Origin of the sequence: Nocardia sp. NPDC050799, assembly GCF_040654015.1 — a bacterium.
Classification (GTDB): Bacteria; Actinomycetota; Actinomycetes; order Mycobacteriales; family Mycobacteriaceae; genus Nocardia.
Genome location: NZ_JBFAHF010000028.1, coordinates 1 through 99,187, shown reverse-complemented (window position 1 = coordinate 99,187; position 99,187 = coordinate 1). Strand labels below are relative to the sequence as shown.

81 protein-coding genes and 1 tRNA gene are annotated in these 99,187 nt (G+C 68.5%); 35 read left to right on the top strand and 47 right to left on the bottom strand.

Annotation, left to right across the window (positions count from 1 at the left end):
• Window positions 1-287 precede the first annotated feature (287 nt).
• A complete protein-coding gene (locus AB0H42_RS25790) occupies window positions 288-647 on the bottom strand; it encodes a GntR family transcriptional regulator (protein ID WP_357060259.1) in 360 nt (119 codons plus the stop codon).
• Between the two features lie 29 nt (window positions 648-676).
• Window positions 677-1,939, bottom strand: a complete 1,263-nt coding sequence (gene arcA, locus AB0H42_RS25785; protein WP_357060257.1) for an arginine deiminase — start codon at window positions 1,937-1,939, stop codon at window positions 677-679.
• A 126-nt stretch (window positions 1,940-2,065) separates the two neighbouring features.
• On the opposite strand from arcA, the gene soxR reads away from it, so the two are divergent.
• Window positions 2,066-2,632 carry a redox-sensitive transcriptional activator SoxR gene (gene soxR / locus AB0H42_RS25780; protein WP_357060254.1) on the top strand — a complete coding sequence of 189 codons (567 nt, stop codon included), beginning with the start codon at window positions 2,066-2,068 and terminating at the stop codon, window positions 2,630-2,632.
• Here soxR and AB0H42_RS25775 read toward each other — a convergent pair.
• Both AB0H42_RS25775 and AB0H42_RS25770 read right to left on the bottom strand, forming a co-directional pair.
• On the bottom strand, window positions 2,553-3,467 hold the full coding sequence (locus AB0H42_RS25775; protein ID WP_357060251.1) for an SDR family oxidoreductase: 915 nt from the start codon (window positions 3,465-3,467) through the stop codon (window positions 2,553-2,555). The genes soxR and AB0H42_RS25775 overlap by 80 nt on opposite strands.
• Window positions 3,468-3,787: 320 nt before the next feature.
• Window positions 3,788-5,902 carry a hypothetical protein gene (locus tag AB0H42_RS25770; RefSeq protein ID WP_357060249.1) on the bottom strand — a complete coding sequence of 705 codons (2,115 nt, stop codon included), beginning with the start codon at window positions 5,900-5,902 and terminating at the stop codon, window positions 3,788-3,790.
• Window positions 5,903-6,473: 571 nt separating this feature from the next.
• Between AB0H42_RS25770 and AB0H42_RS25765 the strand changes: the two genes are divergently transcribed.
• From AB0H42_RS25765 to AB0H42_RS25740, 6 genes are all read left to right on the top strand, one after another.
• On the top strand, window positions 6,474-6,917 hold the full coding sequence (locus AB0H42_RS25765; RefSeq protein WP_030522317.1) for a GyrI-like domain-containing protein: 444 nt from the start codon (window positions 6,474-6,476) through the stop codon (window positions 6,915-6,917).
• Window positions 6,914-7,369 carry a GyrI-like domain-containing protein gene (locus tag AB0H42_RS25760; protein WP_357060247.1) on the top strand — a complete coding sequence of 152 codons (456 nt, stop codon included), beginning with the start codon at window positions 6,914-6,916 and terminating at the stop codon, window positions 7,367-7,369. Before AB0H42_RS25765 ends, AB0H42_RS25760 begins: the two co-directional genes overlap by 4 nt.
• Before the next feature lie 270 nt (window positions 7,370-7,639).
• Entirely contained in the window at window positions 7,640-8,413 is a 774-nt protein-coding gene (locus AB0H42_RS25755; protein ID WP_357060244.1) for a hypothetical protein, read from the top strand.
• Complete coding sequence (locus AB0H42_RS25750) at window positions 8,403-10,553, top strand: Rv1355c family protein (RefSeq protein ID WP_357060241.1); 2,151 nt, start codon at window positions 8,403-8,405, stop codon at window positions 10,551-10,553. The genes AB0H42_RS25755 and AB0H42_RS25750 overlap by 11 nt, the downstream gene beginning before the upstream one ends.
• 16 nt (window positions 10,554-10,569) lie before the next feature.
• Window positions 10,570-12,432 carry a bifunctional diguanylate cyclase/phosphodiesterase gene (locus tag AB0H42_RS25745; RefSeq protein ID WP_357060238.1) on the top strand — a complete coding sequence of 621 codons (1,863 nt, stop codon included), beginning with the start codon at window positions 10,570-10,572 and terminating at the stop codon, window positions 12,430-12,432.
• A gap of 89 nt (window positions 12,433-12,521) precedes the next feature.
• Complete coding sequence (locus tag AB0H42_RS25740) at window positions 12,522-13,649, top strand: glycosyltransferase (RefSeq protein WP_357060235.1); 1,128 nt, start codon at window positions 12,522-12,524, stop codon at window positions 13,647-13,649.
• 51 nt (window positions 13,650-13,700) lie between these two features.
• Here the strand turns inward: AB0H42_RS25740 and AB0H42_RS25735 are convergent, their stop codons facing one another.
• The 6 genes from AB0H42_RS25735 to AB0H42_RS25710 form a co-directional block, all read right to left on the bottom strand.
• A complete protein-coding gene (locus tag AB0H42_RS25735) occupies window positions 13,701-14,195 on the bottom strand; it encodes a DUF4254 domain-containing protein (protein ID WP_357060233.1) in 495 nt (164 codons plus the stop codon).
• A 355-nt stretch (window positions 14,196-14,550) separates the two neighbouring features.
• Window positions 14,551-14,626, bottom strand: a tRNA-Ala gene (locus AB0H42_RS25730).
• Between the two features lie 124 nt (window positions 14,627-14,750).
• Window positions 14,751-15,776: a gephyrin-like molybdotransferase receptor GlpR gene (gene glpR, locus AB0H42_RS25725; RefSeq protein WP_357060230.1), complete on the bottom strand. Its 1,026-nt coding sequence runs from the start codon at window positions 15,774-15,776 to the stop codon at window positions 14,751-14,753.
• Window positions 15,777-16,039: 263 nt separating this feature from the next.
• Window positions 16,040-16,690 (bottom strand): GNAT family protein, encoded by a 651-nt coding sequence (locus AB0H42_RS25720; protein WP_357060227.1) that lies wholly within the window; start codon window positions 16,688-16,690, stop codon window positions 16,040-16,042.
• 12 nt (window positions 16,691-16,702) lie between these two features.
• On the bottom strand, window positions 16,703-17,962 hold the full coding sequence (gene glp, locus AB0H42_RS25715; protein WP_357060225.1) for a gephyrin-like molybdotransferase Glp: 1,260 nt from the start codon (window positions 17,960-17,962) through the stop codon (window positions 16,703-16,705).
• 36 nt (window positions 17,963-17,998) lie between these two features.
• On the bottom strand, window positions 17,999-18,964 hold the full coding sequence (locus AB0H42_RS25710) for a UTP--glucose-1-phosphate uridylyltransferase (protein ID WP_357060223.1): 966 nt from the start codon (window positions 18,962-18,964) through the stop codon (window positions 17,999-18,001).
• 92 nt (window positions 18,965-19,056) lie between these two features.
• On the opposite strand from AB0H42_RS25710, the gene AB0H42_RS25705 reads away from it, so the two are divergent.
• The 3 genes from AB0H42_RS25705 (at window position 19,057) to AB0H42_RS25695 (ending at window position 20,923) form a co-directional block, all read left to right on the top strand.
• Entirely contained in the window at window positions 19,057-19,659 is a 603-nt protein-coding gene (locus AB0H42_RS25705; RefSeq protein ID WP_357060220.1) for a 5-formyltetrahydrofolate cyclo-ligase, read from the top strand.
• Window positions 19,660-19,775: 116 nt separating this feature from the next.
• Window positions 19,776-20,084: an FmdB family zinc ribbon protein gene (locus AB0H42_RS25700; protein ID WP_357060217.1), complete on the top strand. Its 309-nt coding sequence runs from the start codon at window positions 19,776-19,778 to the stop codon at window positions 20,082-20,084.
• A 143-nt stretch (window positions 20,085-20,227) separates the two neighbouring features.
• Window positions 20,228-20,923, top strand: coding sequence for an SAF domain-containing protein (locus AB0H42_RS25695; RefSeq protein WP_357060215.1), 696 nt, complete (start codon window positions 20,228-20,230; stop codon window positions 20,921-20,923).
• Window positions 20,924-21,033: 110 nt separating this feature from the next.
• On the opposite strand, the gene AB0H42_RS25690 is transcribed toward AB0H42_RS25695, so the two are convergent.
• From AB0H42_RS25690 to AB0H42_RS25650, 9 genes are all read right to left on the bottom strand, one after another.
• A complete protein-coding gene (locus tag AB0H42_RS25690) occupies window positions 21,034-21,702 on the bottom strand; it encodes an MspA family porin (protein ID WP_357060213.1) in 669 nt (222 codons plus the stop codon).
• A gap of 72 nt (window positions 21,703-21,774) precedes the next feature.
• On the bottom strand, window positions 21,775-22,449 hold the full coding sequence (locus AB0H42_RS25685; protein WP_357060211.1) for an MspA family porin: 675 nt from the start codon (window positions 22,447-22,449) through the stop codon (window positions 21,775-21,777).
• A 320-nt stretch (window positions 22,450-22,769) separates the two neighbouring features.
• Window positions 22,770-23,435 carry an MspA family porin gene (locus AB0H42_RS25680; protein ID WP_357060209.1) on the bottom strand — a complete coding sequence of 222 codons (666 nt, stop codon included), beginning with the start codon at window positions 23,433-23,435 and terminating at the stop codon, window positions 22,770-22,772.
• 82 nt (window positions 23,436-23,517) lie between these two features.
• Window positions 23,518-24,192, bottom strand: a complete 675-nt coding sequence (locus AB0H42_RS25675) for an MspA family porin (RefSeq protein ID WP_357060207.1) — start codon at window positions 24,190-24,192, stop codon at window positions 23,518-23,520.
• 549 nt (window positions 24,193-24,741) lie between these two features.
• Window positions 24,742-24,936 (bottom strand): hypothetical protein, encoded by a 195-nt coding sequence (locus AB0H42_RS25670; RefSeq protein ID WP_357060204.1) that lies wholly within the window; start codon window positions 24,934-24,936, stop codon window positions 24,742-24,744.
• Window positions 24,937-24,951: 15 nt separating this feature from the next.
• The gene (locus AB0H42_RS25665) at window positions 24,952-25,506 is read right to left on the bottom strand and encodes a MogA/MoaB family molybdenum cofactor biosynthesis protein (RefSeq protein ID WP_357060269.1); all 555 of its coding nucleotides are present in this window, start codon (window positions 25,504-25,506) and stop codon (window positions 24,952-24,954) included.
• Window positions 25,506-26,912 (bottom strand): trypsin-like peptidase domain-containing protein, encoded by a 1,407-nt coding sequence (locus AB0H42_RS25660; RefSeq protein WP_357060202.1) that lies wholly within the window; start codon window positions 26,910-26,912, stop codon window positions 25,506-25,508. The genes AB0H42_RS25665 and AB0H42_RS25660 overlap by 1 nt, the downstream gene beginning before the upstream one ends.
• Before the next feature lie 254 nt (window positions 26,913-27,166).
• Window positions 27,167-28,603, bottom strand: coding sequence for a HAMP domain-containing sensor histidine kinase (locus AB0H42_RS25655; RefSeq protein ID WP_357060267.1), 1,437 nt, complete (start codon window positions 28,601-28,603; stop codon window positions 27,167-27,169).
• Window positions 28,604-28,692: 89 nt separating this feature from the next.
• Entirely contained in the window at window positions 28,693-29,379 is a 687-nt protein-coding gene (locus AB0H42_RS25650; protein ID WP_030522341.1) for a response regulator transcription factor, read from the bottom strand.
• A gap of 442 nt (window positions 29,380-29,821) precedes the next feature.
• On the opposite strand from AB0H42_RS25650, the gene AB0H42_RS25645 reads away from it, so the two are divergent.
• The 6 genes from AB0H42_RS25645 (at window position 29,822) to AB0H42_RS25620 (ending at window position 35,433) form a co-directional block, all read left to right on the top strand.
• Window positions 29,822-32,611, top strand: coding sequence for an ATP-binding protein (locus tag AB0H42_RS25645; RefSeq protein ID WP_357060200.1), 2,790 nt, complete (start codon window positions 29,822-29,824; stop codon window positions 32,609-32,611).
• Window positions 32,608-33,018 carry a roadblock/LC7 domain-containing protein gene (locus tag AB0H42_RS25640; protein WP_357060197.1) on the top strand — a complete coding sequence of 137 codons (411 nt, stop codon included), beginning with the start codon at window positions 32,608-32,610 and terminating at the stop codon, window positions 33,016-33,018. Before AB0H42_RS25645 ends, AB0H42_RS25640 begins: the two co-directional genes overlap by 4 nt.
• Before the next feature lie 200 nt (window positions 33,019-33,218).
• Complete coding sequence (locus AB0H42_RS25635; RefSeq protein ID WP_030522344.1) at window positions 33,219-33,533, top strand: DUF742 domain-containing protein; 315 nt, start codon at window positions 33,219-33,221, stop codon at window positions 33,531-33,533.
• A gap of 61 nt (window positions 33,534-33,594) precedes the next feature.
• Window positions 33,595-34,146 carry an ATP/GTP-binding protein gene (locus tag AB0H42_RS25630; protein ID WP_357060265.1) on the top strand — a complete coding sequence of 184 codons (552 nt, stop codon included), beginning with the start codon at window positions 33,595-33,597 and terminating at the stop codon, window positions 34,144-34,146.
• Window positions 34,139-35,050: an MHYT domain-containing protein gene (locus AB0H42_RS25625; protein ID WP_357060195.1), complete on the top strand. Its 912-nt coding sequence runs from the start codon at window positions 34,139-34,141 to the stop codon at window positions 35,048-35,050. The genes AB0H42_RS25630 and AB0H42_RS25625 overlap by 8 nt, the downstream gene beginning before the upstream one ends.
• Complete coding sequence (locus tag AB0H42_RS25620; RefSeq protein WP_357060193.1) at window positions 35,047-35,433, top strand: hypothetical protein; 387 nt, start codon at window positions 35,047-35,049, stop codon at window positions 35,431-35,433. The genes AB0H42_RS25625 and AB0H42_RS25620 overlap by 4 nt, the downstream gene beginning before the upstream one ends.
• A 226-nt stretch (window positions 35,434-35,659) precedes the next feature.
• Here the strand turns inward: AB0H42_RS25620 and rpmF are convergent, their stop codons facing one another.
• Genes rpmF through AB0H42_RS25605 form a run of 3 tightly spaced genes read right to left on the bottom strand, consistent with a single transcriptional unit; the run spans window position 35,660 to window position 37,456 of the window.
• The gene (gene rpmF, locus AB0H42_RS25615; protein ID WP_357060191.1) at window positions 35,660-35,833 is read right to left on the bottom strand and encodes a 50S ribosomal protein L32; all 174 of its coding nucleotides are present in this window, start codon (window positions 35,831-35,833) and stop codon (window positions 35,660-35,662) included.
• Between the two features lies 1 nt (window position 35,834).
• Window positions 35,835-36,104, bottom strand: a complete 270-nt coding sequence (locus tag AB0H42_RS25610) for a type B 50S ribosomal protein L31 (RefSeq protein ID WP_357060188.1) — start codon at window positions 36,102-36,104, stop codon at window positions 35,835-35,837.
• Window positions 36,104-37,456: a GTP-binding protein gene (locus AB0H42_RS25605; RefSeq protein ID WP_357060186.1), complete on the bottom strand. Its 1,353-nt coding sequence runs from the start codon at window positions 37,454-37,456 to the stop codon at window positions 36,104-36,106. The genes AB0H42_RS25610 and AB0H42_RS25605 overlap by 1 nt, the downstream gene beginning before the upstream one ends.
• 105 nt (window positions 37,457-37,561) lie before the next feature.
• On the opposite strand from AB0H42_RS25605, the gene rpmB reads away from it, so the two are divergent.
• The 6 genes from rpmB to AB0H42_RS25575 all read left to right on the top strand — a co-directional run bounded on the left by rpmB (window position 37,562) and on the right by AB0H42_RS25575 (window position 39,554).
• Window positions 37,562-37,798, top strand: coding sequence for a 50S ribosomal protein L28 (gene rpmB / locus AB0H42_RS25600; RefSeq protein WP_327149615.1), 237 nt, complete (start codon window positions 37,562-37,564; stop codon window positions 37,796-37,798).
• An 8-nt stretch (window positions 37,799-37,806) separates the two neighbouring features.
• On the top strand, window positions 37,807-37,977 hold the full coding sequence (gene rpmG / locus AB0H42_RS25595; RefSeq protein WP_030522352.1) for a 50S ribosomal protein L33: 171 nt from the start codon (window positions 37,807-37,809) through the stop codon (window positions 37,975-37,977).
• On the top strand, window positions 37,977-38,282 hold the full coding sequence (rpsN, locus tag AB0H42_RS25590; RefSeq protein WP_030522353.1) for a 30S ribosomal protein S14: 306 nt from the start codon (window positions 37,977-37,979) through the stop codon (window positions 38,280-38,282). The genes rpmG and rpsN overlap by 1 nt, the downstream gene beginning before the upstream one ends.
• 32 nt (window positions 38,283-38,314) lie before the next feature.
• On the top strand, window positions 38,315-38,569 hold the full coding sequence (rpsR, locus tag AB0H42_RS25585) for a 30S ribosomal protein S18 (protein WP_030522354.1): 255 nt from the start codon (window positions 38,315-38,317) through the stop codon (window positions 38,567-38,569).
• Between the two features lie 114 nt (window positions 38,570-38,683).
• Window positions 38,684-39,148: a hypothetical protein gene (locus AB0H42_RS25580; RefSeq protein ID WP_357060183.1), complete on the top strand. Its 465-nt coding sequence runs from the start codon at window positions 38,684-38,686 to the stop codon at window positions 39,146-39,148.
• Window positions 39,149-39,344: 196 nt separating this feature from the next.
• The gene (locus AB0H42_RS25575; protein WP_357060180.1) at window positions 39,345-39,554 is read left to right on the top strand and encodes a hypothetical protein; all 210 of its coding nucleotides are present in this window, start codon (window positions 39,345-39,347) and stop codon (window positions 39,552-39,554) included.
• Window positions 39,555-39,596: 42 nt separating this feature from the next.
• On the opposite strand, the gene purH is transcribed toward AB0H42_RS25575, so the two are convergent.
• The 6 genes from purH to sucC all read right to left on the bottom strand — a co-directional run bounded on the left by purH (window position 39,597) and on the right by sucC (window position 46,864).
• Window positions 39,597-41,159 carry a bifunctional phosphoribosylaminoimidazolecarboxamide formyltransferase/IMP cyclohydrolase gene (gene purH / locus AB0H42_RS25570; RefSeq protein ID WP_357060178.1) on the bottom strand — a complete coding sequence of 521 codons (1,563 nt, stop codon included), beginning with the start codon at window positions 41,157-41,159 and terminating at the stop codon, window positions 39,597-39,599.
• Complete coding sequence (purN, locus tag AB0H42_RS25565) at window positions 41,156-41,803, bottom strand: phosphoribosylglycinamide formyltransferase (RefSeq protein WP_357060262.1); 648 nt, start codon at window positions 41,801-41,803, stop codon at window positions 41,156-41,158. Before purN ends, purH begins: the two co-directional genes overlap by 4 nt.
• 138 nt (window positions 41,804-41,941) lie before the next feature.
• Window positions 41,942-43,531: a DUF6350 family protein gene (locus tag AB0H42_RS25560; protein ID WP_357060176.1), complete on the bottom strand. Its 1,590-nt coding sequence runs from the start codon at window positions 43,529-43,531 to the stop codon at window positions 41,942-41,944.
• Window positions 43,532-43,598: 67 nt separating this feature from the next.
• Window positions 43,599-44,522 (bottom strand): DUF5336 domain-containing protein, encoded by a 924-nt coding sequence (locus AB0H42_RS25555; protein ID WP_357060174.1) that lies wholly within the window; start codon window positions 44,520-44,522, stop codon window positions 43,599-43,601.
• Between the two features lie 221 nt (window positions 44,523-44,743).
• A complete protein-coding gene (gene sucD, locus AB0H42_RS25550) occupies window positions 44,744-45,658 on the bottom strand; it encodes a succinate--CoA ligase subunit alpha (RefSeq protein ID WP_357060172.1) in 915 nt (304 codons plus the stop codon).
• 42 nt (window positions 45,659-45,700) lie between these two features.
• On the bottom strand, window positions 45,701-46,864 hold the full coding sequence (gene sucC / locus AB0H42_RS25545; RefSeq protein WP_357060169.1) for an ADP-forming succinate--CoA ligase subunit beta: 1,164 nt from the start codon (window positions 46,862-46,864) through the stop codon (window positions 45,701-45,703).
• A 607-nt stretch (window positions 46,865-47,471) separates the two neighbouring features.
• Here sucC and AB0H42_RS25540 point away from each other — a divergent pair.
• Entirely contained in the window at window positions 47,472-48,752 is a 1,281-nt protein-coding gene (locus AB0H42_RS25540) for a M23 family metallopeptidase (protein ID WP_357060166.1), read from the top strand.
• Between the two features lie 53 nt (window positions 48,753-48,805).
• Here AB0H42_RS25540 and AB0H42_RS25535 read toward each other — a convergent pair whose 3' ends face one another.
• Both AB0H42_RS25535 and pcrA read right to left on the bottom strand, forming a co-directional pair.
• Window positions 48,806-49,231 (bottom strand): hypothetical protein, encoded by a 426-nt coding sequence (locus AB0H42_RS25535; RefSeq protein WP_357060163.1) that lies wholly within the window; start codon window positions 49,229-49,231, stop codon window positions 48,806-48,808.
• Window positions 49,232-49,269: 38 nt separating this feature from the next.
• Complete coding sequence (pcrA, locus tag AB0H42_RS25530; protein WP_357060161.1) at window positions 49,270-51,990, bottom strand: DNA helicase PcrA; 2,721 nt, start codon at window positions 51,988-51,990, stop codon at window positions 49,270-49,272.
• 341 nt (window positions 51,991-52,331) lie between these two features.
• Between pcrA and AB0H42_RS25525 the strand changes: the two genes are divergently transcribed.
• Window positions 52,332-52,643 (top strand): chorismate mutase, encoded by a 312-nt coding sequence (locus tag AB0H42_RS25525; RefSeq protein WP_030522366.1) that lies wholly within the window; start codon window positions 52,332-52,334, stop codon window positions 52,641-52,643.
• A gap of 92 nt (window positions 52,644-52,735) precedes the next feature.
• Here AB0H42_RS25525 and AB0H42_RS25520 read toward each other — a convergent pair whose 3' ends face one another.
• Window positions 52,736-54,190 carry an NAD-dependent succinate-semialdehyde dehydrogenase gene (locus AB0H42_RS25520; protein WP_357060158.1) on the bottom strand — a complete coding sequence of 485 codons (1,455 nt, stop codon included), beginning with the start codon at window positions 54,188-54,190 and terminating at the stop codon, window positions 52,736-52,738.
• A 227-nt stretch (window positions 54,191-54,417) separates the two neighbouring features.
• On the opposite strand from AB0H42_RS25520, the gene pgi reads away from it, so the two are divergent.
• The gene (pgi, locus tag AB0H42_RS25515) at window positions 54,418-56,055 is read left to right on the top strand and encodes a glucose-6-phosphate isomerase (protein ID WP_357060155.1); all 1,638 of its coding nucleotides are present in this window, start codon (window positions 54,418-54,420) and stop codon (window positions 56,053-56,055) included.
• Between the two features lie 3 nt (window positions 56,056-56,058).
• On the opposite strand, the gene AB0H42_RS25510 is transcribed toward pgi, so the two are convergent.
• A complete protein-coding gene (locus AB0H42_RS25510; RefSeq protein WP_357060152.1) occupies window positions 56,059-57,561 on the bottom strand; it encodes a hypothetical protein in 1,503 nt (500 codons plus the stop codon).
• Window positions 57,562-57,785: 224 nt separating this feature from the next.
• Here AB0H42_RS25510 and AB0H42_RS25505 point away from each other — a divergent pair, with 224 nt between their 5' ends.
• Window positions 57,786-59,405 (top strand): acyl-CoA dehydrogenase family protein, encoded by a 1,620-nt coding sequence (locus AB0H42_RS25505; RefSeq protein ID WP_357060149.1) that lies wholly within the window; start codon window positions 57,786-57,788, stop codon window positions 59,403-59,405.
• Window positions 59,406-59,411: 6 nt separating this feature from the next.
• Here the strand turns inward: AB0H42_RS25505 and AB0H42_RS25500 are convergent, their stop codons facing one another.
• The 7 genes from AB0H42_RS25500 to AB0H42_RS25470 all read right to left on the bottom strand — a co-directional run bounded on the left by AB0H42_RS25500 (window position 59,412) and on the right by AB0H42_RS25470 (window position 64,951).
• Entirely contained in the window at window positions 59,412-60,551 is a 1,140-nt protein-coding gene (locus tag AB0H42_RS25500) for a lipase family protein (RefSeq protein WP_357060146.1), read from the bottom strand.
• A 102-nt stretch (window positions 60,552-60,653) separates the two neighbouring features.
• Complete coding sequence (locus AB0H42_RS25495) at window positions 60,654-61,184, bottom strand: hypothetical protein (RefSeq protein WP_357060143.1); 531 nt, start codon at window positions 61,182-61,184, stop codon at window positions 60,654-60,656.
• Window positions 61,185-61,268: 84 nt separating this feature from the next.
• The gene (locus AB0H42_RS25490) at window positions 61,269-62,066 is read right to left on the bottom strand and encodes a family 1 encapsulin nanocompartment shell protein (protein WP_357060140.1); all 798 of its coding nucleotides are present in this window, start codon (window positions 62,064-62,066) and stop codon (window positions 61,269-61,271) included.
• Complete coding sequence (locus AB0H42_RS25485) at window positions 62,063-63,091, bottom strand: Dyp-type peroxidase (protein WP_357060137.1); 1,029 nt, start codon at window positions 63,089-63,091, stop codon at window positions 62,063-62,065. The genes AB0H42_RS25490 and AB0H42_RS25485 overlap by 4 nt, the downstream gene beginning before the upstream one ends.
• Before the next feature lie 50 nt (window positions 63,092-63,141).
• The gene (locus AB0H42_RS25480) at window positions 63,142-63,468 is read right to left on the bottom strand and encodes a cupin domain-containing protein (RefSeq protein ID WP_030522375.1); all 327 of its coding nucleotides are present in this window, start codon (window positions 63,466-63,468) and stop codon (window positions 63,142-63,144) included.
• A gap of 140 nt (window positions 63,469-63,608) precedes the next feature.
• Entirely contained in the window at window positions 63,609-64,115 is a 507-nt protein-coding gene (locus tag AB0H42_RS25475) for a dihydrofolate reductase (protein ID WP_357060134.1), read from the bottom strand.
• The gene (locus AB0H42_RS25470; RefSeq protein WP_357060131.1) at window positions 64,112-64,951 is read right to left on the bottom strand and encodes a thymidylate synthase; all 840 of its coding nucleotides are present in this window, start codon (window positions 64,949-64,951) and stop codon (window positions 64,112-64,114) included. The genes AB0H42_RS25475 and AB0H42_RS25470 overlap by 4 nt, the downstream gene beginning before the upstream one ends.
• A gap of 259 nt (window positions 64,952-65,210) precedes the next feature.
• Between AB0H42_RS25470 and cobF the strand changes: the two genes are divergently transcribed.
• Window positions 65,211-65,951 (top strand): precorrin-6A synthase (deacetylating), encoded by a 741-nt coding sequence (gene cobF / locus AB0H42_RS25465; protein WP_357060128.1) that lies wholly within the window; start codon window positions 65,211-65,213, stop codon window positions 65,949-65,951.
• Between the two features lie 36 nt (window positions 65,952-65,987).
• The gene (locus AB0H42_RS25460; RefSeq protein ID WP_357060126.1) at window positions 65,988-66,233 is read left to right on the top strand and encodes a DUF2630 family protein; all 246 of its coding nucleotides are present in this window, start codon (window positions 65,988-65,990) and stop codon (window positions 66,231-66,233) included.
• A 58-nt stretch (window positions 66,234-66,291) separates the two neighbouring features.
• On the opposite strand, the gene AB0H42_RS25455 is transcribed toward AB0H42_RS25460, so the two are convergent.
• The gene (locus AB0H42_RS25455; RefSeq protein ID WP_357060123.1) at window positions 66,292-67,728 is read right to left on the bottom strand and encodes an RNA-guided endonuclease TnpB family protein; all 1,437 of its coding nucleotides are present in this window, start codon (window positions 67,726-67,728) and stop codon (window positions 66,292-66,294) included.
• Between the two features lie 198 nt (window positions 67,729-67,926).
• Here AB0H42_RS25455 and AB0H42_RS25450 point away from each other — a divergent pair, with 198 nt between their 5' ends.
• The 3 genes from AB0H42_RS25450 (at window position 67,927) to AB0H42_RS25440 (ending at window position 72,533) form a co-directional block, all read left to right on the top strand.
• Complete coding sequence (locus AB0H42_RS25450) at window positions 67,927-69,420, top strand: NAD(P)/FAD-dependent oxidoreductase (protein WP_357060120.1); 1,494 nt, start codon at window positions 67,927-67,929, stop codon at window positions 69,418-69,420.
• Window positions 69,417-71,144 (top strand): carboxylesterase/lipase family protein, encoded by a 1,728-nt coding sequence (locus tag AB0H42_RS25445; RefSeq protein ID WP_357060117.1) that lies wholly within the window; start codon window positions 69,417-69,419, stop codon window positions 71,142-71,144. The genes AB0H42_RS25450 and AB0H42_RS25445 overlap by 4 nt, the downstream gene beginning before the upstream one ends.
• A gap of 183 nt (window positions 71,145-71,327) precedes the next feature.
• Window positions 71,328-72,533, top strand: coding sequence for a hypothetical protein (locus AB0H42_RS25440; RefSeq protein ID WP_357060114.1), 1,206 nt, complete (start codon window positions 71,328-71,330; stop codon window positions 72,531-72,533).
• A gap of 69 nt (window positions 72,534-72,602) precedes the next feature.
• Here AB0H42_RS25440 and AB0H42_RS25435 read toward each other — a convergent pair whose 3' ends face one another.
• Together AB0H42_RS25435 and AB0H42_RS25430 are read right to left on the bottom strand one after the other, a co-directional pair.
• On the bottom strand, window positions 72,603-73,469 hold the full coding sequence (locus AB0H42_RS25435; RefSeq protein ID WP_357060111.1) for a DNA-formamidopyrimidine glycosylase family protein: 867 nt from the start codon (window positions 73,467-73,469) through the stop codon (window positions 72,603-72,605).
• Window positions 73,470-73,478: 9 nt separating this feature from the next.
• Window positions 73,479-74,015, bottom strand: a complete 537-nt coding sequence (locus tag AB0H42_RS25430; protein WP_357060108.1) for a potassium channel family protein — start codon at window positions 74,013-74,015, stop codon at window positions 73,479-73,481.
• Window positions 74,016-74,171: 156 nt separating this feature from the next.
• Here AB0H42_RS25430 and AB0H42_RS25425 point away from each other — a divergent pair, with 156 nt between their 5' ends.
• The 3 genes from AB0H42_RS25425 (at window position 74,172) to AB0H42_RS25415 (ending at window position 76,076) form a co-directional block, all read left to right on the top strand.
• The gene (locus tag AB0H42_RS25425) at window positions 74,172-74,771 is read left to right on the top strand and encodes a Uma2 family endonuclease (protein ID WP_357060105.1); all 600 of its coding nucleotides are present in this window, start codon (window positions 74,172-74,174) and stop codon (window positions 74,769-74,771) included.
• A gap of 124 nt (window positions 74,772-74,895) precedes the next feature.
• Window positions 74,896-75,552 (top strand): maleylpyruvate isomerase N-terminal domain-containing protein, encoded by a 657-nt coding sequence (locus AB0H42_RS25420; protein WP_357060102.1) that lies wholly within the window; start codon window positions 74,896-74,898, stop codon window positions 75,550-75,552.
• The gene (locus tag AB0H42_RS25415; RefSeq protein ID WP_357060100.1) at window positions 75,549-76,076 is read left to right on the top strand and encodes a GNAT family N-acetyltransferase; all 528 of its coding nucleotides are present in this window, start codon (window positions 75,549-75,551) and stop codon (window positions 76,074-76,076) included. Before AB0H42_RS25420 ends, AB0H42_RS25415 begins: the two co-directional genes overlap by 4 nt.
• Before the next feature lie 371 nt (window positions 76,077-76,447).
• Here the strand turns inward: AB0H42_RS25415 and AB0H42_RS25410 are convergent, their stop codons facing one another.
• Window positions 76,448-77,260: a hypothetical protein gene (locus AB0H42_RS25410; RefSeq protein WP_357060097.1), complete on the bottom strand. Its 813-nt coding sequence runs from the start codon at window positions 77,258-77,260 to the stop codon at window positions 76,448-76,450.
• A gap of 183 nt (window positions 77,261-77,443) precedes the next feature.
• Window positions 77,444-77,671 carry a hypothetical protein gene (locus AB0H42_RS25405; RefSeq protein ID WP_357060094.1) on the bottom strand — a complete coding sequence of 76 codons (228 nt, stop codon included), beginning with the start codon at window positions 77,669-77,671 and terminating at the stop codon, window positions 77,444-77,446.
• Here AB0H42_RS25405 and AB0H42_RS25400 point away from each other — a divergent pair.
• A complete protein-coding gene (locus AB0H42_RS25400; protein ID WP_357060090.1) occupies window positions 77,661-78,083 on the top strand; it encodes a hypothetical protein in 423 nt (140 codons plus the stop codon). The genes AB0H42_RS25405 and AB0H42_RS25400 overlap by 11 nt on opposite strands.
• Window positions 78,084-78,168: 85 nt before the next feature.
• On the opposite strand, the gene AB0H42_RS25395 is transcribed toward AB0H42_RS25400, so the two are convergent.
• The 3 genes from AB0H42_RS25395 to AB0H42_RS25385 all read right to left on the bottom strand — a co-directional run bounded on the left by AB0H42_RS25395 (window position 78,169) and on the right by AB0H42_RS25385 (window position 98,925).
• The gene (locus AB0H42_RS25395) at window positions 78,169-79,794 is read right to left on the bottom strand and encodes a hypothetical protein (protein WP_357060087.1); all 1,626 of its coding nucleotides are present in this window, start codon (window positions 79,792-79,794) and stop codon (window positions 78,169-78,171) included.
• Window positions 79,795-80,140: 346 nt separating this feature from the next.
• Window positions 80,141-83,158, bottom strand: a complete 3,018-nt coding sequence (locus AB0H42_RS25390; RefSeq protein WP_357060084.1) for a Tn3 family transposase — start codon at window positions 83,156-83,158, stop codon at window positions 80,141-80,143.
• A 101-nt stretch (window positions 83,159-83,259) separates the two neighbouring features.
• Window positions 83,260-98,925, bottom strand: coding sequence for a non-ribosomal peptide synthase/polyketide synthase (locus tag AB0H42_RS25385; RefSeq protein ID WP_357060081.1), 15,666 nt, complete (start codon window positions 98,923-98,925; stop codon window positions 83,260-83,262).
• Window positions 98,926-99,187: the final 262 nt, after the last annotated feature.

Genomic DNA, 99,187 nt, shown 5'->3' with positions numbered 1-99,187 from the left:
GCACGCCGGCTGACCGACGTGTGAGACGACCGCGCGTGTGCGCGGCTCGAGGCCGAAACGGCGAGACCAAGGGGGCCGCAACCCCGCGACGCCGCAGGCGGCGCCGAAAAACACAGCACCTTCACGAGCAAGCCCACGGTCGCCTGCACGACCAAACCCACCTACTCGCCCTCACAACCGAGCCCACATACTCGCTTCACGACCAAACCCACATACTCGCTTCACAACCAGCCCACATACTCGCCCTCACGAGCAGCCCACATACTCGCCCTCACGAGCAGCCCACCTCACACGCCGAGCGCGACCTCGACGTAGTGGATCGCCGCGTCCCCGTCCAACCCCAGCCGCCGGATGGCCGCCACGTACTCCGAGGCCGCCCGCCCCGCCGCGTCGGCGGTAGGGTCGCCGGAGGAGGCGATGAACGAGCCCAGCCGGCCGCGGGTTTCCAGTACTCCGTCCTGCTCCAGTTCACGGTAGGCGCGGGCCACCGTGTTGGGCGCCAGGCCCAGTTGGGCGGCCAGGGCCCGCACCGTCGGGATTTTGGTGCCCGCGGCCAGTTCACCCGCGCGGACCCGGGCGATGACGGCGAGCCGCAATTGTTCGTACGGCGGGACGCCCGAATCGTGGGACACCGTGATCTCGAGCATGGCTCGTTCTTACCGCATCCGGTCGGGTTTCATACCGGATCCCGGGCAAGCGGGCAGGACAGACAGCGCGGCCCACCGCGCCCCGAACCCAGTTCCGAGCCGGGAATGCGTAGCACTTCGATACCGGAATCCTCCAGCCGCGCATTGGTCATTTCGTTGCGTTCGTAGGCGACGACGACGCCCGGCCGCAGTGCGAGGGTGTTGTTCCCGTCGTCCCACTGCTCGCGTTCGGCAGTGACCCCGTCGAGCCCGGTGTCGATCACGCGGAGTTTGTCGATACCCATGGCTGCCGCCGCGGCGGGCAGGAAGGGTTCGGGGCCGGTGACGACACAGTCGTCGGAGGTGCCGTCGCGATTGATCGTGTAGGCGGTGAGGGTTTCGCGGACTCCCGGATACATCACCACGGCGTCGGTGTCGACCATCGTGCACACGGTGTCCAGGTGCATGGTGGCGCGATTCTGCGCGATCGGCACCACCAGCACCGTATGCGCCAGCCGGTCGTCGAACAGGCTCCGCGCCAGCGCTTCCGCGCCGGCCGGTGAGGTTCGTTCGCCCACGCCGACCGCCACCACTCCGGGCGCCAGCAGCAGCACATCGCCGCCTTCGATGGGCGCGGTATGCGATTCGTAGGCTCGGCGTACGCCGAGAAACCGCGGATGGAAGGCGTAGATCAGGTCGGTGAGGGAGGTTTCCCGGGCGCGGGCCGGAAGGGCCAGGGCGGTGATGGCGACCTTGGGGCCGACCCAGAACGAGGAGTCCCGGGTGAACAGCAGGTTCGGCAGCGGGTCGATGACGAAATCACCGCCGTGGTGCATCCGGCGGACCAGCGAGGTGTTGTCGGCGGCGAAGGGCAGTTCGTCGAAGGTCATCCCGGCCATGAGGATTCGGGCCAGGTCGGCGGCCGGGACCGCGCGCAGGTGGCCGGCCAGATCGTCGGCGAGGGCGTGCCCGAGACGGCGGGCGTGCACGGCGGCGGAGATGCCCTGGATACGGGCTGCGCCGCTCACCTCGAGCGTTTCGGTGAGCACATCGGCCAGTAGCGCGACCTCGACTCCGCGGTCGCGCAGCACTTGGGCGAAGATGTCGTGTTCCTGTTGCGCGCGTTCCACCCAGGGGATTCCGTCGAAGAGCAGCTGGTCGTTGTTGCGCGGGGTGAGGCGGCGCAACTCGTCACCGGGGCGGTGCAGCAGTACCGCGCGCAACGCGCCGACTTCGCTGGTCACCCCGTAGCCGGCGGGGGGAGGCCGGTGGTCGCGGGCGGATGTCGGATCCGGTACGGCATCTGGTCCCATGTCCCGACACTAGTGCGCGAACGTGGTGTGGGCACGGCGTCGCCCACCTGTTCGCGGGGCAGTTGCCCCGATTCCGCCCCCGCCTCCAGCAACCTGAAGTATTGTTCAGATCAAGGAGGAGGATCGATGCCGACAGCGGATTGGACCATCAAAGAGCTGACCCCCGGCCAGCTTTCCGAGCGTAGCGGAGTAGCCGTGTCCGCGTTGCATTTCTACGAACGCGAAGGCCTCATCTCCAGCCGCCGGACCAGCGGAAATCAGCGGCGCTACACCCGCGAGACGCTGCGCCGGGTGGCGTTCATCCGGATCTCGCAACGGGTCGGCATCCCACTGAGCGATATTCGGGCCGCCCTGGACCGTTTGCCGGAAGGTCGCACACCCACCCGGCGCGACTGGGAGACGCTGTCCACGGCCTGGCGCGAGGATTTGGACGACCGGATAACCCAGCTGGTCCGGCTGCGCGACAACCTGACCGGGTGCATCGGCTGCGGCTGCCTGTCCCTGGGTAGCTGCAAACTCGTGAACGAGAACGACCGGCTCGGCGCCGAGGGCCCGGGCGCGCGCGTCCTGGACGTGCACCTGAACTGCCCGGAGTACGGCTGCGACGACGCGCTCAGCGCGGTGCCGGAGAGTCCGGACTCGTTGTGTTTCCCGCTGGCCGATCCCGATTCACCGACTGCTTCAGCGTGCTGAACTGCAGGTTGGCCTGCCGCATCAGCAATTCGTAGGGGAGGGCGAACTTCCGCTTCCACCAGTATCCGAACCGGATATCGAACGAGCTGTACACCAGGAACCGGTTGCGTTCGATGCCCTTCAGGATCACCTCGGCGACCTTCTCCGGTGCCACCGCGTGCCGGGTGAACAGCGAGGTGACCCGCTGCACCCGCGGATGCTCCTTGTCCACGCCGACCAGGTCGAACGAGCGCACCAGCGGCGTGGCGACCGCACCCGGGGTCACCACGTGCACCGAGATACCGTGCTCGGCCAGTTCGAAGCGCAACACCTCCGACAATCCGCGTAGCCCGTACTTGCTGGCGCTGTAGGCGGCGTGCCACGGCAGCGCCAGCAGACCGGCCGCCGACGAGACGTTCACCAGCGCACCGCCCTGACCGGCACGCACCATCGGCGGCACGAACCGCTCGATCACATTGATCGGGCCCAGTAGATTGATATCGATCATCCGCCGCCAGTGCTGGATCTCGAGACTGTCGACCGTGCCCCAGACCGAGGTCCCGGCCACGTTCATCACCACATCGAGGCTGCCGAACCGCTCGTGCACGGTCGCCGCGAACCCGGCCACGGCGTCGTGGTTCGAGATATCGAACGCCTCGGCGATGAGCACGGTGCCGCCGGCCCGTTCGATCTCGGCGACGGTATCGGCCAGCCCGTCGGCATCGATATCGGTCAGCACCAACTGCGCCCCGCGGGCCGCCGACGCCAGCGCGGTCGCCCGGCCGATACCGCTGGCCGCGCCGGTGATCAGCGTTTTCGCGTCCTGCACCGATTTCCTGCGGTCGACCCGCCCCATGCTGCTACTCCCGATCGTCCGACTGCGCTGTCGGCAGCAGCCTACCGACCCCGGGCCGGGCGGGCACGGTGGAAACAGTTCACCCTCGCCTCCACCGCCGCCGCGCAGCACTACCTGTTCGGGCGCAGCGCGCACAGCCGCGGCTCGGACCTGTTCGTCGCCGGCATCCACCTCAGCGACCGCGGCGGCGCCGAGGTGGTCGACCTGACCGGTGATCGGCCGGCGACCGCACTGCGCCGACCGCGATGACTACAGCGCCCGGGGCAGATGACTACAGCGGGCAGCAGGCATGAGGCCTGCGCCCGGGCCGCGCCCCCTTGTCACACGTCCCAGGGGTCCAGGCCGAACTCGGGAATCGTGTGGTCGAGGTTGGCGAGTCGCTTGACCGACGCCATGAGCGCTTGCCGATTCGTGTGGGTCGGGTGATCGCTGAACGCCCTCGCGATCGTGAAGTGATCGGTGGCCAGCCGATCGGCGATGGCGGTTCGAGTGGCGCGGCCGACCGAGTTCCATTCTTGGGGACTGATATTGGCCCGCAGGGCGCGGTCGGAATCCCAGTGCTGCTCGACCCGTGCGATGAATTCGCGGTCGAGCTGTGCAGCGGGGTCCGGCGCCAGAGTATGCCGGGCCAGGCTGTCGGCATCGGCCACCGCCTGCGCCGCGAAGGCCGCCTGCGCGTCGGTTCCGGCGTGGTTCACCACCGCATTGCCGGAGGCGACGGCCTTCTGCAAAGGGCCGAAGCCGTACGGATTGCGCGATCGGGTCTCGTTCCGGACCGACCGGGCGCGCAGCGCATGGTTCACACTGCTGTGGGTGGACCCGGCGTCCAGTAGCACAGCCACCATGTGCTGATAGGGCACCCGGTTGTTGTCGAGATACTTGATAGCGCGCGCGAGTCCGAGCTCGGTGTGGATTCCGCCCCACGCGTCGGCTTCCCGCCGCGCCAGCAATCGCCAGTTCTGCCTGGCCATCGACGCCCATGCGTGCCGTTCCAACCGGCTCGCCGCCGTGGCCGCGTTCACCCGGTCACTGCGCATCTTGCCGAATGCCAACGGGCTGAGCGGGTTGACCGTGCGCCCCACGAGCCAGGCAGTGAGCGGCGAGGAGTTGACAGTGTTCAATGCGGCGAAGCTCGCGATCGCGCCGGCACCCGAACCGCCCCCGGAACTCTTCCCGCCGCCGCCCATACCGAGCGCGGTACCGCCCGACCCGCCGCGCGCGCCCTGGATCGTGAGCGAGAACCGGTTGGCCATCCAGTCCGAACCGCGGGTCAACCCCTTGGCCAGCCGGCCGAGCTGCAGGATCGCGACGGCTTCCACGACCGCCGCGATGACGATGACCGCGAGCACCTGGCCGCGCGCCTGCTGGAACAGGTTGCCGAGGAACAGCAGGTACACCCCGATGAAGACGGTGTAGGCGCACATCCGGGCCGCGGCGATACCCGTGTTCACCAGGTTGCGCACCAGAAAGGTCTGAGTGGGCCCGAAGACGAAACCGCCCGCGGCGAATCCGAAGGTCGCCATGAATCCCTGCATGATCGCGTCCAGCGCGGCCCGCATCAGCCGATAGGACAGGACCACCGCGAACAACAGCAGTACGGCTGCCGAGACCAACAGCAACAGACCGGTGCCGATCTGCCCCATGCTCGGGTGGGCGGCGGCCGCGGCCGCCGCGGTGTCCCCGCAGGCTGTCAGCGCGCGCTGGGTGCGGTCGGGGTCCCCCGTGGTCACTCCCGAAGACCACGCCGCGGCACACGCGGACCGGTTGTCCACGATATGGCCGAAGTTCCACACCTGCACCGGATGGCGCGCGAAATTGTCCGCCATATCGCCCTGCAGTGTGCTCACCGCCAGATCCGGGTTCCGGTTCGTGGACCCGTTCAATCCCGACGCGACCGCCAAACCGACGTCGCGGCCCTGGGCGAGTACCCCGTCGGAGCTCAGTGCGGCCGCCAGCGGGTCGGCCAGAAAGAGCGGGCCCAGCACCGCCACGGCCAGCATCGTCACCGTCTGGATCACCGCGCGGGCCTGGAAACCTCGCACGATGAACCAGGCCACGAAGAAGGCGCCGATCGAGGCCGCGGTGATCAGGACGGCGGGCGTGGCGAGCTGGCCGGCCAGCGCGCCGGCGGTACCGCGCAGCGCGTCGGCGAAGAAATCCAGCCAGGCGAAGCTCAGCGCGAAGCCGATGAACCAGATCGCGGTGGTCACGATGATCATGTAGCCGACGAATTCCAGGCCGACGATGGTCCACACGATCGTGCCGCCCGGGTCGAGCAACCCGCCGTTGTCACTGATGTAGGTGTAATCGGCGAGTGCCACACCGAAGGAGTCCCGGACGTTCATCCAGGCCACCCCGTCCATCCGGCTCGATCCGGTGGTGCCGTCCTGCGCCACGGCCACCGCCCCGAGCGCCCCCGGCAGTACGGTCAGCACGAAGAGGCCGGCGAGGCACCAGAGGAGGCGGCGCCCCCATCTCGCCGCTGTCCGCGGTGCACTGCTTCCGGGCTCACCCCACAGGCGCATGGCCGTAGATCCGGCTACTGGGTTGCGCGTTTCGCGCGCTCGCCGAATGCGGGCACGGCCCGCCGGTCTGGTCTGCCGATCATGCTGGCATTGGTATCGACGCCGAATGAAATTCAGCTGAACTGGCAGTGGCGGATCGGGCCCACCGCGGTGAATTACGAAACAATACCTGAAAAAATTCCCAGCCCCGAGAACAGGAGTAAAATGCCGAATTCAAGTCATAGTGAGCGGAATTGGGCCATAAACCCGATTACTCCCGAATTGCCCGGCTGTGGCTTCCGGAAAGATTTCGTCCCATGATAATGGGTTCCGTATCGGACCGTAGGAACTCGGCCGATCCCGCCGCGCCGCGCTCGCGCACCCGGGCGGCGGCGCCGGGCGCGGGCAACCGGCCGGTATCGCCGTCGGTTGATAGCATGGCGGATCCAGCCGACCATTCGGTCGGCTTGCCGACCAGGACACATCTCGAAAGAGTCGTTCCATGCAGTTTGAATTCGTCGAGCGGGACGAGACGTGGGTGGCCGGACTCCCGGTACGCAGCCCCAAGCGTGCGCTCGGTGAGTTGTACGACCGCGACCTCGAAGGCGCCTGGGCATCGGTACTACATCACGAGCTGGGCGGCCCTCTCGCTACGGCGTACACGGATTACTCGACGGAGCTGGGCACCTACAACACTCAGATCGTGGGATATCGGTGCAGTTCATTCGACGAGGTCACCCGCGGGCATCTGGTCGCCCGGCTGCCGCGCGGCACCTATGCGAAATTCTCCTCGGTGGGTAACTTCCCGCAGATCATGACGAGCCTGTGGACACAGATCGCCTACGCCGAGGAGCACCACCAGATCAACCGGACCTTCTCCGGTGATTTCGAGTTCTACCCGCACGCCTACAAAATCGATCTGTATCTGGCGGTCGAGGCCCGATGACCTACACGATCGTGGTGCGCGGCGAATCCGTGTACGCCGGACTCGTCTTCCCGAAGGTCCGGCCCAGTTTCAAGGTCAGCAACAGCGAGATCATCGAGTTCTTGAAGGACCGGGTGCGGGAGCGGCTGGACGCTGCCGCCGGATCGGCCGACGGACAACGGCCCATGTACACCGTGTACGTCCGGACACCGACCGGAACCTACAACGCGCTGGTGTGTTTCGAGTACACCGACCCGGGCCGGGCCCCGGTCGGCGATGTACTGGTCCGGGTACCACGGGGCGTCTACGCCCGGTTCGTACCCAACGGCGACTACCACGATCCGGTCGAGGACGTCTGGGCCCAGGTCGACGACGCGACCGCGTCGGCGGAGATCACCCGGGCCTACCGCGAGGAAATCGAGATCTGGCACGGTTCGGAATCGGTGGAGCTGTTCATCTCCATCACTCCCTGACCTCAGCGTGGAACAAGTTGTTGCCTGTCGGTAACCAACTCGGTACCAACCGGTCTGGTGGTAACGGCGCATCCCGGATTCATCCGGGTTGACCTGCGATAACAATCGCACACCGAGCCGGTTTCCGGAAGATTAACCAGAGTTCTGGTCAATTGTCTTCCGATGACGGATACTGCACTGGGCACGCCGACGAGCCGGGGCGTCGGTCGGGCTGCTGGACAACAAATCCCGCACGGCCCTCGCGTCGTGCGGCGAAAGAGTAGGAACTGCATGACTGTCGAAACGATCGCAGTCGGCCAGGAAGACCCGAGCCGCGGCCGCACTGTGAGATTTCGCGACAACGTTTCCGGATACGCCCTCTGCGTAACCACCCCGCGTCTCTCCCCCGGCCTGTGGCGCCGATACCTCACGGGAGCACGGGAAGCCTACCGCCACTTCGGCAACGAATCGGCCCTGGACTACGACGGTGTACTCGACGGGGCCTCGACGGCCCTGTTCTTCGCCGCTACCGACGCCCGCGGCGACGTGGTCGGCGGACTCCGCGTCCAAGGCCCCTACACCTGGGTGTCCGAGGTCGGCTCGCTCGCCCCGTGGGCGGGCCGGGCGGGCGCGGCCGAACTGGGTCTGATGATGGCCCGGCGCATTCCCCGCGGAGTGGTGGAAACCCGGGCGGTGTGGGTCGCCCGGGACGCCCCCCGGCGCAACGAACTGGCCGCGGCGATCTCGCGCTGCATGGCCCATGCGCCGCGCCTGCTCAACGTCCGATACGGCTTCGCCACAGTCGCCTCGTTCACCACCGAACGGCACCGCGCCAGCGGCGGGGTGGTGGCCCGGTCGATCCCGCCGGTGCCCTACCCCGACGAGCGCTATCGGACCCTGCCCATTTGGTGGGATACCCGGACCTACCATGTATTTGCTGACAATTTGCAGTATCTGCTGATGCGTGGTGAACTTCGCGCTATGGGATTAGCTGAACCAAGGTCGCGGCGGTCGCATCGACTGTTCGGGCACGGCGGGGAGGAATGCCATGCATATGGTCGGTGAGGCAGATCTCGGGGTGGAATACCGGCCGCTGATCCTGGACCCGAGCGATCCCGACGACGAACACGCCCTCGCGGGGCTGCGCGCCACCCCGCATACCGAGTTCAACGATCTACGAGGCCTGCTGGCCGCGGAGTTCGGCCGGCTCAACGATCCCCCGGACACCGGGGAGAGCGCGGCCGACGACCGCTGGGTCTACTACCCGTGGCGGCGCAGCGTGCTCGTGCTGCCGGGCCCGCGGACCTTCCGCGCGATCCGCCTGGACCGCAACCGCAACAAGCTGACCCGGGCCGAACAGGACCGGCTGAGCACCGTGACGGTCGGAGTGGTGGGTCAGAGCGTCGGTCACGCCATCGCCTACACCCTGGCGCAGGAGGGCGTATGCGGTGGGCTGCGGCTCGCCGATTTCGACGAACTCGAACTGTCCAACCTCAACCGGGTACCCGCCACGCTGTTCGATATCGCGGTGAACAAGGCGATCGTCACCGCTCGGCGGATCGCCGAACTCGATCCGTACCTGCCCGTGGAAGTGCGCGGCGGCGGCGTGGACGCCGAAACCGCGGACGATTTCGTCGACGGTCTGGGAATCGTTGTGGAGGAGTGCGATTCCCTGGACATCAAACTACTCATCCGGGAGGCGGCCCGGCGCCGCCGGTTGCCGCTGATCATGGAGACCAGTGACCGCGGTCTGCTCGATGTCGAACGTTTCGACCTCGAACCGGACCGGGCCCCGTTCCACGGTCTACTCGGCGATACCGGGGCCGAACAACTACGCGGCCTGTCCACCCGGGACAAAGCGCCCTACGTCGTCGGCCTGCTCGGCGCGCGCGATCTGTCGGCCCGGATGGCCGGCAGTCTCGTGGAGGTCGGTGAGACCCTCAACAGCTGGCCGCAACTCAGCGGTGACGTGGTGCTCGGCGCGGCCAGTGTCGCGACGGCGATCCGCCGGATCGGGCTGGGCCGGCCGCTGCGGTCGGGCCGTACCCGGGTCGATGTGGAGCAGGCGCTCGACGCGCTGGCCGACCCGGATATCGATACCGAGCAAGATGTCGCCGACCCCGAGTCCGACGACCCGGCCGGCACCACCATCGACCGCATCCTGGTCTGCGCGCAACGCGCACCCTCGGGCGGCAACGTCCAGCCGTGGTCACTGCACACCGCGCCGCAGGAGCTGCGGATCGCGCTCGAGCCCCGCTACACCACCGCCATGGACATCGGCTACCGGGGCAGCGCCGTGGCGCTGGGCGCCGCCCTCTACAACGCCCGGGTCGCGGCCGCGGCCTACGACGTACTCGGCCCCCACGAATACCTCGAAGGCACCGCACCGGACTCCCCGCTCACCGCGGTGCTCCGGCACGGCGGCGACACCGACCCGGCGCTCGCGGCGGACTATCCCTATGCGCTCGCCCGGGAGACCAACCGCCGGCTCGGCTACGGCGGGCAGATCCCGGCCGGCGTCCTGGCCGGGCTGGCCGCGGTCGCGGCGGCCGAAGGCGCGCGGATGCGGGCCGTCGCCGATTCGCCGGGGATCCGTACCCTGGCCGCCGTCCTGGCCGAATCCGACCGGATCCGCTACCTCACACCGCTGCTGCACCGCGAGATGTTCGCGGAGATGCGCTGGCCCGGCGAGGACCTGACCGACGGTATCGACACCCGGTCGCTCGAGCTGGCGCCCGATGAGCGGGTCGCCCTGCAGATCGGGCGACGCGCCGATGTGATGGCCCAATTGCACAGCTGGTCGGCGGGTGCGGCACTGGGCGACTACGCCCGGGACAGGGTGCGCTCGAGTTCGGCTGTCGTCGCCCTGACCTTCACTCCCGATCCGGGTGCCGAGCCCGGGGCATTGGCCGGTTACGCCCGCGCGGGGGCCGCGGTACAGCGGCTGTGGATCCAGGCGCAGCGGTCCGGTCTGGCCGTCCAGCCGATGTCCCCCGTCTTCCTGTTTTCCCGATCCCGTACCGAACTGGATGCGCTCTCCCCGGCATACGCGGATAGACTGTCCACACTTCAGGGTCGTTTCCTGGAATTACTGGAAGTGCCGGAACAGGACAGCGTGGCGCTGGTATTACGCCTGAGTTACGCGGCAGCTGCCAGCGTGCGGAGCCGACGGCGCCCCGCACCGGGCGCGGACAGCCGCAGATAGTGCGATCGGAGATCAGGTGCCTCGGCGGACACTCGACTCGCTGGTGACCGAAGTCGCCGCGGAGCTGATGGGCGTCGATTCGGCGACCATGGTGTCGGCGACCGAGCAGGTGCTGGCCATGCTGATCGACTATTTCGACGTCGACTTCAGCTACCTGCGGCACAACGATCCCGCGAACCGATCCACGGTGCTGGTGGCCGAGTGGCCGCCACGCCAGGACGTGCCCGAACCGGATCCGCTCAAGATCGTGTATTTCGATCAGGCGGATTCGGTTTTCAAATCACTCGAGCACGCCACCGAACCGTTCCTCATCCCGGCCAGCGCCGCCGACTACCAGCAGACCATCCACTCCGCGTCCGGGCTGGGCGACATCAGCTCCGCGGCGGTGCCGCTGGTGTCCCGGGGCCGGTCGACCGGTCTGCTCGGTTTCGTCAAGGTCGGCGACCGCGACTGGAGTACCCGGGAGTTGAATGTGCTCAAAGCCATCGCCACTCTGTTCGCCCAGTTGCAGGCCCGGGTGGAAGCCGAGGAAAAGCTCCGCTTCATCGCCCTGCACGACGACCTGACCGGTCTGGCCAACCGCCGCGCACTGCTGGAACATATGGAGCAGCGGCTGCAATCGGGGAGTCCCGGCCCGGTCGCGGCCTTCTTCCTCGACCTGGACCGGCTCAAGGCCCTGAACGATTTCCTCGGCCACACCGCCGGGGACAAGTTCATCCGGACCCTGTCCGAGCGGCTACGGGACAATCTGGACCCCAACGATATGATCGCCCGCCTCGGCGGCGACGAGTTCGTGATCGTGCCCGCCAAACCCATGGACACCGTCGCCGCCGAATACGAGGCGACCCGGATCCAGGAACTGATCAGCCGCCGGGTCACCGTGGGCGGCGAGTCGGTGAGCCGCGGCGCCAGCGTCGGGGTGGCTGTCGGTATCCCCGGTGAAACCACCGTCGCCGATATCATGCGGCGCGCCGACCACGCGCTGCTGTCGGCCAAATCCGGCGGCGGCAACGGGGTGGCCCTGTTCACCGACGCCATGCGGGCCCAGTTCGAACTCCAGGACGATGTGGAACTGAACCTGCGCAGCGCGGTGGCCGACGGATCGCTGATCCTGCACTACCAGCCCGAGGTGGATCTGCGCACCGGCCGGATCGTGGCCATGGAGGCGCTGGTCCGCTGGATGCATCCGACCCGCGGCCTACTCCCGCCCGGTGCGTTCGTGACCGTGGCCGAGGCCACCAACCTCGCCGGTGAGCTGGGTCGCTGGGTGCTGCGCACCGCCTGCGCGCAGTTCGCGCAATGGCGCCGGCAAGGCCTGGCGACGAATATGGTCATGCGGATCAATGTGTCGCCGGTGCAGCTGGTGAGCCTGGATTTCGTGGAGCGTATCGAGGACATCCTCCGGCATTACGGAATCGACGGGAGTTCGATCTGCCTGGAGATCACCGAACACGTGGTGGTCCAGGATCTGGCCCGCACCCAGGTCACGCTGCGCGGGCTCAAACGGATGGGTGTCCAGATCGCCATCGACGATTTCGGCACCGGCTATTCTTCGCTCTCCCATCTCAAGGCACTGCCGGTGGACGCGGTGAAGATCGACCGCGGCTTCGTCCAGCGGCTGGGGGCCAGTACCGACGACCTGGCCATCGTGAAATCGATCATCGGGCTGGCCGGATCGTTCGGTCTCGGGGTGGTCGGCGAGGGGGTCGAGACCCCCGTCGCGGCCCGCACCCTGGTCGGTCTGGGCTGCTACCGGGCCCAGGGTTTCCTCATCGCGCGCCCGCTGCCCGCCGACGAGGTCGGCGAGCATCTGGCCCTCGGACGGATCCCGCTGAATCTGGACCTGCCCCGGGTGGGCCGCGGTATGCCCGCCCCGTAGCCACTCGAGGTCCAAATAACACGCGGCCTTCACCACGAGTTCAACGCCCCGGTTCCGGTGATAACCCGGCTCGCGCCACGATCGGCGACGTGCGCATCGTGCAACTGGCGAATTTCTACGGCCCGCGCTCGGGGGGTCTGCGTACCGCGCTGCACCATCTCGGTGCGGGCTATGTGGCCGCCGGCCACGAGGTCGTGCTGATCGTGCCCGGGCCGCGACGTACCGAAGAAATACTGCCGAGCGGGGCATTGCGGATTACCCTGCCCGCGGTCGGGATCCCGTGGACGGGCGGTTACCGGGCCGCCGACCCGCGCCGGGTCGCCGATGTCCTCGACGGCCTGCGGCCCGATGTACTGGAGGTCTCCGACCGGCTGACCCTGCGCGGATTCGGCCGCTGGGCGCGGCGCCGGGGCGTGGCCGGGGTGATGATCTCCCACGAGCGCCTGGACCGGCTGCTGGGGCAGATCATGCCGGACCGGATCGCCCGGCGCTGCGCCGATATCGCCAACCGGCACACCGCCGCCGAATACGACATGGTGGTGTGCACCACCGAATTCGCGCGGGCCGAGTTCCGGCGTATCGGCGCGCCGAATGTCGAGATGGTGCCGCTGGGTGTGGATCTGGACCTGTTCAGCCCGCGCCGCCACGACCACGGTTTGCGGGCCGACCTCGGGGTGCCCGGACAGCCCCTGCTGGTGCACTGCGGCCGGCTGTCGGTGGAGAAACGCGCCGATCGCAGTATCGAAGCGCTCGCCGAGCTACGCCGGGACGGGCTCGGCGCGCGTCTGGTGGTCGCCGGTGACGGCCCGCGCCGGGACGCGCTCGAACGCCGGGCCAAGCTGCTGCCGGACCTGCCGGGCGGCCTGCCCGCGGTACATTTCACCGGGTTCATCAGCGACCGGTCGGATGTGGCGAGATTGCTGGCGACCGCGGATATCTCGCTGGCTCCGGGTCCGCACGAGACCTTCGGGCTGGCCGCGCTGGAAGCGCTGGCCGCGGGTACCCCGGTGGTCGCGAGCAGGTCCTCGGCGCTGGCCGATATCGTCACCGCCGACTGCGGCGCGGTCGCCGCCGACGATCCGGCGGCGTTCGCGCACGCGGTCACCGATGTCCTGGCCCGCCCGGCCGCGCAGCGGCGCGGCGCGGCCCGGCGGCGGGCCGAGCAGTTCACCTGGCCCGCGGCCGTATCGGGAATGCTCGCGGTACTCGACCGCTGATGCCGCCGAGCCGAGCGGATCGCTCGCGATACCGGGCACCGTGAGCGGCTGTCACAGCCGGCCGGGCAGCCGCCGCCCGCCCCGGATGAGCTCGGTGATCAGTTCCGTATAGCCGTCGATCATTTCGGCCAGCCGGTGCCAACGTTTACGCGCGTGGTGATCTCGTGTGCCGTCGATCTCGACCATTTGGTTGGCGTCCACCCACCCCCAGGCCATGCGATCGATCACTGCCCCCAGCGTTTCGGCGTGGATCGATACGTCGGCGTCACGTTGCGGGGACCGCGCGTCGACCCACTCGTCGATATCCTCGACCAGCTCCCGGCGGCGGTTGTCGACCTCGGCGACCGTGCGCGCGTCTCGCAGCGTCACCCGATGGCCGTGCAGGGCGGCCAGTGCCCGCGCCGTGCGGAGGACGTCGTGATCCTCGAACCGGGTCCCCTGGAAGCTGCACAGCAACTGGGTCGCCGTGGGCAGGCCCGTGGTGGCCACGGGCACCACGGGCCGCGTGCGAACGTCGCCCGGCACCATCACACTCTGTTCAAACATGATCGGCTCTCGATTCGGTCGTACCGCGTATCGGACAGATTTGTTCAGTCGATGACAATAGTCGATGGACATAACTCACCGGCGGCAAAACGCACTATTGCGTTCGCTGATTCGAGACCATGAGGTACTCCATCTCTCATCGAATCGATTGCCCGCGAATGCAATGGACGGTTCCCCCGCCCACGGGCCACCGCGGCACCGAACGCGACCTCACAAAACGGAGCCGATCACTGCGACCCGACGCAGACCGCCACTCCGAGCGGCCCGGTCTCGTCACCCGCTCGCCGCGCTCGGCTCGGAAAGAGAACTGCCCTCGACCGGATACCGGCCGAGGGCAGTTATGCAAGAATTCCTGTGGTGGAGCTAAGGGGAATCGAACCCCTGACCTTCTCGATGCGAACGAGACGCGCTACCAACTGCGCTATAGCCCCGTGCGGCTCGGTGAACCGCGCTGTGCCACTCTAGCAAACAGGGCTACCAGAATCCGAATCGGGGCGCTGACCTGCGTTTTCTCTATTTCTCCGAGCATTTCCGTGCGGCGGGATCCACTACTGGTCACGCACCCGCGGCCCGGCGGATATCACCGCCGGTCGCCCGGTTGCGCACGGTCCGGGCGACGGACGCGTCATAGGCGTCCAGATGCTCGAACGCCGGATCCTCGTCGTCGGGTTCGAGCAGGTGGGCCCGGCGACGCAGCGCGCGTGCGGTATCCCGGTCCATTCCGGGCCGGGCACCCCGCGGCGACGCCGTCTCGGCGTCGGCGGGGCCGTGTCCGGCCGATTCCTGCCCCCGGCCGGTGAGCCGGGCGCTGCGCCGCCGGCGGATCTCCTGTTCGATCCGGACCTGTTTGCGCAGATAACCCAGGTAGGTACCCAGGGACAGCACGGCACCACCGCAACCCCACCAGAAAATGGGTGCGACGGCGACCGCGAGGCCGCCGCACAGCACGGCACCGAGTACGAGCGCGACCACGGCGCGCTGCCGGAAGGTATAGCGCGCGGCCCGGGCGATCGCGTCGGCTTCGGGGTCGTAACCACCGCGCCCGCGGCGGGACGGTACGAAATCCTCGTCGTCGTATTCGAGTTCCGGGTCCGGCGGCCGCATCGCCGCCCGCACCGGGGGAATGCGCGCGGGCACGTTGGCCTCGGCGTGCTCGGGCGAACGGACCTCCTCGTCACAGTCCTCGCCGCGTTCGAACTCCACGTCGTCCCAGCCGTCGCCGGATTCGCTGTCGTGCGCGGTGCCGTCCGCACCGAATCCCGGCTCGGCGCCCCCGGGCCGCTCGCCGACGACCTCGTCCGGTTGCTCCTCGCCAGCCGCGGTACCGTTCTCCTCGGCCGATGTGCTCATCGGATCCTCCGCATCATTGGCGTGGTGACGCTTTCGGTAAGGCCGCGTGGTCCGCTTCTTGCGGGCATGCCCACTTCCCTTACGCCGTTTGGAATCTCCACGATGCAGTACCCGCGTCGCCAGGGCTGTGTCGGTTGTCCGGCGGATTCTGGGATGCCGGTCGGCAAGGATAGGAAACAGGACGAAGACCCACAGCACGACCAGCCCGATCCACAGGATCGAATTCGGCATCGTCGTCAGCACCTCCGTCCCGCCTGGTCGTCGTCCGAGCCCCCGCCATGAACCGTGTGCGCCCCCACGCCGGAGTCCTACCCCGCGGGTACGTCTCGCAGATCGTGGTACGAGCTCTCCACCGGTGGCACAGGACGCACCACCGACGTCCGTAGGTTAATTCCGAGTAGGGGTACAACACGGCAGGCGCGCCGTGCACTTCCGCCACATGAGTCACATTTCCACCAAAGCCGGGTCCGGGCAGGCCGGTTTCCGGCGGCACGTCACCGCAGCGTCAACCGTCCTTCCCGCGCCAGCCGATCGACCACCCGGCCGGGCAGCTCCTCCACCGTTATCCCGACCAGCAGATGATCGCGCCAGGCCCCGTCCACATCGAGATACCTACGCAGCAGCCCTTCTTCACGGAAGCCCACATTGCGCAGCACCGCCTGGCTCGCCAGATTCTCCGGCCGCACGGTCGCCTCCACCCGGTGCAGGCCAACCGGACCGAAACAGTGATCGAGCCCCAGCGCCAATGCCGCGGTCGCGACCCCCTGCCCGCCGAGATCCTTGGCCACCCAGTACCCGATCCACGCCGAACGCAGCGCGCCGCGCACGATATTGCCGACCGTCAGCTGCCCGCTGAACGCACCGTCGACCTCGATCACCAGTGGGATCATCGCGCCGCGGCGCGCCTCCGCCTTCAGGCTCGACCACAGCGGCGGCCAGTTCGAAGCGTGATTGCGCGCGTCCCAGGCCCCGCGGCCGGTGGGCTCCCAGGGTTCCAGATGGTTCTGGTCCCGCAACCTGATCCGGCTCCACGCCGCCGCGTCGCGCAACCGTACTGGGCGCAGAGTCACCTCCCCGGCCGGAACCCGCACCGGCCCGAGGTGGGCGGGCCACCCGGGGTGCTGGGTGGCCCGGAAAACGTTCATGGACTCCACTTTCTAGCCGCGTTGCGCCAGAAATGCGACCCGGACCTTGTCGCCGGTACGAATTTCGGTGTCGTCGGGCTCGACCACGATGAGACTGTTGGCCTCCGACATGGCCGCCAGCAGATGCGACGACGCCCCGGCGCTGTTGCCGAGCGGCTGCACCAGGTAGTCCCCGGTGGCCTCGTCCCGCATCAACTGGGCGCGCAGATAACCCTTGCGGCCCGCCATCGACTGGATGGGAGTTATGGTCCGAGCCCGGACGATCCGGCGCATCGGCTGCCGCCTTCCCAGCGCGATCCGGATGAGCGGTCGCACCATCACCTCGAAAACCACCAGGGCGCCGACCGGGTTGGACGGCAGCAGGAAGGTGGGCACCTCGTCGCGGCCGAGACGGCCGAACCCCTGTACCGAACCCGGATGCATCGCCACCCGGGCGATCTCCAGTTCACCGAGCCCCTCCAGCGCCTCACACACCTGATCGGAGGCCCATCCGCCGACCGCGCCGGCGATCACCACCACTTCCGCCCGTACCAGCTGCCCTTCGACCACATCCCGCAGCCGGCGCGGGTCGGCGTCGACGATGCCGACCCGGTTCACATCCGCGCCGGCGTCGCGGGCGGCGGCGGCCAGGGCGTAGGAGTTCACGTCGTAAACCTGCCCGGGCCCGGGCGCCCGATCGATATCGACCAGTTCCTCACCGATCGAGATCACCGACAGCCGCGGCCGCGGATGAACCAGCACCTTGTCCTGGCCGACCGCCGCCAGCAGACCCACCTGCGCGGGACCGATGATCGTGCCGGCGTGCACCGCGACATCCCCGGGCTGCACATCGTCACCGGCCCGGCGCACATAGTCGCCCGACCGCACCGGTTCGTAGACCTTGAGCCGGCCCCGGCCGCCGTCGGTGAAATCCAGCGGCAGTACCGCGTCGGCGAGGGTGGGCAGCGGCGCGCCGGTCGCGACCCGGACCGTCTGCCGGGGCTGCAGCCGGATCGGCTGCCGGGAGCCGGCGAGCACCTCCCCGACCACCGGCAGCGTCAGGTCGACCAGTTCGCCGTCCTCGTCGCGGATATCGGCCCCGGCGGACGTCACATCCACACTGCGCACGGCGTATCCGTCGATGGCGGCCTGATCGAAACCGGGCAGCGGCCGCTCGGTCACCACGTCTTCGGCGCACAGCAGGCCCTGGGCCTCGGAGATCGCGACCCGCACGGGCCGCGGCGCGACGGCCGCGGCGGTCACCTTGATCTGCTGATCCTCAACAGAGCGCATCCAGCCCTTCCCGATGTCCTCGCCCCGCAGGCGATCTCATTCGTCCGCGGTGAGTTGCGGGTTCCACTCCGAACTCAGCCGGTGCTGGAGCCACTCGCGCAGCGCGGGACCGTATTCCTCCCGCTCCAGTGCGAAATCCACCGCAGCACGAAGATAGCCGCCCGGGTTCCCCAGATCATGGCGCGACCCACGGTGGACGACCACGTGAACCGGATGTCCCTCGTCGATGAGCAGCGAGATCGCGTCGGTGAGTTGCAGTTCCCCGCCGGCGCCGGGACCGATGCGGCGCAGGGCGTCGAAGATCGCGCGATCGAGCAGGTAGCGCCCGGCGGCGGCGAAGGTGGAGGGGGCCTCCTCGCGGCCCGGCTTCTCCACCATGCCCTTGACCCGCAGCACATTCGGGTTGACCGCGTCGGGCACCGGGGCCACGTCGAATACGCCGTAGGCGCTGACCTGGTCCTTGGGCACATCGATCGCGCACAGCACGGATCCGCCGCGTTTACGGCGGACCCGGTTCATCACATCCAGTACCCCGCACGGCAGCACCAGATCGTCGGGGAGCAGTACCGCGATGGCGTCCTCGTCGGGGTCGAGCACCGCTTCCGCCTGGGCCACCGCGTGACCGAGGCCCAGCGGTTCCTCCTGCACCACCGAACTCACATCGAGCAGCCCCGGGGCCTTGCGCACCTTCTCCAGCAGCTGGAACTTGCCGCGCTCGGCGAGGGTGCTCTCCAGCACCAGGTCCTCCACGAAATGCGCGACCACTCCGTCCTTACCGGGCGAGGTCACGATCACCAGGCGGCTGGCCCCGGATTCGGCGGCCTCGCTGGCCACCAGCTCGATACCGGGAGTGTCGACCACCGGCAACAGTTCCTTGGGGACCGTTTTGGTCGCGGGCAGGAACCTTGTTCCCAGCCCGGCCGCGGGCACGACGGCCGTCCGGAAGCACGGTTCCGGCGCGGAGGCGCCCTCGCTGCCCTGTTCTGCGGCCTTTTCTGTCATATACACACCCTATCCACCCGGAGCGCCGCCCAAACGGCTGTATACCGGCTCGCCGCCGACTTTCGCGGCGAAACCGGCACCGGTGAGAGCCTATGGTTGTCGCCGTGCCTCTGCCCGACGAGCGTGACAAACAGGCCTGGCGCGCGGAGATCCGTGCCCGCCGGGCGCGACTACCCGAACTCGTGCGCGCCACGGAGGCGGCGGCACTGGCCGCCGCGGCCGCGGACCTGGGTCCCGCCGAGTGGGTGTGCGCCTACGTGCCGATGCGCGCGGAACCGGGTTCGCCGGACCTGCCCGAGGCGCTGCGCGCGGCCGGTAGCCGGGTGTTGTTGCCGGTGACCGGTGCGCCCGGCCCATTGCGCTGGGGCGAGTTCACCGGCGCGGGATCGCTGCGGCCGGGCCGCTACGGCCTGCTGGAACCGGCGGGCCCGGTACTACCGCCGGAAACGGTCGCGCGGGCCGAGGTCCTGCTGATCCCGGCACTGGCGGTGGACCGGCGCGGGGTCCGGCTCGGCCAGGGCGCCGGCTACTACGACCGGACCCTGGGTATGGCCGATCCCACAGCCCGGCGCACCGTGGTCGTCCGGGACGACGAGGTGGTCGAGCGGTTGCCCGAGGAACCGCACGATATCCGGATGACCTGGGTGCTCACCCCGGGCGGCGGCCTGCGCCGGCTCGATGTGACAGCGTCGTGAGACGCCGTCGTGGTGGCACTCGGCACAATGGAGGGTATCCGGGAATCACTCGGCGATTGGCACTGTTGGCACTGTCGGCTGTAGAGTGCTAAGTCTCGAATACTGCGGAGGACCCAGTGCCAACCTATTCATACGCGTGCACCCAGTGCGACAACCGCTTCGATATCGTTCAGTCCTTTACCGATGAGGCACTCACTGTCTGCTCGGAGTGCTCCGGCGCTCTGCGTAAGCTTTTCAATTCGGTGGGCATCGTCTTCAAGGGCAGCGGCTTCTACCGGACCGACAGCCGCAGCGGCGCCTCGACCGCCAGTGAACCGGCCAAGTCCGACAACTCCACGTCGAGCTCTTCGGGATCCGGTTCGAAATCGAGCTCGGACAAGGGCTCCTCGGGTACCTCCTCGGCACCCGCCGCCGCGGCCAGCTGAGAGCGGAATCGCGACCCGGCCCCGCCCGGACAGGTCGTTGACAGCGGCCGGGTATCGCGGATGATCCATCCACACCCCGGGAGTTGTCCACAATCGCGCACAACCCCGGGTTCGCGGCCGGACAGTACTCCTACGCTCGGCCCATGAGCCGCATCCGACCCACTGCCCGCACGAGCGGCGGCCGAACCTCCTCCCTCGGCGCCGGTGACACCTGGCGCGACGCGTTCGCCGATCGACCGGCCTGGGCCGACGGGGTCCTGCTGCGCCGTGCGCTGGCCGTACTGTGCGCACTCGCGGCCGTCACGCTGTTCCTCCGCGGCGATCCGGCCCACGTGCGCAGCTCCGTCGTGGTCGCGGCCCGCGACCTGCCGCCCGGCCACCTGCTCGCCGCCGCGGATCTCCGCCTCGCTTCCTACCCTCCGGACGCCACACCCGACGGCGCGGCCGCCGACCCGGCGCCGCTGTTCGGCGCCGTGCTCACCGCCGCCCTGCGAGCGGGCGAGGTACTCACCGATGTCCGTGTGGTCGGCCCGCGGCTCGCGGAGGCCGCCACCGGACGGCCGGATGCCCGGATCGTGCCCGTCCGCCTGGCCGATACCGCGATCACCGAGATCCTGCGGGCCGGCGATCGGGTGGACGTGGTGGCCGCCGGCGCCGAGGATCCGGCACTCGCGCAAACCCTGGCGGTCGACGCCGCGGTGGTACTGGTGTCGGGGCCGCCGGCGGATTCCGGCAACCGCCACGCCGAACGGGTCGTGCTGGTGGCAATGGACGCCCGCCGGGCAGCGGTCGTCGCCGCGGCCTCGTTGCACAGCGCACTCACCGTGATCTTCCACTGAACGTCGGCCCGCACGACGAAGGGACCCACCGCGTATACGCGGCAGGTCCCTCCACCGAGATGTGGGTGCGGCCGAGCCGGGCACCCGGCCGGATGAGCCTTACGGCCGGATCAGCCGAGGCTGAACGGCTGACCCCACAGGGTCACCACGGACATCACGTTATCGGTCTCGACCTTGACCCGCACGAACGCGCGCGCCTGCGCGTAGCCGCCGCAGCCGTTGACGCCGATGGTCTGATCGGACCAGGTCACCGAACCGCTGTTGCCCTTGAACTTGTTGTTGGTGGCGTGATCCTCGTTGCCGTAGTCGTCGGGCTTCTCGATATCGAGGACGTAGAAGGACTTCGCCTGGCCGGGGCCCAGGGTCAGGTTGCCGCCGACCTCACCACTGGGGCTGACCTCACCGGACGCACCGTCGATATCGGCGTCGGCGCCACCTTCGGCGCCGCCGCCGTCGATGTTGACCTGGCAGCCCACGACATAGCCGGGGTAGATCTTGCCGCCGACCTTCTCGCCGCCGGCGATCTCGACCTGCGCGCTGGCCGAGGCCCAGGCGTTGCGGTGGATCGGGGTGGCGCCCATGGACGGGCTGATGGTGGCGGATTCGCCGACCAGGCGCACGGTCACCACGGTGCCGTCCGACAGGGTCTTGGTGATTTCGCCGCCGGGCAGCGGGATGAAGGTGTCGGCGTTGGCGGCGCCGGTGGAGAACAGGCCCAGCGCCATCGAGGCGGCCGCGCCGACGCCGGCAAGGCGCGCCAGATTCTTACGGTTGAACATGTGTGTGTGCCCCTCTGGGGTTGAATTCGCTACAGCGAGAGATGTGGTGGGTGAATTCGACCGGTGCCGGTATCAGCCGATGCTGAACGGCTGCCCGTAGAGGGTGGTCTTCGAGTAGTGGTCGCCGATGATCTCGACGACGGTGTAGGCCCGGGCCTGCGCGTAACCGGCGCAACCCTGGATCGCCATCTCCACGTCCTGGTACTCCACGGAGTACACGCCCGGCTTCTCGACGTCCTTGTATTCGATCTGCACGAACTTGACCTCACCGGGGCCGAGCTCGATACCGACCGAGCCGCCGACGCTGCCGCCGCCCACCTCGATACCGACCGAGCCACCGAGACCGATGGCGTCGTCGGCGATGCTCACCTGGCAGCCGACGATGTAGCCGGTGTTGAGCTGCGAGGCGCCGTGCGTCGAGGAGTTGTTGGTTCCGTCCGCGTTCGTGGGGCCGTTGTTCGGACCGGCTTCGCCCTCGGGGGTCACCGTGACGTCGGCGGTGGCGTTGCCCGAGACCCACACGGTCCGGCCCGCGCCGTTGGCGGCCAGGGACGGCGAGATGAGCGCGCTCTCATGGGTGCGGGTGATCTTCACGCCGGGTCCGAGTTTTTCACCGTCGGGCAGCGGAACAAAGGTGTCCGCGTTCGCGGCACCGGTCGAGAACAGGCCCATGGCCACGGCCGCGACAGCGCCGACGCCCAAAGCGCGGGCGCCGCAGCGCAGACCGGTGGTGCGGTTCTTGCTCATATTTCCCCTCATCAAGGTTTTCAGCGACACCCGGCATCGCAGCGATTCGATGCCGGGGCGGCCCGAGAACAGGCTGCATAGAGCTTGCGGGACGGCTGTAGCCACCAGATGAACCAAAAACCACACAACCGGTGAACACTCGAGTACCGTGCCGCCGACGCGGTGTGTCGACCGGATGAGTGCCAGATGGCCAGAAAGTGACCGGTGCTGGGGAAATACCCGCCGGGCGTCGGCGGTACCGGTCCTGCCGCAACAGAATACGGGCCCGCCGCGGCTGCGGCGGGCCCGTATTCGTGCCAGTATGTCGGATCGGCCGGATATCAGCCGAGGCTGAACGGCTGCCCCCAGAGCGTGACGAAGGTGATCACGTTCTCGGTTTCCACCTCGACCTTGACGAACGACCGAGCCTGCGCGTAGCCACCGCAGCCGTTGAGGCCGATGGTCTGATCGGACCAGGTCACCGACCCACTGTTGCCTCGGAACTTGTTGTTGGTGGCGTGATCCTCGCTGCCGTAGTCGTCCGGCCCCTCGATATCCAGGACGTAGAACGATTTCGCCTGGCCGGGGCCGACGGTGAGATTGCCGCCGGTTTCGGCGCTCGGGCTCACGGCACCTTCGGTGTCCACCTCGGCCCCGGCACCACCCTCGGCACCGCCACCGTCGATATTGACCTGGCAGCCCACGACATAGCCGGGGTAGATCTTGCCACCCACGTCCTCGCCGCCGGCGATCTCGACCTGCGCGCTACCGGAGGCCCACGCGTTGCGGTGCACCGGCGTGGCACCCATGGACGGGCTGATGGACGCCGACTCGCCGACCATGCGTACGGTCACCACCGTGCCGTCGGACAGCGTCTTGACGAGTTCGCCGCCGGGCAGCGGCACGAAGGTATCGGCACTGGCCGCTCCGGTGGAGAAGAGGCCGAGCGCGACGGTGGTGGCGGCGCCGACGCCGGCCAGGCGCGCCAGATTCTTACGGTTGAACATGAGAGTTACACCCTTCGAGGGGAGAGCTCGCGGAATGCGCGAGAAAGATTCGATTCGATGCGACGTGGACGGGCGCGGCAGCTCAGCCGATGCTGAACGGCTGGCCGTACAGGGTGGTCTTCGAGTAGTGGTCGCCGATGATCTCGACCACCGTGTACGACCGCGCCTGCGCATAACCCGCGCAACCCTGGATCTCGATCTCGGCATCCTGGTACTCCACCGAGTACCTACCTGGCTTCGTGATGTCCTTGTAGTCGATCTGCACGAATTTCACCTCGCCCGGACCCAACTCGACACCGACGGAGCCGCCGAGGCTACCGCCGTCGAGGGACAGGCCCAGTGAGCCGCCCAGGCCGATCGCGTCCTCACCGATGCTCACCTGGCAACCGACGATATAGCCGGTATTGAGCTGCGAGGCGCCGTGCGTGGACGAGTTGTTGGTCCCGTCCTCGCCGGTCGGGCCGTTGTTCGGGCCCGGTTCGCCTTCGGGCGTGACCGTGACATCGGCAATGGCGTTTCCGGAGACCCAGACCACCCGGCCCGCGCCGTTGGCCGCCATGGAGGGCGAAACGACGGCATGCTCACCCGTACGGGTGATGGTCACTCCGGGGCCGGCCTTCTGACCGTCGGGCAGAGCCACGAAGGCATCGGCATTCGCGGCGCCCACCGACAACAGGCCCACGGTGACGGCGGCCGCGGCACCGACACCCGCGATCCTGGCGCCGTTACGTACACCGTCGGTGCGGTTCTCGCTCATATTTCCCCTCATCATGTCGGACAAACAGCATGGCCTACGAGACTCGGACAGCTGACTCGCCGGCTCCGACCAGTGTTTCGCTCGTTTGTTACCTACAGGTGACCTGTTGTTATTTCGGTGCAACGCCGCAAATCGGACAATGCACGCCAATGCGACCGGCAGGATCCACAAAGTGGAGTCACGCCGGACCACCATTGCGGCGGTCGACGAAGCCGAGATTAAACGGTCGGCAACAGGTTGGACAAAGGGTGTTTTCGCTATACGTTAATGTGATCCAAGTCACAATTGAATACGAAGCGGTGCGAATCGTTAGGCAAACGCAGGTGACGGCCCCGAACAGGTCGTCGGCCGAGAAAATCCCCCGCAAAGAATTCGTCAAAAGTAATAGCCCCCTTCAAAACACCGACACCGGGAGCGGAACATTATAAACTCGCCCATTCCATTACCGGATAATTTCAGAAAAATTCACACCCCCCTTTACCCCCAAAAAAATAGCGTACCAACGCGGCAATCACGCGAAAAGTGTTGGGCGCCAATGCATTTCCGGGATCACCCGGCGCCGCCGTGATGCGGTGGCACCTGTGAACGCCACCACTCGTCGTCGGCACCGGATGCCGCGCCGTCGTCCCGCTCGTCGCGCGTGGTGGACGGCAACACTTCACCGAAGATCCGGTCCACACGCGCCGGGTCCCCCGTCCGGCGGTGCGCCCGACGGGGGACCTCAGGGGTCTCACCCTCACTCATACTGACCGCTCCGGCTCATTCCAGCAGCCCGGACAACTCACCGATCACCCGGCTCGCCAGCGGCCCCAGGGTCGCCATACCGTCGCGGATCGCGGCCCGGGTACCCGGCAGGTTCACCACCAGTGTGCTCCCCGAGATACCGGCCAGCCCGCGGGAGAGCCCGGCGTCCAGTGAACCGGCCACCCGTCCCGACGCCCGCAACGCCTCACTGATCCCGGGCAGATCCCGGTCGAGCACCTCGGAGGTGGCCTCGGGCGTGACATCACGCGGCGACATACCGGTGCCACCGACCGAAATCACTATGTCCACGCCACCGATCACCGCGGTGTTCAACGCGTTCCGGATCGCCACCTCGTCGGCCTCCACCGAAACGGACGCGTCGACGAGGAACCCCGCCTCGGTGAGCAGTTCGGTGACGAGTGGGCCCAGCGAATCCTCGCCGCCGTGCGCCGTTCGATCGTCCACCACCACGACCAGTGCACGCCCCGCAACAGGAGCATCGATTTCCATACCGCTCACCGTAGCGCCGATCGCGAGCGGCGCGTGCCCACCCCCGGCCACCTTCTGCATCATCGGCCTCCCTCCACCGCGGCGGCGGCGAGGGTCACCTCGGCCGTGCGGGTGTTTCCACCACGTTCATCGGTATACGTCACTGTCACCTTGTCTCCCGGCTGTTTGGACCGCACCGCGGCGACCAGCGCGTCACCGGAATCGATCGTGCGGTCGTCGAGCCGGGTCACGATGGACCCGGACGGGATCCCCGCCGCGGCCGCCGGGCCGTTCGGCGTGACATCGAGAACCCGCGCGCCGTGCACCGACTCGTCCCGCTGCACCGTCATCCCGATCTGCGCGTAGGTCGCGTGACCGCTCTTGATCAACTCGTCGGCGACCCGGCGTGCCTGATCCACGGGGATCGCGAACCCGAGCCCGATGGAACCACTCTGCTGACCTCCCGCACCCGAGGACCCCAGACTCGCGATCGCGGTATTGATCCCGATCAGCCGGCCCGCGGCGTCGACCAGCGCACCACCGGAATTACCCGGATTGATCGCGGCATCGGTCTGGATCGCGTCGATCACCGGATTCGGCACGGTCGGGTCGTTGCCGCCCTCCCCGGTGGTCGACACCGGGCGATTCATCGCCGAGACGATCCCCGTGGTCACCGTGCCCGCCAGCCCCAGCGGCGAACCGATCGCCACCACCGGCTGACCGACCTGAAGGTTCGCCGAACTACCCAGTTCGATCGGCTGCAGACCCGTCTTGCCGCGCACCCGGATGACCGCGAGATCGGACACCGGATCGGCACCCACCAGCGAAGCCTGCGCCGTACTGCCGTCGGAGAAGGTCACCGACATATCGCCGTTGCCGCCGCCCCCGGCCGCGACATGGTTATTGGTCAGGATCAAACCGTCCGAGGACAACACCACCCCGGACCCCTCCCCCTGCCCGCGCTTACTGGCCACCTCGATCATCACCACCGACGGCAGCACCCGCTGCGCCACCGCCTGGGTCGACCCGGCCGGCGCATTCGCCGTGTTCTGCACCTTCGGCACCGGCCCGTCCAGCGCATTGGTCACCGCCGGCCGATCGCCCGAATCGCTGACCAGCGCACCCACCGCGCCCCCGATACCGCCGCTCACCAGAGCCAACGCGACCGCCCCGGCCACCAGACCGGTACGCACCGAACTCCGGCGCGGAGGTGGCGGCGCGGCCGCATAGAACTGCCCGGAATCGCCGGTCGGCGGTCCGGCGAACGACCCGCCGGAGACCGGATACACAGCAGTATCGACCGGCCGGCCACCCGGGAACTGCGGTCCACCCGGATACTGCGGTATCCCGCCTCCCGGCGCCTGACCGTGCCCGGTCGGCTCGCCGGGCCCGGGACCCGGCAGCGGCCCCGCCTGCGGCTGCGGCGTCGAGGGCGGCACCGGTCCGGATTCCGGCCCGGCCGGCCGATTGGTGAAATCCTCGGTCATAGTTTCCCTTTTCTGCTCATATCCGCTGTCCAGCCTGCCGACCACTACTGAGAACGAACTGAGAGCTGCATTAATTTGCGGTGCTTATAGCCGCGCCTCCGCCGCCACTCGGCCGGGCCCTGGTGACCCCGGGTTCTCCACTCCGCCGATCGGTCGCCGTGCCCCTTGGCTCTGTCGCTCCGGAACCGGGCGTGTCCCGATCATGGAAGTAGACCATCCACAATCGACAGTAGACGCGTGCGAACGTGCACGAATTATTCGCCGACGGCGCTTTCCGGACGATATTCCTCGGGCGGCGGATTTTCACCCGGCAATACGATGCGGATGAGAGCGCCGCCGCGCTCGGAGGTGTCGATGGCAATGGTGCCGCCGTGTTTGGTCACGACCTGTTTCACAATTGCCAGGCCGAGCCCGGAACCGGGCATGGAGCGTGAGGCGGTGGTGCGATAGAAACGCTCGAAGACCAGCTCACGTTCGCCCGGTGGAATACCGGGCCCGGCATCGTCGACCGATAATTCCAGAAGCCCGCGGCCGGTCTCGGCCATCAGTACGCGGACCTGTTCACCGGGCGGGTTCCATTTGGCGGCGTTGTCGAGAACATTGAGAATCGCGCGTTCCAATGCGGCGTCGTGCCCGTACACGAACCAGGGACGCAATTCGGCGGCGAAATCGGACGCGCCGCGGCGACGGACCCGTTCCAGTGCGCGTTCGGTCACCTCACCGAGATCGACGCGCTCGTAGACGGTTTCCGGGGCGTCCTCGCGGGCCAGGTCCACCAGATCGCCGACCAGGTTGGACAGCTCTTCGATCTGCGCCATCACATCCGAGCGCAGTTCGGCCATATCCTCCTCGGGAATGGCGGGCGCGTCGGGGCGGCTAGAGGCGATGAGGAGTTCCATATTCGTGCGCAAGGAGGTCAGCGGGGTGCGTAGTTCGTGGCCGGCGTCGGCGACCAGCCGCCGCTGCCGGTCCCGGGATTCGGTCAGGGCGCGCAGCATGGTGTTGAAGCTCTCGGTGAGCCGGGCGAGCTCGTCGTCACCGGTCACCGGGATCGGTGTGAGATCGTCGGTGCGCGCGATCCGCTCGGTGGCGGCGGTCAGCCGGGCGATCGGACGCAGCCCGGTCCGCCCGACAGTGGTGCCGGCGCCGGCGGCGAGGACGACCCCGGAGGCGCCGACCGCGAACAGCAGCCAGGCCAGCCGGTCCAGCACCTCGCGAGTCGGTTCCAGGCGTTGCGAGATGATCAAGGTCACGCCGGAATCCATGCGCTCGGCCAGTACCCGCTGATTGTTGTAGGTGCGCAGCGACGAATCGCGGGTGCCCTGCGCCACGGCGATCTCCTCGGTACCGATGGGCGGGGTGGTCGGCTGCGGCGGGATATAGGCGGGCAGGCTGGGGCGCTGGGTGGACTCCGGGTTGGCGGGCGGATAGATCAGCGCGACGCCGATATCGTTGGAGAACAGGGTCGCCACGCCCAGCGACTGGAACGCCATGCTGTCGATATCGCCACTGATCATGGTGGCGGCGCGGGCCCGCAGCTGCGCGTCGACCTGACCGTAGAGGGCGCGGGCGACCATGGCGTAGGCGGCGATCGAGGTGATCGCCACGAAAATCGCCACCAGCGAGGCGGCCAGCAGGGTGACCCGCCATCGCAGGGATACGGTGCGGGTCAGCGGGGTCGGGGGGCGCATAGGCGCCGGCTCGTCCGGCCAGGGGCCGCCGAGCGGCGCGACCGAGTGTTTCTTCGCCGCGGAACGGGGGGTGCGTGCCATATCCGCGCCTACGGGGGCGTTTCGCGCAGGACGTACCCGACGCCGCGCACGGTATGGATGAGGCGGGGTTCGCCGTCGGCCTCGGTTTTCCGGCGCAGATAGCCGATATAGACCTCCAGAGCGTTACCGGAGGTGGGGAAGTCGTAGCCCCATACCTCCTCGAGGATCCGGCCGCGGGTCAGCACCCGGCGCGGGTTGGACATGAGCATTTCGAGCAGGGAGAACTCGGTGCGGGTCAGCGAGATGGACCGCGAACCGCGGGCAACCTCCCGGGTGACCGGGTCGAGTGAGAGGTCGGCGAAGTGCATCGCCTCGGAGATCTCGCCGGTGTCCGGGGCACGGCGGCGCAGCAGGGCACGCAGCCGGGCCAGCAGTTCTTCCAGCGCGAACGGTTTGGGCAGGTAGTCGTCGGCGCCGGCATCGAGGCCCGCCACTCGCTCGGATACCGAATCGCGCGCGGTCAGCACCAGGATGGGCAGATCGTCTCCGGTGCTGCGCAGCCGCCGGCACACTTCGAGTCCGTCCAGCCGAGGCATCATGACATCGAGTACCAGTGCGTCCGGGCGGTCGGCGGTCGCCTTCTCCAATGCGTCGATACCGTCAACCGCCAGATCGACGGTATACCCGTTGAAGGTCAGCGACCGGCGCAGGGACTCCCGCACGGCACGATCGTCGTCGACCACCAGAATCCGCATAACACCAGTTTGACCGCAGCGACTGAGAGGCTACTGAGAGGGCCCGCCGCGCCGCGAGTCCGCTGACCACCGGCTTCGCCGGACGGATTTCCGGATCCGGGTCGAATATCGGGCGGAACTTCCCACTCACGGGAAGGCACCGGACGGTCGACCTAATGAAGGCGAAGTCTCGACGTTCCCGCTCACAGGCACCTTCACCTGCGAATTCATCCGGCCACCGGACGATCCATTACCACCCTGTGATATGCCACGAAACTCGTTCCACATCCGCTTTATTCGCGGTATAACCGTCTGAACGTCCCGATTGCCCGCCGCTAACATGCACGGTATGTTCCGATCAGTAAAAACTAGACCTCCGGTTGGTTCGGTGTGCAGTGAATCATAACTGAAACGCCTACGCGCCAAGAAGAGGTCGATCGTGATGCGGAGGCGACAGAGGCGGATGGAAACCCCGCGACCGTGGCAATTCAGCCTGTCCAACTGGTCGGTCACCCGCAAGGTCGGCATCGTCCTGGTCCTGCCGGTCATCCTGGCGACCCTCTTCGCGGTGCTACGGATCAACAACGAGCTGCGCACCCTGGAACAGCTCGAGGCCGCGACCGACCAGTCCCGCATCATCGCGCCCATCGTCGGCTACAACGCCGCCGCCGAACACCTCGCGGTCACCGCGACCGCCGGCTGGGCCGACAACCGCGACCCGCGGGCCTCCGCGGCCCTCGCCGGTTTCGATGCGGCCCACGAAACCCTGGAACGGGCACTGGACTCCAGCCAGATCCGGCCGGGGGTCTCCCGCGAACTGTCCTCGGCCCTCACCATCGGCAGCACCATGCGCAGCGGCCTCAGCAACGGATCGCCCGCCATGGTGGGCGACCAGGCCGACGAGATCGCGGTCCGGATCGGTAACGCGCTCGCGCAGTCGCCCACCGTCGAGGACCTTTCGATCCAGCGCTACTTCCTGCAGGTGAGCGCGATCCAGAACGCACGGCGGTCGCTGACCGCGCAGCGCCTGGTGATCAGTTCCCCCACCGCCGAGGACAATCCGGCCATGCGCGCCCGGGTGCTCACCTCCGGTGGCGCCGAACTCACCATGATCCACCAGTACGGCCAGATCATGCCGGATGTGGCCGGCAATATGCGGCCGCTTCTGGACGCGGTGCAGACCCGGCTGGCGATCTTCAGTCAGGGCACCCAGGGCGCGATGACCGATCCCGCCGCACTGAAATCCCTCGATACCAGCTCCCGTGCCTACCAGGTCACCACCGACCAGCTGATCGCCACCATCAGTGGCGCGCTACATCATGCGACGGTTTCCGCCCAGAACAGCGCGCTGCGCGAGACCGCACTGCTCATCGCCGCCCTGCTCGGCGGTCTGACCCTCGCGCTCGCGGTCGCCCGGACCCTGGTCGTCCCGGTGCGCCGGCTGCGCCGTGACGCGCTGGAAGTGGCCCATGTGCGTCTTCCCGAGGAACTCGCACAGGTCCGCGGTGGCGCCGAGACCCCGGAGATCGAACCGGTCGGCGTCCAGGGCACCGAGGAGATCGGCCAGCTCGCGCGGGCGGTCGACGAAATGCACCAGCAGGCCCTCAATCTGGCCGCCGACCAGGCACGTCTGCGTGTGCAGATCGGCAACATGTTCGAGACCCTCTCCCGCCGCAGCCAGTCGCTGGTCGAACAGCAGCTCGGCATCATCGAGGAACTCGAGCACGACGAGGACAATCCGAAGCGGCTGCAGAACCTGTTCCGGCTCGACCATCTCGCCACACGAATGCGGCGCAATGGTGACAACCTGCTCGTGCTGGCCGGTACCGCGCTGCGCCGCGGCCAGCTCGACCCGGTCCCGCTCTCGGATATGCTGTGGAGTGCGGTTTCCCAGGTCGAGGACTATCAGCGGGTCGAGATCGGTCATGTGCCCGAGGGTGTGGTCGCCGGTGAGCCCGCGGTCGATATCGAACACCTGCTCGCGGAGGTCATCGACAATGCGCTGCGGTACTCCCCGCCCAATACGCCGGTGGCGGTGACCGTCTCCCGCGCGGTCGACGGCGGGTACCTCATCGAGATCACCGACCGGGGACTGGGTATGGCCAACGAGGATCTGCAGGCCGCCAATGCGCGCCTGGCCTCCGGTGGTGAGATCAATGTCGAAACCGCGCGCCGGATGGGTCTTTTCGTCGTCGGCCGGCTGGCCAAACGGCATCAGATCACCGTCGGCCTGCGCCGTACCTCCACCATGGCGCAGCAGCCGGGTATCACCGCCAGCCTGCATCTGCCGGGTCTGCTGATCTCACCGGATACCGGGCCCGACAACTCGAACGTCCTCACCGCCGACCTCTCCGCGGCCCCGCCGCAACTCCAGCACACCTCGCAGCTGCCGCAGCTCCCCCCGCCCCCGGCCCCGCGGCAGCTGACCCCGGTGCCCGACCTGCCGTCCTCGGATTCGTGGACCTCGCGGACCGATCTCCCCGCGGTGCGGCCCCTCACCCCCGCCCCCGTGACCTCGAGTTTCGGCACCACGTCCACCGGATTGCCGCAGCGCCGCCCGTCCACGCACGGTCCCGCGGCCCCCGGCAAGGATACGGCGAACGGCAGCGGATCCCGGGACACCTTCTCGGCGTTCGATCCGGTCCCCGCAACCCCGGAAGCCGACGATTCGCCCACCGGACTGTGGTCGGAAACCTACAAGTCCCAGTCCTTCCCGGCGCCGGTCGAGACCCCGGCACCGAGCGCCACCGAACACCGGCCGTCGTCCGAGCCGGAGCCGCCGGCGGTCACCGCCCGCTCCGGCTTGCCGATCCGGCGGCCCGGCATGGACCACGACGACCCGTTCGGCCGCGCCGAGGCGCGCCGCGACGAGCCGGTGCCGGCCACGACCACCTCGTCCCGGCTGCAGCCGGTCGGCGGTGAAACCCCCACGCCTATCTACCAGCGTATGGTCTCGGAATGGCTGGTCGAGCCGGCCACCACCCAGGACCAGCCGCGCCAGGACTGGACCACTCCCGCCGATATCGGCTGGCTGGCCGCCGAGGACGCCGCCAAGCCGAGCTCGGACTCCAAGACCGCGAACGGGCTCCCTATCCGCCGACCGGGCGCGCAGCTCGTACCCGGCGGGCTCACCCCCGTCGAAGACGAGGCCCCCCGGGACCCGGCGGAGATCCGGAGCAATCTGACCAGACACCTGAGCGGGGTCCGCAGTGGGCGGGCCGACGCGCAGAACAATGACGGAGGGCTTGCATGACCGACGACCCGAAGAGCAGCACGGACGAGAACCTGAACTGGCTGGTCGCCAGATTCACCCGGGACGTGCCGGGTGTCTCCCATGCCGTCCTGGTCTCCGCGGACGGCCTGCTGCAAGCTGTCAGCCCCCATCTGCCCACCGATCGTGCCGAACAGCTCGCCGCGGTGACCGCGGGCCTGGCCAGTCTCGCCACCGGCGCGGCCCAGTTGTTCGACGGCGGCAAGGTGATGCAGTCGATCGTGGAGATGCAGCGCGGTTACCTGCTGGTCATGAGCGTCGGCAACGGCTCGCATATCGCGGTACTCGCCAACAAGCAGCACGATATCGGCCGGATCGGCTACGAGATGGCCCTGCTGGTCGATCGCGTGGGTTCGGCTGTCAGCGCGACCGCCCGATCCACCGTCTGAGCACCATGTCCCAATTCGGCCAAGGCTTGCCCGATCCACACACCGGCGGACCCGGATTCGGCTCCCCGGATCGAAACTACGGTCCGGGCGCACAGAACTTCGGACCCGGTTCCTCGCAGTACAACACCGGTGCCTATCGGTTCAGCGCCCCTGCGCAGCCGAGCAGCCCGCGCCGGGCCGGACGTGTCCGCCCGTACGCAATCACCGCCGGCCGAACCCAGCCCGCAGTCGACCTGCCGATGGAGGCGGTTATCGAAACCATCTCCTATCATGCACAATTCGATTGGCCGTCCGGTGACATCCGAGCCGAGATCCTCCGACTCGGAACCCACCAGCTGTCGGTTGCCGAAATCGCCGCGCATCTCGATCGCCCGCTCGGTATGGTCCGCGTCGTCATCGGTGATCTCGTCGTGGACGGCAACCTGCGAGTGCATTCGACTTTGACCGAGCAGGCGAGTTACGACGAACGCCGGTCGCTGATGGAGAGGACATTGCGTGGACTCCGAGCCCTTTAGCAAGAGCCAGGGTGGTGGTACGGGGGGAACCGATACCCGGGTCGCGTCGACCAAAATCGTCGTGGCCGGTGGATTCGGCGCGGGCAAAACAACTTTCGTGGGCGCGGTCTCGGAGATCGTGCCGCTGCGTACCGAGGCGATGGTCACCAGCTTCTCCGACGGCGTCGACAATCTGGACGACACCCCGGACAAGCAGACCACCACGGTCGCAATGGATTTCGGACGCATCATCCTGCCGGGCAACCTGACGCTGTACCTGTTCGGTACGCCCGGTCAGCGCCGGTTCTGGTTCATGTGGGACGACCTCATCCGCGGCGCCATCGGCGCGGTGGTGCTGGTGGACGCGCGCCGGCTGGAGGACAGTTTCGCGGCCGTCGATTTCTTCGAGGCACGCAATCTGCCGTTCCTGATCGCGGTCAACCGGTTCCCGAACTCGCCGCGGTTCGCCATGGCCGAACTGCGCGAGGCGTTGTCGGTGCGCGAGGGCGTGCCGATCGTGGATATCGACGCCCGCGACGCGAAAGAGGTCCGGCAGGCGCTGGCCGCCGTCACCGAGTACGCGATCAACCGTTTGAGGGCTCAGGAATACGAGGGAGTCGCCCAGCATGGTTGAGGTGCTGGCCGCGGAACCGGTCGAGACCGCCGACCTGTTCACCATGGGTTACTGGCTGACCCTGCTCACCTTCGGTGTGTCGGCGGTCGGGATGTTCGTGGGCCTGGCCTGCGCGGTGAACGGACGCCGTTCGGTCCGGTTCCGTCCGGTATGGGTGGCCGCTGCCGCGGTCTCCATCGGCGGTATCGGGGTCTGGCTGGCCAGCACCGTCTCATTACTGGGCATATCCATTCCGGGCCGGATTCTGCGCTACGACATCTCGGACCTGACGTTATCCCTGGTGTTCGCCGTCGCGGCGGTCTTCCTCGGCCTCCTTCTGGCCGGTCGTGAATTCGAGGTCAAACGCATGGTGAACGCGGCGGCCGGGCTCGGTCTCGGGTTCGGGATCATGCTGTGGCTGCAGCTCACCTCGATCGATATCCAGGGTTCGGTCTCGGTGCACATCGGGCTCTTCGTCGTCGCGATCGTCGTCGTGGTCACCGCTTCCTCGCTGTGTGTATTCCTCTTTCAGCGGTTCCGCTTCCCGGCGGCCCGGGTCGGGTCGATCGCGATGTTCGGTGCGGGCGTGGCAGCCGTCTATTTCACCGGTGTCGCCGCCCTGGAATTCCGCTTCGACTCCGATGCCGAACCCGCGCAGGGCATGGAACTGTTCGGCTACGCCTTCCCGATGTTCGTCCTCGGCCTGCTGGCCCTGGCCGTTCCGATCACCGCGGTTCTGGTCGCGCCGGAGCGCTCCGACGACACCCCCCGCGCCACGAAACCCGGTAGGGCCGAGACCGGCGGCCCGGCAGGCGGTAACGGCAGTGCGTCCCCCGCGGACGAGCAGATCCGGCCCGCCGCCCGGCCCAATGCGGCGGCAGCGCTCGCGCAGCGGGCTCAGCCGCTGCCGGAACCGGCGCGTTGAGCCGGGCGGAAACCGACACCGTGCTGTCCGATCAGGAGAAGCTCCTGCGGGAGCTGTGGGCGCAGGTGCGCGGTCTGCGCTCCGAGGTATCCGAACTACGGGTCGAGATCAGCGAAATGGAAGCCACGCTCGCCGATCTCGCGGCGCGGGCGGACCAGCAGGAGCGAGTGGAATTGCCGTGGCCGGTATCGCTGCTGCTGCTACCGGCCGCGCTCACCCTGGCGCTTGTGCGACAGGTGGGCGATATCGCGCAGGCGCTCGCGGCGGAATGCGACGCACGACAGCGGGCGGAGTTGCCCGGGGAGATGGGGGCGAAAGCCCTCGAAAGTGGCGATGAGCGGGTCTCCCATCGCTGGGAGACCCGCCCTCACGCACGAGGATAACCGGTATGGACCGGTGAGGTAGTAGTCCGCCGAGTTTTTCCGGTACTCACCGCATGTCCCTCCGAAATTGCGGTACCGCACCCGACTTCGGTCCGCAACCTTCCAGCAGGGGATTGTTCGAGGTGAAGACCATGATCATGCTTGCGGGAGGTTTGCCAGCGGCGTCCCACCCTTCCTCGGATACGACTGCTTCAACGACCTTTTCGCATCTAGGGGGCCTGACAATTCACCGGCGTTTCAGGTCCAGCAGGCCGCGCCGGGCCGCCTCGACCAATCGCCGCGGCACCCGATGCACCACACCGTCCACCGTGACCGGAACCAGATCCGGCGGGGTGGCCTTCCAGTTCGACCGGCGGCTACGGGTATTGGACCGCGACATCCTCCGCTTCGGCACCGCCATCTCAGTGCCCCTTCCGGGTCCGCCCGGCACGCCGGCCGTATCTGCGTTCGAATTTCTCCACCCGGCCCTGGGTGTCGAGCACGCGGTGCGCGCCGGTCCAGAACGGGTGCGAATCCGCGGTGACGTCCACCGTCAGCAGCGGATAGGTATTGCCGTCGGTCCAGGTGACGGTCCGGTCGCCGGTGGCCGTGGAACGAGTCAGGAACCGGGCCCCGGTACTCGCGTCCTCGAAGACCACGGGATGGTAATCGGGATGGATGTCGGCTTTCATCACTTCTCCTTCCGGGCGCGCTCGCCCGTGTCGCCGCCCCGGCCCTCACCGGTGGCGGCCGGATACGGTTCGTCCGGATCACAGGGGTCGGTATGCCATTCACCGAAGGGATCCGACCAGCGGGCCACCTGATGCGGTGCCCGCTCGACCAGCCGCAGCTCGGCATCGTCGACCAGTGCCCGGTCCAGTGCCTGCCGGACCTCGCCCGGGTCGGCCGCGTGGACCAGGACGACCAGCGAATTGTCGCGGTCGCCGAACCGGTCGTCCCAGCGCAGCCGGGCCATGGCCAGCCGCTCCGGCTCGACCTCGCCGCGCTCGGCTTCGGTCATCGCCGCCAGCCAGCGACCGGCACCACCGATCCGCAGCCCCCCGCCGGCCGATTCCAGCCACACGACCTCGTCCGGCTGGGTCGCCAGCCATATCCGGCCACGCGCCGTGACCACACCCTCGAACAGCACGTCCAGCGCCTCGTGCAGCCGCTCGGGGTGGAAGGGTCGCCCGGCGGTGAATTCCACCAGTTCCACACCGCATTCCGCGCCCAGCGGCGGCTGACCGCGCAGCAACGGAGCATGCGCGTCGAAGACCCGTCCGCGCCGGGACTCCGCCGGGATCCGCGCCAGCAGTCCCTCGACCGCTCCGGAGGTCACCGCGGCGTCCGGGCCCGTCCACAGCGCCGGGGCCAGCGGCACCAACCGGGACAGCACCGCCCCGAGCCGGGCCCGCTCCAGCGGGTCCACGGCGTCGCCTCCGGTGATCACCAGGGCGTCCGCGAAATCGACCTGCCCGACGGCCAGTTGGGCGAGGGTGCGCTCATCGTCGGCCCATGCCCAGCCGAGTTCCTTCAGCGCTTCGTCACCGGTCGCCGCCGGGAGCCAGGTGTGTGCGTCGATACCGGTGAGCACGGCGGCTACCCGGACATCCCGCGCCGCGGGACCGTCCACCCGGCCGACGACACCGGCCACAACCACCGCGCCGATCCCCTGGCACACCGACTCCGCTTCGATGGCCGGGTCCAGGGCGAGCACGATCCGGCGCACCGAATCGCGGGCCGCGAGAGTGCACAGCAGCGGCAGTAGATCCGCCTTCAAGGTGCACGAGACGCAGCCGTGCGCGAGTTCGTGCACCGAGACGGTGGCCGTGCCGCCGTCGGACACGGTGCGGCGCACGATCCCCTGCCCCAGTTCGGCGAGATCATGGCGTACCACGACGGTGCCCGCGGCCGCGCCGAGGGCGTCCGCGATGAGGTCCACGGAGCCGGCCGGATCACCGTGCAGGCCGGCGACCACCACGACCGGTGTACGGCGGTCTCCGGGATGGATGACTTCTGGGAGTTGTGCGGAATGGGACACCACTACCCTTTCGGTAATGATTTTCAATTACGACCCGGCACACGCTACAGTGTGGACCCATCGTTGTCGAAAACGATTGTCATCTTCGTTCACGTCGGAGGGAGTCCCATGTCGGCGCACTGTCAGGTCACCGGCCGCAAACCCGGATTCGGCAAGGCCGTCTCGCATTCGCATAAACGCACCAACCGGCGCTGGGATCCCAACATCCAGCGCAAGACCTACTACCTGCCCAGCGAAGGCCGCCGGATCACCCTCGACGTGTCCGCCAAGGGCATCAAAACCATCGACCGGGACGGGATCGAAGCCGTGGTGGCCCGCCTGCGCGCCCGCGGAACGCGGATCTGAGCGCACCGATGGCATCGAAATCCACCGATATCCGTCCGGTGATCAAACTCCGCTCCACCGCGGGCACCGGATACACCTACGTCACCCGGAAGAACCGCCGGAACGACCCCGACCGCATGGTGCTGCGGAAATACGATCCCGTGGTCCGCCGGCACGTCGACTTCCGGGAGGAGCGCTGATGGCCAAGAAGTCCAAGATCGCCCGTAACCAGCAGCGACGCGCCGTCGTGGCCCGCTACGCCGAACGGCGCGCCGAGCTCAAAGAACTGATCCGTAAACCCTCCACGCCGGAGGATGAGCGCCTGGCCGCCCAGGCGGCCCTGCGCCGACTGCCCCGGGACGCCAGTCCGGTACGATTGCGCAATCGGGACACCGCCGACGGGCGACCGCGCGGTTATCTCCGGAAGTTCGGCCTTTCGCGTGTGCGTGTGCGTGAGATGGCGCATCGAGGAGAGTTGCCCGGTGTGCACAAATCGAGCTGGTAACCCACCGATCTCGTGAGTTAGGAACCGGTCATATGGCAGTCAAACGAGGCCCGTCGAAGAAGGTCCGCGCCGAACAGGCCCGCCGGCCCAAGAAGAATCCCCTGATCGCCGCCGGTATCGAGACGGTTGATTACAAGGATGTGAATCTGCTGCGCACCTTCATCTCCGATCGCGGCAAGATCCGCAGCCGCCGGGTCACCGGTCTGACCCCGCAGCAGCAGCGCCAGGTCGCGGTCGCGGTGAAGAACGCGCGCGAAATGGCTTTGCTCCCCTTCACCAGCCGCTGACGCGGCACCGAATTCTCGCCCGGACGCCCGGCACCGCACGATGCGGCGCCGGGCGTCCGGCTGCCGAGCCCACGTACGGGCGACGAGGAGCCGACGCCCACTACAGTGGTGCGCATGGTCACACTGCGGGGATGTACGGCACTTCTGACTCTCGGCGTCGTCCTCGCGGTCTCGGCCTGCGGTAGCGACGGCACCGCCGATCCGGAGCCCGGCCTCTCCCCGACCTCCGTGCCCGCCCCGGCGAATACGCCCGCGACTCCCACCGAGGACCCCGGAGCCGACCCCGGCCACCTCTTCACCGCGGACCCGTCGATCGTCGGTGCCCATCCCGTGCCCTTCACCTCGTGGACGAAGATGGCCGAGGACCGGATCGCGATCCACTTCGAAACCGGTGTGCCCGAATGCTACGGCGTGGACGCCACCGCCACCGAGGACGACAGCACGGTCACCGTCGAACTCCGCAGCGGCACCCGCGCCGACGCCGTCGACAAGATGTGCGTGATGATGGCGGTTTTCGGCACGCTGGAGATCCAGTTGGACGCACCGCTGGGCGACCGCCGGGTACTCGGCGCGGCCTGACCGGCTGCGCCCACCGGCCCTGTCGCCGGGCCGAAAGGCCTGGCGTCAAGGGGCCCCTGTAATCATGGGCTGCCCCGGCACCGCCGACTCTCCTACCCTTGCGGTAGTGGCAATTCGGTCGCAGACGCGACCGACCGATAGAGGAAAAGCGGCTATGCAGCAGCGAGCACTCGTATCATGCGCTATCGCGATCGCGATGGCCTTCGCAACGGTCGCGGGCGCGGCCACAGCGGGCGCCGGCGCCGGCCTACCACTGGAACAGTCCATTCCCGGCGCGGTCGGACGGGCACCGGGCAACCCCGCCGGCGGTTCGGCCGAACTCTTGGTCGTACTTTTCCAGCCGCTGTCGGGTACGCCGGATCCGTGTATGCCGATCCCCCTGTGCATTCCACCCCGCCTCGACTGAACTGCTCGGTGCCCGTGGCGATCACCGCCACGGGCACCACGCTCAGTGCGCGAAGTGACGGGACCCGGTGAAGTACATGGTCACCCCGGCCGCTCGCGCCGCGTCGATGGTGTCCTGGTCGCGCACCGAACCGCCCGGCTGGACGATCGCCCGGATACCGGCTTCCAGCAACAGTTGCGGCCCGTCGGGGAACGGGAAGAACGCGTCCGAGGCCGCCACCGACCCCGCGGCCCGGTCACCGGCCCGCTGGACGGCGAGCCGTACCGAATCGACCCGGTTGACCTGACCCATACCGACGCCTACCGACGCACCGTCATGGGCCAGCAGGATGGCGTTCGATTTCACGGCCCGGCAGGCGCGCCAGGCGAATCCGAGATCGGCGAGTGTCGCCGCGTCCGCGGCTTCGCCGGCCGCGAGGGTCCAGTTCGCCGGATCGTCGCCGTCGGCGTCGATCACATCGCGCTCCTGGACCAGCAGCCCGCCACTCACCGGCCGGTGTTCGGCACCCGCGGGGGCCGGCGCTTCGGCGATCAGGATGCGAATGTTCTTCTTGCGCTGCAACACCTCGACGGCACCGTCGGCGTAGGAGGGCGCCACGATCACCTCGGTGAAGATCTCGGCCACCTGCTGGGCCATCGCCACCGAGACCTCGCGGTTGGTAGCGATGACGCCGCCGTAGGCACTCACCGGATCACAGGCGTGCGCTTTGCGATGCGCCTCGGCGATATCCGCGCCGGTCGCGATACCGCAGGGGTTGGCGTGTTTAATGATCGCCACCGCGGGCGCCTCGTGGTCGTAGGCGGCCCGGCGAGCGGCATCGGCGTCGGTGTAGTTGTTGTACGACATCTCCTTGCCGTGCAACTGCCGCGCCCGTGCCAGACCGAGCCCGCCGTCACCGTCGGTGTACAGCGCGGCCCGCTGATGCGGGTTCTCGCCGTAGCGCAGGACCGTCGAACGGTCCCACACCGCGCCGATCCAGGACGGGAACTCGTCCTCCCCGGCAGTCCGCACGACCAGCGTCGACGCCATCCAGTTCGCGACCGCGACGTCATAGCTCGCAGTGTGCTGGAAAGCCTTGGCGGCCAGCGCGATACGCTCCGACAGCGTGAACCCGCCGTCGGCGACGGCCTTGCGGACCTCGTCGTAGTCGCCGGTGTTCACCACCACGGCGACCGACGGATGGTTCTTGGCCGCGGCGCGCACCATCGACGGTCCGCCGATATCGATCTGTTCGACACAGTCGTCCGGACTCGCCCCGCTCGCGACGGTCTCGCTGAACGGGTAGAGGTTCACCACGACCAGCTGGAAGGCCTCGATACCCAGCTCGGTGAGCTGGTCGAGGTGCTCGGCTTTGCGGGTATCGGCCAGAATGCCCGCGTGCACCCGCGGATGCAGGGTTTTGACCCGTCCGTCCAGGGTTTCCGGGAACCCGGTCAGGTCCTCGACCTTGGTCACCGGGACACCGGCGTCCGCGATCCGCGCCGCGGTCGAGCCGGTGGACACCAGTTCCACCCCGGCCGCGTGCAGGGCGGTCGCCAGCTCCACGAGCCCGGTCTTGTCGTAGACGCTCACCAGCGCCCGGCGGATCGGCGTGCGTTCACTCACCGGAGAACTCGCTCATCAGGGATAACTGCCTTTCGTCCATCGGAGACAATTCCGCGGGTCGCGACGGCGGCGACAACCTCCACCAGCAACCGTCGCTCCACAACTTTGATGCGCTCGTGCAATTCGGCCTCGTCGTCGGCCGGATCGACCCGGACGGGCTCCTGGGCCAGGATCGGGCCGGTGTCCACACCGGCGTCCACCAGGTGCACGGTGGTCCCGGTGACCCGGACGCCGTAGGACAGCGCGTCCCGCACCCCGTGCGCACCGGGGAAAGCGGGCAGCAGGGCCGGATGGGTGTTGATGATCCGGCCGCCGAAACGATCCAGGAACACCGGGCCCAGCAGCTTCATGTAACCCGCGCAGACCACCAGGTCGGGCGAGTATCCGGCCACTGCCTCGGTGAGCGCCACATCCCAGGCACCGCGATCTGCGTGATCGCCGACCGCGACCCGGAAAGTGGGGACGCCCGCCGCCGCCGCGTGTTCGACGGCGGCGCACTCCCGGTCGACGCCCACCGCGTGGATCCGCGCCGGATAACCGGGGTCGGCGGTGGCATCGAGCAACGCGCGCAGCAGCGAACCGGTCCCCGAGGCGAGTACGACCAGGCCGGCCGGGGTGGAATCGGTGGGTTCCGGGGCGGTCAGGGCTCTACTCCTGGATCGAAGGAACGGCGGGCGGGGTTCACCCGCCGGCGGGGACGAACCCGCGGCACGGATAGAGCCTAGTAGACGCGGTCGGGCCCGCCTGCGGCGGCAGTGAGCCGGAGCCCGGACCGGACGCGGTCAGCTCCGGCCGCCGGCCCCGTCGTATCCATCGTCCCCGTCGAGAGCGTCCGATTCGACCACTTCCGCGTCCACGATCTCGGGTGCCGTCTCCGCGGCGGCGACAATCCCGGCGCCGGGTCCGCGCGGCTGGTCCTCGACCACCTCGGCTTCGACCTCCAGCGGCTGCTCGGGCCCCGGCGACTCGGCGCGCGGCCGGTCGAGCAGACCGGCGTAGCGGCCGGCCGCATCGGTGGCGGAATCGCCCGGCAGCTCCGGGAGCCGCCGCACCGGTAGTGCACGGTCCGCCGGCGCCCGGGCGCTCTCGTATTCGTCGGAGTAATAGTCCTCGTCGTCGTAGTCGATATCGTCCGGGTCGAAGAGCGCGTCGGGATGGCGCATCAGCGGGGTGGGGAAGGAGACGACGAAGGTGCGCGCGAAGAGCAGACCGGCGTAGCCGGGAATCGCCAGCCAGGCGAATACCGCCAGGGCGAACACCGGAAGCTCTAGGCCGAGGCGCCCGAAATTCCCCAGCTCCCCCCCGGACAGCGCGGCCAGCGCGGTGAGCGCCGCGCTCCCGAGCCCGGCCGCGGCGAGCAGCGCCCAGGGCGCGCCGGGACGGTCGTAGCTCACCCGGGCCGATTCCACGCCCCCGTACACGCCCACGGCCGCCGGTACGAGCAGCAGCACGGCCCACCAGAGCACGGCCGGACCCGTCGGTACCGCGGCGAGCACCGGGACCGCGGGAATCGGTCCACCGACCACGGTGAACACCCCGACCGACGCATCACCGAATTCGATCCCCGGACCCACCAGCACCCCGGCGCCGGCCACCACGGCGTTCGGCAGATACAGCAGCGAGAGCAGGGTGATCCCGAGTACGTCCACGATCCCCTCCGCGGACCCGTAGGTTTCGCCGACCCGCGACCAGTGCACCAGTAAGGCCAGCACCACCAGCACCGCCGCGGCGGCCAGCAGACGCAACACGGCCCGGCCCGCCACGTACGCGGCGGCGATCACGTCGTAGGGCAGACCTTCGAAGAGGCGTTCCCGGCAACGGAACGCGATACCGCACAGGACGGCGGTCAGGTGCAGGAGCAGCACCCAGCCGAAGGCGGTCAGCGGGTTGGGGCGTTGCAGGGCAATGGATCCCGACGCGTCCTCGGTGACCGCCAGGCATACGGCGGTGATCAGCAGCGGGCCACCCACGGCGGCACCGCACAACCAACCCAGTTCGGCCCGGGTGGGTTCGGTATCGGTGGCGGCGACGGCTTCCCGGGCCGCGGCCCACAGCAGCAGCGCGGTCGGCAGCACCGGTAGCAGGCCCACCGTCGTACTGCCGATGAGCAGCGGTACCTGGTGCACGGCGAGCCATCCCGCGGCCACCGCGCCGCTGAGACCGGTGAGATCGCTGCCCGCGGTGAAAAGGGTCACCAGCATGGTGACCACGACGACCGCCAGGGCGAAAGCGGCGGGCCGGAAGGCCACGAAGAGAAGAACCCGCGCGCGATCGGGGGGTAGCGAGAGAAAACCCGGCTGGTCGCCGGAACGCGTCGAACTCCTGCGTGCCCCCCGGATCGGGTGGTTCGACGAGGTACGCGGGGAACTCATGGATTTCAGAGTGGCAGCCGCCCCGGCGCGGGCGCTTCAGGCGCGCCGCGCCGGGTGCTGCCAGTGCTCACTGCTGGTCGTCGGACTGCCGGAACGCGCGGGTGGCGTCGGCGGCCGGATCGGACGGCTGTTCACCACCGAACGGCTGGGCCGGCTGACCCGGCTGACCCGGCTGCTGCGGCTGCTGACTGTAGGCCGGCTGCTGCGGCTGCTGACCGTAGGGCGAGGGCTGCTGGCCACCGGCATACGGCGACTGCTGCGGCTGCTGGCCGTAACCCTGCTGCTGCTGGCCGTAACCCGGCTGCTGACCGTAGGCCGCCGGCTGCTGACCGTAACCCGGCTGCGGCTGCTGACCGCTGCTGTACTGCTGGCCGTAACCCGGCTGCTGGCCGTACCCCTGCTGCTGCCCCTGGTACTGCTGCTGGCCGTACCCCTGCTGGCCGCCGGGGAATCCGGTCTGCGCCGCCGGACGAGCGGCCGGCGGGGTGAGGATTCCGGTGTCGAACAGCACGACCGCCACCGCGAGACCCGTCTGCACCAGCGCCAGCACCAGGATCAGGTAGAGCCCGATCTCGGCCTTCGCGCCCTCGGGCAGGCTGAACAGCTGGAACAGGATGGTGACGAAGGTTCCGGCCGCCACCGCGGCCGCCGCGCCGACCCAGTTCTGTTTGGGCAGCAGCGACAGGCCCGCGAGGATCGCGGCGATCAGCAGCAGTCCGCCGATCGTGGCTTCCTGGTACTCGAACAGGTTCAGGCTGGTATCGGCCGAGGACGGCAGATCCATATCGGTATCCGCGCCCACATAGGACAGGAAGCCGAGCAGGAAGGCGATCACGCCCACCGCGGCCACACCGATGGTGAGGAAGAACGGCAGTCCTTTCCCGCCGGCCCCAGCGGCACTCCCACCACCGGCCGCCTGCTGGCCTGGATTGGGCGGAACGGAGGGCGGAACGGGTGCGTTGTACCCGGAGCCCCCGGTCGGGTATGACATGTCGTCATCTCCTAGGTCGAGTAATACGTACTTGACGGCTGAATTCTCTTTGACGCTACTGCACACACGCGCAGAGGTCATCACCGAAGGATTCGGCCGTAGACGGCTCGATTACGCCACCGATACCGTCCACGCACCGTATTCCCGGTTGGTACGCGACAAACCACGGAGGCCGCCCGCGCGATGCGGACGGCCTCCCGGAGTTCGGCGCTGCTACCGGATCAGGCGGAAACTGCCGCCTTCTCCAGGATCTCGCGCGCCAGCGCGGCGGTCTCGGACGGCGTCTTGCCGACCTTCACGCCCGCGGCCTCCAGCGCGTCCTTCTTGGCCTGCGCGGTACCCGAGGAGCCGGAGACGATGGCGCCGGCGTGGCCCATGGTCTTACCCTCGGGGGCGGTGAAGCCGGCCACGTAACCGACGACCGGCTTGGTGACATTGGCCTGGATGTAGGCCGCGGCCCGCTCCTCGGCGTCGCCGCCGATCTCACCGATCATGACGATCAGCTTCGTCTCCGGGTCCTTCTCGAACGCCTCGATGGCGTCGATGTGGGTGGTGCCGATCACCGGGTCGCCGCCGATACCGATGGAGGTCGAGAAGCCGAAGTCGCGCAGCTCGTACATCATCTGGTAGGTCAGGGTGCCGGACTTGGACACCAGGCCGATCGGGCCCTTGCCGGTGATGTTGGCCGGGGTGATACCGACCAGCGATTCGCCGGGGGTGATGATGCCGGGGCAGTTGGGGCCGATGATCCGGGTCTTGGCGCCCTTCTCCACGTTGTAGGCCCACGCGTAGGCGGTGTCCTGCACCGGGATGCCCTCGGTGATCACCACGAGCAGCGGGATCTCCGCGTCGATGGCCTCGATGATGGCGTCCTTGGAAAACTTCGGCGGGACGAACGCGATGGAGACATCCGCGCCGGTCTTCTCCATGGCCTCGGCCACGGTGGCGAACACGGGCAGTTCGACGGCATTGCCGTCCTTGTCGGTGTGCGAGACGGTGGTGCCCGCCTTACGCGCGTTCACACCGCCGACGACCTGGGTACCGGCCGCGAGCATCAGCGCGGTGTGCTTGGTGCCCTCGCCGCCGGTGATGCCCTGGACGATGACCTTCGAATCCTTGTTGAGGAAAATAGACATAGTTCTGTGTGTCCTTTACTGGGCGTGCCCTGGTAGGTCGACTCAGCGGGCCGCGAGTTCGGCGGCCTTGTCGGCGCCTTCGTCCATGGTCTGTGCCAGCGTCACCAGGGGGTGCGCGGCCTCGGCGAGAATCTTGCGGCCCTCCTCCACCCGGTTCCCGTCCAGGCGGACCACCAGCGGCTTGTTCGCTTCGTCGCCCAGGATCTCGAGGGCCTTCACGATGCCGTTGGCGACCGCGTCGCACGCGGTGATACCACCGAAGACGTTCACGAAAACGCTCTTCACCTGGGCATCGTTCAGGATGACGTCGAGACCGTTGGCCATGACCTCGGCGGAGGCGCCGCCACCGATATCGAGGAAGTTGGCCGGCTTGACACCGCTGTGCTTCTCGCCCGCGTAGGCGACGACGTCCAAGGTGGACATGACCAGACCGGCACCGTTGCCGATGATGCCGACCGCACCGTCGAGCTTGACGTAGTTGAGGTCGTTCTCCTTGGCCTTGAGCTCCAGCGGATCGGTCGCGTCCTTGTCCGCGAACTCCGCGTGGTCGGCGTGCCGGAACTCGGCGTTCTCGTCCAGGGTGACCTTGCCGTCGAGCGCGAGGATCTCGTTGTCCGGGGTACGGACCAGCGGGTTGACCTCGACCAGGGTGGCGTCCTCGTTGACGAAGACCTCCCACAGCTTCTGGATGGTCACCGCGGCGGCGTCCAGCACATCGGCGGGCAGATGGCCCTGCTCGGCGATCGAGCGGGCGAACGCGAGGTCGACTCCCTTGACCGCGTCGACCGCAATCTTGGCCAGCCGGTCGGGCTTGGTGGCGGCGACCTCTTCGATCTCCATACCGCCCTCGACCGAGCACATGGCCAGATAGGTGCGGTTGGTGCGATCGAGCAGGAAGGAGATGTAGTACTCCTCGGCGATGTCCTTCGCCTCGGCGACCAGAATTTTCTTGGTGATGTGACCCTTGATGTCCAGGCCGAGGATGTTCTGCCCGTGGGTGAACGCGTCGTCCGGGGTGGCCGCGTACTTCACGCCACCGGCCTTGCCGCGGCCGCCGACCTTCACCTGGGACTTGATCATCACCGGTTTGCCGATTTCCGCGGCGATCGCGCGGGCGTCCTCGGCAGTGTCGGTCACGCGGCCTTCCGACGAAGGCACCCCGTGCTTTACGAAGAGCTCCTTCGCCTGATATTCGAAGAGATCCATGTACTCACCGTCTCGTCTGCGTTGCTATGACAACGTCTTTGTTGGCGGCCCGACGTCGGTAGCGGGTCGTTCGGACTCTAACCACTCACAGGCACGCCCGATCGGGCACGTTCATCCTAAGTGGCGCAGGTCACGAGCCTTCCTGCGGGGAGGGTAAAGCCGCAGGCCAAGGCTACCGGCGAGTAGCTTTCGGGTGAGCCGCAGGCGGTGCGCGGCCACCGCGCACACGAGAAGGACGATCGCGGCCCCGGGATCACAGAGCGGAGTGTCCGACCGTGAGCTCCCCCGCGAGGGAAACGTGATCAATGTCACAGTAACGTTTGAATACGTCCTACCGCTTGCCGCGTCGCAATCGTTTCGTTACCGTCGAAGCCGGTCGATGTCACAGGCCGATCACAAACGTTGCACAGCGTGGATGCTTGCGCACCCGGTTGTTCCGCGAGTAGAGATCTCCGTGATGTTGCTCCCTGAGCAGGTTTAGAGAGGACGGCAGCTTGACGCAGCACCCCGCTCCGCAGTCGCAGAGCCGTTCGGCAGCAGCCCTTCCGGCACCGCATCCCCTCACCATCGGCCGGAAGTCCGGTGTCGGTCGGATGCGAACCGGCCGATGAACCACCGCGGCACCCTCGACGCCCACCCCGACGGTCGCGCCCGGCGCCGGCACGAGAACGCGCAGTCGGCCGAATCGGTCCAGACGACGTTCAACGCGTTCGGCGCACCCGGTGACAGCCGGGCCCGCAGGCGCCCGCTCAACACCGCTGCCGCCTCGGCCGCCGCCGATGCCCATCGCACCGCCGCCGACGACTTCTGGTCGACCAACCAGGGTTGGGCCGATTCCCAGGCCGACAGCTGGTCCGGTAGCGAACAGCAGGCGGTGCAGGACAACTGGCAGCAGGGCGGGTGGCAACAGAACGACAAGCCCGTCTGGCACAGCGATCCGAACTGGAACACCCACCAGAGCTGGACCGAGGCACAGTCGTGGTCCGACGCGCCCGCGCAGTCCTGGCCCGGCCCCGCGCCCTACGAGACCGGCGGCCGAGCGGATTCCGATCACTACGCCGGACCCACGACGATCGCCGAGGCGCTGGAGAGCGCGCCGGTCGCCGAGGACGAGCCGGAGGAAACCCGGCAGTCCCGCTCCCGGGGCGCGCATCGGGTAGCTGCCCCGCCGTCCGCGCTCAAGGGCCGCGCCGCGGTCGTCGCGGTGGCCGCGGGCGCGGTGGTGGCCGCCGGACAGTGCGCCACCGCCGAACCCACCGATCACAAACAAGCACAGCAGGCCACCGATTACGAAGCCGCCGGGTCGGTCCACGAGATCGCCGCCCAGTCGATGGCGACCGAGAACCCGGCCACCGTATCGAATACAGCGTCACCGCAGATGCTCGGCGGCAACCTCCCGGTCGACACCAGCCGCTTCGGCGAGATGCTGGCCAACGGTGCCCAGTTCGCGGAGGATCTGGCCCAGGCCGAAGAAGCCAAGTTCCGTCCGCTGTTCGCGAAGTTCGCCAGCGGCGCGTACACCTCCGGCTTCGGCGCCCGCTGGGGCGTCCAGCATCTCGGCATCGACGTGGCCGCGCCGATCGGCACCCCGATCTACGCGGTGGCCGACGGCGAGGTCATCGATGCCGGGCCGGCCTCGGGTTTCGGGATGTGGGTGCGTCTGCTGCACGCGGACGGCACAGTTACCGTCTACGGGCACGTCGACACCACCACCGTCTCGGTGGGCGAGTACGTGTACGCCGGAGACCAGATCGCCACGATGGGCAACCGCGGGTTCTCCACCGGCCCGCACTGCCACTTCGAGGTGTGGCTCAACGGCAGCGACAAGATCGACCCGGTGCCGTGGCTGGCCACCCGGGGGATCAGCCTCACCGGCAACGGCGACTAGCCCGGCCCGCCACCCGCCGGATGCCGAGCCACAGCGCCCGGGCACGGTCGTTTTCACGGTGCGGCGGTGACCGCCAGCCCGATCAGCGCGATCACCTTGACGATCTCCAGCCCGATGTACCAGTAGTGCGCCGTCGAACGCGGTAACTTCTCACCCGCGAGCACCCGGTCCGAGCGGCGCGACAGCGGCGGGCGCACCACGGCCAGCTGGACCACCAGGACCACCACCGCGATCGCGAGCCACACCCACACCGCCCCGGTGGGCGCCAGCACGACGGCCGCCACCAGCAGCACCGCCGCCAGCACGGCCTCCACCGTGTTCAGCGCCCGGAACACCAGCCGCCCGATACCCAGCCCGAGTTCGGTGGTGACCCCGGGCGCGCGGAATTTCAGCGGCGCTTCCAAAAACGAGATGGCCAGCACCATGCCGAGCCAGAGCATCGGCACGAACCACATCAGATGCTGCGCGACAGACTCCATGATCGGAACCTACCGCGCGGCCCGACCCCGCAGGGGCGCTACAGCTTGGTGAGGGTCTGACTGAACTTCGGGATGAGCCGGATGGTGCCACTGGTCCCGAAATCGATCGTCACACTCGCCATATCGCCGACCCCGTCCGCGGCGACCACCCGGCCGAGACCGTACTTGTCGTCGCTGACCCGGTCGCCGACCGCCAGCGCCAGGCCGACATTGTTGCGGGATACGCCGCGCCGCGCCGGGCGGGTCTCCCGGATGCCGGGCCGCGCCTCCCGCGACTGCGGCCAGCCGCCGGTCCAGTCCTCGTCGCTCGACTCGGCACCACGGCGGCGGCCGTACTGCGCCGGCGCCGACGACCGTTTGGGTTCCAGGCGCTGCCAATCGATCAGATGATCCGGGACCTCCTGCAGGAACCGGGACTCCGGGTTGAACACCGGCTGCCCCCACGCCGAGCGGACCACCGCGCGGGTGAGATACAGGCGGCGCCGGGCCCGCGTGATCCCCACATAGGCCAGCCGGCGTTCCTCGGCCAGTTCGGCAGGGTCGCCGAGGGCCCGCAGATGCGGGAACTGGCCGTCCTCCCATCCGGTCACGAAGACCACCGGGAACTCCAGGCCCTTGGCGGTGTGCAGGGTCATCATGGTGACCATGCCCGACCCCTCCGCGGGTATCTGGTCGGCATCGGCCACCAGCGATACCCGTTCCAGGAAGGCGGCCAGCGAACCGGGTTCGGGTTCGCCCTCACCCGTCTCCGGTACCAGGCCCTCGGCCCGGGCGGCCTCGAGCGCGTTCCGCGCCTCGGAGCTGAACTCTCGGGCGACGCTGACGAGTTCGTTCAGGTTGTCCAGCCGCGCGCCGTCCTGCGGATCGTCGGAGGCCTCCAGTTCCGCCCGGTAGCCGGTGCGATCCAGTACCGCCTCGACCACCGCGCCCACATCGGGGAAATCGACCTCGTCCATTTCACCGGCGGCCCGGATCTGCTCGAGCAGCGCGACGAATCCGGCGATCGCGTTGCGCGCCCGGGTGTTCAGCAGCGCGACCTCGCCGGCGGCGGCATCGCGCAGCGCCTCGGCGAAACCGATACCGCGCTGTTCGGCGTGCACCGCCACACAGGCCTCGGCACGGTCACCGATACCGCGCCGCGGGGTGTTGAGGATCCGGCGCAGGCTCACCGCATCGTCCGGGTTCTCCAGGACGCGCAGGTAGGCGACGATATCGCGAACCTCTTTGCGCTCGTAGAACCGAACCCCGCCGACCACTTTGTAGGGCAGGCCCATCCGGATGAAGATCTCTTCCAAGGCCCGGGAGTTGTTGTTGGTGCGGTAGAACACCGCGATATCGGAGTAAGCGGTCTCGCCCTCGTCCACCAGCCGGTCGATCTCGCGCGCGACGAAGGCCGCCTCGTCGTGTTCGTTGTCGGCGACGTAGCCGGTGATGAGTTCACCCTCACCCGCATCGGTCCACAACCGCTTGTCGCGGCGGTTGCTGTTGCGCGAGATCACCGAGTTGGCCGCGGACAAGATGTTCTGCGTGGACCGGTAGTTCTGTTCCAGCAGGATGGTCTCGGCGTCGGGGAAATCACGCTCGAATTCCTCGATATTGCGGATGGTGGCGCCGCGGAAGGCGTAGATGGACTGATCGGCGTCGCCGACCACGCAGAGTTCACTCGGCGGCACCGTATGCGCGTCCGGTTCCGGGGGCTCGGCGCCCGGTGCGGCGGCCGCGCCGGCGTCGCTATCGGCGGCTTCACCGGCCGCCCCGGACCCCGCGGTGTGATGCCCGACCAGTTCCCGCACCAGCACGTACTGCGCGTGGTTGGTGTCCTGGTATTCGTCCACCAGGACGTGCCGGAAGCGGCGGCGGTAGTACTCGGCGACCTCGGGGTGCCGTTGCAGCAGGGCGACCGTCTCACCGATGAGGTCGTCGAAATCCAGCGCGTTGGCCGTGCGCAGTCGCCGCTGGTATTCGGTGTACACACGGGCGACGACGCGCGGCAGCTCGGCGTCCTCGAATTCCGCGTCGCTGCTCGCCTGTTCCGGGCCGACGAGTTCGTTCTTCAGGTTCGAGATGGCGGTCGCGAGCAGCCGCGGGGTGTACTTCTTGGCGTCCAGTTCGAGATCCCGGCCGATCATGGTGAGCAGCCGCCGGGAATCGTCGGCGTCGTAGATGGAGAAGTTCGAGTTCAGACCGGCCAGCAGGGCCGACTGGGTACGCAGGATCCGCACACAACTCGAATGGAAGGTCGACACCCACATACTCGCGGCGCGTGGACCCACCAGGTCGATGACCCGCTCGCGCATCTCGGCGGCGGCCTTGTTGGTGAAGGTGATGGCCAGGATCTGCCCGGGGGTGGCCCCGCGCGCGGCCAGCAGGTAGGCGATCCGGCGGGTCAGCACGGCGGTCTTGCCCGAACCCGCGCCGGCCACGATCAGCAGGGGCGAGCCGGTGTGCAGTACGGCGGCGCGCTGCTGCGGATTGAGGCCCTCCAGCAGCTGTTCGGCCTCCTCCGCCCGGCGCTGCGCGGTATCGGTGCGCTGCTGGGTCTGCTCGGCCTGCACCCGCTGCCGCAGCGCGGCCAGACCGCTCGGTGCACCGGGCTCCCGGCCACCGGGCGCCGCCGCGCGCCGCTCGGCACCGGATAGCTCCAGGCCGGGCAGGGTCGCGGCCTCCGGCGCCGCGCCGGGCTCCGGTGAGCCGGCGGCGGAGGTGGTGGCACGGGAATTGTGCGAATCCGAACGAAGTGCTGCCGCGGTGGTGTCCATCGTCTGTTCACGCTACCGCCGCGACCCGACACGATCGAACACTCGGCCGAATTCGTCGCCGGCGGGACCACTCGGCGGACCGATATCCCCACCAGTGAGCGTTTTGCATACATCGGTTGCCGTGGCAAACTGGCAATATGGTTTGCCCTTCAGCGAAACATCCGCGCCGGTTGTGTGGACAGCTGGGCCGCAGACCGGGCACCTGAGGCCCGAACGGGGCAGGTAAAGGGGGAACGGCACTACCAGACCCGCCGGGTCTTTTTCACGCGGTGGAGGAGCTCTGGATCGGTAACACGACGCGCCTCGGCGCCGATCCAGGTTCTGACACGAGGAGATGAGAAATGAGCACACCCGCTACGGCGACCGGGTCGGGTTCGACTACCGACACGGACTCGGAGCTCCCTCGGACCGAAGCCGAGATCGAAAAGCTTCGGAAGGAGATCGACCGGCTAGATGCGGAGATCCTCACGGCCATCAAGCGCCGCACGGAGATCTCGCGGGTAATCGGACGAACCCGGATGGCTTCCGGCGGTACCCGCCTGGTGCACAGCCGGGAGATGAAAGTGCTGGAGCGCTTCAGCGAGCTCGGCCAGGAGGGTCACACCCTGGCGATGCTGCTGCTGCGTCTCGGGCGCGGACGTCTCGGCCGCTAGGCCCCACCAGAACCGACGCGGCGGCCCGCAGACCGCCGCAACCTCACGAACCGCCCCGGGTGACCACGCCCCAGGGCGGTTCGTACTGTCTGTCACGTCATGGCGATGTACTTGGTCGACAGATATTCCTCGATCCCCTCGGTACCGCCCTCCCGGCCGAAGCCGGAAGCCTTGACCCCGCCGAACGGGGCCGCCGGGTCCGAGATCACCCCGCGGTTCACCCCCACCATGCCGCTCTCCAGCCCCTCGGCCACCCGCAGCGCCCGCTCGAGGTCCCGGGTGTAGATATAGCTCACCAGGCCGAACTCGGTGTCGTTGGCGGCGGCCAGCCCCTCCTCCTCGGTATCGAAGGCGACGATCGGCGCCACCGGGCCGAAAACCTCCTCGCGGAGGATGCGCGCCTGCGCGGGGATATCGGTGAGCACGGTCGCCGGATAGAACCAGCCCGGACCGCCCGGAGCCTTCCCGCCGACGCGGACCGACGCGCCCGCGCCGACCGCGTCGTCGACCAGTTCGGCGACGGTGTTCAGCTGGTCCTCGCTGACCAGCGGACCGAGTGTGGTGTCCGGATCGGTACCCGGGCCCAGCCGGACCTGGGAGTTGATCGCCGCCACGAACTTCTCGGTGAACTCCTCGACCACCGCGCGGTGCACATGGAAGCGGTTGGCCGCGGTGCACGCCTCCCCGCCGTTGCGCAGTTTGGCCAGCAGGGCCCCCTCGACTGCCGCATCGATATCGGCGTCGTCGAACACCACGAACGGCGCGTTCCCACCGAGTTCCATCGAGGTGCGCAGCAGGCCGGAGGCCGATTTCTCGACGAGGGTGCGACCGACCTCGGTGGATCCGGTGAAGGTGAGTTTGCGCAACCGGGGATCGTCGAGCAGCGGCTGGGTCACCGCACCGGACCGGCGGGAGGTGATCACCGACAGCACACCGTCGGGCAGACCGGCCTCGGCGCACAACTTCGCCAGCAGCAGCATGGTGAGCGGGGTCGCCGAAGCCGGTTTGACGATCATGGTGCAGCCCGCCGCCAGCGCGGGGCCGATCTTGCGGGTGCCCATCGCGAGCGGGAAGTTCCACGGCGTGATCGCCAGGCAGGGACCGACCGGCTGCTTGTGTACCAGGATGCGGCCGGTACCCGAGGGCGCGTGCAGATAGCGGCCGTGGATGCGTGCGGCTTCCTCGCTGAACCAGCGGAAGAACTCGGCGCCGTAGCGGACCTCGTTCCGGCTCTCCGGCAGGGCCTTGCCCATCTCCAGGGTCATCAGCAGGGCGAATTCCTCGGCGCGCGCGGTGATGCGCTCGAAGACCGCCCGTAGGATCTCCCCACGCTCGCGGGCCGGAGTCGCGGCCCACTCCGCCTGGACCGCGGCCGCGGCGTCCAGAGCCCGTACCGCGTCCTCCGGGGCCCCGTCCGCCACCTCGGCCAGCACCTCGCCGTTCGCCGGGTTGTGCACCGCGAAGGTGCCCCCACCGGTGGCGTCGACGGGCCCGCCGATCCACAGTTGCTTCGGGACGGATGCGAGTACTTCGGTTTCCGATGCCATACCGGCCAGCCTAAGCGCGGATCCGGCAGAAGTCGTCGGCCCGAGCGGACAGTATCTATTGCCCCGCCTGCGGCGGGGCGGGTCGGGGCCCGGTGACCCCGGTTCTTCGATCCGCTGGAGTTACCGGTGGGCAACCGCCTTCGTTCTCCTGCGTCCGGCGGCCCGGGACCCGCCGCGGCCCCGGCCGTGCCTGCGTCCGGGACCGGTGGGTTGTACGCTCGGCCAGTGTGAGCGTCGACATAACCGCATCGGCGGCATGGCAGAAATTGCGCGATCATCACACTGCGATCGCCGCCCTACAACTGAGGGACCTGTTCGCCGAAGATCCACCGCGCGGCCGCGATCTCACGCTGACCGCGGGTGAGCTGCGGATCGACTACAGCAAGCATCGCGTCACCCGGGAGACCCTGCAATTGCTGGTGGAACTGGCCCGGGAAGCAGGTGTGGAGACGCAGCGTGACCGGATGCTGCGCGGCGAACACCTCAACACGTCCGAGGACCGGGCGGTGGGGCATACCGCGTTGCGGTTGCCCGAGGACAGTTCACTCACCATCGACGGCGCGGACGCGGTCGCCGCGGTACACGAGGTCCTCGACCGGATGGGCGCCTTCGCCGACTCGGTGCGTTCGGGTGACTGGCGCGGTGCGACCGGGGAGCGGATCCGCACGGTGGTGAACATCGGTATCGGCGGTTCGGATCTCGGCCCCGTGATGGTGCACCAGGCGCTGCGCCACTACGCGGACGCCGGGATCGGCGCCCGGTTCGTCTCCAATGTGGATCCCGCCGATCTGGTGGCCACACTGGCGGATCTGGATCCGGCGACCACCCTGTTCATCGTGGCCTCCAAAACCTTTTCGACCCTGGAGACCCTGACCAACGCCACCGCCGCCCGCCGCTGGCTGGTCGACGCTCTCGGCCCGGACGCCGTGGCGAAACATTTCGTCGCGGTGTCCACGCACGCCGGGCGGGTGGCCGAATTCGGTATCGACACCGACAATATGTTCGGCTTCTGGGATTGGGTCGGCGGCCGGTATTCGGTGGATTCGGCCATCGGGCTGTCGGTCATGGTGACGATCGGTCCCACCCGGTTCGCCGAATTCCTCGCCGGTATGCACGATATGGACCGCCATTTCGCCACCGCGCCGCTGGCGGAGAACGCGCCGGCCCTGCTGGCGCTGCTCGGTGTGTGGTACGCGAACTTCTTCGGCGCGCAGTCACGCGCGGTACTGCCGTACGCCAACGATCTCGCCCGCTTCCCGGCCTATCTGCAGCAGCTCACGATGGAGTCGAACGGTAAATCGGTGCGCGCGGACGGTTCCCCGGTCACCACCACCACCGGCGAGATCTTCTGGGGCGAACCCGGCACCAACGGTCAGCACGCCTTCTATCAGCTTCTGCACCAGGGCACCCGGCTGATCCCCGCCGATTTCATCGGTTTCGCTCAGCCCACCGACGATCTGCCCACCCGCGACGGCACCGGCAGTATGCACGACATCCTGATGAGCAATCTGTTCGCGCAGACCAAGGTGCTGGCGTTCGGGAAGACCGCCGAGGAGATCGCCGCCGAGGGCACACCACCGGAACTGGTACCGCACAAGGTGATGCCCGGAAACCGGCCCAGCACCACGATCCTCGCGCCCCGGCTCACCCCCGCGGTGCTGGGCCAGCTGATCGCGCTCTACGAGCACCAGGTGTTCGTGGCGGGTGTGATCTGGGGGATCGACAGTTTCGACCAGTGGGGTGTGGAACTGGGCAAGCAGCAGGCCCTGGCGCTGGCACCACTGCTCACCGACGCGGAAGACCCTGCCCCGCAAGATGATTCGTCCACCGATGCGCTGATCCGCTGGTACCGAGCCAACCGCTGACCCTCACCACGGCCGGATCGGCAGGTCCACCCGTGCGGCGGTCGCGGTGACCAGCCGGTGCAGTGCGGCCGCATCGGCTATCCGCTCCGGGTGAAGGCTCGCGACGGTCAGGATGTAGTCGTCCCGGAAACGGCACAGGTAGCCGGACAGCCGGGTGCGCGGCCGCCGCGCGTAGTCGAGCCCGGGATGAACGGCCCGGGTCGCGACACCGGTGCACCTGTGCGGCCCGAGGGTCGACAGCGCGGACGGGATCGGGCCGATATTCGAGCACAGGATGTCGCGTTCCCCCGCTCCCCGGGACAGCAGATGGGCCACCTTGTCGGGCACCAGGTAGAGGAACTCTTCCGGTAGTCCCCCGGGGCCGGTCATCCGCCGCTCGTAGGCCGACCGGCTCTTCGCGCGGATATCGGCCGGACCGTCCCCCGGGGTCACCGCGATCTCGGTCACCACCAGATCGTTGTCGATCCGGGGTTCGTCCCGGGTGTCCACAGGCAGGCTCGCCGCGATCTCGGCCCCGGGAAAGCCCGCCGCCCACAGCATGTTCGCGACGAACCAGATGAACAGACTGTTGGCTGTGCCCCCGTATCGCCCGGCGACCGCATCCCAGTCCTGGGCCGGGCAGCGCAGGATGAGCGCCGGTTCCGACAGCGCGGCGAAGGTGGAGGTCTCGGCAGATCCGGATGGGTCGGTTCGTTCCTCGATCGCCGGCGGCACGGGAAGTCCGGCAGGGTCGGGCGGAGCAGCTCGGGCCGCGGGGCCGCCGGATGCGGATCGTGACTGCGACCAGGAAGTACCCGATGGTGCGATCGGGCTGCGCGGTGTAGCCACGGTACGAGCCGCGCGGTCGGCGCCCGTCGCGGTCCCGTCGCGTCCGGCAACCCGCTTCGCGTGCCCCGGCCCGCGCACACCGCGCGGTATCCGGGTCGCGGCGGCACGCACACCACCGAGCCCGACCGTCACCCAGGTACGCGCCGCGTCGAACCAGTCCGAATCCGGGCCGTCCCCGGCGTCGTCGCCCGGCGCCGCCACCGGCCGGGCGCACAGGAGGTCCATCGCGCCATCCGAGTCCATCGCCTCCAGCGCTCGTTCCACGGCGAGAATCAGCCCCCGGGCATCGGCGAGAACATGGGAGCAGGTGAGCACCACAACCGTGCCCCCGTCGGTGAGCGGCGCCACCGACAGCCGCCAGCCCGGACCGTGCTCGGGATCCAGGTCGGCACCACACGCGTCGGCCCAGTGCGGGATCTCGGCGGGTGCGAGCGCCGCCCGGTGCCGGTCGAGCGGATGCACGCGATCGTTGCGCTGCCACCGCGCCCGAGCACCCGGGACCCGGGGACGGACCACCCGGCGGGCCAGCGGCCCGGTGCGCAGTGCCCCGTGCAATCGCGCGAGTATCTCGGGTTCCACCGCCCCGGCGGTGCGCCACAGACCCTGGAGCGCGATCGGGGTGCCGAGCCCCTGGTGGGTGCGCAGGAAGATTTCGTCGACAACGCTCAATCGGCGCATTCGCACAGGTTAACCGTTGTATCCGAAACATCACCGCGCGCCGTGCCCGGCTGGTGGCTGTCCGGACGACGGGCGCGCCGGGGCTGCCCGAGAAAGAGTCGGGCGCTACCGGGACGAGGCCGCCCACGACCGGACCACAGCGGGGCCGCTCGCCTACCCAGCGATACCGACCGGTCCAGATCCCCCGGAGGCCCGCAGTGTGACATGAGACGCATAATCGATGGATGCTCACGCACGAGGTTCTCAACCAGGTTCCGCCGATCACACCGTTCGAGGTTTCCCAGGACCCGGCGTTGCTGGCCGGTCTGCACCGGGAGGGCGCCGGGTGGGCGGAGGCGGAAGTGCGCGAACTCGGCACACTCGCCGGTACCGAGCGGGTGCAGGAGTGGGGCCGGCTCGCCAACGAGTATCCGCCCGTCCTGCACACCCACGACCGCTACGGCAACCGCGTCGACGAGGTGGAATTCCACCCGCACTGGCACGATCTGATGACCGTGGCGGTCGAACACGGACTGCACGCCGCACCGTGGGCCGATGCCCGGACCGGCGCCCATGTGGCGCGGGCCGCCAAATTTTACGTCTGGGGCGCCGCCGACGCCGGGCACATGTGTCCCGTGTCGATGACCTACGCCGCGATACCGGCACTGCGGCACAATCCCGAGCTGGCGGCGCGGTACGAACCACTGCTCACCGCCTGCGCCTACGACTTCGGCTTGCGCGAACCGTCGACCAAGGCGGGGCTCATCGCCGGTATGTCCATGACGGAGAAGCAGGGCGGGTCCGATGTCCAGGCCAACACCACCACCGCGACCCCGCAACCCGACGGCACATATCGGCTCGTCGGGCACAAATGGTTCACCTCGGCGCCGATGTCGGATATGTTCCTGACCTTGGCGCGGGCGCCGGGCGGGCTGTCGTGTTTCCTGCTGCCGCGGGTGCTGCCCGACGGTTCGCGCAATCCGATCCGGTTACAGCGACTCAAGGACAAGCTGGGCAACAAATCGAACGCGTCCTCGGAGATCGAGTACGAGAACGCGATCGGCTGGCCGGTCGGCGCGGAGGGCGCCGGGGTGAAGACCATCATCGAAATGGTCAATATGACCCGTCTCGACTGTGTGATCGGTTCCGCGGTCGGGATGCGCGCGGCGGCCGTACGCGCGGTGCATCATGCCCGCCATCGCAAGGCGTTCGGTGCCGCGCTCGTCGACCAGCCGGCGATGCGTAATGTGCTGGCCGACCTGGTGCTCGAGTCCGAGGCCGCCACCACGGTCATGCTGCGGCTGGCCGGGGCCACCGATCGTGCCGCGGCGGATCCCGGCGAAGCCGCGTTGCGCCGGATCGCGCTCGCGGTGACCAAGTACTGGGTGTGCAAACGCGCGGCCACGCACGCCGCCGAGGCCCTGGAATGTTTCGGCGGAAACGGTTACGTCGAGGAGTCCGGGATGCCGCGGCTGTACCGGGAAGCGCCGCTCATGTCGATCTGGGAGGGGTCGGGCAATGTGGCCGCACTCGACGCGCTACGCGCGATGGGCACCCGGCCCGAGACCGTGGAGGCGTACTTCGCCGAGGTGTCCCGGGCGCGCGGCGAGAACCCGTATCTCGATCATGCGATCGACCGGGTCGGCAAGGAACTGGCCGATCGCAGCGATATCGAGTACCGGGCACGCCGGATCGTCGAGCTGATGGCACTGGTCCTGCAGGGCGCCCAGCTGGTCCGGCACGGCCACCGCGCGGTCGCGGACGCCTTCTGCGCGTCCCGGCTGGGTGCGGACCGGGGTGCCGCGTTCGGGACGCTACCCACGGGCGTGGATACGACGGCGATCATCGAGCGGGCGTTCGTCTGAACGGGGTCAGCCGGCCGGCAGCACCTTGTCGAGGAAGGTGAGAGTGCGGTCGAGGCCGCCTCTCGCTGCCAGGTCCTCGTGGCCGGCCTGGAGAAACTGGACCGCGTGCTCTGTGCCGTTCAGGACGAACTGCCCCACCAGCGCGAGGGTCAGCGGTAACGGGACGACGGTGTCGTAGACGCCTTGTACGACCAGGATCGGATCCCGGTAGCCGCTGACCGGCACGCTCATATAGTCGCGCACCACCGGCGCGAAATCCGGATCGTTCAGGGGCCGCGATAACAGGGACCCGATCTCCGTGGTGTCCAGCATGGCCGAGGCCTGGGAATTGCAGTTGGTGCTGAGCCCGGCGATGAACCGCCGGCCCTGCAGAGTCAGGAAATCGCGGATTTCGGGGCCCAGCCGGGCACCGACCATACCGGCGAGCACCATGGGCGCGGACCGGCCCACGTACCCGGGGATCTCGGGCTGATCCGGGCGTGAACGCAGGAAGATGTTCTCCAGATTGCTGACCGGGGCCAGGGCGGCGGTACCGCGGAAGTCGAGTTCCGGGGCGTACTCGGGGGCGAGTCGGCCGGTGCCGAGCGCGGCATGCCCACCCTGCGACCACCCGGCCACCGCCCAGCTCGGGGCCAGCCCGGGGTATGCGGAGCGGGCGGCGCGTACCGCGTCGATGGTGGCGGTGGCCTCGCTCGTGGTGTGCAGATACGGATGTGGACCCGGCGAATTGGGACTCAGGCCGATGTAGTCGGGGGCGACGACGGCGTATCCGGCGTCGTTGAGGCGCGCCACGGACGGCCCGGTTTCCTTCTCGAGCGTCTCGTAACCGGTGAGACCGCATTCCTGCGCCAGCCCGGAGGTGCCGTGGTCCCAGGCGACCACCCGCCGGCCCCCGTCCGGGGCCGGCCCCGCGGGGATGCGCACCACGGCGGCCGCGGGAACCAGTTCACCGCCGGGGCCGGTGGTGACGTATTCGATCCGCTGCACACCGTCGAGCCCGGACCAGGGCCGGTCGAGCGGTTCGGCCGAGAGCAGCCGACCCGGGTACCAGGCCGCCTCGGCCCGCGCGACGACTCGCGGGAGGCCGGCACCCAGCGCCGCCACCAGTGTCAGTACTGCCGCGAGTGCCCGGGCATAGCGGACCATTGCTCTGTGTTCTCCTCTGTCGTGCGGCAAACCATCGTCCATGGTGGCAGCGGTCCGGGATCTGTGCCCGTCCGGCCGACGCGAGCAAGACACCGGACGCGCTCATCGAGTGGGTGGGGCGATCCGCCAGTGCCGCTCCAGGGCACCGGCTATATCGGGCAGCACCGTGACCGGAATTTGCTTATGGCGCAACATATTTCGTATCTCGTTGACCTGTTCGCGCTTCCGTAGTTCGTAGGCTCCCGAGACCGGTCCGCGGACCGGCGGAATCGACAGCAGCACGAGTTCGCTGTGCAATTCATCACCTCCGGTCAGGTCCAGCGCGAGCGACCAGCGCGCGTCCTCGTCGAGGCCGAAACGCCCGGCCACCACGCGCTCCCACTCGATACTGGTCGCCGACCACGGTGTCCGCCGATGGATCGCCTGCTCGGTGAGGATCACCGTATCCCGGGTGAACAGCGTGAACAGCGCGGCGACGGCGAGAATCGCGCCCAGGACGATCCCGGTGAACACCCGGGCGGGCCCGAACAGCAGCACCGTCGGAACGGTCACCGCCACGATCACCGCGACCCCGGCAAGGCTGTAACCCAGCACCCGGCCGGTGGGCACGACTCCAGCGTGCACCCTCTGCATACCGACTCCGTTCACCCCGCGAACTGGTGCTGGCCACACCGTACCGGACGATCGCCGGTGGCTCCGACGACGCTGGTCACCCGCTCAGAACAGCGCGACGGCGGCCTCGGCCGAGTACACGTGGAAGGTCATGCTCTGCTGGAAATAGAGCTGGACCGTTTCGGCGTCGTGGGTCAGATAGCCGATGGACAGATCCTGGCCCACGGTGAGATCGAAGTCGCCGCCGCGGGTGGTGAGCACGAACGCCCCGTCGATGGCCGGCGCCCAGATGATCTCCCCGTCGGGAACCAGGCGTTCCAGATGGGTGCGCAGCGGATGACCGTGGTTGGAGGTCTCGCTCACCTTCGTGTAGAGGTCGGCGCTCAGCAGCACCGAATACGGCCCGTCGACACCGGCCAGCCGCAACTGGCTCACCGCCAGGGCGATCACCTCGGGCACCCCGAACACATCCTCGGGCAGCGCGATCGACCGGTTCGACGAGGCCGCGCGGATACCGGTGATACCGGCCGCTGCGTAACCCTCGAAGACGGCGCGGTCCTCGGCGAAGGCGATATTGCGGGCGGCGTCCTTCACCGGATCCAGGTCGGTGTCCTGGGCGCCACGCTCGACATTGTCGAGTTCCTCGCGCGAGAGCGTGAACGGCACCCGCAGCTCGACCAGTGGCGCCACCACCCGCTGCCGCGCCTGGACACCGTCGTGCGGGGCGGCGATAGGCGTCGTATGACCGAGTCCACGCGCCGAATAGTCCGTACCGTGCGGACCGGACAGGTCGACCACCCGGCGGCCGGCATTGTGCCGTTTGAAGGTCCGGGTGGCCTCCTCTTCGATGACCGCCCAGGCCCCGTCGGTGAGCGGCGCGAGTTCGCGATGCAGGTTGTTCATACGGTGCTGCTCCTTTTCAACGTGCCGATACCGAGAGAACCGTCGGCGACCGGCGGCGGGCCCGGATCTGCCGCCGCGGCTTCCTCCGGCGGGTCGGGCAGATCCTCGAAGAAATCCTGGGGCGGAACGAAGAAGAGGGTGCCGGTGACCGCGGTGGAGAAATCCAGGATCCGATCGTGGGTGGCCTCGTCGGTCCCGAGGAACATCCGCTCCAGCATGATCTCGGTGGTCCGGGGGGTCGCCGAATAGCCGACGAAATAGGTGCCGAACTCACCGTCGCGGACACTGCCGAACGGCATATTCGCGCGCAGGATCTCCCGTTCGGTGCCGTCGGGCTCGATCACCTGGTTCACCGCGATATGCGAGTCGGGGGGTTTCACCTCGTCGTCGAGTTCGAAATCCTCGAGTTTGGTGCGGCCGATCACCCGTTCCTGCTCCTGCACCGGCAGCGCCCGCCAGGCGGTCAGATCGTGCAGGTACTTCTGCACGATCACATAGCTGCCGCCGGTGAAATCCGGGTCGCCGGCGCCGATCAGCGCGGCCCGGCCGGCGGGCGTATCCGGCAGACCGCCCTCCGGGTTCTCGGTGCCGTCGACGAAACCGAGCAGGTCACGTTGTTCGAAATAGCGGAAGCCGACCGTTTCGTCGACGATTGTGCCGATATCGGCCAACCGGTCGCCGATCGCCATGGCCAGTTCGAAGCAGGCATCGTGCACCTGGCCGCGGATGTGGAAGAGCAGATCGCCCGGTGTCGCGGGAGCCCGGTGCAGCGGCCCCTCGTACCCGGGGAATTCGTGCAGCTCGGCCGGGCGGGGCCCACCGAACAAGCGATCCCAGGAAGTGGAGCCGATTCCGGTGATACAACCCAGCCCGGCGCCCGGCAACCGGAATCCGATGGCCCGGCGCAGACCGGGCAGTTCGGCGAGCAGATCCCGCGCCGCCGCCTCACCACCGGGGTCGATAGTGGCGACCAGGAAATACGCGGCCGGGGTAAGTGGTTCGAGAATCGGCTGCGGCTGCCCCATAGCCGATCACATTACCGGCGCGGGACCGGCACACGCGTGACCCCGGCTGCCTACTTGGCCACCGTCAGCAGAAAGGCCACATCATCGATGGCCTGCACACTGTGCCGGGCCTTCGGTACCACCAGCAGATCCCCGGCCGATCCCTTCCACTCGTTGTCCCCACTGTGCAGCGTGAGCGTGCCGGAGAGGACGAGCAGGGTGGCCTCACCGTTGTTGTCGTGCTCGGCCAGGCCCTGGCCGGCGCACAAGCCCACGACGGTCTGGCGTAGCGAATTCGCGTGACCGCCGTAGATGGTCTGCGAGCTACGGCCACTGGTCACGGTCGCGGCCAGCTTGAGTTGCTGCCGGGCCACCGCTGTCAGCGATTTCTTGTCCATGGACAGCCTTTCACCTCCGCATACCCACGACCGGGCTGTGATCGCGGGACATACAGCCGAGTATGCCCGACCCGGCGCCACCGTTCCGGCGTTTTCCGAGGCTCGGCCGGTATCGCCTGCCGGGGCGCGGGCGCCGGTGGTCAGCCGCGGGTGAAACGCCTGATCCGGTAGCGCAGCCCACTCGAGGATTCGAGCCAGGTCGCCGGATCGGCCGACGACCACTCCGGCCCCAGGGCCGGGGCGTGCGCGTCACCGTCCACTTCGGTGTCGACCTCGGTGATCAGCAGTTCGCCGGCATACGGTAGCGCCAGCCGGTAGATCTCGCCGCCGCCGATCACCCATGTCGTCGCGGGCGCCGCGAGTGCCAGCGCGGCCTCGACCGAAGCGGCCGCTTCCGCCCCGTCCGCGGACCACCCGGACTGCCGTGTCACGACGATATTGCGCCGGCCCGGCAGCGGCCGGAACCGGCCGGGCAGCGAATCCCAGGTGCGGCGGCCCATGATCACCGGATGACCGGCGGTCGCCTCCTTGAACCGAGCCATATCCTCGGGCACCCGCCACGGAATGGTGTTGTCCACGCCGATCACCCCGGCGGGGGTCTGCGCCCAGATCAGGCCGATCACGCGGGCGGATCCGGTCGCGGTCACACCGCCACCGGCGCTTTGATCCCCGGGTGGTGCCGGTAGTCGCGTACCCGCACGTCCTCGTACCGGTAGTCGAACAGCGAGGCGGCGGGTTCGAGTTCGAGCACCGGGAACGGGTACGGCGCGCGGGTCAGTTGCTCGGTCACCTGTTCGTGGTGGTTGTCGTAGATATGGCAGTCACCGCCGGTCCAGATGAAATCACCGGGTGCGAGCCCGGCCTGCTGAGCGACCATCACGGTGAGCAGCGCGTAGCTCGCGATATTGAACGGCACGCCGAGGAAGAGGTCGGCGCTGCGCTGGTACAGCTGGCAGGACAACCGGCCCCCGGCGACATAGAACTGGAACAGCGCATGGCACGGTGCCAGCGCCATCCGGTCCAGCTCGGCCACATTCCAGGCCGAGACGAGCATCCGCCGGGAATCGGGGTCGGTACGCAGCGTGTGCAACACCTGGGCGATCTGATCGATATGGCGGCCGTCGGGAGCCGGCCAGGAACGCCACTGCACCCCGTACACCGGGCCGAGTTCGCCCTCGGCATCGGCCCATTCGTCCCAGATGCGCACCCCGCGCTCCTGTAGCCATCGCACATTGGAGTCGCCGCGCAGAAACCACAGCAGTTCGTACACGATCGATTTGAGGTGCACCTTCTTGGTGGTGATCAAGGGGAACCCGGCGGACAGGTCGTACCGCAGCTGATGTCCGAACACACTGCGGGTGCCGGTTCCGGTGCGATCCGCCTTGGCGGTCCCCGTCTCCAGGACGAGCCGGAGCAGATCCTCGTATTGGGTGTCCGGAGCGTGTCGCGGGTCCGGGACCTGACTGTTCGCTGCGCTGACCACGGGCCGAGCTTACTTCGCGGCCGGTAGGCCGTGCCGCCGCCCCGGAGTACACCCACCACGCCACCGACGGCGGCGATGTTCCGGACGGCGGCAGGGCGCGATCACCCGGAACCATCGACGGAGTCCCGGCCCCACGGCTCCGGCGATGCCGGCCGAGGCGGGTGCCACGGCGGCGCGGGTTCCTCGGAGTTCCCGACCGGGGTGCGGAACCGGCCGCACCCGGCAACCGGCCCGGTCCGCGACCTGCCAAGCTGACCCCATGCGCACGCTGTATGTGATCGGCATCGGTGCCGGCGACCCCGACCAGGTGACGATGCAGGCGATCAAGGCCCTCCGGGAGGTCGACGTCTACTTCGTGATCGGCAAGGGCGTCGAGAAACAGGAACTCGTGGCGGTGCGCACCGCGATCCTCGCCGAATACGCCGACCGCCCCTACCGGATCGTGGAGATCCCCGATCCGCCCCGCGACCGGGAGCCCGCGGACTACCGCGGCACGGTGCTGGACTGGCACGAACGGCGTTCGCTGCTGCTGGAAGAGGCGTTCGCGGCGCACGAGGGGGTCGGCGCGATCCTGGTCTGGGGTGATCCCGCGCTCTACGACTCCACCCTGCGCATGGTGGAGCGGGTGCTGGCCCGGGGCGGGCCGGACTTCGACTACGCCGTGATCCCGGGGGTCACCAGTGTGCACGCCCTCGCGGCCCGGCACCGGACCGTGCTGCACCGGATCGGCGAACCGGTACACATCACCACCGGGCGCCGCTTGCGCGAAGAAGGGCTGGGCGCGGGGTCGACGGTGGTCATGCTCGATGCCGACTGCGCGTTCACCACCGTCCCCGACGACACGTTCATCTGGTGGGGCGCCTATCTGGGGATGCCCGACGAAGCCCTGATCGCCGGCCGGGTCGGCGCGGTCGCCGGCGAAATCGTGCGGCGGCGGACGCAGTTGCGCGAACGCAAGGGCTGGATCATGGACATCTATCTGCTGCGCCCGGCCGGATGACCAGGTGATCGACACCGGGGTCGTAGCATGGTCGGCATGACCGAACAGGACATACTCGGGCGGATCAAGGATCTCGTCGACCACGAGCACGACCTGCGGTCCCGGGCCTCGCACGGGGATCTCGATCCCGACGTGGAGCGGCGGCGACTGGCCGAACTGGAGGTCATGCTGGATCAGTGCTGGGATCTGCTGCGGCAGCGCCGGGCCCGGATCGATCGCGACGAGCCACCGGACGAGGCCCAGCCACGATCGGCGGGACAGGTCGAGGGCTACTTACAGTAACAGCGTGTCTGACAACTCGATGGGTTATCGGGCACCGCCCTTCTCGGGCGTACTCGGCTCATACCCCGACCGGGGTACGAGCCTTGGTTCCCGCGTCGTCCGGGCCGGTTGCACCGGCACCCATCAGGTGCCGGTCAGTGCATTCCCGTCGGCGGGCATTGGTAACCCGGCCCCCTGCTCGGAGGTCCGGGGATTGTGGTGGGTCTTGCCTGTGCAGTGTCGGCCAGGCAGCGAGGTTGACGGCGGCGTTGAGGTCGCGGTCGGCGTGATATCCGCACCCGCAGCCGAACACCCGGTCCGACAATGTCAGGGCGGGGTTGAGGGTGCCGCAGGTCGGACACCGTTTACTCGACGGGTACCACCGATCGGCGGTGACCACGGTGCCGCCCCGCCACCGCTGCTTGTAGCCCAGCAGCCGTCCGAAATCGGCCCAGCCGGCATCGGCGATCGACCGCGCCAGCCGGGGGTTGCGCAGCATCCCGGCCACATGCAGGTCCTCGACAACGATCCGGTCGTGGGTTTTGACCAGCTCGTTGGTGACCTGATGCAGGAAATGACGACGCACATTCGCCACACGATGATGATGGCGAGCCAGCCGCGTGGCGGCTTCTCGCCGGTTGTGGGAGCCCTTCTCCTTCCTCGACAGGGCCTTCGCCAGCCACCGCTGCCGCGCCAACCCCCGAGCCAGGGGTTTCGGTGGATCATCGAACCGCGCCACTTCACGACCCTCGCTGGTGGCGGCGACCAGGAACGCCGACAACCCACGGTCGATACCGACCCACCCACCATGGTCGTCGGGGCTCCGAGCCGGATGGTGGTGGGCCGGGTGCAGATCCGCAGCCTCCACACTCACGCTGATCCACCAGCGACCCGCCCGCGCGGTCACGGTGGCGGACAGTATCTTCGCCCGCCCGGTCGTGAGCATCCGGCGCAGGCGGCGGGTGTCCTCCCGGACCCGCAACTGCCCGAGACCCGGCAAAGTCACCGACCGCGGCGTGTCATCGTCGCCGACCCGGATCGCCGATCGCCCGGTTCTGGAGTGTTTGTTGCGGAGCCGGAACGATGCAGTGCTGGTGGTTTTCTTCTTGAACCGGGGAAACCCGATCGCGCGGCCGCGGCGTTTTCCGGCGCGGGAGTCCGACCACGCGGCCAGTCCGCGGCCGCAGTCGGTGGCGGCTTCTTCGAACACCTGCTGACACACCTGGTCACGCCATGCCAGCCCGGTGACCTCGACCGTGGTGACCCCGGTGGGGTCGACGATGAATACCCGGCCGGCTGCTTCGGATTTCTTCCAGGTGTTGAAGGCGTTGATCAGGTCGAACCGGGTCCACGGGACCGGGTGCTCGGGGTCGGTCCGCCGCTGGGTGAGCGCGGTTTTCACCATCGCCAGGCACTGGTTATAGGCGAACCGGGCCGCGCCCGCATGCCGGACCAGCACGGTCCGCTGCTCGACGGTGGGGTCGAGGCAGTACCGGAACGCGGTGTGCCTACTCATCGCCAGCGACTATCACACAAGCCACCGACAACTTCGCGGGATATGCGGCAATGACACCGGCAAGCCGGTCCAAACCGCGAACAGAACCGCAGGACAACACGAGTACCGAACCCTCCGACAGCGCACACGCACCCCACGCCCAGCCCACTGACCCGGGCCCGGCAATCCGAGATCCCAGACACCCTCTAAGGAGCCCTGATGCCCGGCAGCGACAGCGACGCCGATGCGGACAGTGGGGTCGCCGAATACGATGTCATCGTCCTCGGCGGCGGTCCGGCCGGTGAGAACGCGGCCGCCTATGCCATCGCCGGCAGCGACCGCACCGCGGCGATCGTCGAACCGGAGAAGGTCGGTGGCGAATGCTCGTACTGGGCCTGTATCCCGAGTAAGGCGTTGCTGCGACCGGGCCACGTGCTGGGCGCCGCGCTGGGATTGCCCGGTATCGAAGCCGAAGGTCCCGATACCGCCGAAGTGTTGCGCCGGCGCGACGAATTCGTCCACGCCCACCACGGCGACCACGACGATTCGAGTCAGGTCGAGTGGGCGGCCCAGCAGGGTATCGAGGTGATCCGCGGCGCCGGCCGGCTCGACGGGGAACGCCGGGTACGGGTCGGCGACCAGGTACTGCGCGCCCGCTCGGCAGTGGTGCTGGCCACCGGAACCCACGCGGCCGTCCCGGACGTCCCCGGCCTCCGCGAGGCCCTGCCCTGGACCTCCCGCGATGCCACCAACCTGCACGAGATCCCGAAACGAGTGATCGTGGTCGGCGGCGGCGTGGTGGCCTGTGAGGCCACCACCTGGCTCTCGACGCTCGGCGCGGAGGTCACCGTACTGGTCCGCGGGGACCGGCTGCTCACGGGTGTCGAACCGTTCGCCGGGGAGTACGTCGCCTCCGCGCTCACCGCGCAGGGGGTGCAGATCCGGTTCGGGACCCGGCCGCTGCGGGTGACGCGCCCGGTGGCCGTCGATCACGGCGAGGGCCGGATTCACGGCGGCGCCGTCACGGTGCACACCCAGGGTCCGGACGGGGAGACCACGCTCGTCGCCGACGAGATCGTGGTGGCGGCGGGGCGGGTGCCCAACACCGACGGGATCGGCCTGGACACAGTGGGCCTGCCCGGCGGGTACGTCGAGGTCGACGATCAGCTGACGGTGTCCGGCGTACCCGGGGCCTGGCTGTACGCGGTCGGCGATATCAACCACCGCGCCGCACTCACCCATATGGGCAAGTACCAGGGCCGGGTGTGCGGGGACGTCATCGCCGCACGCGCCGCGGGCCGGTCGCTGACCTGCCCGCGCTATCGTGCCGCCGCCGACCACCACGCGGTACCACAGGTGGTGTTCACCGACCCAGAGGTCGCCGCTGTCGGGCTCACCGCCGACGCCGCCCGTAAAGCCGGCCACGAGATCCGCACCGTGGAACTGGATATCGCGGTCGCGGGTTCGGCGCTGGCCCGCGACGACTACACCGGCCGCGCCGCGCTGGTGATCGACTGCACCACCGACACCCTGCTGGGTGCCACCTTCGTGGGCCCCGATGTCGGCGAACAGTTGCACGCCGCGACCATCGCGGTGGCCGGGCGCGTCCCACTGGACGCCCTGTGGCACGCGGTGCCCGCCTTTCCCGCGATCAGCGAATTCTGGTTACGACTGTTGGAGAAAGATCGCTCGTCATTACCATCGGGTAGATGAGCGCAACCGAACAGATCACGACCACGGACGGGGTGGTCCGCGGTCGCCGCGGCCGGCGCGTGCTGTACTGGCGATCACTGCCGTACGCCGCGCCACCCGTAGGTGACCTGCGGTTCCGTTCGCCCCAGCCGGTGCAGCCGTGGACCGATGTACGCGACGCGACCTATTTCCGCGCTGCCGGTATCCAGCCGACCTTCGGGGTGCGGCTGGGCCCGCGCAAGCTGCAGGAGATGAGCGAGGATTCGCTGACACTGAATGTCGTGGCTCCCGCCACCGCCTCGGTGCGACCGCGCCCGGTGATGGTGTTCATCCACGGTGGCGGCTACCTCTTCGGCACTTCGGCGCTGCGCCTCTACTCCGGTGTCCAGCTGGCGGCCGACGGGGATGTGCTCGTGGTGTCGATCAACTATCGGCTCGGCGCGTTCGGATATGCCGATTTCAGCGAGTTCTCCACACCGGACAGCCCCTACGACTCCAATCTCGGTCTGCGTGATCAGATCGCGGCGCTGCGCTGGGTCCGGGCCAATATCGCCGAATTCGGCGGTGACCCGGACAATGTGACGATTTTCGGCGAGTCCGCCGGCGCGCACGCGGTATTGAGCCTGCTGGCGACGCCCTCGGCGGAGGGCTTGTTCCACCGCGGTATCGCGCAGAGCCCGCCCGCGGACTGGGGGCTGACGGTTGCCGAATCGCGAGAGTTCGCCCGCCGCATCCTCGATCGGCTCGGCGTCGCCCCCGCGGACGCGAATCACGCGCTGCGCGCCGCCGATCCGCACGATATCCGCCGCGCGTTCAACCGGGCATCGAATGCGGCGATGGCGGAGTTCCCGGGATTCTTCCCGGCCGCGCCGGTAGCCGACGGCGAGTTGCTCCCGCGTACTCCGATCGACGCCTTCACCGAAGGCCACACCCACCGGGTTCCGCTGATCATCGGCACCTGCCGTAACGAGGGCGCCCTGTTCAACCGCTTCACCGATAGCCTGCCCACCCGCCCGGAACGGCTCAAGAAGGCACTCTCGGCCGCCGCGCCCGACCTCTACCCCCGGGTGTTCTCCACCTATCCGGGCTTCCCCGCCGAACAGGCCGCGATCCGCGCGGGCGGCGACTACTTCTTCTGGCGGCCCTCGGTCGCGGTGGCAGAGGGACACAGCCGTCACTCCCCCACCTACGCCTATCGCTACGATTTCGCGCCCCGCCTGTTCCAGCTCAACAAACTGGGCGCCACGCACGCGACCGATCTGCTGCCGACCTTCGGCACGGTCTACGAACCGTGGAGCCGGGTCCTCACCGCCGGCGGTAGCCGTCGCGGTCTGCTCGCGGTGACCCGCCAGGTCCAGAACAACTGGTTGCATTTCGCCCGCACCGGCGAACCGCTGCCGTCCTGGCCGCGCTACACCGAACAGGAACGCAGCACGCTCATCATCGACGCGCCGGGCCGGGTGGACAACGATCCGGACAGCGCCCGGCGCAAGCTGTGGGCGGGTGTCCGCGCGCCCCAACTGGTTCCGGCCGGGATCGGGGCGGCTACCGGGGGCACCGACACGGAGGCCGGCTCCGAAGCCCAGCCCGAAAGCGAAGGGACGCTGCTCGACACCGTGGCCGCCGAACACCCGATCGCCGCGATCGCCGCCGATGCGGCCGCGCGGCTCGTGGACGAAGTCTCCGACAACGCGGACGATCCCGCACCGGACGGTGCGGGACCCGATCCGAACCGGACCGACTGAATCGGCTTCCGCGCCGCCGCGCCCGATCCCGGGACGGCGGAGGTGGCACCGCTTCTTACCCGTGGCCAATTGCCGCGGGCCGCGTTACATTCAGCTGGTGTGTGGGGGTGAAGACAGCCGTCCGGCCGATCCGATCACGAGCTCGGCAGCAGCGGATCGTCGGCGAAGCTTCGCGATCACGCGGTGATCCGCGCAATCGTTGATCAGGTGCGGCGGCGGCTGCTCACACGCCTGGGCCCCGACCATGTGGAAGGGTCCGCTGCTGTCGAGATCGCGGGCAACTACCGGAATGCCGGCACCTCGGTGCGCGAAGTACGGGCCGTGACGGGGGGCGCCGACACAGAGGGAAGTGCACTCCTGCGCGGCGGCCGGGACCTGTGCCCGCCACCGCCGGACCGGGTGACGGTGACCCGGGCCCGGCAGGAATTGGATGTGGAACTGCGGCGACGGTTCGGCGAAGACGGTCTGGACGACGACGACTGGGAGACACTGCTGGCGGAGCGATGGCCCGCGTTGCGCCAGTACGCGATGATCGATCGGCACATCGAAGAGGTAGCGGCCTCGCTCGGCCGGGACAGCGCTGCGGTGCGCGAGCAGATGCGCCAGGAATTGAAAGCCGCGCTCGCCGGTAAACCGCTCGCGATCAGGGTGCGCGAGAAAGAACTGGCAACGATTCTCCGGGAGGGCCGGATCCGGGGCGACCCGACACCGGGTGGCCCACGCGCCGCGGCCGAAGCCGAGTGGTTCGGTCCGCAAGTCCACGAAAACCCACCCGTCTACGGGTACGTCGCCGTGGACGGGGTGCGCCCGTCGCAGTCAGGCCGGATCGATGCGTTGTCGGAGTTCAACTACGGCGACCACCAGATCTACCTGAAACCGGAGGTTCGGGAGCGAACCACCATCACGGTCGGTGATTCCGTCGTGGAAAAGGAACGGTCGATTCCTTCTCCCCTGGAGAATCCCTCGGAGTACTCCTATGGGGCCGGGATGTCCGCGTCGCGGGTCGGACTCATCGACCGTGACTACACCGGAGCGCAATTCCGCTCGGATATCTTCGTCGAAGCCCAGATGTTCGATCTCACCGTCGCCGATATCGATTTCATCGCCCTGCACGAGCCACCCGGGGCGGAACTGCGTCAGGCGCTGGACCAATCCGGAGTCCAATGGCGGGTGCTCACCAACCAGACGATCGCGGCCGAGGGCAGCCCCGCGGAACGCGCGGCCGCCATCGAACGAACGAGCCAGGACCTCGCACATATCCGCAACTCCCGGCTGGATTTTCCGCCGCTGTCGGGCGACGTCGAACTGGAAGCCGAACTCTCGGCCGATCTGCGCGCCTTGCGGGAGGCCGCCGCCGCCGAGGGTAAAGCCGCCCGGCTGGAACAGTGACTGCCCGTCCAGGCTCCGGTGCCGAGGACGCGCCGGGCTTCCCGAGATGATGCGTGCAGGCGACACGGCCTACTTGAGCAGGCGTGACATCCGGCGGTCGGCCAGGATCCTGCCCCCGGTCTGGCAGGTCGGGCAGTACTGGAACGACCGGTCGGTGAAAGCGACCTCGCGGACCGTGTCCCCGCACACCGGACAGGGCAGACCGGTGCGGGCGTGCACGCGCATACCCGAACGCTTCTCGCCCTTCAGCCGGGCGGCATCCTGCCCCACCGACCGCGCCACGGCATCGGAGAGCACCGTGCGCATCGCCGCGTACAGATCGGCGGCCTTCGCCGCCGACAGCGTCTTGGCCGTGGCGAACGGCGAGATCTTGGCGGTGTGCAGGATCTCGTCGGAATAGGCGTTGCCGATTCCCGCGAGCACGGTCTGATCGACCAGCACATTCTTGATACGCCCCGGGGCGGCGGCCAGCAGGTCGGCGAACTGCGGCTCGGTAACCGCGAGCGCGTCGGGCCCGAGCCGGGCGATCCCCGGAACCTGCGCCGGGTCGTTCACGATATAGACCGCGAGGCGCTTCTTGGTGCCCGCCTCGGTGAGGTCGAATGCCGGGGTGGCGCCCTCGGGTGTGAAGAAGTGCACCCGCAGCGCGAGCGGACCGCGACCCGACTTGGGCGGGCTCACGCTCGGGTTGTCGGTCCAGCGCAACCAGCCCGCCCGGGACAGATGGGTGATCAGCCACAGACCCCCGCAGTCCATCCCGAGGAATTTCCCCCACCGCCCGGCGCCGGTCACATCCCGCCCCGACAGCGCCGTCACCGGCGGATCGAAGGTTTTGATCGCGCTCAGCGCCGCGATATCGATCCGCCCCACCACCGCGCCGACCGCGTGCTCCCGCAGGAACTGCGCCAGCGCCTCCACTTCCGGTAGTTCGGGCACGGCCTCAGGCTACCGGGGGCCACCGACATCCGTGCGGTCCAAACGCCGGGTGATTCCGGTCGTGGTCACGGCCAGCAGCGTGCCGATCACCACCAGGTCGAAGGCCATCTGCACCGTGGTCGCTATCCGGGCGGCCTGCCCGACCGGGTGCACATCACCGAAGCCGACGGTGCCCAGAGTCGCGACGGTGTAGTAGAGCGCGTCGTTACGGGTGCGCAACTCGGCCAACTGTCCGGGCTGGCGGAGCTCGAGGAGGTAGTAGAACAGTGCGAAGAACACCACGACGAGAGTGATCAGGAAAAGCAACCCGTCGACGCGCCGGCCCGTATCGTCGCTGGCGGCCAGGAACTGGCCGATCCGGCGATAGGCCAGCCAGCACAGGCCGGCCACCCCGGCGACGAAAGCCACCAACGTGACCACCCGTGTGGGCCAGAAGCCGGGGAGTTCGAGTTCGACCGGCACGAAGTAGTAGAACAGCAGGGCGGACAGCACCGTGCCCGCGTTCCGCCACAGATGCGCGCGCCCGCCGATACGTCGAGAACCCATGCCGTCATGATCTGCCCTCACGGCCGGCTCGGCGGCCGGGCACGCCGAGCCGCACACCGATTCCGCTCGCACGACTCCGCCGAAGCCACTGGTCACAGCAACACCGTGCGATACTGGCTTGGTCAGTCGATCACCGTGCGCAGAGCGAGGGATCAGATGACCGCCGACCCGACACCGACGGACGACCGGCCGTCCCGGGGCTGGCCGGTACCGCCACCCGAGGGTTACTTCGCCGAAGACCTCGACCGGCTACCCGATCTGCCCTCGCACACTGAACTGATCGACGGGTGTCTCGTCTTCCTGAGTCCACAGAAGATGTTCCATATGTGCGTTGTCGACTTCTTCTGGTGGGAATTGAAGCGTCAGGCTCCCGATGATTTGATCGCGCTGAGGGAAATGACGATCACGCTGGATGAACGCCAGCGGCCCGAACCCGATGTAATGATGGCGTCCGCTACCGCGTACACCGGTATCGAACAAGTGACCTACCGTCCGGCGGACACCGTCCTCGTCATCGAGGTGGTCTCCCCCGACTCCGTCGAGCGGGACCGCAAGCGCAAACCCCAGTTGTACGCCGAAGCTGGTATCCCGCACTTCTGGCGCGTGGAGAACGTGGACGGCCGGGCCGTCGTCTATGTCTACGAACTCGATCCGGCGACGGAGAAATACACGCCGACCGGTATTCATCACGACCGCCTCCATGTCACCGTGCCGTTCGATATCGACCTGGACCTGGCGCAGGCGACCCGCCCCTGAGCCCGATCACGCGGGGTGAAGCAACTCGGCTCGCCGGGACCGCAGACACGCCCGGGACCGCGTCCGGATCGTCCCGGGCGGGAAACCGCTCGCGGCAGCGGGTCGGCGCTGCTAGCGTGCGGCGGTGGATCACTTCTCACGCTCGTGGACAGCGTTGCGCGCGGCGGTCGCCGGACTCGCGGACGCGGATTTCGGCCGGCCGTCGGGATGTACCGGCTGGCTTGTCCGGGATCTGGTCTGCCACCTGATCATCGATGCCCAGGATGTGCTGATCACCCTGGTGACCCCCACCGACAAGGAACCCACGCGCGACGCGGTGACCTACTGGGATATCGCCGAAACCCCACCGACCGGGACCGATCCACTCGACGCCCTGACCGTCCGGCTGGCCGCCGCCTACGGGGAACCGCGCCTGCTCGAGCTCCACCTCGACGATGTCGGCTCGGCCGCCGGCCGCGCCGCAGTACTCGCCGATCCGGACCAGCGGGTGAGTACCCGCGACGAAGTCCTCACCGCCGGTGACTATCTGTCCGCCTACGCCCTGGAGTGGACGCTGCACCACCTGGACCTGGTCGCTCATCTCCCACATGCCGAGCAGCCTCCCGAAGAGTGCCTCGCCCACTCACGAGAACTGCTGGAGCGCATTACCGGAGCCGCATTCCCCGCGACGTTCTTCGACCGGGACGCCCTGTTGATCGGCACCGGACGCCGCGCCGCCACAGCCGAGGAAGAGGCAGCCCTGGGCGAGCTGTCCGTAAGACTGCCGATGGTCCTCGGTTGACGGACGTTATCGCGACACGCAGAACGATTCTGCGACCGTTCCGCCTGACGGAAACCGATGAACTGCACGAGCTCTTCGGCGACCCGGCGACCCATACCATCGGAAACGGTCCGCTCACCTCGCCTGCGCAGACTCGCAGGTGGATCCGCCGCCGCATCGAGACCCGGGGACGGTCCGGCCTGCTGTGGTACTCGGTTCGCGACCGCGACACCGACCTGCTGGGGAATTGCGGCCTCTTCGCTGGACGCACCGGCACCGAAGAACCCGAGATCGGATACGAGATCCGCCGATCGCACCAGGGGCGAGGTTTCGCGACGGAAGTCGCGGACGCTGTACTTCAGGAGGCGATGTTCTGCGGGACACCACGGGTATGGGCAACCATCCGTCCGCACAACTCGGCTTCGCTGCGAGTCGCGACGATAATCGGATTGCTGCCTCAGTGCGTTCGTACCGACGCCGAAGGCCCGCTTGTCTACCTGGCGTCACCGCTAGGTACCGGGCGGCCGGATACGGTCGCACCCTGACCAGGGTTCCGGTCGAGCAGTCGGCGCGCACCGACCGACCGGTCGAGCACTGCGGTAGCCCGAGACCCCAGGACAGGCCGGGTTCACCACCGGACCGCGGCGCGGCCGGCTGCCCCGGGTAAGAGGCCACCGACCGCGGCGCGGCGTACCGGTTCAGTCCTCTTGGGGTTCCGGTAGTAACCGCCGAAAAACCAACGGATATGGCGTAGCTGCTGGTCAGCGTCGGCGGTCGGCGCCCGGGCCCAGGATCGAGGTCAGCTCGCGCATCGCCTGTGGGGACGGTTTGAAGTAGCGGCGCAGGTTCTCGGCCTTGCGGTGCCGGGATTTCGCCATGAGTTCGAGCAGACTAGCGCCGGATTCGCCGAGGTGGGTCAGGCCGGAGTGGCGTAGTTCGTGTAGGTCCCAGCCGGTTCCGCGTCCGTCGGTGGCGGTGGCGGTGTCGAGCAGGCCGCGGGCTTGGTCGTAGGAGAGCCGGGCGCGGCCGGTGTCGGGGCACAGATCGCGCTCGCCCAGGTACTTGCCGGGGCCGGGTCGGCGGTGGCTGATGAACACCGGGGCAGCAGCCGGGCGGTGCCCGCGTCCCAGTAGACGTTCTCGAGGACGTGTTCGTGGTGGGTGGCGCCGCGGCGGCGGGTGCGAGGTTTGGCGCCCTTGGACTTCACCGGCGCGCACCGCCCCGCGAGGTCGAGGTCTTCGATGTTGAGCCCGAGCAGTTCCTCGGCGCGGGCGCAGGTCTCGTAGAGCATCCGCCACAGCGTCTTCTCTCGCAGGTGGATCTCGAGCCGGTCGATCGCGGTGCGTGAGCGGACCGGGGTGTCGGAGTCCGGCGGCGTCGACCGTCCGGCCGAGGCGGGGAGCGTCGGCGCGGTCCAGCCTTGTTCGGTGCACCAGGTCAGCCATTTGCCGACGGCGGCGCGGCGCGCGTTCCAGGTATTCACCGCGGCGGAGCCCCACAGGGTTTCCAGCGCGGCGCCGACTTCGGTGTCGGTGACCGAGTCCAGGGCGCGGCTGGGTCCGAGGAGTCCGTCCGGGCGGCCGTCGAGAGCATCGACGGTCTTGACGATCGCGATGCCGTAGGCGCGGCGGGTGTTCGCCGATCCGATGGTGTCGAGGAACGCTTCGGCGGCCGAGCGCAGGGTGCGTGCCGGCGGTGTGGTGCGCAGGCGGGTCACCTTCGCGGCCATCGGCATCCACCCTTCCCGGCTGACCCCGGATAACGGGGCCGCTTCGCGTACGCGGCGCAGGGGGTCCGCCGCAGGTCGAGTTCCACGATACCCCGGATAACAGACCATTATCCGGGGGATGAACTGCCGCGCGGGTGGAATTCTGGCCGAAGAAGAAACCCAGGATGAGCAGGGAGCCGATGGTCATGGTTCCGGGGATCGGGTGTGGGCGAACATGCCGACGATCAGCGTGATCGCGATACCCGCGAGCAGGATGTCGCCGACGAGAACGGCGGCGGGTTCTCGCTCGAGTATCGCTTTTCGTACTTGCAAGCGTTTGGCTACGCTGTCCAGGCGTGCCAGTTCGTCGCGTTTCTGCGATCCGGCTTGGGGCGGGACGGTTCCGGATGGAGGTACGGGTATGGCGATCATCGACAATCCGATGCTGGGGTTCGTGACGAGCCTCGCGCTCCCCGCTGCGGGCGCCTTCTTCAAGAATCCGATCTACGGCGCTCTGGGAGGGCTGGTCGGCGGTGCCCTCTACGGCCTGCAGAACGATCACACCGGCTGGAATCTCGTCTCGGACATCGCTCTCGGCGCGGCCGGCGGCGGATTCGGCGGCCGGATCGGAAGAAAGGGCACCGAGGAGTGGATCCTGGACGGGAAGGCCGGAAAGACTGTCGGAGAGCAACTGAGCAAATTCACCCGCCTCGATCGAGCGATCGTAACCAGCAACTCGATGGGTGCGGCCTCCGCTTTATCCACGCCGCCGTTGCTGATCAAGGATATGCTGACCACCCCTGGGATGCTTCCCACCGTGAGCATCGGGCGAGGCGACCCCTGAACCACGCGGTAAGCGAGACGCGTCACACCGATTCGGTGCAGGCGGGTGGCGATTTCGGTGCGCGCCTCGTGTGAAGTGCGAGTGTTCAGGCGTTGACGACTGTTCCTTCGTCGCCGGCCCGTTTCTTCGCAGCCACCGCGTCGGTGCTTCGGCCGGTATCGGTCGCCCGGTACGGCTGTGCCCGTGCGGGCACCTCGACGTCGATCTGTTCGCGCTCGCCGGGGGCTCTCGTCGGACGCTGCCCGTCTTTCGCCGGTCGACCGGCGACGCCAGTATCGGATCCGGCGGGGGGTAGCCGCCGAAATCCGGTGAACGGACCGAATTCACCGGGTCCCTGGCCCGGTAGAGCGGAGAACGGCTGTAGGTGACCGTCGACGATCACTTCGTACGAGCGGTTGTTTCCGGTGCCGAAGACCACCACCACCGCGCTGCCTCGGGCCCATACCGCGAGATCGCCGGTGTCGACCGAATCGGTCTCGTGCCGGACAGCGATCGGGTCACCCGCCGGGATTGTGTTCGACGAGCCGGGGGATGCGGGCCGGGAATTCGTGCTCGGCCGTCTACCGAACGCCATATCGAGTACCGCGACGACAACCGGCGAGACCTCCTGGGTTCGACCGTCGGGAAATACGTACACCACCAGCCCCTCGTCTACAGATGACGCGTGCTGCCGGCCGGTTGGACCGGCTTCGGTCCGTTTTCCCGAGAACGCGGAATGGGACTGATCGGATCCCGGTGCGGCACCGGTCCGCGACGACCAGGGGGTCGAGGTACCCGTCGCGGCGGGTGCGGACGGGACGACCGGCCGGCCACCGAGAGATGTTCCCGGTCCGGCGGATGTGGTTTCGCCCACCGCTGCCATCGGATCATGGTCCGGCTGTCCTGTCGTATCGGGCACGGTGCTCGGCGGGGAGTTCCGTGATGTCGGACCCGGATCCTGCGCGCTGGATCGGCGCACATCCGTCGTGACCTTCGGAACAGGCTCGGTCGTGGGTGCGGCGCCCGAGTCGGCGGGGTGCGCTGCTGCCGACATGTCGCGCTGATCCCGATGTGCCGGTGCCTTGCCCGCGCCGGAGCTGTTCGCCGGGGCCGACGACCGGTCTTCTCCGGCGCTCGGCGCCCGGGCGAGTATCGAATCCGAGGCGAACAGCGCCGGTAGAGCCGAGACCGACTCGGGCGGTGGGGTGGTTTCGATGAGGCGACGGACGGATTCGTCCAGCACTCGTGCCTGATCCCGATGGGCTCGTGTCGTGTCCACGACCGCCCGGTCGGCACGGTCGAGCCCGGCGGGCGCGTAGTCGAGGATGTGGTCGCCTTTGCTCTTACCGATCGGAACCGTGGCCGCGTCTGTGTTGATCCGCTGGATCGCGGCTTCGACCCGTTCACGCCCGGCACGTGTGGCAGACAGAGATCGGCGGACCCGATCGGCCATCTGCCTGTCCATTTCCTGCAGATCCTGGAACCGTCGCTCCAGTTGCGCCGCCACCGCCTCATAGTTTCGGATCCGTGCGCTCGCGGTTCCCTCCACACTGCGGGTCGCCGGTTTCAACGGCATGTCGACTATCGATCCCGAACCGAAGGCATCCCAGTATCCGCGAAGTGCCCGCGGCAGTCCCCGGTAGTAGCTCTCGATCAGGGGGGAAAACTTGAACTCCTCCGGATAGCCGGGCGCGTTCTGATCCGGCATGAGAATTTCCGGCATCTCGACCATGACCGTCAGCATCCTAATCCGGCCCCGGAATCGGGGCGCGGAGTAAGTCCGCCGAATCCGGCGTTAGGGAGTGACAGTGGCCTGTCGCCACCATGTGAGCCAACGGGTTTGCTGCCCGCAGTTTCGCGAGTCACCCGATGCGAGAGGTGGTTTGGCCCGACTCGGCCTGGAAGGCACCGTGCATAGTGCAACTCGCGGTAACCGCTGAGCGCCGGATTTCTCAGCAATATTCCCCGACCCCCGGGTTGACGTCGGCCTCGGCGCTGCTCGCAGGCGGTTGGACCGGGCGCTCGGCATCGGAATCTGGTTCCTCGGGCATCGGGGTCGTCCTCTCGGGTCCAGGAGGTCAGAACAGCGTGTCACGTACCCGCAGCGGCCGGTAGCCCGTCGGGCCGAGCGCGGCGAGTTCGGCGTCGATGTCGACTTCGATCGCGCCGAAGAAGTTGATATTGGCGCTGTGGGCCGGGGAGATATGGGCCAGGACCTCGTCGTCGATCCGCTGCCCGGTCCGGCGCATCTGCTCAACCGCGAGCCCGTAATACTCCGTGGTCCACGCGATCACAGCGTTGGTCGCCAGGGTCAGACACCAAGCCTGCTCGGTCTGATCAGCGAGCTGGCGGGCCCGGATCATGCCCTCGTGCGCATACAGCAGGTCGCGGCGCAGGGCGTGCAGGGATTCGCCCTTGTTGAGCTGGCGGGCGATCTTGCGCCGGTAGTCCGGATCGGCGAGATACTTCGCGGCGTAGATGGTGCGCCGCAGCGCCCCGTACTCCTTGAGCGCCGCCGCCAGGGTGTTCTGGCGGCCGGAGGCGGAAAGCTTGCCGACCAGCAGGGAGGCGGTGGCGTGCCCGAACTTCAGCGATCCGGCCAGCCGGAGCAGGTCGTCCCAGTGCTCGGCGATCAGACCGAGGTTGGCTTTGCGGGTCATCAGCGGGCCCGCGTGCGGGAACCGGGCCTCGGCGTCGGCGCGCGGGCCCGGCCGGTAGAGGGTGATCCGGCCCAGATCCCGGATCCGCGGGGAGAGCTGCATCCCCAGCAGATCGAACAACCCGAAGTTCACCAGGGTCACCCCGTGGGTGTCGGTGGCGTGTTCGGTGATCGGCAGATCCGTGGCGTTGCCCAGGATCTCGTCGAGCACGTAGTGGGCTTCGCGTTTGGTCGCGACGATCACCTTGGTGCCGTAGGTGGCGTGCTGGTCGGTGACATGGGTGTAGGTCGACAGGCCCTCGTTGGCGAAGTAGCGGCTCAACGGCCGCGCGGTGGTCGATCTCCCGCGCGTCGGGAACCGCTGCCCATCGCTGGAGGACAGCGTCCCGGCGCCGAACACCGGGGCCAGCGGGAGCCGCTGGTGGTAGTCGATGATCGCGAGGTTGGCCGCGCGCAGGGTCTCCTCGCGCACGTACCATTCGTCGGTCCAGGACAAGATGTCGTAGGAGATGCCGCAGGCCTCGGCCATCCGCGTCAACCCGAGGTTGGTCGAGTGCGCCAGCAGCACCGCGATCAGGTTGCGTTTCAGCTCCGGGGTGCGGGTGGCCTGGCCGCCGGCGTGGGTGAAACAGTCCAGGTAGCCGGTGCGTTTGTCCAGCTCGATCAACAGCGACACGATCGGCGCGAACGGCAGCATCTCGGTCAGCTCGGCCTTGAGCGAGACCGCCTCGGCCGGAACATCCTCGGCGGTCAACGGGGAGACGATCAGGTCTCCGGACTCGCCGCCCAGGCGCACCGGGCCCTCGCCCTCGGCCAGGACCGCCTCCAGCTCGCCGACCGCGGTGTGCAGTTCTTCGACGACGGCGGCCAGGGCGACGCCGGGGTCGGCCGAGCGCCTGACCAGGCGGCAGAGTTCGTCACGTTGCGGTTCCCACTGCTCGCTGGTGAGTAGGTAGGCGGCCAGGTCGGCGTAGCGGCGTGAGCCTGGTACGTACACGTCCCCGCTGCGCAGCCCGTCGCGTAGCCCGAGCAGCACGCACAGCTCCCAGTAGTGCCGGTAGGCGGTGGCGCTGCCGGATTTTCGGGCCTGGTCGAGGTAGCCGCGCCACTTCGTGGGCACGAACCCGGTCGGGGCCTCGTCGAAGACCTTCCGCCGGCCGGTGGCGTTGAGCTCGCGCAGCATCGCGACCGCGATCAGCAGCTCACTCGCCGCGGTCCCACCCGCGAACTCCACCGTCGACAGCACCGCGGGGGTGAACTGGCGCAGGTAGTTGTAGGAGGAATCCAGCGCGGCCAGATGCCCGTGATCACGCGGCAACCGGGGTTTGGCCTGCGCGATCGCGGCCCGCAGGCGTTCCCACCCGATCGCATCGCCGCGGATCAGCGCGCCGATCTCCTCATCGGCCACCGCCGGATCGGTGACGATGGCCAGGAGGTCGTCGAGCAGGGCCTGGCGGTCTTCTCCGGATTTGCCGCGTTCGGCCAGTTCCTGCTGCATCCGGCGTTCGGCGGCCCCGAACTTCGCCGAGATCGCCTGATCGAACAACACCACGACCTCGTCGAGGACATCGGTGCCGGACTGGGCCAGCACAGTGAGCAGGATCGGATACCGCCGCTGCGGATTCCGGCGTTCCAGCGCCTGCGGGGTCAACCGGCGCCCCATCGCGGCCAAGAACCGGCGCCGCTCGGCGGGCAGCACCGACATGTCGAGGCGATCCGCGCCCAACCCACGTAGGAACGCCAGCTTGTCGACCTCGGCGCGCACCGCGGCCGCCGACGCCTCCACCGGACCGGTCGACAGCCACCGCAACCGCGACACCCCCAGCGAGGCATCGACGGTCAGCAGCGCGTCCAGCTCGGCGCACCGTTGCGGGGTGAACTCGTGGGCCAGGCGGTCGTAGGTCTCGCGCTGGGCCTGCTCACGGGCGTGGGCGATGCGTTCGACCATGCTCACCGGGCCCGGGCGGATCACCCGCGCCGAGATCAGATACTCACACCCCAACCGGAACAGCAGGGTCGGGGAATCGTCCTCCATCGCCCGCGCCAGCAGGAACTCGTCGAGCTCCTTGAGTTCGAGCGAACCGGCGGCACGCCAGCCCAGATACTGGGCGACCAGGCGCAGATGATCGGTGCGGGTCTGCGCACGGCGCCCGTAGGAACGGATCTCGGTACCGTCGACACGCAGCTGCTCGGCCAACCGCGCTACCGCGACCGGCGGCGCGGTCACCACCCGATCAGGCACGAAACCCAACCACGGCAACGTGCACAACGCGATCGCGATACCGAGCCGATCAGCGGGACCACGACCGCGACCGGGATCGACGAACGCCAGATCCGCCGGTGAGAGCGTGAAGAACCGGAACAACTCCTCACGCCCGATCTCCGGGAACTCCCGCAGACGCGCCAACTCCTCATCCGCGAACACCCGAGTCGCCACGAACCGACCTCCCGAACCCACCAACCACGTTGGGAGGCAAGCCAACCAGTAACCGACCCACACCGCAGACCGAGCGGGTCTTCACCAGCGGTCGGCGGCGGCTACGCCATATCCGTTGGTTTTTCGGCGGTTACTACCGGAACCCCCTCTTCGCCGGCCGTGCCCTGGAGCCGGGCCAGCAGTCGTGGCGCGATCACCGCGAACGATTCCACCGTCGTCATATCGTCGTGTGTCGCCGGTACCGCGTATTCGACGATTTCGCCGGCCACGTACGGCAACCAGTCCTCCGCCCGCGGGCCGGCCTGCCGTGCACCCGGTGTGGGTACCTCGGCGCGGAAGAAATCGATGACACCGCTGTAGGTCCGGGGCCGGTGTTCGGAGATCAGTTCCGCGGACCGCGCCGCGGTCCGGTACACCCCGCGCAACCGTTCCACCGGCAGGGTCAGCAACTCCGGCGGGATCAGTTCGTGCAGCCGTTCCAGTTCGGCGTCGTCGAGTTCGCCGACACCCCGGTCCGTCCCCGCTTCCTCGGTCACGATGCCCTGTTCCACCAGCGCCGCACGGAGCAGGGTTTCGAAGATTCCCGGATCGACGGCGGGATGGCTGTCGAGCAGGGCCAGCATCTCCACCTGCTCCCCCGCCGCCTGCAATTCGGTCGCGATGGCATGGGCCAGCACGCCGCCCATGGACCAGCCGAGCAGGCGGTACGGACCGTCGGGCTGGATCCGCCGGATCTCCGACAGATAGCGGGCCGCGATCTCCGCCAGCGAGCCCGGCGCGTAGTCGGGTTCGGTGTAGGCCGGCGACTGGAGACCGTAGATCGGCTGATCGTCCGGCAGCAGTCCGGTCAGCGCGGCGAAGCTCCACGCCAGCCCGTCCCGGGCGTGGACCGCGAAAATCGGGGTCGCCGTACCGGTGTCCCGGATCGGCAGCACCACCCGCAATGCCGCCTCGGACAGTTCCGCCGCGGCACCCGGCTCGACGATCCGGGCGGCGAGCCCGGCGACCGTCGCCGCGGTGAACATCCACTGCACGCTGATCTCGGCCCCGGTGACCGCACCCAGCCGGGCCACCACCTTGGTCGCGAGCAGCGAGTTGCCGCCGAGGGCGAAGAACGAATCGTCCACACCCACCCGGTCCACGCCCAGGACTTCGGCGAAGACTTCGGCGACGGCCTGTTCCAGCGGTGTGCGCGGGGCGCGGTAGCCGGCATCGGCCGCGAACACCGGTTCGGGCAGCGCGTGGCGGTCCAGCTTCCCGGCGGGGGTCAGCGGGATCTCGTCGATCACCATGATCGACGACGGCACCATATGGCCCGGCAGTAGCGCCTCGGCATGCGCGCGCACGCCCGCCGTATCGACCGAAGCTCCCGGTGCGGCCACCACATACGACACCAGCGACATGACACCGGCCGGGTTGCGGTGCCCGACCGTGACCGCGAAGCCGACACCGTCGGACGAGGTCAGCGCGGAGTCGATCTCGCCGAGTTCGATACGGAAACCGCGGATCTTGACCTGGAAGTCGTTGCGGCCCACATACTCCACCGCGGGATCACCGGCACCGTCGCGCCGCCAGCGCACGATGTCACCCGTGCGGTACAACCGCGACCCCGGCGCACCGAACGGGTCGGCGACGAATCGCTGCGCCGTCAGACCCGCTCGCGCGTGATAGCCGCGCGCCAGCTGGATACCACCGACATACAGCTCACCGGCCACACCCTCGGGGACCGGGTTCAACCGATCGTCCAGTACCAGCACGCGCATACCCCGCACCGGGCCACCGATCGTCACCGGATCGCCCGGCAGCAGCGCACCACTGATATTCGTCGCGACAGTCGCCTCGGTCGGACCGTAGGCGTTGTGCAGCCGGCGCTCGACCCCACCGTCGCGGGCCGGGGACCACTTGGCCACCAGATCCGCCGAGATGGCCTCGCCACCGGCGATGATGACCCGCATCCCCGCCAGATCGGCCGGGTCCAGCGAGGCCAGCACCGACGGCGTGATCAATCCGACCGTCACCCGCTCCCGGGCGATCAGCTCGCCGAGCTCGGCGCCGCCGTAGGTCCCCGGCGGTACCACCACCAGGGCGCCCGCGGAACCCGCCGCCAGCAGCAGCTCCAGGATCGAGGCGTCGAAACTCGGGGACGCGAACGCCAGCGCCCGGGAATGCCGGTTCAGTCCGTATCTTTCGACCTGTTCGGCACTGAAGTTCGCCAGACCGGCATGCGTGACGACGACACCCTTGGGCAGACCCGTGGAGCCCGAGGTGTAGATGACGTAGGCGGTGTTCGCCGGAGTCAGCGGACGGACCCGGTCGGCGTCGGTGACAGGAGCACCGGAGTATCGCCGCGAATCCTGCTCGTCGAGCACCAGCCAATCCACCGAATCCGGCAGCTCCGCCCGCACCGACGACACCGTCACACCCACCCGTGCCCGGGAATCGGTGAGCATATGCGCGATCCGGTCCGCCGGATAGGTCGGATCGACCGGCACGAACGCCGCACCCGACTTGCTGACCGCCCACTCCGCCAGCACCGAATCCGCCGACCGCGGCACCGCCACGGCCACCAGATCCTCGGCTCCCAGCCCGCGTTCGATCAACATTCGCGCCAGCCGGTTCGAACGCTCGTCCATCTCGCCGTAGGACAGGCGCTGATCCCGGAACACCACCGCCGGCGCCGACCGGTCCCCGGCCACCGCATCCGCCAGCAACTCCGGCAACGTACGAGCCGGCACCGCCGGACCACCGTGGACATGGGTGAGCAGCCGGTGTTCGGACTCGTCGATGATCGGGAGATCACCGATGCGCGCTTCCGGGGTCCGGGTGACAGCGGTCAGCAGGCGCAGGAACCGGCGCGCGAAGAGCTCGACGGTGTCCGCGTCGAACAGTGCGCGGGCGTAGGAGAACTGTGCCGCCATACCGGCGCCGGTTTCGACGACATCGAGCGAGAGATCGAACTTGGCGATCTCGACATCGAAATCGACGGCGCCGATGCGCAGTCCGGGCAGCTCGACCTCGGTGACCGGTAGGTTCTCGAATGAGAGGGCCACTTGGAAGAGCGGATGCCGGGCGGTGGAACGCTGCACCCCCACCACTTCCACCAATCGCTCGAACGGCACGTCCGCGTTCGCGAACGCCTGCAGGTCGGTTTCCCTGGTCGCCGCGAGGAATTCGCCGAAGCTCAGCTCGCTTCGTATCTGCGACCGCAGTACCAGCATGTTGACGAACATTCCGACCACGTCGTCGAGTTCGGCCTCACCGCGCCCGGCGACGGGTGTGCCCACCGCCACGTCGTCGGTGCCGGACATCCGCGCCAGGAACAGCGCCAGCACCGCGTGCACCACCATGAACACGGTCGCGTTGTGTTCGGCGGCCAACCGTGTCAGAGCCGCGTGCACCTCGGCATCGATCGGGAACGCCACCGTGCCGCCGGCGAACGACTGCACGCTCGGCCGCGGCCGATCGGCCGGCAGGTTCAACTCGTCCGGCAGGCCGGCCAGCGCCGTGCGCCAGTACTCGACCTGCGCATTGAACAGGCTGTCCGGATCGTGCTCCGAGCCGAGGACCTCCCGCTGCCAGAGGCTGTAGTCGGCATACTGCACCGGCAGCGGCGCCCACCCGGGGGTGGTGTCCACGGCGCGCGCCATGTACGCGGTGATCAGATCCCGGGTCAGCGGCGCTATCGACCAGCCGTCGGCGCTGATGTGATGCACCACGGCCACCAGCACGTATTCGTCCTCGGCCGGCTGGAACAGCGCCACCCGCAACGGCACCTCGGTCGTCACATCGAAGCCGGCGGCGACCACGCCGGTGACCCGGTCGAGCAATTCGTCCGCCCGCACCGGAAGAGGAGTGAGGTCGGGCGCGGCTCGGCCGGCCGGCAGCACCAGCTGGTACGGCTGCCCGTCTTGCGCCGGGTACACGGTGCGCAGGGTCTCGTGCCGCTGCATCACATCGGCCACGGCGTACCGCAGCGCGGCCACATCGAGCCCACCGGAGAGGCGGATCGCGGCGGGGATGTTGTAGGCCGCCGATCCGGGATCGAACCGGTTGAGGAACCACATGCGCTGCTGGGCCGGCGACAACGGCACAAATTCCGGTCGCGGACCTGCCAGCAGGGCCTTCCGTCCACCGGTTCCGGCGTGCTGTTCGGCCCGTACCGCCAGCGCGGCCACCGTCGGCGCCTCGAACAGCACCCGCACCGGCACCTGGGTATCCAACGCCTTACCCAACCGGGCGGCCACCTGCGTCGCGATCAGCGAGTTGCCACCGAGAGAGAAGAAGTCGTCCTCGGCCCCGACCCGCTCGATACCGAGGACTTCGGCGAAGATCCCGGCCACGATCGCCTCGACCGGGGTCGAGGGGGCCCGGAACTCGCGCGCCTCGAACACCGGTTCCGGCAGTGCTTTACGGTCCAGCTTTCCGTTCACCGTCAACGGCAACGCCGCGAGTTCGACGAACACCGCCGGCACCATGTACGACGGCAATCGCCGCCCCAGCTCCGCCCGAAGATCGACCGGATCCAGCCCGGGGGCCTCGCTCGTGACCCCGGCCCCGCCGGCAGGCACCACGTACCCGACCAAACGATCCCCGGTCCGTGGATCGGACCCGGCGACCACCACAGCCTGCGCGACCTGCGGCAACGCCAACAACGCCGCCTCGATCTCGCCCAACTCGATACGGAACCCGCGCACCTTGACCTGGAAATCGGACCGGCCCCGATACTCCAGCTCGCCATCGGTGTTCCACACCACCACGTCACCAGTGCGATACATCCGCCGGCCCGCCACGAACGGATCGGCGACGAACCGCTCGGCACTCAGATCCGGGCGAGCGAAGTAACCGTGCGCCAACTGCGCACCGGCCAGATACAACTCACCCGCCACACCATCGGGTACCGGCCGCAAACGACCGTCCAGCACATACACCCGGCTGTTCCATTGCGGCACACCGATCGGCACCGAGGTCCGATCCGCGGCGGTCACCTTGTGCGTGGTGATCGAGACCGCGGCCTCGGTCGGACCGTACAGGTTGAACAACCCGACACCCGGGAACTCGCCCAGCATCTTCTGCGCCGTCGCCGCCGGCAAGGCTTCACCGATGGCCAGCACCCGCCGCAACGATCCCGTCAGGCCCTCACCCGTGGCCAGCAGCCCGTCCAGCATCGACGGCACCACCGTCAACGTGGTCACCTGTGCACGGCGCATCAACCCGGTCAGATAGCCCGGATCCCGATGGCCCTGCGGTTCGGCGATGACCATCCGGCCGCCGCACACCGCCGCGGTCCAGAACTCCCACACCGACAGATCGAACGTCGCCGCGGTCTTCAACAACACCGCGTCTTCGGGACCCATGCCGAACTCGGCTACCACATACCGCAGCTGGTTCGCGATCGCTACATGCGGGACCGCCACGCCCTTCGGGCGGCCCGTCGAACCCGATGTGAAGATCACATACGCCGTATTGCCGGCACGCAACGCCGTCACACGCTCGGCATCCGACACCGGGCTCGTATCGAAACCATCGAGGTCCAGCTGATCCAACAGCACCAGCGGAACCTCACCGGTGCCGGCGAATCCGGTGTCGGTGGTGGTCAGCACACACACCGGTACCGCGGTGTCGAGGATGTAGCCACTGCGCTCGGCCGGCTGGTCCGGGTCCACCGGCACATACACACCACCGGCCGCGGTCACCGCGTACATCGCGACCACCAGGTCCACCGACCGCCGCAACGCCAGCGCCACCCGGTCCTCCGGGCCCACACCCTCGCCGATCAGGTATCGCGCCAATCGGTTGACCCGCGCACCCAATTCGGCATACGTCAGATGCCCACCGCCGGCGGCCACCACGGCGGTCTCGTACGGTCCGGCCGCGACCGTGGCATCCAGCAGCGATGCCAATGTCGCCGACGAGTCGAGTTGCCGCTCGGTCGAATTCCGGTCCTCGACAACCGTCGTCCGCTCCGTGGGAGCCAGGATCTCGATATCGCCCACCGGCACGGAGGGGTCGGCCGCGATCCCGGCCAGCACGCGGAGCAACCGGTCCACGAATCCCTGCACCGTGGTGTGGTCGAACAACGCGGTGGCATAGGTCAGGTAACCCGCCATGCCCTGGGCAGTGCCCGTTTCGTCGTAGACGTCACCCACGATCAGATGCAGATCGAATTGCGACATCTCGGCGTCGATATCGACGCCCGCCACCGTCAGGCCGGGCAGTTCCAGACTGGTCTGCGCCAGGTTCTGGAACGAGAATCCCACCTGGAACAGCGGATGGCGCGCGGTGGATCGTGCCGGGTTGAGTACCTCCACCAGACGCTCGAACGGCACATCCGCATGCGCGAAGGCGGCGATATCCACCTCACGCTGGCGCGCCAGCAGGTCGGTGAACGACTCCCCACGGTCCAGCCGGGTCCGGAACACCAGCGTATTCACGAACATACCGATCAGATCATCGAGAGCCTGCTCGCCGCGACCGGCCACCGGGGTACCGATGGTGATGTCCTCGGTCCCGGACAGCCGCGACAGCAGCAGCGCGAATGCCGAATGCACCACCATGAACAGCGTCGCGTGGTGCTGTTGCGCCAACCGCAGCAGGCCGGCATGGGTTTCGGCGTCGATCCGCACCTCGACCCGGCCACCGGCATAGGACTGCACCGCCGGGCGCGGCCGGTCGCTGGGCAGGTCCAGTTGATCCGGCGCCCCGGCCAGCGCCGACCGCCAGTAGGCGATCTGCGCGGCCGCCAGCGACTCCGGATCGGCTTCGTCGCCCAGCAGTTCGCGCTGCCACAGCGCGTAGTCGGCGTACTGCACCGGCAACGGCGCCCACCCCGGTTCGAGTCCGGCCGTACGGGCGGCATAGGCGGTCATCACATCGCGGGCCAACGGTCCTGAGGACGAGCCGTCACCGGCGATATGGTGCACCACCATCGCCAAGACGAAATCACCGGTCGCGCCGGGCGCGTCGCCGGCGGCGGATCCATCGCCCGCCGCACCGGAATCGACCAGCTCGAACAGCGCCACCCGCAGCGGCACTTCGGCCGTCACATCGAAACCGACCGATACCAGCTCGGCCACGGCGGCCACCACCTCCGCGGCGGCCACCGAACGCACCTCCAGCCGCGGCGTGGCATCACCGGCGGGTAGCACCACCTGCACCGGACCGTTCTCGGTTTCCGGGTACACCGTGCGCAACACCTCGTGCCGCGCTACCAGATCGGCCACCGCCGCCCGCAGCGCGGCCACATCCAGCTCGCCCGACAGGCGAATGGCCAATGGAATGTTGTAGGCCGCCGACTGTTGATCGAAACGATTGAGGAACCACATCCGCTGCTGGGCCAACGACAACGGCACCTGGTCCGGCCGCGGCCCCGCCACCAGTGCCCTACGTCCCGATCCGGCCTGCTGTTCCACCCGCACCGCCAGCCCCGCCACGGTGGAAGCTTCGAACAGCACCCGTACCGGCACCTGGGTATCCAGCGCCGCACCCAGCCGGGCCGTCACCTGCGTTGCGATCAGCGAGTTACCACCGAGGGCGAAGAAATCATCATCCGCACCGACCCGCTCGATACCGAGGACCTCGGCGAAGACCCCCGCCACGATCTCCTCGACCGGAGTCGACGGCGCCCGGAACTCCCGCGTCTCGAACACCGGGGCCGGCAATGCCTTACGATCCAGCTTCCCGGAGGTGTTCAACGGGAACGTGTCGAGCACGACCACCGCACCCGGCACCATGTAGACCGGCAACACGCCGCGCAGCGCGTCCAGCAGCGCCGCGGAAACGATCTGCTCGCCGGGTGCGGGCACCACGTAGGCGACCAATTGCTCACCCAGTTCGGACGCCGTGACCGTCACGACGGCCTGGCTCACCACCGGCTGCGCCAGCAACGCCGATTCGATCTCACCCAGTTCGATCCGCTGGCCGCGGAACTTCACCTGGAAATCGGTACGACCCAGATATTCCAGCGCCGGCCGGATCTCCGGGCGGCCCTCGACCAGGGTCTCGGCCCGGCGCCACCGCACCAGATCACCTGTGCGATACATCCGCTGACCGGCACCGAACGGATTAGCCACGAAACGATCCGCCGACAGATCCGGACGTGTCACATATCCGCGAGCCAACTGATCGCCCGCCAGATACAACTCACCCGTGACCCCCGGCGCCACCGGCCGCAACCGCGAATCCAGCACATACACGCGGGTGTTCCACTCCGGCACACCGATCGGCACACTGGTCGACTCGGTACCGGTCGCCTGCCAGTACGTCACCGTCACCGCCGCCTCGGTCGGACCGTAGACGTTGTGGACCGCGGCACCGGAGATCGCCTGCATCGCACCGACCGTCTCCGGTGGCAGCGCTTCACCGAGCGCGAATACGTGCTGGAGCGAGGGAATCGAACCCGCCGGGGTATGCGCGGCGAACATCCCCAGCATCGAGGGCACGAAGTCCGTCATCGTCACCCGCTGCTCGGCGATGACCCGCGCCAGGTACTCGGCATCCCGATGACCGTCGGGGGTCGCGACGACCAGGCGCGCTCCCACTGCCAGCGGCAGGAAATAACCCCACAGCGACACGTCGAACGTCGTCGCCGTCTTCTGCAGATACACATCGTCGGCGTCCAGCCGGTACTGCGCCAGCCACCACGCGATCTGATTGCCGATCGCCGCATGCGAAACCGCCACGCCTTTCGGCCGGCCCGTCGAACCCGACGTGAAGATCACATACGCCGTATTCGACAGCCGCACCGGCGCCGACCGATCCGCGTCGGTCACCGGCGACGAGTCGAAACGATCGGTATCGAGGCTGTCCAGGGCCAGCATCGGTACGCCCGCCGGCATGTCCGCATCGGCGCCGCCTTCCGCGCCGATACCGACGGTCCGCGCGTCGGCGGTGGTGGTCAGCAGACACACCGGTGCCGCGGTATCGAGAATGTAGCCGATACGTTCGGCGGGATGCGCCGGGTCCAGCGGCACATACGCACCACCCGCCGCCACCACCGCATACATGCCGACCACCAGGTCGACAGACCGGGAGATCAGCACCCCGACCAGTGATTCCGGACCCACACCCCGCGCGATCAACAACCGCGCCAACCGGTTCACCCGTCCCGCGAACTCGGCGTAGGTCAGTTCGGTCCCCTCGAACGACACCGCCACCCGATCCGGATACGCGGCCACGGCCCGCTCGAACCCGTCCAGCAGCAATTGCTCCGGCACCGCGTGCTCGGTCGCGTTCCACTCCGTCACCACGCGGGTGCGCTCGGCGGGAGCCAGGATCTCGAAGTCGCCGACCGGTGTCGCGGGATCGGCCACGATCTCGCCGAGCAACCGGGTGAAGCGGTCGGCGAAGCCTTCCGCCGTTTCCTGGTCGAACAACGCCGTGGCGTAGGTCAGGTAACCCACCACACCCTGCGCAGCACCCGAATCGTCGTAGGCGTCGGCGAGGACGAGGTTCAGGTCGAACTGGGAGTTCTCGGTATCGATCTCCACCCCGGACACCGTCAGGCCCGGCAGTTCCAAACTCGACGCCGCCAGATTCTGGAAGGTGAACCCGACCTGGAACAGCGGATGCCGCGCCTGCGAACGCGCCGGGTTGATCACCTCGACCAAACGCTCGAACGGCACATCCGCATGCGCGAACGCCGCGATATCGATTTCACGCTGCCGTGCCAGCAGATCCGTGAACGACTCACCGCGATCCAACTGTGTCCGGAACACCAACGTGTTGACGAACATACCGATCAGATCGTCGAGCGCCTGCTCACCACGACCGGCGACCGGGGTACCCACGGTGATGTCATCGCTTCCGGACAACCGCGACAACAGCACCGCGAACGCCGTATGCGCCACCATGAACAGAGTGGCGCCCTGCTGCTGTGCCAGTCGCTGCAGACCGGCGTGGGTCGCGGCGTCGATATGGAGCTCCACCCGGCGGCCGGCGAACGACTGCACCGCCGGACGCGTCCGGTCCATCGGCAGGTCCAGCTGATCCGGCACCCCGGCCAGCGTCGACTGCCAGAAGGCGAGTTGCTGCGCCGCCGGCGACTCCGCGTCGGATTCGTCGCCCAGCAGGTCGCGCTGCCAGATGCTGTAGTCGGCATATTGCACCGGCAACGCCGGCCAACCCGGGGCTTCCCCGGCCGCACGGGCCGCGTACGCGATCATCAGATCCCGCGTCAACGGCCCCGCCGAGGACCCGTCACCGGCGATGTGGTGCACCACCATCACCATCACGAACTCGTCGGCGGCGTCGTCCACTCGGAACAGCGCCACCCGCAGCGGCACCTCGGCGGTCACATCGAATCCCACCGCCGCCAGTTCCGCCACCGCCGCCGCGACCGCACCGGCGGCCACGGACCGCACCTCGAGCCGCGGAACAGCCTGCCCGGCCGACAACACCACCTGTACCGGGCCGGACTCGGTCCCCGGGTAGACCGTACGCAGCACCTCGTGCCGCGCGACGACATCGGCGACGGCCCGCCGCAACGCGTCCACATCGAGACCACCCGACAAGCGGATCGCCAACGGCAGGTTGTAGGCCGCCGAAGCAGCGTCGAAGCGGTTCAGGAACCACATCCGCTGCTGCGCCGGCGACAACGGCGCCGCCGGCACCGTCTCGCCCGACAGCAGGGTCCGGGTCGGACGCGGCTGCGCCACCAGCGCCGCCCGACCGCCGGAACCGGCCTGCTCCTGGATGCGCGCGGCCAAGGCGGCGACGGTGGAGGTCTCGAACAGCGACCGGACCGCGACCGTGGTGTCCAATGCCGCACTCAGCCGGGCCGCGACCTGGGTGGCGATCAGCGAGTTACCACCGAGCGCGAAGAAGTCGTCGTCGGCGCCGACCCGCCGCACATCGAGGACATCGGCGAACACACCGGCCACGATCTCCTCGATCGGAGTCGACGGCGCCCGGAACTCCTTGGTCTCGAACACCGGCGCCGGCAACGCTTTACGATCCAGCTTTCCGGAAGTGTTCAGCGGGAACGCGTCCAACTCGACCACGGCCGCCGGAACCATATAGGTCGGCAGCACATCCCGGACAGCCGCCAGCAGTTCGGCGGAGCTCGGCTGCGCGCCGGGGGCCGGCACGACGTAGGCGACGAGTTGCTCACCGAGCTGGGAAGCGGCGACGGTGACCACGGCCTGGCTCACCTGGGGCCGGGCCAGGAACGCGGACTCGATCTCACCGAGCTCGATGCGCTGGCCACGGAACTTCACCTGGAAATCGGTGCGCCCCAGATATTCGAGTACCGGTTGACCGCCGACCCGCTGCCACCGCACCAGGTCGCCCGTGCGATACATCCGCTGTCCCGTACCGAACGGGCTCGCCACGAACCGATCGGCAGAAAGGTCCGGACGCGTCACATATCCACGAGCAAGCTGATCACCGGCCAGATACAACTCACCCGTGACGCCCACGGGAACCGGCCGCAACCTGCTGTCGAGCACATACACCCGGCTGTTCCACTGCGGCGCACCGATCGGCACACTCCCCGACTCCGCGCCCGTGGCCTGCCAATAGGTGATCGACACCGCGGCCTCGGTCGGTCCGTACAAGTTGTGCACCGCGGCATCGGAGACCGTGTGCATCGCGGTCACCGTTGCCGGGGGCAAGGCCTCACCGATGACGAATACGTGCCGCAGGCTCGGAATCGACCCCGCCTCGGTATGCGCGGCGAACATCGTCAACATCGACGGCACGAAATCCGTCACCGTGACCTGCTGTTCAGCGATCACCTGCGCGAGGTAGGCCGGGTCACGATGACCATCCGGCGTCGCCACCACCAACTGGGCGCCGACGGACAGCGGCAGGAAGTAACCCCACAACGACACGTCGAACGTGGTCGCGGTCTTCTGCAGATACACATCCGAGGGCCCCATCGGGTACTGCGACAGCATCCAGGCCACCTGGTTCGCGATCGCCGAATGCGGCACCGCCACACCCTTCGGGCGGCCGGTCGAACCCGAGGTGAAGATGACGTACGCGGTATTGCCGGGCCGCAGCGGCGCGAGCCGATCCGCATCGGTCACCGGCGAAGGGTCGAAGCCGCTGGTATCGAGGGTATCCGAGAAGAGCAACGGCACCCCGGCGATTTCAGCCGGATCGGCAGCGTCGGCTGCGACGGCGTCGCCGCGGACGGTTCGCGCGTCGGTAGTCGTGGACAGCAGGCAGGCCGGCCGCGCGGTATCCAGGATGTGGCCGATCCGCTCCGCCGGATGGGCCGGATCCAAGGGCACATACGCACCGCCCGCGGCCACCACCGCATACATCCCGACCACCAGGTCCAGTGACCGGGACACCAGCAAACCGACCAGCGACTCCGGACCCACACCCTGCGCGATCAGCAACCGCGCCAACCGGTTCACCCGAGTGGCGAACTCGTCATAGGACAGACTCGTCCCCTCGAACGACACCGCGACCCGGTCCGGGTGAGCCGTCACCGCCCGGCCGAAGCCTTCCAGCAGCAGACGAGGGGTGAAGGGGTAAGCGGTGGCGTTCCACTGCTCCAGCACCCGAGTCCGCTCCACCGGCGCCAGGATCTCGAGGTCGCCGACCGGCACGGAAGAATCCGCTACCACTGCGGCCAGCAAGCGTACGAAGCGGTCCGCGAATCCCTGAACGGTGGTGTGGTCGAACAACGCGGTGGCATAGGTCAGATAACCCGCCACGCCCAGGGGCGCACCCGATTCGTCATAGGAATCACCGAGGTCCAGGTTCAGATCGAACTGCGAGATCGCGGTATCGAAATCCAACCCCGAAACCGTCAGGCCCGGCAACTCCAGACTGGACGGCGCCAGGTTCTGGAACGCGAAACCGACCTGGAACAACGGGTGCCGCGCCTGTGACCGGGCCGGGTCGAGTACCTCTACCAGCCGCTCGAACGGCACATCCCCGTGCGCGAACGCCGCGATATCGACCTCACGCTGCCGCGCCAGCAGATCCGCGAACGACTCACCGCGATCCAGCTCGGTCCGGAACACCAGCGTGTTCACGAACATACCGATCAGATCATCGAGCGCCTGCTCACCACGACCCGCCACCGGCGTGCCGATGGTGATGTCGTCGGTACCCGACAGGCGCGCCAGCAACACCGCCAGCGCCGCGTGCACGACCATGAAAAGGGTCGCGTTCTGCTGCTGGGCGATCCGCTGCAAACCGGCATGGATCTCGGCATCGACAATGACCTCGACCCGGCCGCCCGCGAAGGACTGCACCGCCGGACGCGTCCGATCCGTCGGCAGATCCAGCTGATCCGGCACCCCGGCCAGCGCTGACCGCCAATAGGCGATTTGAGCCGCCGCCATCGACTCCGGATCGGATTCGTCACCCAGCAACTCGCGCTGCCACATCGCGTAATCGGCGTACTGCACCGGCAACGGCGCCCACCCCGGCGCTTCCCCGGCAGTACGCGCCACATACGCGGTCATCAGATCCCGCGTCAGCGGAGCCACCGACAAGCCGTCACCGGCGATATGGTGCACCACCATCGCCAGTACGAATTCGTCCACCGCATCGCCGATATCCGATCCGGCACCGGCGGCCGCCGCACCGTCCACCCGGAACAGGGCTACCCGCATCGGCACCTCGGCCGTCACATCGAAACCGGCCGACGCCAGCTCCGCCACCGCCGACACCTCATCCCCCGCCGCAACCGAACCCACCTGCAACCGCGGCGCGGCCGCACCGGCCGGCAACACCACCTGCACCGGTCCCGACTCGGTCTCCGGATACACCGTCCGCAACACCTCGTGCCGCGTCACCAGATCCGCGACGGCGGCACGCAAAGCGTCCACATCGAGCGCACCCGACAACCGGATCGCCATCGGAATGTTGTAGGCGACCGACCCCGGATCGAACCGGTTCAGGAACCACATCCGCTGCTGCGACAACGACAACGGCACCCGCTCCGGCCGCTCCCGCGCCACCAGCGGCCGATGGCCACCGGATCCGCTCAGCTCGGCCAGCCGTTCGGCGAACTCGGCCACCGTCGGGGCCTCGAACAACACCCGTGCCGGAATCCGGGCGTCCACAGTGGCGCCCAACCGGCCCGCGACCTGGGCGGCGATCAGCGAATTACCGCCGAGTTCGAAGAAGTCGTCGTCCGCGCCGACCGGATCGACAGGATTCAGCAGGTCAGTGAAAACAGCCGCGACCTGCTTCTCCAACGGGCTGTCCGGCGCCCGGTACGCCTTGGTCCGCAGCTGCGGTTCGGGCAGCGCGCGGCGATCGACCTTGCCGCCCGGAGTAAGCGGGATCTCGTCGAGGACGGTGATACTCGCCGGAACCATGTACGCGGGGAGCCGGCTCGCGGCCAGCTCGAGCAGCTCGTCGGGGTCGACAGCGGCCCCGGCGGCCGGATGCACATAGCCGGCCAGGACGGTCGCGCCGCTGGCGGGCTCGTAGCCGACGGTGACGGAGAAATCCACCGATTCGTGTGCGGCCAGTACGGCGTCGATCTCACCGAGCTCGATCCGGAAGCCACGGATCTTCACCTGGAAGTCGTTGCGGCCCACGTATTCCAGTGATCCGTCGGCCAGCCAGCGCACCAGGTCGCCGGTGCGGTAGAGCCGGGAGCCGTCGTCGGCGAACGGGTTGGCCACGAAACGTTCCGCGGTCGGCCCGGGCCGGTTGCGATAGCCGCGCGCCAATTGGGCGCCGCTGATATAGAGTTCGCCCGTCACCCCGGTCGGCAGTGGAGAAAGCCGTTCGTCCAGGACGTATTCGGTGATACCACGGGTCGGCGCGCCGATGCTCACCGGCTCGTCCGGCTTCATCGGACCACTGATATTGACCGCGACCGTGGTCTCGGTCGGGCCGTAGGCGTTGAAGAACTCCCGCGGATGCCCGTCCGCCGCGGGGACCGCCCAGCGCCGCACCAGGTCCGGCGGGCACGCTTCACCGCCGGTGATCACGACACGCAGATCGTCCAGGCCCGCCGGATCGATCGAGGCCAGCGCGGCCGGCGTGACGAAGGCATGGGTCACCCCTTCGCTGCGCAGCAGCCCGGCCAGTTCCTCGCCGCCGTACACCGTGGGCGGGACCACCACCATGGTCGCCGCGCCGCCCAGCGCCAGCAGCAGTTCCAGCACCGAGGCGTCGAAGGAGGGGGAGGCGAAGTGCAGAGTACGAGCGGTCGTGTCGACGCGATACCGTTCCCGCTGCTCGGCGCAGAACCCGGCCAGCCCGGCCTGCGTGATCACCACGCCCTTCGGCGTCCCGGTCGACCCCGAGGTGTAGATGACGTAGGCCGGATGCTCGGCGCGCAGCGGCCGCAGCCGCTCGTCGAAGGACACCGGTTCGGCCGAGTACTGCGCGAGGCCGGAGACGATCTCCGCGCTGTCGATGGATACCCAGTCCACCTGACCGGGCAATCCGCCGGACGATTCCGTGACGGTCAGGCCGAGGACGGCACCGGAATCGAGGACCATATGTGTGACGCGGTCCACCGGATAGGTCGGGTCGACGGGTACATAACCGGCGCCGGTCTTGGCCACCGCCCATACCGCGACCACCGATTCGATCGAGCGGGTGATCCCGACCGCGACCAGATCCTCGGGCCCGATACCGCGGGCGATGAGCAGCCGGGCCAGCCGGTTGGAGCGCTCGTCCAGTTCGGCGTAGGTGAGCCGGCCGAGGTTACCGGTGGCGTCGGCGTAGCTGATCGCGATACCCGAGGGGTTGGTCTCGACCGCCGTCGCCATGAGCTGGGGCAGGGTGGTCCCCCTGGGCCGCCGGGTTCGGGTGGGTCGTGTGCGCGCCGTTCGGGTCATGCCTACATCACTTCCTGGTGGTGGTCACACTGCTCACCGACAACCGAACCCATCAACCTGCCTTGCCTGCCTTGTTCGCTTCCTCCGGCGGTGCCCTCGCCGACGGCGGACCGCTATCGACCTGCTGGGCGTACCTCGCGCAGGGCGCGGTCGATCGCCGCCGGACTCGCCGTCGTCCATCATTACATGGGCGGGAGGTACCCATCTGTTACCACCGAGGATGCCGGCGACGCGGCCGGTCGCCCGGCGTCGGTGACGCCGG

Bases quoted from the DNA above. Each gene is read 5' to 3' on its own strand.
- AB0H42_RS25685 (WP_357060211.1), bottom strand. From the start codon at position 22,449: ATGAGCAAGAACCGCACCACCGGTCTGCGCTGCGGCGCCCGCGCTTTG.
- AB0H42_RS25430 (WP_357060108.1), bottom strand. From the start codon at position 74,015: ATGGGTTCTCGACGTATCGGCGGGCGCGCGCATCTGTGGCGGAACGCG.
- AB0H42_RS25750 (WP_357060241.1), top strand. From the start codon at position 8,403: ATGGTCGGTGAGGCAGATCTCGGGGTGGAATACCGGCCGCTGATCCTG.
- AB0H42_RS25580 (WP_357060183.1), top strand. From the start codon at position 38,684: ATGGTCACACTGCGGGGATGTACGGCACTTCTGACTCTCGGCGTCGTC.
- AB0H42_RS25560 (WP_357060176.1), bottom strand. From the start codon at position 43,531: ATGAGTTCCCCGCGTACCTCGTCGAACCACCCGATCCGGGGGGCACGC.
- AB0H42_RS25610 (WP_357060188.1), bottom strand. From the start codon at position 36,104: ATGAAAGCCGACATCCATCCCGATTACCATCCCGTGGTCTTCGAGGAC.
- AB0H42_RS25680 (WP_357060209.1), bottom strand. From the start codon at position 23,435: ATGTTCAACCGTAAGAATCTGGCGCGCCTGGCCGGCGTCGGCGCCGCC.
- AB0H42_RS25735 (WP_357060233.1), bottom strand. From the start codon at position 14,195: ATGTTTGAACAGAGTGTGATGGTGCCGGGCGACGTTCGCACGCGGCCC.
- AB0H42_RS25790 (WP_357060259.1), bottom strand. From the start codon at position 647: ATGCTCGAGATCACGGTGTCCCACGATTCGGGCGTCCCGCCGTACGAA.
- sucD (WP_357060172.1), bottom strand. From the start codon at position 45,658: ATGTCTATTTTCCTCAACAAGGATTCGAAGGTCATCGTCCAGGGCATC.
- AB0H42_RS25385 (WP_357060081.1), bottom strand. From the start codon at position 98,925: ATGACCCGAACGGCGCGCACACGACCCACCCGAACCCGGCGGCCCAGG.
- AB0H42_RS25445 (WP_357060117.1), top strand. From the start codon at position 69,417: ATGAGCGCAACCGAACAGATCACGACCACGGACGGGGTGGTCCGCGGT.
- AB0H42_RS25540 (WP_357060166.1), top strand. From the start codon at position 47,472: ATGAACCACCGCGGCACCCTCGACGCCCACCCCGACGGTCGCGCCCGG.
- AB0H42_RS25720 (WP_357060227.1), bottom strand. From the start codon at position 16,690: ATGAACGTTTTCCGGGCCACCCAGCACCCCGGGTGGCCCGCCCACCTC.
- AB0H42_RS25695 (WP_357060215.1), top strand. From the start codon at position 20,228: ATGAGCCGCATCCGACCCACTGCCCGCACGAGCGGCGGCCGAACCTCC.
- rpsN (WP_030522353.1), top strand. From the start codon at position 37,977: ATGGCCAAGAAGTCCAAGATCGCCCGTAACCAGCAGCGACGCGCCGTC.
- AB0H42_RS25450 (WP_357060120.1), top strand. From the start codon at position 67,927: ATGCCCGGCAGCGACAGCGACGCCGATGCGGACAGTGGGGTCGCCGAA.
- AB0H42_RS25480 (WP_030522375.1), bottom strand. From the start codon at position 63,468: ATGGACAAGAAATCGCTGACAGCGGTGGCCCGGCAGCAACTCAAGCTG.
- AB0H42_RS25495 (WP_357060143.1), bottom strand. From the start codon at position 61,184: ATGCAGAGGGTGCACGCTGGAGTCGTGCCCACCGGCCGGGTGCTGGGT.
- pcrA (WP_357060161.1), bottom strand. From the start codon at position 51,990: ATGGACACCACCGCGGCAGCACTTCGTTCGGATTCGCACAATTCCCGT.
- AB0H42_RS25410 (WP_357060097.1), bottom strand. From the start codon at position 77,260: ATGGCCGCGAAGGTGACCCGCCTGCGCACCACACCGCCGGCACGCACC.
- rpmG (WP_030522352.1), top strand. From the start codon at position 37,807: ATGGCATCGAAATCCACCGATATCCGTCCGGTGATCAAACTCCGCTCC.
- AB0H42_RS25425 (WP_357060105.1), top strand. From the start codon at position 74,172: ATGACCGCCGACCCGACACCGACGGACGACCGGCCGTCCCGGGGCTGG.
- arcA (WP_357060257.1), bottom strand. From the start codon at position 1,939: ATGGGACCAGATGCCGTACCGGATCCGACATCCGCCCGCGACCACCGG.
- AB0H42_RS25490 (WP_357060140.1), bottom strand. From the start codon at position 62,066: ATGAACAACCTGCATCGCGAACTCGCGCCGCTCACCGACGGGGCCTGG.
- AB0H42_RS25485 (WP_357060137.1), bottom strand. From the start codon at position 63,091: ATGGGGCAGCCGCAGCCGATTCTCGAACCACTTACCCCGGCCGCGTAT.
- AB0H42_RS25775 (WP_357060251.1), bottom strand. From the start codon at position 3,467: ATGGGGCGGGTCGACCGCAGGAAATCGGTGCAGGACGCGAAAACGCTG.
- AB0H42_RS25535 (WP_357060163.1), bottom strand. From the start codon at position 49,231: ATGGAGTCTGTCGCGCAGCATCTGATGTGGTTCGTGCCGATGCTCTGG.
- sucC (WP_357060169.1), bottom strand. From the start codon at position 46,864: ATGGATCTCTTCGAATATCAGGCGAAGGAGCTCTTCGTAAAGCACGGG.
- AB0H42_RS25555 (WP_357060174.1), bottom strand. From the start codon at position 44,522: ATGTCATACCCGACCGGGGGCTCCGGGTACAACGCACCCGTTCCGCCC.
- glp (WP_357060225.1), bottom strand. From the start codon at position 17,962: ATGCGCTCTGTTGAGGATCAGCAGATCAAGGTGACCGCCGCGGCCGTC.
- AB0H42_RS25455 (WP_357060123.1), bottom strand. From the start codon at position 67,728: ATGAGTAGGCACACCGCGTTCCGGTACTGCCTCGACCCCACCGTCGAG.
- AB0H42_RS25660 (WP_357060202.1), bottom strand. From the start codon at position 26,912: ATGACCGAGGATTTCACCAATCGGCCGGCCGGGCCGGAATCCGGACCG.
- AB0H42_RS25760 (WP_357060247.1), top strand. From the start codon at position 6,914: ATGACCTACACGATCGTGGTGCGCGGCGAATCCGTGTACGCCGGACTC.
- AB0H42_RS25690 (WP_357060213.1), bottom strand. From the start codon at position 21,702: ATGTTCAACCGTAAGAATCTGGCGCGCCTTGCCGGCGTCGGCGCGGCC.
- rpsR (WP_030522354.1), top strand. From the start codon at position 38,315: ATGGCAGTCAAACGAGGCCCGTCGAAGAAGGTCCGCGCCGAACAGGCC.
- AB0H42_RS25575 (WP_357060180.1), top strand. From the start codon at position 39,345: ATGGCCTTCGCAACGGTCGCGGGCGCGGCCACAGCGGGCGCCGGCGCC.
- AB0H42_RS25405 (WP_357060094.1), bottom strand. From the start codon at position 77,671: ATGATCGCCATACCCGTACCTCCATCCGGAACCGTCCCGCCCCAAGCC.
- AB0H42_RS25650 (WP_030522341.1), bottom strand. From the start codon at position 29,379: ATGCGGATTCTGGTGGTCGACGACGATCGTGCCGTGCGGGAGTCCCTG.
- AB0H42_RS25645 (WP_357060200.1), top strand. From the start codon at position 29,822: ATGGAAACCCCGCGACCGTGGCAATTCAGCCTGTCCAACTGGTCGGTC.
- AB0H42_RS25655 (WP_357060267.1), bottom strand. From the start codon at position 28,603: ATGCGCCCCCCGACCCCGCTGACCCGCACCGTATCCCTGCGATGGCGG.
- rpmB (WP_327149615.1), top strand. From the start codon at position 37,562: ATGTCGGCGCACTGTCAGGTCACCGGCCGCAAACCCGGATTCGGCAAG.
- AB0H42_RS25755 (WP_357060244.1), top strand. From the start codon at position 7,640: ATGACTGTCGAAACGATCGCAGTCGGCCAGGAAGACCCGAGCCGCGGC.
- AB0H42_RS25670 (WP_357060204.1), bottom strand. From the start codon at position 24,936: ATGAGTGAGGGTGAGACCCCTGAGGTCCCCCGTCGGGCGCACCGCCGG.
- AB0H42_RS25640 (WP_357060197.1), top strand. From the start codon at position 32,608: ATGACCGACGACCCGAAGAGCAGCACGGACGAGAACCTGAACTGGCTG.
- soxR (WP_357060254.1), top strand. From the start codon at position 2,066: ATGCCGACAGCGGATTGGACCATCAAAGAGCTGACCCCCGGCCAGCTT.
- AB0H42_RS25705 (WP_357060220.1), top strand. From the start codon at position 19,057: ATGGTTGTCGCCGTGCCTCTGCCCGACGAGCGTGACAAACAGGCCTGG.
- AB0H42_RS25625 (WP_357060195.1), top strand. From the start codon at position 34,139: ATGGTTGAGGTGCTGGCCGCGGAACCGGTCGAGACCGCCGACCTGTTC.
- AB0H42_RS25395 (WP_357060087.1), bottom strand. From the start codon at position 79,794: ATGGTCGAGATGCCGGAAATTCTCATGCCGGATCAGAACGCGCCCGGC.
- glpR (WP_357060230.1), bottom strand. From the start codon at position 15,776: ATGCCGAATTCGATCCTGTGGATCGGGCTGGTCGTGCTGTGGGTCTTC.
- AB0H42_RS25665 (WP_357060269.1), bottom strand. From the start codon at position 25,506: ATGCAGAAGGTGGCCGGGGGTGGGCACGCGCCGCTCGCGATCGGCGCT.
- AB0H42_RS25710 (WP_357060223.1), bottom strand. From the start codon at position 18,964: ATGACAGAAAAGGCCGCAGAACAGGGCAGCGAGGGCGCCTCCGCGCCG.
- AB0H42_RS25510 (WP_357060152.1), bottom strand. From the start codon at position 57,561: ATGCGCCGATTGAGCGTTGTCGACGAAATCTTCCTGCGCACCCACCAG.
- rpmF (WP_357060191.1), bottom strand. From the start codon at position 35,833: ATGGCGGTGCCGAAGCGGAGGATGTCGCGGTCCAATACCCGTAGCCGC.
- AB0H42_RS25500 (WP_357060146.1), bottom strand. From the start codon at position 60,551: ATGGTCCGCTATGCCCGGGCACTCGCGGCAGTACTGACACTGGTGGCG.
- cobF (WP_357060128.1), top strand. From the start codon at position 65,211: ATGCGCACGCTGTATGTGATCGGCATCGGTGCCGGCGACCCCGACCAG.
- AB0H42_RS25505 (WP_357060149.1), top strand. From the start codon at position 57,786: ATGCTCACGCACGAGGTTCTCAACCAGGTTCCGCCGATCACACCGTTC.
- AB0H42_RS25765 (WP_030522317.1), top strand. From the start codon at position 6,474: ATGCAGTTTGAATTCGTCGAGCGGGACGAGACGTGGGTGGCCGGACTC.
- AB0H42_RS25525 (WP_030522366.1), top strand. From the start codon at position 52,332: ATGAGCACACCCGCTACGGCGACCGGGTCGGGTTCGACTACCGACACG.
- AB0H42_RS25675 (WP_357060207.1), bottom strand. From the start codon at position 24,192: ATGAGCGAGAACCGCACCGACGGTGTACGTAACGGCGCCAGGATCGCG.
- AB0H42_RS25520 (WP_357060158.1), bottom strand. From the start codon at position 54,190: ATGGCATCGGAAACCGAAGTACTCGCATCCGTCCCGAAGCAACTGTGG.
- AB0H42_RS25400 (WP_357060090.1), top strand. From the start codon at position 77,661: ATGGCGATCATCGACAATCCGATGCTGGGGTTCGTGACGAGCCTCGCG.
- AB0H42_RS25460 (WP_357060126.1), top strand. From the start codon at position 65,988: ATGACCGAACAGGACATACTCGGGCGGATCAAGGATCTCGTCGACCAC.